108 protein-coding genes, 4 pseudogenes and 1 riboswitch (1 of these 113 running past the window's edge) are annotated in these 114320 nt (G+C 61.0%); of the genes and pseudogenes, 45 read left to right on the forward strand and 67 right to left on the reverse strand.

Annotated elements, in window-relative coordinates:
• Both J5N58_RS21550 and J5N58_RS21555 read right to left on the reverse strand, forming a co-directional pair.
• Positions 1-707: flagellin N-terminal helical domain-containing protein (locus tag J5N58_RS21550; RefSeq protein ID WP_244712997.1), on the reverse strand; the 707-nt coding region annotated here is incomplete at its 3' end.
• A 519-nt stretch (positions 708-1226) separates the two neighbouring features.
• Entirely contained in the window at positions 1227-2105 is an 879-nt protein-coding gene (locus tag J5N58_RS21555) for a flagellin N-terminal helical domain-containing protein (RefSeq protein ID WP_244712999.1), read from the reverse strand.
• Between the two features lie 389 nt (positions 2106-2494).
• On the opposite strand from J5N58_RS21555, the gene J5N58_RS21560 reads away from it, so the two are divergent.
• Positions 2495-4414, forward strand: a complete 1920-nt coding sequence (locus J5N58_RS21560) for an O-linked N-acetylglucosamine transferase, SPINDLY family protein (protein ID WP_113425362.1) — start codon at positions 2495-2497, stop codon at positions 4412-4414.
• Positions 4415-4953: 539 nt separating this feature from the next.
• Positions 4954-5397 (forward strand): hypothetical protein, encoded by a 444-nt coding sequence (locus tag J5N58_RS21565; protein WP_112831190.1) that lies wholly within the window; start codon positions 4954-4956, stop codon positions 5395-5397.
• 427 nt (positions 5398-5824) lie between these two features.
• Here the strand turns inward: J5N58_RS21565 and fliP are convergent, their stop codons facing one another.
• From fliP to flgB, 10 genes are read right to left on the reverse strand one after another with little or no spacing between them, the layout of a single operon-like run.
• A complete protein-coding gene (gene fliP / locus J5N58_RS21570; protein WP_112831191.1) occupies positions 5825-6571 on the reverse strand; it encodes a flagellar type III secretion system pore protein FliP in 747 nt (248 codons plus the stop codon).
• The gene (locus J5N58_RS21575; protein ID WP_244713001.1) at positions 6568-7101 is read right to left on the reverse strand and encodes a flagellar basal body-associated FliL family protein; all 534 of its coding nucleotides are present in this window, start codon (positions 7099-7101) and stop codon (positions 6568-6570) included. The genes fliP and J5N58_RS21575 overlap by 4 nt, the downstream gene beginning before the upstream one ends.
• Before the next feature lie 35 nt (positions 7102-7136).
• The gene (gene flgH / locus J5N58_RS21580; protein ID WP_112831193.1) at positions 7137-7862 is read right to left on the reverse strand and encodes a flagellar basal body L-ring protein FlgH; all 726 of its coding nucleotides are present in this window, start codon (positions 7860-7862) and stop codon (positions 7137-7139) included.
• Positions 7859-8407, reverse strand: a complete 549-nt coding sequence (locus tag J5N58_RS21585) for a MotE family protein (RefSeq protein ID WP_113340486.1) — start codon at positions 8405-8407, stop codon at positions 7859-7861. The genes flgH and J5N58_RS21585 overlap by 4 nt, the downstream gene beginning before the upstream one ends.
• On the reverse strand, positions 8404-9498 hold the full coding sequence (locus J5N58_RS21590; RefSeq protein WP_244713102.1) for a flagellar basal body P-ring protein FlgI: 1095 nt from the start codon (positions 9496-9498) through the stop codon (positions 8404-8406). Before J5N58_RS21590 ends, J5N58_RS21585 begins: the two co-directional genes overlap by 4 nt.
• A 23-nt stretch (positions 9499-9521) precedes the next feature.
• Positions 9522-10007: a flagellar basal body P-ring formation chaperone FlgA gene (gene flgA / locus J5N58_RS21595; protein WP_112831196.1), complete on the reverse strand. Its 486-nt coding sequence runs from the start codon at positions 10005-10007 to the stop codon at positions 9522-9524.
• 21 nt (positions 10008-10028) lie between these two features.
• On the reverse strand, positions 10029-10817 hold the full coding sequence (flgG, locus tag J5N58_RS21600; protein WP_112831197.1) for a flagellar basal-body rod protein FlgG: 789 nt from the start codon (positions 10815-10817) through the stop codon (positions 10029-10031).
• A gap of 20 nt (positions 10818-10837) precedes the next feature.
• Entirely contained in the window at positions 10838-11185 is a 348-nt protein-coding gene (fliE, locus tag J5N58_RS21605; protein ID WP_112831290.1) for a flagellar hook-basal body complex protein FliE, read from the reverse strand.
• A 2-nt stretch (positions 11186-11187) separates the two neighbouring features.
• Positions 11188-11601: a flagellar basal body rod protein FlgC gene (flgC, locus tag J5N58_RS21610; RefSeq protein ID WP_112831198.1), complete on the reverse strand. Its 414-nt coding sequence runs from the start codon at positions 11599-11601 to the stop codon at positions 11188-11190.
• 1 nt (position 11602) lies between these two features.
• The gene (gene flgB, locus J5N58_RS21615; RefSeq protein WP_112831199.1) at positions 11603-11998 is read right to left on the reverse strand and encodes a flagellar basal body rod protein FlgB; all 396 of its coding nucleotides are present in this window, start codon (positions 11996-11998) and stop codon (positions 11603-11605) included.
• 462 nt (positions 11999-12460) lie between these two features.
• On the opposite strand from flgB, the gene flgF reads away from it, so the two are divergent.
• The 8 genes from flgF to flhB all read left to right on the forward strand — a co-directional run bounded on the left by flgF (position 12461) and on the right by flhB (position 20152).
• Complete coding sequence (gene flgF / locus J5N58_RS21620; RefSeq protein WP_113425360.1) at positions 12461-13195, forward strand: flagellar basal-body rod protein FlgF; 735 nt, start codon at positions 12461-12463, stop codon at positions 13193-13195.
• Between the two features lie 18 nt (positions 13196-13213).
• Positions 13214-14614, forward strand: coding sequence for a flagellar protein export ATPase FliI (gene fliI, locus J5N58_RS21625; RefSeq protein ID WP_112831291.1), 1401 nt, complete (start codon positions 13214-13216; stop codon positions 14612-14614).
• Positions 14614-15180, forward strand: coding sequence for a flagellar protein (locus tag J5N58_RS21630; protein WP_112831201.1), 567 nt, complete (start codon positions 14614-14616; stop codon positions 15178-15180). The genes fliI and J5N58_RS21630 overlap by 1 nt, the downstream gene beginning before the upstream one ends.
• Before the next feature lie 211 nt (positions 15181-15391).
• Positions 15392-16264, forward strand: a complete 873-nt coding sequence (motA, locus tag J5N58_RS21635) for a flagellar motor stator protein MotA (protein ID WP_112831202.1) — start codon at positions 15392-15394, stop codon at positions 16262-16264.
• Positions 16261-17214: a FliM/FliN family flagellar motor switch protein gene (locus J5N58_RS21640; protein ID WP_244713015.1), complete on the forward strand. Its 954-nt coding sequence runs from the start codon at positions 16261-16263 to the stop codon at positions 17212-17214. The genes motA and J5N58_RS21640 overlap by 4 nt, the downstream gene beginning before the upstream one ends.
• A gap of 65 nt (positions 17215-17279) precedes the next feature.
• Positions 17280-17864 (forward strand): flagellar motor switch protein FliN, encoded by a 585-nt coding sequence (gene fliN / locus J5N58_RS21645; protein ID WP_112831203.1) that lies wholly within the window; start codon positions 17280-17282, stop codon positions 17862-17864.
• Between the two features lie 29 nt (positions 17865-17893).
• Entirely contained in the window at positions 17894-18931 is a 1038-nt protein-coding gene (gene fliG / locus J5N58_RS21650; protein ID WP_112831204.1) for a flagellar motor switch protein FliG, read from the forward strand.
• Between the two features lie 141 nt (positions 18932-19072).
• A complete protein-coding gene (flhB, locus tag J5N58_RS21655) occupies positions 19073-20152 on the forward strand; it encodes a flagellar biosynthesis protein FlhB (protein WP_112831293.1) in 1080 nt (359 codons plus the stop codon).
• A gap of 50 nt (positions 20153-20202) precedes the next feature.
• On the opposite strand, the gene visR is transcribed toward flhB, so the two are convergent.
• From visR to J5N58_RS21735, 16 genes are all read right to left on the reverse strand, one after another.
• Positions 20203-20952 carry a transcriptional regulator VisR gene (gene visR, locus J5N58_RS21660; RefSeq protein WP_113340481.1) on the reverse strand — a complete coding sequence of 250 codons (750 nt, stop codon included), beginning with the start codon at positions 20950-20952 and terminating at the stop codon, positions 20203-20205.
• 14 nt (positions 20953-20966) lie between these two features.
• A complete protein-coding gene (gene visN, locus J5N58_RS21665; protein WP_113340480.1) occupies positions 20967-21713 on the reverse strand; it encodes a transcriptional regulator VisN in 747 nt (248 codons plus the stop codon).
• A gap of 306 nt (positions 21714-22019) precedes the next feature.
• Positions 22020-23705, reverse strand: a complete 1686-nt coding sequence (fliF, locus tag J5N58_RS21670) for a flagellar basal-body MS-ring/collar protein FliF (protein WP_162708365.1) — start codon at positions 23703-23705, stop codon at positions 22020-22022.
• Between the two features lie 154 nt (positions 23706-23859).
• A complete protein-coding gene (gene cheT / locus J5N58_RS21675; protein WP_112831208.1) occupies positions 23860-24246 on the reverse strand; it encodes a chemotaxis protein CheT in 387 nt (128 codons plus the stop codon).
• A gap of 14 nt (positions 24247-24260) precedes the next feature.
• A complete protein-coding gene (gene cheD, locus J5N58_RS21680) occupies positions 24261-24815 on the reverse strand; it encodes a chemoreceptor glutamine deamidase CheD (RefSeq protein ID WP_112831209.1) in 555 nt (184 codons plus the stop codon).
• Positions 24812-25201 (reverse strand): response regulator, encoded by a 390-nt coding sequence (locus tag J5N58_RS21685; RefSeq protein ID WP_099056621.1) that lies wholly within the window; start codon positions 25199-25201, stop codon positions 24812-24814. The genes cheD and J5N58_RS21685 overlap by 4 nt, the downstream gene beginning before the upstream one ends.
• Positions 25201-26250 carry a protein-glutamate O-methylesterase CheB gene (gene cheB / locus J5N58_RS21690; RefSeq protein WP_244713017.1) on the reverse strand — a complete coding sequence of 350 codons (1050 nt, stop codon included), beginning with the start codon at positions 26248-26250 and terminating at the stop codon, positions 25201-25203. The genes J5N58_RS21685 and cheB overlap by 1 nt, the downstream gene beginning before the upstream one ends.
• On the reverse strand, positions 26250-27155 hold the full coding sequence (gene cheR, locus J5N58_RS21695) for a protein-glutamate O-methyltransferase CheR (protein ID WP_112831211.1): 906 nt from the start codon (positions 27153-27155) through the stop codon (positions 26250-26252). Before cheR ends, cheB begins: the two co-directional genes overlap by 1 nt.
• Entirely contained in the window at positions 27152-27619 is a 468-nt protein-coding gene (locus tag J5N58_RS21700) for a chemotaxis protein CheW (protein WP_112831212.1), read from the reverse strand. The genes cheR and J5N58_RS21700 overlap by 4 nt, the downstream gene beginning before the upstream one ends.
• Positions 27620-27650: 31 nt before the next feature.
• Positions 27651-29954 (reverse strand): chemotaxis protein CheA, encoded by a 2304-nt coding sequence (locus J5N58_RS21705; RefSeq protein ID WP_244713020.1) that lies wholly within the window; start codon positions 29952-29954, stop codon positions 27651-27653.
• A gap of 16 nt (positions 29955-29970) precedes the next feature.
• Positions 29971-30336, reverse strand: coding sequence for a chemotaxis response regulator CheY1 (cheY1, locus tag J5N58_RS21710; RefSeq protein WP_099056616.1), 366 nt, complete (start codon positions 30334-30336; stop codon positions 29971-29973).
• Positions 30336-30632, reverse strand: coding sequence for an STAS domain-containing protein (locus tag J5N58_RS21715; protein WP_112831214.1), 297 nt, complete (start codon positions 30630-30632; stop codon positions 30336-30338). Before J5N58_RS21715 ends, cheY1 begins: the two co-directional genes overlap by 1 nt.
• 136 nt (positions 30633-30768) lie before the next feature.
• Complete coding sequence (locus J5N58_RS21720) at positions 30769-32424, reverse strand: globin-coupled sensor protein (protein ID WP_425314482.1); 1656 nt, start codon at positions 32422-32424, stop codon at positions 30769-30771.
• Positions 32425-32776: 352 nt separating this feature from the next.
• Positions 32777-33586, reverse strand: coding sequence for an inositol monophosphatase family protein (locus J5N58_RS21725; protein ID WP_113340476.1), 810 nt, complete (start codon positions 33584-33586; stop codon positions 32777-32779).
• Between the two features lie 137 nt (positions 33587-33723).
• A complete protein-coding gene (locus J5N58_RS21730; protein WP_113443846.1) occupies positions 33724-35103 on the reverse strand; it encodes a sensor histidine kinase in 1380 nt (459 codons plus the stop codon).
• A complete protein-coding gene (locus J5N58_RS21735; RefSeq protein ID WP_112831217.1) occupies positions 35103-35807 on the reverse strand; it encodes a response regulator in 705 nt (234 codons plus the stop codon). Before J5N58_RS21735 ends, J5N58_RS21730 begins: the two co-directional genes overlap by 1 nt.
• Before the next feature lie 213 nt (positions 35808-36020).
• Between J5N58_RS21735 and J5N58_RS21740 the strand changes: the two genes are divergently transcribed.
• The 8 genes from J5N58_RS21740 to J5N58_RS21775 all read left to right on the forward strand — a co-directional run bounded on the left by J5N58_RS21740 (position 36021) and on the right by J5N58_RS21775 (position 41726).
• Positions 36021-36329 (forward strand): hypothetical protein, encoded by a 309-nt coding sequence (locus J5N58_RS21740; RefSeq protein WP_113443847.1) that lies wholly within the window; start codon positions 36021-36023, stop codon positions 36327-36329.
• A 95-nt stretch (positions 36330-36424) separates the two neighbouring features.
• Positions 36425-37321, forward strand: coding sequence for a sterol desaturase family protein (locus tag J5N58_RS21745; RefSeq protein ID WP_244713022.1), 897 nt, complete (start codon positions 36425-36427; stop codon positions 37319-37321).
• 1 nt (position 37322) lies between these two features.
• A complete protein-coding gene (locus J5N58_RS21750; RefSeq protein ID WP_112831220.1) occupies positions 37323-37823 on the forward strand; it encodes an SH3 domain-containing protein in 501 nt (166 codons plus the stop codon).
• Positions 37824-37853: 30 nt separating this feature from the next.
• Positions 37854-38129: a cysteine rich repeat-containing protein gene (locus tag J5N58_RS21755; RefSeq protein ID WP_112831221.1), complete on the forward strand. Its 276-nt coding sequence runs from the start codon at positions 37854-37856 to the stop codon at positions 38127-38129.
• On the forward strand, positions 38129-39424 hold the full coding sequence (locus tag J5N58_RS21760; RefSeq protein WP_244713024.1) for an efflux RND transporter periplasmic adaptor subunit: 1296 nt from the start codon (positions 38129-38131) through the stop codon (positions 39422-39424). Before J5N58_RS21755 ends, J5N58_RS21760 begins: the two co-directional genes overlap by 1 nt.
• Positions 39421-40578 carry an ABC transporter permease gene (locus tag J5N58_RS21765; protein WP_113425351.1) on the forward strand — a complete coding sequence of 386 codons (1158 nt, stop codon included), beginning with the start codon at positions 39421-39423 and terminating at the stop codon, positions 40576-40578. The genes J5N58_RS21760 and J5N58_RS21765 overlap by 4 nt, the downstream gene beginning before the upstream one ends.
• On the forward strand, positions 40575-41279 hold the full coding sequence (locus J5N58_RS21770; RefSeq protein WP_113340471.1) for an ABC transporter ATP-binding protein: 705 nt from the start codon (positions 40575-40577) through the stop codon (positions 41277-41279). The genes J5N58_RS21765 and J5N58_RS21770 overlap by 4 nt, the downstream gene beginning before the upstream one ends.
• A 156-nt stretch (positions 41280-41435) precedes the next feature.
• Positions 41436-41726: a hypothetical protein gene (locus J5N58_RS21775; RefSeq protein WP_112831225.1), complete on the forward strand. Its 291-nt coding sequence runs from the start codon at positions 41436-41438 to the stop codon at positions 41724-41726.
• Here J5N58_RS21775 and J5N58_RS21780 read toward each other — a convergent pair.
• The gene (locus J5N58_RS21780; RefSeq protein ID WP_113425350.1) at positions 41721-43412 is read right to left on the reverse strand and encodes a sensor histidine kinase; all 1692 of its coding nucleotides are present in this window, start codon (positions 43410-43412) and stop codon (positions 41721-41723) included. The genes J5N58_RS21775 and J5N58_RS21780 overlap by 6 nt on opposite strands.
• A 265-nt stretch (positions 43413-43677) precedes the next feature.
• Between J5N58_RS21780 and J5N58_RS21785 the strand changes: the two genes are divergently transcribed.
• On the forward strand, positions 43678-43959 hold the full coding sequence (locus tag J5N58_RS21785) for a BON domain-containing protein (RefSeq protein WP_113425349.1): 282 nt from the start codon (positions 43678-43680) through the stop codon (positions 43957-43959).
• Positions 43960-43969: 10 nt separating this feature from the next.
• Here the strand turns inward: J5N58_RS21785 and J5N58_RS21790 are convergent, their stop codons facing one another.
• Entirely contained in the window at positions 43970-44158 is a 189-nt protein-coding gene (locus J5N58_RS21790; RefSeq protein ID WP_244713026.1) for a hypothetical protein, read from the reverse strand.
• A gap of 160 nt (positions 44159-44318) precedes the next feature.
• Positions 44319-45431 carry a polysaccharide deacetylase family protein gene (locus tag J5N58_RS21795; RefSeq protein ID WP_244713038.1) on the reverse strand — a complete coding sequence of 371 codons (1113 nt, stop codon included), beginning with the start codon at positions 45429-45431 and terminating at the stop codon, positions 44319-44321.
• Between the two features lie 237 nt (positions 45432-45668).
• Between J5N58_RS21795 and J5N58_RS21800 the strand changes: the two genes are divergently transcribed.
• On the forward strand, positions 45669-46622 hold the full coding sequence (locus J5N58_RS21800) for a glycosyltransferase family 2 protein (RefSeq protein WP_244713040.1): 954 nt from the start codon (positions 45669-45671) through the stop codon (positions 46620-46622).
• An 8-nt stretch (positions 46623-46630) separates the two neighbouring features.
• On the opposite strand, the gene J5N58_RS21805 is transcribed toward J5N58_RS21800, so the two are convergent.
• The 11 genes from J5N58_RS21805 to J5N58_RS21855 form a co-directional block, all read right to left on the reverse strand.
• Entirely contained in the window at positions 46631-48232 is a 1602-nt protein-coding gene (locus J5N58_RS21805) for a GumC family protein (RefSeq protein ID WP_162758840.1), read from the reverse strand.
• A 153-nt stretch (positions 48233-48385) separates the two neighbouring features.
• The gene (locus J5N58_RS21810; protein ID WP_244713042.1) at positions 48386-49453 is read right to left on the reverse strand and encodes a glycoside hydrolase family 5 protein; all 1068 of its coding nucleotides are present in this window, start codon (positions 49451-49453) and stop codon (positions 48386-48388) included.
• 22 nt (positions 49454-49475) lie between these two features.
• A complete protein-coding gene (locus J5N58_RS21815) occupies positions 49476-50528 on the reverse strand; it encodes an acyltransferase family protein (protein WP_112831233.1) in 1053 nt (350 codons plus the stop codon).
• 64 nt (positions 50529-50592) lie between these two features.
• Positions 50593-51855: a hypothetical protein gene (locus J5N58_RS21820; RefSeq protein WP_112831234.1), complete on the reverse strand. Its 1263-nt coding sequence runs from the start codon at positions 51853-51855 to the stop codon at positions 50593-50595.
• Positions 51856-51966: 111 nt separating this feature from the next.
• Positions 51967-53463: an amidase gene (locus tag J5N58_RS21825; RefSeq protein WP_244713052.1), complete on the reverse strand. Its 1497-nt coding sequence runs from the start codon at positions 53461-53463 to the stop codon at positions 51967-51969.
• A gap of 12 nt (positions 53464-53475) precedes the next feature.
• A complete protein-coding gene (locus J5N58_RS21830; protein ID WP_113457207.1) occupies positions 53476-54297 on the reverse strand; it encodes a sulfite exporter TauE/SafE family protein in 822 nt (273 codons plus the stop codon).
• A 3-nt stretch (positions 54298-54300) separates the two neighbouring features.
• Complete coding sequence (locus J5N58_RS21835) at positions 54301-55683, reverse strand: M20 family metallopeptidase (RefSeq protein WP_244713054.1); 1383 nt, start codon at positions 55681-55683, stop codon at positions 54301-54303.
• Between the two features lie 7 nt (positions 55684-55690).
• On the reverse strand, positions 55691-57346 hold the full coding sequence (locus tag J5N58_RS21840) for a dipeptide ABC transporter ATP-binding protein (RefSeq protein WP_244713056.1): 1656 nt from the start codon (positions 57344-57346) through the stop codon (positions 55691-55693).
• Positions 57346-58248, reverse strand: a complete 903-nt coding sequence (locus tag J5N58_RS21845; RefSeq protein WP_112831239.1) for an ABC transporter permease — start codon at positions 58246-58248, stop codon at positions 57346-57348. The genes J5N58_RS21840 and J5N58_RS21845 overlap by 1 nt, the downstream gene beginning before the upstream one ends.
• Position 58249: 1 nt before the next feature.
• On the reverse strand, positions 58250-59167 hold the full coding sequence (locus J5N58_RS21850) for an ABC transporter permease (RefSeq protein WP_113438825.1): 918 nt from the start codon (positions 59165-59167) through the stop codon (positions 58250-58252).
• A 118-nt stretch (positions 59168-59285) separates the two neighbouring features.
• Entirely contained in the window at positions 59286-60803 is a 1518-nt protein-coding gene (locus J5N58_RS21855; RefSeq protein ID WP_244713058.1) for an ABC transporter substrate-binding protein, read from the reverse strand.
• Between the two features lie 175 nt (positions 60804-60978).
• Between J5N58_RS21855 and J5N58_RS21860 the strand changes: the two genes are divergently transcribed.
• Positions 60979-61671: a GntR family transcriptional regulator gene (locus J5N58_RS21860; protein ID WP_244713061.1), complete on the forward strand. Its 693-nt coding sequence runs from the start codon at positions 60979-60981 to the stop codon at positions 61669-61671.
• A 38-nt stretch (positions 61672-61709) separates the two neighbouring features.
• Here J5N58_RS21860 and J5N58_RS21865 read toward each other — a convergent pair whose 3' ends face one another.
• Positions 61710-64028, reverse strand: a complete 2319-nt coding sequence (locus J5N58_RS21865; protein ID WP_113443885.1) for a transketolase-like TK C-terminal-containing protein — start codon at positions 64026-64028, stop codon at positions 61710-61712.
• A 200-nt stretch (positions 64029-64228) separates the two neighbouring features.
• Entirely contained in the window at positions 64229-65242 is a 1014-nt protein-coding gene (locus tag J5N58_RS21870; protein WP_112831242.1) for a 1-aminocyclopropane-1-carboxylate deaminase, read from the reverse strand.
• Positions 65243-65401: 159 nt separating this feature from the next.
• Here J5N58_RS21870 and J5N58_RS21875 point away from each other — a divergent pair, with 159 nt between their 5' ends.
• Together J5N58_RS21875 and J5N58_RS21880 are read left to right on the forward strand one after the other, a co-directional pair.
• Positions 65402-65866: an Lrp/AsnC family transcriptional regulator gene (locus J5N58_RS21875; protein ID WP_112831243.1), complete on the forward strand. Its 465-nt coding sequence runs from the start codon at positions 65402-65404 to the stop codon at positions 65864-65866.
• Between the two features lie 288 nt (positions 65867-66154).
• Positions 66155-67266, forward strand: a protein-coding gene (locus J5N58_RS21880; protein WP_244713063.1) for an IS3 family transposase whose coding sequence is annotated in 2 segments (ribosomal slippage) — positions 66155-66410 and positions 66410-67266 — 1113 coding nt in all. Because the reading frame shifts where the segments join, the coding sequence is not laid out codon by codon here.
• Here J5N58_RS21880 and J5N58_RS21885 read toward each other — a convergent pair.
• From J5N58_RS21885 to J5N58_RS21925, 9 genes are all read right to left on the reverse strand, one after another.
• Positions 67261-67587 (reverse strand): PAS domain-containing protein, encoded by a 327-nt coding sequence (locus tag J5N58_RS21885; RefSeq protein WP_244713065.1) that lies wholly within the window; start codon positions 67585-67587, stop codon positions 67261-67263. The genes J5N58_RS21880 and J5N58_RS21885 overlap by 6 nt on opposite strands.
• Before the next feature lie 190 nt (positions 67588-67777).
• Positions 67778-69295 carry a sodium:solute symporter family protein gene (locus J5N58_RS21890; RefSeq protein WP_244713067.1) on the reverse strand — a complete coding sequence of 506 codons (1518 nt, stop codon included), beginning with the start codon at positions 69293-69295 and terminating at the stop codon, positions 67778-67780.
• Positions 69292-69474, reverse strand: coding sequence for a hypothetical protein (locus tag J5N58_RS21895; RefSeq protein WP_112831246.1), 183 nt, complete (start codon positions 69472-69474; stop codon positions 69292-69294). Before J5N58_RS21895 ends, J5N58_RS21890 begins: the two co-directional genes overlap by 4 nt.
• 123 nt (positions 69475-69597) lie before the next feature.
• Positions 69598-70233 (reverse strand): isochorismatase family protein, encoded by a 636-nt coding sequence (locus J5N58_RS21900; protein ID WP_112831247.1) that lies wholly within the window; start codon positions 70231-70233, stop codon positions 69598-69600.
• Between the two features lie 30 nt (positions 70234-70263).
• Positions 70264-71295 (reverse strand): 2,5-dihydroxypyridine 5,6-dioxygenase NicX family protein, encoded by a 1032-nt coding sequence (locus J5N58_RS21905; RefSeq protein ID WP_112831248.1) that lies wholly within the window; start codon positions 71293-71295, stop codon positions 70264-70266.
• 13 nt (positions 71296-71308) lie between these two features.
• Complete coding sequence (locus J5N58_RS21910; protein ID WP_113340430.1) at positions 71309-72106, reverse strand: alpha/beta fold hydrolase; 798 nt, start codon at positions 72104-72106, stop codon at positions 71309-71311.
• Positions 72107-72116: 10 nt separating this feature from the next.
• Positions 72117-72866, reverse strand: a complete 750-nt coding sequence (locus tag J5N58_RS21915; protein ID WP_425314483.1) for a maleate cis-trans isomerase family protein — start codon at positions 72864-72866, stop codon at positions 72117-72119.
• Between the two features lie 92 nt (positions 72867-72958).
• On the reverse strand, positions 72959-73654 hold the full coding sequence (locus tag J5N58_RS21920; RefSeq protein ID WP_244713069.1) for a TetR/AcrR family transcriptional regulator: 696 nt from the start codon (positions 73652-73654) through the stop codon (positions 72959-72961).
• A gap of 70 nt (positions 73655-73724) precedes the next feature.
• The gene (locus J5N58_RS21925) at positions 73725-74153 is read right to left on the reverse strand and encodes a MarR family winged helix-turn-helix transcriptional regulator (protein WP_112831251.1); all 429 of its coding nucleotides are present in this window, start codon (positions 74151-74153) and stop codon (positions 73725-73727) included.
• A gap of 250 nt (positions 74154-74403) precedes the next feature.
• Between J5N58_RS21925 and J5N58_RS21930 the strand changes: the two genes are divergently transcribed.
• The 3 genes from J5N58_RS21930 (at position 74404) to J5N58_RS21940 (ending at position 79532) form a co-directional block, all read left to right on the forward strand.
• Positions 74404-74892, forward strand: coding sequence for a (2Fe-2S)-binding protein (locus J5N58_RS21930; RefSeq protein WP_244713071.1), 489 nt, complete (start codon positions 74404-74406; stop codon positions 74890-74892).
• Positions 74885-78301, forward strand: a complete 3417-nt coding sequence (locus tag J5N58_RS21935; protein ID WP_244713073.1) for a molybdopterin cofactor-binding domain-containing protein — start codon at positions 74885-74887, stop codon at positions 78299-78301. Before J5N58_RS21930 ends, J5N58_RS21935 begins: the two co-directional genes overlap by 8 nt.
• 85 nt (positions 78302-78386) lie before the next feature.
• The gene (locus J5N58_RS21940; RefSeq protein ID WP_112831254.1) at positions 78387-79532 is read left to right on the forward strand and encodes an FAD-dependent monooxygenase; all 1146 of its coding nucleotides are present in this window, start codon (positions 78387-78389) and stop codon (positions 79530-79532) included.
• A gap of 68 nt (positions 79533-79600) precedes the next feature.
• Here J5N58_RS21940 and J5N58_RS21945 read toward each other — a convergent pair whose 3' ends face one another.
• On the reverse strand, positions 79601-80620 hold the full coding sequence (locus J5N58_RS21945) for a LacI family DNA-binding transcriptional regulator (RefSeq protein WP_113457212.1): 1020 nt from the start codon (positions 80618-80620) through the stop codon (positions 79601-79603).
• A gap of 197 nt (positions 80621-80817) precedes the next feature.
• Here J5N58_RS21945 and J5N58_RS21950 point away from each other — a divergent pair, with 197 nt between their 5' ends.
• From J5N58_RS21950 to J5N58_RS21970, 5 genes are read left to right on the forward strand one after another with little or no spacing between them, the layout of a single operon-like run.
• Entirely contained in the window at positions 80818-81861 is a 1044-nt protein-coding gene (locus tag J5N58_RS21950) for an ABC transporter substrate-binding protein (RefSeq protein ID WP_244713075.1), read from the forward strand.
• Positions 81858-82928 carry an ABC transporter ATP-binding protein gene (locus J5N58_RS21955; protein ID WP_244713077.1) on the forward strand — a complete coding sequence of 357 codons (1071 nt, stop codon included), beginning with the start codon at positions 81858-81860 and terminating at the stop codon, positions 82926-82928. The genes J5N58_RS21950 and J5N58_RS21955 overlap by 4 nt, the downstream gene beginning before the upstream one ends.
• Complete coding sequence (locus tag J5N58_RS21960) at positions 82925-83794, forward strand: ABC transporter permease (protein ID WP_113443869.1); 870 nt, start codon at positions 82925-82927, stop codon at positions 83792-83794. Before J5N58_RS21955 ends, J5N58_RS21960 begins: the two co-directional genes overlap by 4 nt.
• Positions 83787-84587, forward strand: coding sequence for an ABC transporter permease (locus tag J5N58_RS21965; RefSeq protein WP_113443870.1), 801 nt, complete (start codon positions 83787-83789; stop codon positions 84585-84587). Before J5N58_RS21960 ends, J5N58_RS21965 begins: the two co-directional genes overlap by 8 nt.
• A 10-nt stretch (positions 84588-84597) precedes the next feature.
• Positions 84598-85494: a phosphorylase family protein gene (locus J5N58_RS21970; RefSeq protein ID WP_113486063.1), complete on the forward strand. Its 897-nt coding sequence runs from the start codon at positions 84598-84600 to the stop codon at positions 85492-85494.
• Between the two features lie 533 nt (positions 85495-86027).
• Here J5N58_RS21970 and atzF read toward each other — a convergent pair.
• The 7 genes and pseudogenes from atzF to J5N58_RS22005 form a co-directional block, all read right to left on the reverse strand.
• Positions 86028-87827, reverse strand: coding sequence for an allophanate hydrolase (gene atzF / locus J5N58_RS21975; RefSeq protein ID WP_244713079.1), 1800 nt, complete (start codon positions 87825-87827; stop codon positions 86028-86030).
• Positions 87827-91363, reverse strand: a complete 3537-nt coding sequence (uca, locus tag J5N58_RS21980) for an urea carboxylase (protein WP_113443873.1) — start codon at positions 91361-91363, stop codon at positions 87827-87829. Before uca ends, atzF begins: the two co-directional genes overlap by 1 nt.
• Entirely contained in the window at positions 91363-92016 is a 654-nt protein-coding gene (locus J5N58_RS21985; protein ID WP_112831261.1) for an urea amidolyase associated protein UAAP2, read from the reverse strand. Before J5N58_RS21985 ends, uca begins: the two co-directional genes overlap by 1 nt.
• Positions 92017-92030: 14 nt before the next feature.
• A complete protein-coding gene (locus J5N58_RS21990; RefSeq protein WP_113443874.1) occupies positions 92031-92858 on the reverse strand; it encodes an urea amidolyase associated protein UAAP1 in 828 nt (275 codons plus the stop codon).
• A 1-nt stretch (position 92859) separates the two neighbouring features.
• Positions 92860-93685, reverse strand: a pseudogene (locus J5N58_RS21995) (ABC transporter ATP-binding protein); the annotation flags it as partial.
• Positions 93682-94500, reverse strand: a complete 819-nt coding sequence (locus J5N58_RS22000; protein WP_112831264.1) for an ABC transporter permease — start codon at positions 94498-94500, stop codon at positions 93682-93684. The gene J5N58_RS22000 and the pseudogene J5N58_RS21995, both read right to left, overlap by 4 nt.
• A 68-nt stretch (positions 94501-94568) precedes the next feature.
• On the reverse strand, positions 94569-95639 hold the full coding sequence (locus J5N58_RS22005; RefSeq protein WP_112831300.1) for a putative urea ABC transporter substrate-binding protein: 1071 nt from the start codon (positions 95637-95639) through the stop codon (positions 94569-94571).
• A gap of 78 nt (positions 95640-95717) precedes the next feature.
• Positions 95718-95825: riboswitch (guanidine-I (ykkC/yxkD leader) on the reverse strand.
• Positions 95826-96042: 217 nt separating this feature from the next.
• On the opposite strand from J5N58_RS22005, the pseudogene J5N58_RS22010 reads away from it, so the two are divergent.
• Positions 96043-96290 (forward strand): annotated as a pseudogene (locus J5N58_RS22010) (hypothetical protein); the annotation flags it as partial.
• Positions 96291-96588: 298 nt separating this feature from the next.
• On the opposite strand, the gene J5N58_RS22015 reads toward J5N58_RS22010, so the two are convergent.
• Genes J5N58_RS22015 through J5N58_RS22025 form a run of 3 tightly spaced genes read right to left on the reverse strand, consistent with a single transcriptional unit; the run spans position 96589 to position 99431 of the window.
• Positions 96589-97317 carry a GntR family transcriptional regulator gene (locus J5N58_RS22015; RefSeq protein ID WP_244713081.1) on the reverse strand — a complete coding sequence of 243 codons (729 nt, stop codon included), beginning with the start codon at positions 97315-97317 and terminating at the stop codon, positions 96589-96591.
• A gap of 37 nt (positions 97318-97354) precedes the next feature.
• On the reverse strand, positions 97355-98830 hold the full coding sequence (locus J5N58_RS22020; RefSeq protein WP_162757462.1) for an MATE family efflux transporter: 1476 nt from the start codon (positions 98828-98830) through the stop codon (positions 97355-97357).
• Positions 98796-99431 (reverse strand): cysteine hydrolase family protein, encoded by a 636-nt coding sequence (locus J5N58_RS22025; RefSeq protein ID WP_244713083.1) that lies wholly within the window; start codon positions 99429-99431, stop codon positions 98796-98798. The genes J5N58_RS22020 and J5N58_RS22025 overlap by 35 nt, the downstream gene beginning before the upstream one ends.
• A 299-nt stretch (positions 99432-99730) precedes the next feature.
• Between J5N58_RS22025 and J5N58_RS22030 the strand changes: the two genes are divergently transcribed.
• Genes J5N58_RS22030 through J5N58_RS22055 form a run of 6 tightly spaced genes read left to right on the forward strand, consistent with a single transcriptional unit; the run spans position 99731 to position 105627 of the window.
• The gene (locus tag J5N58_RS22030; RefSeq protein WP_112831266.1) at positions 99731-100849 is read left to right on the forward strand and encodes an ABC transporter substrate-binding protein; all 1119 of its coding nucleotides are present in this window, start codon (positions 99731-99733) and stop codon (positions 100847-100849) included.
• Positions 100850-100863: 14 nt separating this feature from the next.
• On the forward strand, positions 100864-101916 hold the full coding sequence (locus J5N58_RS22035; RefSeq protein WP_113443877.1) for an ABC transporter ATP-binding protein: 1053 nt from the start codon (positions 100864-100866) through the stop codon (positions 101914-101916).
• A gap of 2 nt (positions 101917-101918) precedes the next feature.
• A complete protein-coding gene (locus J5N58_RS22040; RefSeq protein WP_112831268.1) occupies positions 101919-102791 on the forward strand; it encodes an ABC transporter permease in 873 nt (290 codons plus the stop codon).
• A complete protein-coding gene (locus J5N58_RS22045) occupies positions 102788-103588 on the forward strand; it encodes an ABC transporter permease (protein ID WP_112831269.1) in 801 nt (266 codons plus the stop codon). The genes J5N58_RS22040 and J5N58_RS22045 overlap by 4 nt, the downstream gene beginning before the upstream one ends.
• 16 nt (positions 103589-103604) lie before the next feature.
• On the forward strand, positions 103605-104225 hold the full coding sequence (locus J5N58_RS22050) for a cysteine hydrolase family protein (RefSeq protein ID WP_113443878.1): 621 nt from the start codon (positions 103605-103607) through the stop codon (positions 104223-104225).
• Position 104226: 1 nt separating this feature from the next.
• Complete coding sequence (locus J5N58_RS22055) at positions 104227-105627, forward strand: zinc-binding metallopeptidase family protein (protein ID WP_112831271.1); 1401 nt, start codon at positions 104227-104229, stop codon at positions 105625-105627.
• Positions 105628-105808: 181 nt separating this feature from the next.
• Here J5N58_RS22055 and J5N58_RS22060 read toward each other — a convergent pair.
• The 3 genes and pseudogenes from J5N58_RS22060 to J5N58_RS22070 all read right to left on the reverse strand — a co-directional run bounded on the left by J5N58_RS22060 (position 105809) and on the right by J5N58_RS22070 (position 107955).
• Positions 105809-106511 (reverse strand): annotated as a pseudogene (locus tag J5N58_RS22060) (IS6 family transposase).
• A 525-nt stretch (positions 106512-107036) separates the two neighbouring features.
• Positions 107037-107240: pseudogene (locus J5N58_RS22065) on the reverse strand (ISNCY family transposase); the annotation flags it as partial.
• Between the two features lie 226 nt (positions 107241-107466).
• Positions 107467-107955, reverse strand: coding sequence for a hypothetical protein (locus J5N58_RS22070; protein WP_244713109.1), 489 nt, complete (start codon positions 107953-107955; stop codon positions 107467-107469).
• 176 nt (positions 107956-108131) lie between these two features.
• Here J5N58_RS22070 and J5N58_RS22075 point away from each other — a divergent pair, with 176 nt between their 5' ends.
• From J5N58_RS22075 to J5N58_RS22105, 7 genes are all read left to right on the forward strand, one after another.
• Entirely contained in the window at positions 108132-110078 is a 1947-nt protein-coding gene (locus J5N58_RS22075) for an AfsR/SARP family transcriptional regulator (RefSeq protein WP_112831272.1), read from the forward strand.
• Between the two features lie 12 nt (positions 110079-110090).
• Complete coding sequence (locus J5N58_RS22080) at positions 110091-110522, forward strand: hypothetical protein (RefSeq protein WP_112831273.1); 432 nt, start codon at positions 110091-110093, stop codon at positions 110520-110522.
• The gene (locus J5N58_RS22085) at positions 110523-111740 is read left to right on the forward strand and encodes a YcaO-like family protein (protein WP_244713085.1); all 1218 of its coding nucleotides are present in this window, start codon (positions 110523-110525) and stop codon (positions 111738-111740) included. It abuts the gene before it with no gap.
• Positions 111741-111744: 4 nt separating this feature from the next.
• Complete coding sequence (locus tag J5N58_RS22090) at positions 111745-112440, forward strand: TfuA-like protein (RefSeq protein ID WP_112831274.1); 696 nt, start codon at positions 111745-111747, stop codon at positions 112438-112440.
• Between the two features lie 14 nt (positions 112441-112454).
• On the forward strand, positions 112455-113621 hold the full coding sequence (locus tag J5N58_RS22095) for a hypothetical protein (protein ID WP_244713087.1): 1167 nt from the start codon (positions 112455-112457) through the stop codon (positions 113619-113621).
• An 87-nt stretch (positions 113622-113708) separates the two neighbouring features.
• Positions 113709-114155, forward strand: a complete 447-nt coding sequence (locus tag J5N58_RS22100) for a helix-turn-helix domain-containing protein (RefSeq protein WP_112831276.1) — start codon at positions 113709-113711, stop codon at positions 114153-114155.
• Between the two features lie 124 nt (positions 114156-114279).
• A protein-coding gene (locus J5N58_RS22105; protein WP_162708364.1) for a hypothetical protein crosses the window boundary here: on the forward strand, positions 114280-114320 show its start. 184 nt of this gene lie beyond the right edge of the window; only the first 41 of its 225 coding nucleotides appear in the window; it begins with the start codon at positions 114280-114282; the stop codon falls past the right edge of the window.

Genomic DNA, 114320 nt, shown 5'->3' on the forward strand with positions numbered 1-114320 from the left:
AAGTCGTCCTGCAGGTCGATACGGGTCGACAGAGCACCGAGGGCAGCGCCAGCGATCGTCATCGATGCCAGAGCGGTTTCAACCTGGTCGAGGTAGCCGCTGATGTCACCGGCGGTCGAAGCGCTGGTGAGTGCGATGCCCATGACCGAGCCCAGGATACCGCCGGAGCCGACGCCGCTGGAGATCGTCGAGAACAGGGCGTAGGAAGCAACGGTGTATTCGGCGGTCGTGACCTTGACCGTGCCATCGCTGTTGCGGACGAAACCGTCGACAACGGTGGTGTTGGAAGCGGCGGTATCGGCAACCATCCAGTTTTCGCCGGAGAAGGAAGCAGCCTGAGCGATCGAGGAAAGCTGGTCCTGCAGCTTGTCGATTTCGAGCTGGATCTGGTCCTTGTCGGTCGAGGTTTCCGTTGCGGTTACCAGCTTGGCCTTGATTTCGTTGACGACGTCGATGGCGCTTTCCATCGCGGCGTAAGCGGTGTCAACCTTGGCGGCGCCAACACCGAGGGCGTCCGAAGCAGCGTTCAGAGCCTTGTTGTCGGAGTTCATCGTCGTCGAGATCGACCAATAGGCAACGTTGTCGGAAGCTTCGCCAACACGATAACCCGAGGAAACGCGATCCTGCGTCTCAGCAAGGGAGCTGTTGATCGTGCGCAACGTCTGAAGTGCAGACATAGCGGAAGTATTGGTCAGGATACTGGTCATCTAGGATCGCCCCTTTGGCAATAAATATGGAAGGGACATTCGGGTTTTACCCGGAAACAACAGTCAGCCTCATGCTTGCCGAGTGTTTTATAGTTAACGTCGGCCCGCTGTTTCGATGACCTGATTAGACACGATTAAGGTTAACGACTTCCAAATGGCAAAAGAAAAATGCGAGATATTTGCCGGAGGCGTTTACAACTCCCACGAAGAGATCCTCAAAGCCTGAAAAACCGGGATTTCAAGAGCGGCCACAGCCCTGTTCGGGGAAGCCGGAATGCCGCCTTTCGCTGCGACAAAAAAATAAATTATTCCGATCACCCGAACCGGAGCGCCTGCCAGAGCGCATCGCGCTCTTCCAGTTTCGCGCCCTGCGTTTCCGGTCGATGATTTATCGCATGTCGTGATTACAAAACCGGCGCCCCTTTGCGCGACATGCAACCAGCCTCGCCTCCCCGGCACCCAAAAAGAAAACCGCGCCCGAAGGCGCGGTTCCCGAATTCCCTTTCCTGCTATCCAGTCTTACTGGAAGAGGGCCAGAATGTTCTGCGAAGAGGAGTTCGCGATCGAGAGCGACTGGATGGCGAGCTGCTGCTGGGTCTGCAGGGCAGACAGTTTTGCAGATTCTTCTTCCATGTCGGCGTCGACGAGGCGGGAAACACCCGCGTCGATGGCGTCAGAGAGCTTCGAAGCGAAGTCGTCCTGCAGGTCGATACGGGTCGACAGAGCACCGAGAGCAGCAGCGCCCTTGGTCATTTCGGCCAGAGCCGATTCGACCTGATCGAGGTAGGCGTTGACGTCACCGGTGGTCGAAGCGCTGGAGAGCGAGATGGCCATGACCGAGCCCAGCAGACCGCCGGAGCCGACGCCGCTCGCGATCGTCGAGAAGATCGCGTAGGAAGCAACGGTGTATTCAGCCGTCGTGATCTTGACCGTGCCGTCGCTGTTGCGGACGAAACCGTCGACAACGGTGGTGTTGGAAGCGGCGCTGTCGGCAACAACCCAGTTTTCGCCGTTGAAGGAAGCGGCCTGACCGATAGCGGAGAGCTGTTCCTGCAGCTTGCCGATTTCGAGCTGGATCTGGTCCTTGTCGGCCGAGCTTTCGCTTGCGGTTACGAGCTTGGCCTTGATTTCGTTGACGACGTCGATGGCGCTGTCCATGGCAGCGTAAGCGGTGTCGACCTTGGCGGCGCCAACACCCAGGGCGTCCGAAGCAGCGTTCAGAGCCTTGTTGTCGGAACGCATGGTGGTCGCGATCGACCAGTAAGCAGCGCCGTCAGAAGCGGAACCAACCTTATAACCGGTCGAGACGCGGTCCTGCGTCTTGGACAGGCTGTTGTTGATGTCACGCAGCGTGGAGAGAGCGGCGGTAGCGTTCTTGTTAAAGTTGATGCTAGACATGAAGTGTCCCCTTAAGACTCAAAACAAACAACGAGGACATGCCGGGTTGAGAAATTTCCGGCCGTGACGGACCGACATCATGCCACTCGGTTCCATTTTTCTCTCAAGGACACCAAACCCGTCACACGAGCGAAATTCGCAGCCAACCCTTGCCAACTTCTTAATTTCAGCGATTCGCCGGGGCCGAGAGTTTCCCGTTGGTTAACAGACCGCAAAAGCAGGTTCAGGGCGGGTTAATAACCTGCATCGCCGGGCGAAATCGCAGCGCATCGACACCGGTTTCAAGCAAGCTTCGGCAAATAGGTTGCCTCGAAAGGCGTCCCGTAGCGGCCAGGCGTTCATCGCCAGCGCAAGCGGAACCGGCGACGGACATTACGACGGAGCGAACGTTGAACGAAATAACCTATGCGGCAGCGTCCAAGCAGTATCGGACCGGGCACTACACGGCATCCCTGTCAACGCTCAATCGCCTCCTCGACGTTCAGAGAGACGCAAGAACTTATACGCTGCTTGCCAAGACACTGCTGCAGCTCGGCCTCAAGCAGGAAGCCGCGAACTCGTACAAGCTTGCCGCGGAACAGGGTGGCCAGCACGCCGAGGAGAACATCAGCGAAGCGATCAAGCTGTATTTCGCCTGCGGCGAAAAGGACCGCGCGCTTGCGCTTGCCAACAGCATCCTGAGCCGGGTGCGACGCCAGCCAGACCTCGCTTATATCGTCAGCTCCCTTCTCCTTGAGCGGCAACAGGCCAGGCTGGCGCGTGTCTTCAAGGACCTGCTAATCAAAAGCGACGTTCTGGAGCACATGCAGCTCGGCGCGCGCATTTCCCTCAATACCTGGGATGTGTTCGATCCGTCCGATATCGAGACGGCCCGCGTCCTGCTCAGCCGGCTGCCGCGCAACCAGTCGATCCGCCTGATGTATCTCACCTTCTGCCGCGAACACAGCAAGTTCGATTCGGTGGAACGGCACCAGCCGCTGATCGACGCGGCGATTGCCGAAGGCGACACCTCCTTCATCCAGAACGACGGTACGTTCTTCAACCTGCACTGGACCGGCGACGAGCACCTGAACCAGCTGGCGCGAAGCAACACGCCCTTCTTCAGCCCGGAAATCACCAAGTTGCGCCGGCAGGTGCCGCATAGCTGGTCAAGCAAGATCCGCATCGGCTACGTTTCGTCCGACCTTTTCGACAAGCACGCCACAATGAAGCTCATCCGGCGCGTGCTGGAACTGCATGATCGCGACCGGTTCGAGGTCACGCTGTTCTGCCATACCGACCCCGAGATGCTGAAGCTGAACGAGGCCGACCGCAGCCTCTGGGGCGATGTCGTCACGATCCGCGACATGGACGATGCGGAAGCGATTGCGGAAATCCGCAAACGCGGCATAGATATTCTTGTCGATCTCAAGGGGCATACGGTCGGCAACCGCACCGCTCTCTTCAACAGGGCGGCGGCGCCCATCCAGGTCGCCTGGCTCGGCTTTCCCGGATCGACGGTCAATGTCGACCTGGATTACGCCATCGGCGACAAGTTCGTCCTACCCGACAGTTCCAAACCGCACTACTACGAAAAGTTCTGCCGACTGCCGGAAACCTACCAGCCCAACGACCCGGTCAATCGTCCGCTTGCCAAGCAGACGAGCAAGAAGGACGTCGGCTTGCCGGAAGATGCCTTCGTCTTCGCGTCGTTCAACGCGAACCGCAAGATCACGCCGCCGATGATCGAAATGTGGGCAACGATCCTGAAGAAGGTTCCGAACAGCGTCATCTGGATACTCAGGAACAACAAGGAAAGCCAGACGAACATCACCAGCAAGCTGCTCTCCTGCGGGATCGCCGCAAAGCGCATTTTCTTTATGCAGAAGCTGGATTTCGAGCTGCACCTTAACCGTATCACTGCCGCGGATGTCGGCCTCGACACCTTCCCCGTCAACGGCCACACGACGACTTCCGAACAGCTGTGGGCAGGTTTGCCGGTGCTCACCATCAAGGGCACCAACTTCGCCTCGCGGGTGAGCGAAAGCCTTCTGCATGCGATCGGCCTGCCAGAGCTCATCGCGGAAGACAACGACGATTACATGCGCAAGGCCATCGAACTCGCCGAGCAGCCGGAACGGCTCAAGGCGTATCGTCAACGGCTCGAAGACAACCGGCTGAGCAGCCCGCTTTTCGATGCCGAACGTTTCTGCCGGCACCTGGAGACGGCCTATCAGATGATGGTCGACAGGGCGAAGCAGGGCCTGGAACCGGATCATCTGGACGTGCCGTGCCTGCCTCCCCGCGACGGTGCCTTCATGGTCAAGTAAGACCGAGATATTCAAGAATAGCGTCCGTGGCATGAAGCCACATCCGTTGTGCTGACAAGGCATGCCGAACCGCGCCTTCATTCAGGCCCGGGCATCACCCTGGAATGACAACGGAGCCGACTTGTCGATTTGCAACGACAATTCGATGATGCGCGCCGCATGGAGGCCCGCATCCAAAGCCGGCACGCTAAATGGGAGCAGCTTGTCGAGAAACGAGAGCAGCCCGGTGTCCGCTCAGGACACTCCGCCCGCCAATCGTTCCTGACATCTGACGTACCTGCGTCGACCTACTGACCCAACCAGCATCTGCTGGGTATACATCCGAGCGTCCAAGGCATGGCAAAACAAAGCGATCGATCTTCCTCATCCGTCCCGGCCGAATACGGCAGCCGCACAGCTTGGGCGGCGTTGCCGATCGTCTCAGCCCTGCACAAGCCTCGAAAGACAACCTGATTTTTCAATAACCTATAAGGCCGCGGTGGAATTCCTTATCCAGATTTCGCCGCCAGTCGAACCACAAGACGGGTAAATTAGATAAAATGAAGATATGCCCTTTCTCGATCGAGCGCGAAGAAATCCTCGCCCGTGCGATTGGCCCGCTGGCAGCCGAGTTGAGACTCATCGACGCGGCGGACTTCATCTCCATGCTGCGTTTTGAACATCATGGCAGCATCGCCGATCTCGTTGAGTCGGCGGCCGAGCTCTATTTCCATCCCGGCACGATCCGCTTTGGCGCCGGCGGCGACTATGCGCTCGACTGGGACAGCCTGCCCTCCGTCACCCTCGATCTGGAAATCATGCCCCGCGGCGTGACGATCTATGCCCGGCTCATGCTGGGAAGGGACAAGGCCGCGATCTCCATCGACTACATCAACTTCCAGAGCGCCTCCAGCGATCCCGATGTCAACACGGCATTCCTGGCAAGCAGCCTGGGCGAAGCCCGGTTGATGGCGGCACGTTCAGCCGGCGCCGGAGCCGCCTGAAAAGCCTTCCCGAGACCCGAACACGATGGCCCTGCCGGCACACCCGGCAGGGCCATATTTTCATGAAGGCAGAGCGGGAGAGCAAAGCCGATGGGCAAGCGCCACCACGCTGCTTCGGAAAACGCCATGGGCCCACTGCTTCATCGCCCTCCGGCATATCCCAAGAGGGATAAAACCGGCAGGACGGAGCATAGCGAACCACGCGGTTGCCGCGACGTACTGCAAGGTCGAGTGGACGATCTAACCGTCACGCACACGCTGGAGCCTGCCGCGTGAAAAGCATGCAGCGGTTTGCGACGACGACATGCGACGGCACAAGGGCATAAGGCGTTCGGAGCGAACCCAAAAGATCGCGACAGTCCTTAGTACCCGAGCGCGGCGACCGATGGGTCGAGCGCGGGGACCTGCAGAAGCGTCCCTTGCGTTTTCAGGAGAACGATCGGACGAGAGAACCGACCAGCAGGTTCCAGCCGTCGATCAGTACGAAGAACAGGATCTTGAACGGCAAGGAGATGGACGTCGGAGGCAGCATCATCATGCCCATGGCCATGGTGATGGTGGCGACCACCATATCGATGACGAGAAAGGGCAGGACGATCAGAAAGCCGATCTCGAAGCCGCGCCGGATCTCTGACAGCATGAAGGCCGGAATCAGCACGCGATAATCGGCCCTGCCGTCGGTGACGGTCTGCTGTCCCCGTTCGTTTGCGATGTCCACGAAGAGGGCGAGATCCTTCGGACGCGTGTTCGTCATCATGAAGGAGCGGAACGGTTCGGCGATCCTCTGTACGGCGTCCGCTTCCGTGATCTGGTTCTGCAGCATGGGCTGGATGCCGTCCTGCCAGGACCGCTCGAACGTCGGCGCCATGACATAAAATGTCATGAACAGCGCCATACTCGTCAGGATCATGTTGGAGGGCGTCGTCGCAAGGCCCATGCCCGACCGCAGGATCGAGAAGGCGATGATGAAGCGCGGAAAGCTCGTCACCATGATGAGGATGCCGGGCGCGATCGAGAGGACCGTGAGCAGCCCGAAGGTCCGGATGATCCAGGCCGCAGCCGACCCATCCACCGGAACGTTGAGAAGATCCGGAAGCTGCTGCGGCAACTGCTGGGCGTTCGCCAGTTCCGGGAACAGGCCTGCCGCAGCGAGAAGGATTAATAGACGTATCATTCGATCACGAACGTTCTGAACAGAACCTTTGATATCCGGCCCTGGGAACGCTGGTCAACGATTTCCGATACGTCATCCCGAAGATATTGAAAGCCGCGCGGCCCCTGTACCTGCTGAAGAGATACGGTTCGCAGATAGGCCAGGACGTCCTGATGGATTTCCTCCGCCAGGGCAGCGTCCGGAGCTCCGTTGAACAGAAGCGCAAGCTCGATCCTGATCCAGTTTTCCGAGGGATAAGCGAGATTGGTAACGATCGGGTCAAGCCGTACGAGTTGCGGCTGGCTGTCGGCGATATTGGGGATCTCCCCCTTCTCCCCGCCGGCCTCGTGGCCGCCTGCCGCCTCCTGCCCTCCGCCGACATTGGCTTCAGCCTGCCCCGCCGAGGGCGCCTGTTCAGGGATAAGCGTCGTGCCGACGAGCCATCCGCCGCCGAGGCCGACCACGGACAGGGCGGCGACACCGGCAATAGTCACGATCAGGGTGGATTTCTTCTTGCCGGCTGGTTCCGCATCGGTGGTCAAGAGAACCATGTCACCATATGTCCTTCAGGAGAGGTTGGTTACTGTCAGATCGGGGCGAAAAGGTCTACGACCTGCTGGCCGACCGGCGGCTGCTGCACCTCGGTTATGCGGCCACGGCCGCCATAGGAGATACGGGCCTCGGCGATCTTGTCATAGGAAATCGTGTTGTCGGAATCGACATCCTGCGGCCTGACGATACCGGCGACATTGAGAATGCGGATTTCGTGGTTGACGCGAACTTCCTGGGAACCGCTGATAATCAGGTTGCCGTTTTCGAGGACGCCGGTCACGACGGCCGCAACGAGAAGCGTGAGCTTTTCGGACCGGCTGATCGAACCCTTGCCGTCCGATTTGCTGGTCGTGTCGAAGCCCATGGTCGAATCCGTCTCCGGCTTCCAGCCGAAGATCGTGGCGCTCGCCTGCCAGTTCGTCGTCCGTTCGTTGGTGCGCTCCCGGTCGGTTTCGTTGTCGAAGCTCGCCTTGTCGTTGATCTGGATGTTCACGGTCATGATGTCGCCGACGTTCAGCGCGCGCGCATCCTTGAACAGCGCGGCCTGGCTGTCGCTCCACAGCGAATAGCCGCTCGCATTCTTGTGCGGCTGCTTCGGATACATCGCCATCTGCGGCGTCTGGCCATAACGCAAGCCGCTGCCGATCGGGCTCATGGAAGGTGCGTTGCCGATTTCCTTGAGCGTCTGGTTCTCGGTCAGGCTCTTGCAGCCGGACAGAAGCGCGACGGTCAACATGAGGGCGGGAAACGCTTTATTCATGACGGATCTTTCGAGGTGTTTGGATCCGCGGCACTGGACATGATGGAAGCCACGATGGCGGCCTTCGTCGATTCCATTTCGCTGAGGATCTGACCCGACTGGCGGGCGGGGAGTTTCATGATGATCGCGGCGGCCAGCACGGCATCCATTTCCTGAAGCTGCGGGGCCGCAGCATCCGGCTTCATAGTCTTGTAGATGTCCACGAGACCTGCCTCGGCCTGCTTCAGGAAGTCGTTACGGCGTTTCAGCCAGTCCTCATACTCAGCCTTGCGCGCTTCCATGACGGAAATGCGCTGGTCGATATCGGCCTGCAATTTTTCGAGTTCCTCCTTCTGCAGGAGGTAGCGACGGTCGCGCGCGGGATCTGCAATATTGGTGCAGTATTGCCGGATCTCGTCTTCCGTGGTCGGTGGGGCATCCGTGCGGACCGCCTCCTGGGCGCTTGCGGCCGGCAGCATGCCGATCAGGCAGAGGGCGGCGAAAACCGAACGGGACAGACCCGCACCCCGACCAGTCCTGAGAGAGGAAACGCGCGTTTTCGTCATTGCAGCACGAGCTCCGCTTGCAGGGCGCCACTCGACTTGATGCCCTGAAGAATGGCGATGACGCCGTCGGGCTTCACGCCGATATTGTTCAGCCCGGCGACCAGGGTGCGAAGATCCGGTCCGTCGAGAATGGCAACCGGTCCACCGGTCTTTTCCGCAGTAATGTCGGTCTGGTCCTGAATAGCGGTCTGCCCGCGCGAGAAGGGCTCGGGCTGGATCACCTGCGGCGTCTCCGTAACCTGCACCGTCAGGGTTCCATAGCTGACCGCAACCTTGGAGATGCGCACATCGGCGCCGATGACGATGGTGCCCGTCCGCTCGTTGATGACGACCTTCGCCGGCGTGTCCGTCTCGACGACCAGATTTTCAATATCCGCCATCAGGCGCGTCAGATCCGCGGCCGGCGGCTTCTGGACGACGACGGCCTGCGCATCGCGCGCTTCGGCTATCCGCCGGCCATGGCTGCGGGAGGCGTAATTATTGATGACGTCGGCGATGCGGATGGCCGTCGAGAAGTCCGGATTGCGCAGTTGCAGCACCAGATTGATCGAATCCTTGAACTGCGACGGCAGTTCCCGCTCGATGATGGCACCGCCCGGCACACGGCCGGCTGTGGTGACGCCTTCGGTGATCTGGGCCGCCTGGCCCTGGGCGGTAAAGCCCGAGACGACGACCGACCCTTGCGCCACGGCATAGATCTGGCCATCGGCGCCGGTGAGCGAAGTCATGACCAGTGTGCCGCCCCGAAGGGAGGTGGCGTCGCCAAGCGAGCTTACGGTGACATCCATCCGGCTGCCCGGGCTTGCGAAGGGAGGCAGGTTTGCGGTCACCATGACGGCAGCGGTGTTCTTGGCACTTGACTGGCCGCCCTGCGTGGAAATCCCGAGGTTCTGCAGCATCGCGCGCATGGACTGCTCGGTAAACGGCGACGAACGCAGGCTATCGCCGGTGCCTTGCAGACCGACCACGAGACCGTAGCCGATCAACTGGTTGTCCCGACCGGCCTGGAGCGACGCTATATCCTTGACGCGGGCATTCGGCGCCGCTGCGGCGCCAAAAGCGCTCGCAACCACCAAAACCAATGCTGCCATCGCCACGGAAAGGGAGTGAATGGTCATTTCTGCATAACCTCGACTGTTCCATCGGCGAGCACCGTGCCGCTCACGATCACCCCGGTGTCGAGGTTCCTCATGCGAACGACGTCGCCGACCATGCCGTCCTGCAGGGGCGTGCCGGCGGCGGAGATCACCATGCCGCCGATCTTGACCGTCATGCGCAGGGTCGAGCCACGCTGCACGGCATAGGGATCGCGGAGGCTGCTCACGGGAATGGTGCGGCCCGGAACGAGAGTGCGCTTGCTGACCTTGCCGATGACCTCCGAAACGTCGGTGGCGTAGCCGCCGGCAATGTTCGGATTGGTCACTTCGACTTCGGAAAGCTGCCCGCCGCTGATAATCTCTCCGGGAAAGATCGTCGCGGTGGGAACAACAGCATATCGGGGCTGGGCAAGCGCCGCTTGCGGCACCATGCCGGCGAGCAGCAGGGCGGAGACCGCTCCACCGCGCACCAAGTTCACTGCATAGTTCCGGGAAAACTTCATGCTTGCCCTGCCTCGTTAAGACTACTTCAGATTCTGGCTGACGATGGTCGCCATTTCGTCCGCAGTGGTGATGACCTTGGAGTTCATTTCGTAAGCGCGCTGCGCCGAAATCAGATCGGTGATTTCCTTGACGGCGTCGACGTTCGAGCTTTCGAGGTAACCCTGCTTGACGTAACCGAAGCCGACGTCCTGCGCGACGCCGACGACCGCATCGCCGGATGCCTCGGTCTGCTGGAACAGGTTGTCGCCAAGCGGCTTCAGACCGGCTTCGTTGACGAAATTGGAAAGCTGGAGCTGACCGAGTTCCGTCATGTTTTCTTCCGAGCCGACCCGAACCGAAACGATGCCGTCTTCACTGATGGTGATTTCGGTCGCATCTTCGGGGATCGTGATGTTTGGCATGACGCCGTAACCGTCAATGGTTACAAGACGGCCGTTCGCATCCTTGTTGAAGGCGCCGGCGCGGGTGTAAAGCGTCGAACCGTCGCCACCTTCCACCATGAAGAAACCCTTGCCTACGATGGCGACATCGAGATCGTTGCCCGTCGAGGAGATTTCACCCTGGGTATGGAGCTTGCGGACAGCAGACGTCTGAACGCCGAGACCGATATTGGCGCCTTCCGGAACCACGGACTGGTTGGCCCGGTTGGCGACACCCTGGGCGCGCTCCGTCTGATAAAGCAGGTCGGTAAACTCCGCACGACCGCGCTTGAAGCTGGTGGTGTTGATGTTTGCGATGTTGTTGGCGATGACTTCGAGATTGGTCTGCTGGGCATCCATACCCGTGGCAGCGATGGCAAGTGCTCTCATGGTCGCGATCCCTCAGTCCGTTAAATCTGCATCTTGGTGATTTCGAGATAGGCAGAGACCACCTTGTCGCGCAGGGCAACCGCGGTCTTGAGCGTGCGGTCGGCTTCCATGACGGCGTCGACGACTTCGCGCGTGCTTGCCGTACCCTTGATGCCTGCGAAAGACGCGGCTTCGCCGCCCTTCACCGCGTCGATCGCATCGGTGACAGCACCACCGAGCACGCTTGCGAAGGTCGGACCGAGAGCCGCACTCGCAGCGGCGGAGACGACGGTTCCCGCCTGGGAGAGAATGCTGTTCTCGGTCGTCTGCACGCCGAGCGCGCCAGCACTCTTTGTCAGCGAATTGATGCTGGAAACGGAATCAATCATCATTAGCCTTTCAATAGGTCGATCGTTGCCGAGATGAGATCTCGCGTCTGACGAATGGTCTGCAGATTAGCCTCGTAGCTGCGGTTCGCTTCGCGCAGGTCGGCCATCTCAATCAGCATGTTGACGTTCGGAAGCTTCACCATGCCGCGTTCGTCGGCGGCAGGATGATCCGGATCGTATTCCTCGACGAAATCGGAATGATCGACGCCGAGCTTCTTCACGTGCACGAGCGTGGTTCCGCTCGCACGGTCCAGCTCCGAATCAAAAGTGATGATCTTGCGCCGGTAAGCATCCGCTCCCGGCGTATCTCCCGTGGTGCGGGAGTTGGCGATATTTTCCGATACGATGCGCAGACGGGTGGACTGGGCCTCAAGGCCGCTGCCTGCGATCTTCAAAGAGGCTGACAAGGGATCCATTTTACTTACCTACCGCAGTCAACATCATGTTGTTCATGGCACGCACGAGCTGGGTGTTGAGCTCGAACTGACGCCTGACCTCGCCCATCTTGGCGACTTCTCCCGACAGGGCGACGGTGTTGCCGGACTCCTGCGTTCCGATCTCGTTGTTCACTTCCGGTTCGTCGACCTCGACCCTGCCGCCGCCGATGATGCTCGCCTCCATGTGGCCCGGCTGAGTGCGGGCCATCGGCATGGCGCCGCCTGCCGACTTCAACTCGGCATCGAACGGCGTGACATCCTTCGCGCGGAACTTCGGCGTGTTGGCGTTGGCGATGTTCGTGGCGACCACTTCCTGTCTGACAGACAGCCATTCGGCCTGCCGGGACGCCAAGTCGAACAACTGAATCGGCTCCATGGCTATTCTCCGTATTTCTCTCATGCCATGAGTAGAGCGACAATCTTGCGCGGGACTTACGGAAAAACCCGGTTGGGGATCATTCGCGGCACATGCCGCCGAAAGCGTCCGAAAAGATCTCCGCGCTCGGCGAAACGAGAAATCAATCAGAAAAAATACTTTATTTTCAAATATTTAATTGATTTTCAGCCCGATTTCGGTTTTGTGGCGCCGACCTTTCGCGCACGCCTTCGTCGGATGGCCGGCGGGTTTCTCCGGCAACCGAGGAATGCCGACAATAGAATATAAAGAGCGTTCGCATTCTTCTCGACGTTACGCCGAAATGAAACCGCCGCAACCGCCGTCGATCGCTCGGCAACATACAGGTTCGCACAAGCAACGGCTTCTAGTTTCCGGCAATACATTACGGAGACTATCCCCCAAACGGGCGGACGCAGGATACAAGGTCATCAGGAGAGAAATATGCAGTCGGGCATCTACGTTGGCATTTCCTCACAGATCGCTCTCGAACGCCGACTGACAACGATCGCAGACAACATCGCGAACATGAACACGGCCGGCTTCCGCGCCACCGAGGTAAAGTTCGACGAGGTATTGTCCAAAACCGGCAACGATATCAATGCCAAGATCGCCTTCGTTTCGCAGGGCAACGACTACCTGTCGACACGCGCCGGCGAGGTGCAGCAATCCGGCAATCCTCTGGATTTCGCGGTGAAGGGCGACGCCTGGTTCGCAATCGACACGCCTGCCGGGCAGGTGCTGACGCGCGACGGGCGGTTTTCCATGACCGAGACCGGCGACCTGGTTTCGACCCAGGGCTATCCGGTTCTCGACGCCGGCGGCGCACCGATCCAGCTCAATGCCAATGGCAGCCCGCCGACGGTCGGCCTTGACGGCCGCATCACCCAGGACGGCAGGATCGTCGGTTCCATCGGCGTCTTCAGCGCCGATCTCACCAAGGGTTTCCTGCGCTTCGAGAACAGCGGCGTGATCGCGACCGACACGCCCCAGCCCGTGACCGATTCGAGCGAGGTCGGCGTCATGCAGGGCTTCGTGGAAAGCTCAAACGTCAACGCGCTTTCGGAAATGACCCAGCTCATCCAGGTCAATCGCGCATTCGAGGGCATCTCGTCGCTTCTTTCGAGCAGCGAAAACACCTTCACCTCCGCCATCAAGACCCTCGGCGGCAGCCAGTAACCGCCAAGGGTCATGATAATGGAACAGCCCGGCGCAAAGACCGTGAGCATGCCCCGGCTGGATGGCCTGGCGGACATCGCGAGGCACTACAGCCGGCCCGAGAACAGCATCTTCCGGGGAGGCCGTGTCCGCACGATCGCGGCCGGCCACTATACCGTCAGCGGTCTTTCGCAACATGTCCGGCTCGGGGAGTTCGTGGCGCATCAGAGCGCGACGGGCGTCCATATGGGCGAGGTCGTGCGCGTCGAGCCCGACCTGATCTATGTCTGCCCCATCGAGCCGGGCGAACCGATCGGTGTCGGCGACATGGTGCTGCGCCAGGGCGAATTCCGCCTGGCTCCGGATGCAAGCTGGTGCGGCAGGACCATCAGTTCGCTCTGCCGACCGATCGACGGCAAAGGCCCGCTTGCGCAGGGTTCGGTCGAACGGTCCATTACCAGCCTTCCTCCGCCGTCGATGACGCGCAGCCGCGTCGACAAACCCTTCCGCACCGGGGTCAAGGCAATCGACATCTTCACGCCGCTGTGCTTCGGGCAGCGTCTCGGCATCTTTGCGGGCTCGGGCGTCGGCAAATCGACGCTCCTGTCGATGCTCGCCAAGGCGGACGCCTTCGACAAGGTGGTGATTACGCTCGTCGGCGAACGCGGGCGCGAGGTGCGGGAATTCATCGAGGATACGCTCGGCGACAACATGGCCAAATCGGTCGTGGTCGTGACAACCAGCGACGAAAGCCCGATGCTGCGCAAGATGGCTCCGCTGGTCGGCATGACGATTGCTGAGCATTTCCGCGACCAGGGCGATAACGTGCTCTTCATCGCCGACAGCGTCACCCGATTCGCCCACGCGATCCGCGAGGTGGCGATCGCGGCCGGCGAGCCGCCGGTGGCCCGCGGTTATCCCGCTTCGGTCTTCACCGAAATGCCGCGGCTGCTCGAGCGCGCGGGACCCGGTCTCGAAGGTTCCGGCACGATCACAGCGATCATTTCAATCCTCGTCGACGGCGACAATCACAACGATCCGATCGCCGATTCGACACGCGGCATTCTCGACGGTCACATCGTGCTCGATCGCGCACTCGCGGACGAAGGGCGATATCCGCCGATCAATCCGCTGTCGTCGATCTCCCGTCTTTCGCGCAAGGCCTGGACATCCGACCAGGAAAAGCTGGTGTCCCGACTGAAGTCGCTGATCCATTCCTACGAGGAAACAAAGGATCTGCGATTGATCGGCGGCTACAGGCCCGGCACCGATCCTGACCTGGACATGGCGGTCAAACAGGTTCCGGTCGTCTACGAGGTCATCAAGCAATCGCCCGGCGACCGCGCGGTGATCGATGCCTATACCGAACTGGCCAACGCATTGAGGGCATCGCTCTCCGGCGGCAATCCGGCCGTCGCCAACGCGAAGCGAGGCGCCTGATGAAGAAAATCGGCAAGAACAAACACCCGGTGTCCCATGAACCCGGGGCCGAGGAGAACCGAACCACGGCATTCGACCGCTGGCTTACCGGCGGCATCATGGCGATTGCGGCCGCGGCAGCCGCCTTTCCCTGGTATGTTTTCTTCAATCAGGACAAGTTCGGGGTCAGCGTTGCCGGCTGGGAATCCCTTCGTGACCTGCCGCAAGGGCGAGGACGGGGTGGCGTCGCAATCGGCGATCCGAGCGAAGAACGCCTGAACGCGGAAAACAGATCCGACCTGCCGGCCGGCGTGAATGTCGATCCCCTGACCACGGCGACCGTATCGAGGCTCGGCCCCGAAGGTGCCGGAGACGGGGACAGCCGCGAAACACAGCCCTTTCCCGGCGGCAGCGATCTCCGGCTCCTGCACGTGGCCAATGGCCGCGCTCTCATCGAAGACAAGACAGGCATATTCATCGTGCAGATCGGCTCGATCCTACCGGACAATTCCCGGCTTGCGGCCTTTCGCCAACGTGAGGGGAAATGGGAGATCGTCACCTCCACCGGCGCGGTCTACAGCGAATGACGAACCGACGGGTCTTCGGCGGCAATCAAGGGCAGGCGGGTCCCATCCCGCCTGCCTTCTTCGTTTCAACGGGTCAAAATCGATCCGCCCTTCAAGGCATGATCGACGGAACCTTCCGAAGCTGCCCTTGGAAACGAACGAGGTTCAGCCTCACGCAAGGCAAGCCGCTTATCGGTTCTACTGAAAAGCAACGTTCAGATGCGGGCACGAAATGAATATTATCATAGGACTTGTGATTACCTTCGGCTGCGTCCTCGGCGGATTCATGGCCATGGGCGGGCATGTCGATGTTCTCGTGCAGCCTTTCGAACTCATGATTATCGGCGGCGCCGGTCTTGGTGGTTTCATCATGGCCAACCCGATGAAGGTCGTCAAAGACTCGGGCAAGGCGATCGGCGAGGCATTCAAATACGCCGTTCCGAAGGAACGCGACTATCTCGACGTTCTCGGCGTTCTCTATTCGCTCATGCGTGACCTTCGAACGAAGTCCCGCAACGAAATCGAAGCCCATATCGACAACCCCGATGAATCGACGATCTTCCAGGCCGCGCCGTCGGTGCTGAAGAACAAGGAACTGACGGCCTTCATCTGCGACTACGTCCGTCTCATTATCATCGGCAATGCCCGGTCTCACGAGATCGAGGCGCTGATGGACGAAGAAATCGACACCGTTCTGCACGACAAGATGAAGCCCTACCATTCGATCGTCGCCATGGGCGACAGCTTCCCGGCGATCGGTATCGTCGCGGCGGTTCTCGGCGTCATCAAGGCCATGGGCAAGATCAACGAATCGCCGGAAGTGCTGGGCGGCCTGATCGGCGCCGCACTGGTCGGCACCATGCTCGGCATCATCCTCTCCTACTCGATCTGCAACCCGATCTCGGCCCAGATCAAGATCGTGCGGACCAAGCAGCACCGCCTCTACATCATCGTCAAGCAGACGCTGCTTGCCTACATGAACGGCTCCGTTCCGCAGGTGGCCCTCGAATACGGCCGCAAGACGATTTCCTCCTACGAACGGCCGTCCATCGACGCGGTCGAGCAGGAAATGATGAACCCCGGCGGTGAGAACAAGGCGGCATGACGATGGCTGAGGCAAAGACCAGGACCGTTCCGGCAATGGACCATGCGCTGCTCTCGAGGCTCACCGGTGCGCTGGGGGACAAGAAGACGGTGGAGAAGCTCTGCACCGATTTCGGACATCTCTACACCGAATTCCTGCCGGACATCTTTCACAGCGAAACGGGCCTTGAGATCGAAGTCTATTTCAAGGGCCACGAATCGGGGCTGATGAACGACCTCATCGCCGATCTCGGCGATAATGTTGTGCTGGCCGACGCCTCGCTGCGCAACTGGTGCCCCGGTTTCGTCCTGGGCTGCGGCAATTCCTTCATCATCACGTTGATGGAAAACCTCCTCGGGGCGCTCCCCGAAACCATCGAAGAGCCGATTCACCGGCCTTTGTCGCGCATCGAACTCGACCTTTCCTCGATGGTCTTCGATAAGTTCGCCAACGTGCTGCGCTCCGGCGTCAACGCACCCGGAGGTTTCGAGCCGCTCATCGAAAAGCCGCACAATGCCGAAGACCGCACCAAGCCCGAGGACGATCTCGTCGACCAATTCGCGGTGACTATCAAAATGGGCATCGATCTCGGTCCGGTCTCTTCCGAGTTCTACCTTGTCGTTCCGCAGAAGGCCCTGCTGAAAACCGTGGTGACGGTGCCGAAGTCCAAGGGGCAGCTCGCTCGCAACCGCAAGGAATGGGCCGATCAGCTCGCCGAACAGGTCCGTCGCTCACAGGTGACGCTGGAGGCGCGTATCCGCCTCCAGACACTTACGCTCGGCACCATTTCCAAGCTCGCCGTCGGCGACGTCATCGCCTTCCAGGACAAGGGCGATGTCATGGTCGAGGTCAATGCCAACGGCAAGGAAATGTATCGCTGCGAATTCGGTCGCGCCGGTGAAAAATACACGGTCCGGGTCAAGGACAACATCAGCAGCGAAGACGAAATTCTCAGGCATTTGATGGGTTAAGACATTTAGAACTGACCTTTTTCAAAAGGCAGGTTGAGGCAAGTTTCAACGGGAATAATGAATCCATGGCTACCAAGAAGACACCTTTGACCGAAGACGACGCGCTCGCGATGCCGACGCCGGACGCCGATTTCGACCAGGCGGTCGACGATCTGCGCGGTGTGCTGAAGAGCGATGCGGAAGGCACCCTGCCTGATATCGGCAGCGATTTCGGGTCGGATCTCGGTTCAGACTTTTCCATGGGCGAGACGAAGTCCGATCCGCTTTCCGGCTTCGACGCCGATTTCGGCGGCGGAGTTTCCGATTTCGGTGGTTCGAGCTTCGGCGGCAGCGATCTCGGCAGCCCGTCCTTCGAGTCCTCCTCCCCCGCCATGCAGGAGCCCGGCAGCGCACTGACGGCTAATCTCGATCTCATCATGGACATTCCGATCGATGTCCAGATCGTGCTCGGCTCGAGCCGCATGCAGGTTTCCGGCTTGATGAACCTTGAGGAAGGCGCCATCATCGCGCTGGACAAGAAGATCGGGGAACCGGTCGAGATCATGGTCAACGGCCGCCGTATCGCCCGCGGCGAGATCACCGTCCTTGAAAACGACGATACGCGTTTCGGCGTCAAACTGATCGAAGTGATGAGCACCAAGATGTCCTGACCCGCTCCCGGGGCCAGAGAGGAAAGACCATGATGGACTTTGACGATTTCGGCGGCCCTTTGGCGGGTAAGCCGCTCTCCCAGGCGGATAAGGCCGCCGCGGTGCTGCTCGCCATGGGAAAGGGCGTCGCTGGAAAGCTGCTGAAGTATTTCACCCAGGCCGAGTTGCAGACGATCATCGCCTCGGCCCAGACGCTTCGCACCATCCCACCGGATGAGCTGACCGAACTCGTCAACGAATTTGAGGACCTGTTCACCGAAGGCGCGGGCCTCATGGACAACGCCAAGGCCATCGAGAGCATTCTCGAGGAAGGCCTGACGCCGGAGGAAGTCGACGGGCTGCTTGGCCGCCGCACCGCTTTCCAGGCCTACGAGGCCTCGATCTGGGACCGGCTGCAGGACGCCGATCCGGACTTCATCGCCAAGTTCCTGATGCGCGAACATCCGCAGACGGTCGCCTATATCCTTTCCATGCTGCCGTCGTCCTTCGGCGCCAAGGTTCTCCTGAAGCTGCCGGAAAGCCGGCGGGCCGATATCATGAACCGCACGGTGAACCTCAAGAACGTCAGCCCGAAGGCAGCCCAGATCATCGAGAACCGGGTTCACGACCTGATCTCCGAAATCGATGCGGAGCGCAATTCGGCGGGTTCGGCGAAGGTTGCCGAACTGATGAACGAACTGGAGAAGCCGGAAGTCGATACCCTGCTCAATTCGCTGGAATCGATCAGCAAGGAAGCAGTCAACAAGGTCCGGCCGAAGATCTTCCTGTTCGAAGACCTGCTGGCGATGCCGCAGCGCAGCCGCGTCATGCTGCTCAACGATATCTCCGGCGACATTCTCACGATGGCGCTTCGCGGCGCCTCCGCCGAGATCCGCGAATGCGTGCTCTCCTCGATCAGCCCGCGTTCTCGTCGCATGATCGAATCGGACCTGCAGTCGGGCACCGTCGGCATCAATCCGCGCGAGGTTGCGATCGCACGCCGCGCGGTCGCGCAGGAAGCGATCCGTCTCGCCAATTCGGGCCAGATCCAGCTCAAGGAAGAAGGCGACCAGACTCAGGCCGCCTGATGCCCGCAGGGCTGTTGAAAACACCGGACCGGTCGCGCCCGCCGATTGAATGTCAATCGGCGGGCGTCTACTTTTCAGCCGGTCCTGCCACGCCTCGTGGTTCGGCCGACGCAACACAGCCTGGCGAACAAGGAACCGGACGTGGCCGACGACCAGGACAAAGACAGTAAAACAGAAGACCCGACAGAGAAAAAACTCAGGGATGCGATCGAGAAGGGCAACACGCCCTCGTCACGCGAGGTTCCGATCTTCGCCTCTTCTCTCGCCTTCTATATCTATCTGGTGTTCTTCGTTCCGTCTGGCGTCGCGCGGCTCGGCGAAAGCCTGCGCGATCTCTTCGAGCAGCCTGACCAGTGGAAGATCACCACCGCCACCGACGTCGTATCGCTTTTCACCCATCTGGGCTGGGAGACGAGCGCCCTTCTTCTGCCTGCCACCGTCCTGTTCATCCTGCTTGGCATAGGTTCGAACGTGGCCCAGCACATGCCGCAACTGGTCCTGGAGCGCATCAGGCCTCAGGCGAGCCGGATCTCCATCACCAAGGGCTGGGAGAGGATGTTCAGCGTCACCGGGCTCATCGAATTCGGCAAGTCGCTGTTCAAGATCATCATCGTATCCGTCGTGATGGTTTTCGTGCTGCGGTCCGATTATTTCGGTGCGCTCGATGCGATGTTCTCCGATCCGCAGGTCATCTTCGTGAAGATCATGACCATCCTGAAGCGGATCATGCTGGTCATCCTCTTTGCCACCGCCGTCCTCGCGGTCGTGGACTTCTTCTGGACCCGCCACCACTGGTACACCCAGCTGCGCATGAGCAAGCAGGATATCAAAGACGAGCACAAGCAATCCCAGGGCGACCCGATCGTCAAGGCGCGCCAGCGCTCGATCGCACGCGATCGCGCACGCCGCCGCATGATAAACAACGTGCCGCGTGCCACCCTCGTGATTACCAACCCGACGCACTATGCGGTCGCGCTGCGCTACGTGCGCGAAGAGAGCGACGCCCCCGTGGTCGTGGCCAAGGGGCAGGACCTGGTGGCGCTGAAGATCCGCGAGATCGCCCAGCAGAACAACATTCCGATCTTCGAGGACCCGCCGCTTGCCCGCGCGATGTTCGCCCAGGTTTCGGTGGACAACGTCATTCCGCCGGCCTTCTACAAGGCAGTGGCAGAACTCGTTCACCGGGTCTATGCCGCGCGGGCAAGACGACGCGCGCGCTGACACCCGCCCGGCCAGCGGGCCGGCCAGACCCGACCGTCTTCTTTCAAGCGTCAGGTGATGTATCCCAGCCGGATCGCCTTCGCTATCGCCTGGATGCGATTGACCGAGTCGAGCTTGATCGTCGCCGAGCCGAGATAGGCGTTCACCGTATGAACCGACAGGCCAAGCCTTTCCGCAATCTCTTCGCTGATACGCCCATCGCCGGCGAGCTGCAGGCAGGCGATCTCCCTGTCGCTCAAGGCTTCTGCCGGCATGGCGCGGCGTTCCTCGATCGATAGGATGTCCATCATGATCCGGCAGCACCGGCCATGGGCCTCGATGATGAGCTCTCCCGGGATATCGATACCGCCCGTCGTGGCGAAGACCACGAAACCGTTGCCGACGGCGCCCAGCCTGACGGGAAAAGCGAGCCCCGAATAAGGCAGCGTGCGGGGTTTCAACTGACGGACGAAAGCGGTGAAATCCGAGGCTTCCGCAAAGCTTCCCGGATCTTCCGCGCTCCAAGTCAGCGGCAGCAGCGAGGTTTCAAGATGCGCCAGCATGGCCTCGCCATAAGCCGCCACCAGCCTGTCGCTACCGGCCGGCAGGGCTGCTCCCCAGTTTTCATATTCCGGTTCCAGCCTGCGCTTCGACGGAATACTGCCGCCGGCGAGCTTCAGGACGGTAAAACCCTTGGCATGCAGGGAGCGTTGAAGGGAAACGAGCTTCGGAAATATATCGGAGCGGGATATCGCATGACGGGAACCGGTGGGGAGCGGATCGCCCCGCACACCTTCGATTGTTCCAGGCGGATAGCCCATTCCCTCTTTTCCCTTCATACGAGATTGTTTCTCACCGCGTAGGCGATGGCCTCCGAACGTGTCTTGGTGGCGGTCTTACGCATGACACTTGTGATGTAGTTGTTGATCGTGTTGCGCGAGATACCGAGAATAGTGGCGATCTCGTCTGATGTCTTGCCTTCTGCAATCCAGAAAAGACATTCGATTTCGCGTTCCGTCAAATCGAACTCGCGGTCCACTTTCTGGCTGGCACCATTGGTGAGACTGACGCAATAGCCGGCCAGAAGCCCGACCTCGCGCAGCCGTTCGGGCGACAACACGATGTCCTCGTCGAAGAGCAGCATAAGGGAAAAGCGTGTCCGGCCGACACTGAAGGTCAGGGAACAGTACTGCCGGCTGGTGCCGTCGGGCACGTCCGCATCATCCGGAAGAAGGCCGAATTTCGGCTGGAGGACGGAGAGACATTTTTCAAGCTCCGTGGTTCTGGAATAGGTCGCGGCAATTTCGCTTTCCAGCCTGCGCACCAGATCGAAAGGCCAGTTCGAGGAAACCACGAAATCCAGTCCATGCTCCTGGACCAGGTCGTAACGGGCGAGAAGAAAATGGCTGGCGCCGACATAGCGGGTCAGGAGGTGAAGACCCGCACTCATGTGCCCCGTCTGGGAAACCGTGGCCAGATCGCGCAGCAAGGCCTCCCGCGAAACGGATACCCGCGGAGCCGCGGTTGCGGGGGACGTGCGCCCCTTGCCTCCGCCATCCTCTTTGGATTGCTCCAAGTTCATTTTCCTGGCCCCTTGCAAGGACGATTCGATGATGTGGATTGGGAACGCCTGACGGGTTGTCAGGCTCCAGCCTCGACAGCGGTGTCTTCCGCCCCTCTCCTGCTAACGAATCACAGGCATTTTAAAAGATAAAGAGCCAAAGATCACATCCTGGCAAGGAGACGTCCCCAACTTACGGCATCGTTGCCGGAGAACGTCACGGGCTTGTGAAGGAAGCCGTGGAAGCCGCGACTCCATGGGGGACAAACGAATGAAAAAACGCGCCGGCGAAAACCGGCGCGTCCTGCATGCGATTTCTGTTTTCGATCAGGCAGCCTCGCCGACAGCCCATTTGCGGAGGATCTTTGCGGCGCGTTCCTCGCTGATCTCCACCATGCGGGACAGACGCCGTTCCGGGCCTTCCTTGACACGCCGGTTGAAGCCGCCGTTCGGATCTTCCTCCATCGTGAGGAGATCGTCTGTCGAATCGAAGCCGAAGTCGGCACCGAAGCCATCCATGAGCGCGCCGGCCCCTGCCCCGCCGATTGCGGGCGAGAAGTCCGGCAGCTCCAGTCCGGCGGCCTGTTCCGCGCCGCCGGCAACACCGGCTGCACCACCGTTTGCCGTGCGGACCATCGGACGGATGCCCATCCAGACGATGAGGAAGGCGACCGCGACGAAGGCGAGCGAGTTGATGATGCCACCGAGATTGCGGCTCAGCATCTCCATGACGCCGGGACCGGAGGCCGACTCTTCGAGCAGCTGGTTCTCGAGGAAATCCATGGCCGTCAGCGTCACGACGTCACCCCGGTCGGCATTGAGGCCGGCTGCGGACGACACGATCTTCTGCATCTCGGCGAGATAGGCGTCGATCTTCGCCTGATCGACCGGCTCGCCGACCATCTTGGCGATACGACCCTTGTTGACCACCACGGCAACAGAGAGCTTCTCGACCGTGTAGCTGTTCTTGACGGTCGCGATGGTCTTGCTGTTGATCTCGTAGTTGGTCTGCTCTTCCTTTTTGTTCGCCTCGTCAGACGATTCGGGACCGCCGGCGCCGCCCTCGGGAGCGCTCTGCGGCACGTTCTGCTCGACTGTCGCTGCGCTATCCTGCTGGCGCGACTGCGACTTCTGCGCTTCCTTGGTGATGCGGACCGAACGCTCGACGCGCGATTCGGGATCGTAGACGGTTTCCTGGATCTGCTGGGTATCGGTGTTGAGCTGGGCAGTCACGCTGGAGCGGAAGTTGTCCATTCCAAGGAAAGGCGCGAGTGCCTTGTCGATGTTGGATTCGATTTCCTGCTGAACGGACTGCACCACTCCAAGCGAGCGGTTCGCCGCACCGCCGGTATCGTCGCCGGAGGCGAGAAGCTGTCCGGTGGAATCCAGAATCGTGACGTCCTCGACATCGAGGCCGGGGACAGCGGAGGCAACCATATGCCGGATCGAGGAGGCCGCCTTGCGCCCGGTTTCGTTGCTCGCTCGAATCATGACGGAGGCGGTCGGCTTCTGCTCTCCACGGCGGAAATTGCCGACATCCGGAAGGACGATATGGACCCGGGCGGCGGCGATGCCGGTGATCTGCTGGATGGTCCGGCCAATTTCACCTTCGAGCGCGCGCACGCGGGTCACTTCCTGCATGAAGGAGGTGAGACCCAGCGAACCGACATTGTCGAACAGTTCGTAGCCGGCATTGGCGCTGTTGGGAAGGCCGCGCTCGGCAAGCAAAAGGCGAGCCTTGCCGGTCATTCCGGCGGGCACCTTGACGCTCTTGCCGTCGGTGCCAGTCTCGAAATCGATGCCTGATTCGGCAAGCGCTATGCTGATCTGGTTGAGATCGGTGGGTTCGAGCCCGACATACAGGGTCTCATATGCCGGCTTGTTGACGAAAATTGCGGCTGAAATGATGAGTGCGAAAGATATGATGGCGACGCCGGCCATGGCCAGAAGCTTGGTCTGTCCAAGCGACGCCAGATTCTTGAACGTCTGAAGTAATTGATTTAACAGATTCATTCTGTCTCGCACCATCAACAAGAAGGGTTTGCGGGCTTTTGCCTTGGTGCGACAATAAAAACCGAAACTTGTGCGAACGTTTCGTGTTTCGGGAAAATACCGGCCGATTTTCAGCGATGCTGCCGGAGCAAAGACGGTTCAGGACGAACCGCCCTCAGAAGAAATCGAAATCGCCTGCAGCCTTGCTGAGCGGCTGGGAGTGGCCATGGCGCAGACCTGCGCCGAGCGCCTTCTGCATATCGGCAAGCTTAACGAGGCTGAGCGCGGTGCTCATGTCCACCATCCATGAGGTCGGGATCGTCCCGGTGATGGTGTCGATGAATTCAGCGAGGCCGCGGGTCTTCTGTACCGCCAGGTCGATACCCTGCAGCACCTTCAGGCTATCGGGCGATTCGAGAACCTTCACACCGCCCAGTTCCAGCAGTTGCGGCTCGATACGTTCGATCAGATAGGCGACGTCGTGAAGCTCCGAGACCACCCGCATGAGGATCTCGGGCAAAGCTTCTTCCGTTGCAGCATCCGTCTTGTTTTCGTGTAGCATCCGGTTTCCAGTACTTAAAAGAATTCGATTGAGCTTTCCACCGGCTTCGAAACAGGAACAGGGCGCTGCTCGAGGGCCACCGTCTTCTGCGTTTCTGCGCCCGTGAGCGGATACTGTCTTGCCCGGCCGCTGACCGGCCAGTATTCCAGTTTGCGGCCGTGCTCTCCGCCCGTCGACGAGCCGACCACCTTGATGCCTTCGTCCCTCAGGAACTGCATTGCGAATGCAGCATTCTGCTCGCCCACGTTCGAAAACGTGGCTATGGTCTTGGCGCCGCCGAAGATCTTGGCTTCGAGACGATCGCGCCTCGCGCCCTGCTTCAGCAAACCGTTGATCAGGAGCTCCATGAGATGAACGCCATAACGCGTCGCATCCCCGCCCCCGGCACCAGGAGTGGCAGAACCCGGCAGCAGGAAATGATTCATTCCTCCCACGCCGGCCACGGGATCACGCATGCAGGCAGCAACGCACGACCCGAGAATGGTCGACAGGACGACATTCGGGTCGTTGATGACCTTGAACTCACCCTGGATAATGTGCACGCGCTTGCCTGCATTCTCCTCGATCATTTCAATGCTCCGAATACCGCTTCGATGGCGGCCTTCATCTTCTCGATGGTGAAGGGCTTCGCGAGCACGTTGTTGGCGCCGAGCTGGGCGGCCTTCTGCACGAGTGCACGGTCGCCCTGGGCGGTCAGGATGATGAACGCCGCCTTCTTGGTCGTCGGGTTGGTGCGTACGGCCTGGAGGAAGTTGAGGCCGTCCATCTTCGGCATGTTGAAGTCGGAGATGACAAGATGATGGGGCTGCTGCTCCATGATCTTCATGCCCTGCTCGCCATCACCGGCTGCGGTGATCTGCTTGAAACCAAGCTGGGTCAGGGCATCGCTGAGCAACAGGCGACTGGTCACCTGGTCGTCGACGATCAGTACTTTTATCTTTTCGGCTAGAGACATTATTCGATACCTTCTTTTCGGGCGGCAGTGAGTTTGAGGATTTCCTCCCCAATGGAACCAAGGGGCAATTGCTGTTCGACGGCGCCCAGTTCATGGGCGACGCGGGGCATCCCGTAGACCACGCAGGTCTTCTCGTTCTGACCGATCGTGCGCGCACCGGCGTGGCGCATTTTCAGCAGACCGGAAGCGCCGTCGCGCCCCATCCCGGTCAGGATAACCCCAACCGCATTTCGGCCCGCCAGCTCGGCAACCGAATCAAACAGCACGTCTACCGACGGGCGATGACCATTGACCGGCGGGCGCTCGAGCAGCCGGCAGCAAGGGGCCGAAGCGTTGACCACCTGAAGATGGCGGTCGCCCCCCGGCGCCAGATAGATCTTTCCGATTTCGAGCCTTGCCCCATCCGTCGCCTCCTCCACGACAGGCGCGCAGAGACGATTCAGTCGCTCGGCGAAACTTTTCGTAAACGTCGGCGGCATGTGCTGGGTGATGACCGTCGGCGGGCAATTGCGCGGGAATTTCTGCAATACCGTAATCAGCGCCTCAACCCCGCCGGTCGACGAACCGATCGCAACGATCTTGCGGCCGACGCGGAAATCCGTGGCGGGGGCTGCAGCGGTCGACGCCGGCGCCGTCGTTGCCCGGGCATAGCGCAGTCCGGAACGGGCGGCTGCCTTCACCTTGTCGGCCAGATCGCCGAAGGGACGGGTCTCTCCCGGTCCGGGCTTTCCGACGCAATCGAAGGCACCGATCTCAAGCGCGGCCAGGGTCGCCTCCGCGCCGCGATGCGTCATCGTCGAGACCATGATGACCGGCATGGGTCGCAGCTTCATGATCTTGTCGAGGAATTCGAGGCCGTTCATGTTCGGCATCTCGATGTCGAGAGTAACGACATCGGGATTGAGCTGCTTGATGGCGGCGCGCGCCTCCAGGGCATCGCCAGCCTGACCGACGACGCTCACTTCCGGATCGGAATTCAGCACGGCGGTAATCAGACCACGCATGGTCGGGCTGTCATCGACGACGAGGACTCTTGCCGGATTGCCCATTATTTGCGCCCTCCTGCCTTGCCCGTGTAGCGATAGGTGGTGATACCGATGTTGTCGAAGCTGTTCTTCGCCTCGCCCGACACGCGCTCGGAATGACCGATATAGAGATGGCCGCCTTCCGGCAGCAGACCGGCGAAGCGCGACCAGATGCGCATCTGGGTCGGCTCGTCGAAATAGATCACCACGTTGCGGCAGAAGATGACGTCGAACTGGCCCTTGAACGGCCACTGCGACATGAGATTCAGCTCGTTGAAGGTAATCAGGCGCTTGACCCGGTCATCGATCTGGAACTTGCGACGACCGTTGATGTCGACCTCGCGGAACCACTGCTTGCGCATGGCCGGGCTGACCGTTTCCAATGCGGTTTCGTCGTAACAGCCGGCCTTGGCGAGCGCCAGGATCTTGGGGTCGATGTCGGTCGCCAGGATCTTGAAATCGTAATCCGCCGCATTGGGCAGCAGCGACAGCACGGTCAGCGCGATCGAATAAGGCTCCTGCCCGTCCGAACAGGCCGCCGACCAGATACGAACCCGGCCACCAGCTCTGGCGCGGTTGACAAGATCCGGCAGCACATCGGTGCGCAGATGGTCGAAGTGGTGGTTCTCGCGGAAGAACCGGGTGAAGTTCGTCGTCAGATGCGACAGCATCTCGCGGCGCTCGGCGGCGCCTTCCGGCGATGCCACGAGATTGCAGTAGGCTCGGAAGCCGGAAAGGCCGAGATTGCGGATATGCTTCGACAGCCGCGAATAGACGAGCGACGCCTTGGAATCGTTGAGCGAAATCCCCGCATCCGAATAGATCATAGCGGCAATCTCGTTCAGATCACGCCGGGTCAGCGGATACTCGCCGCTTGCGAGTACCTCGTCATCCGAGAGACGGGCGGAAGAACCGACGGCAACCGTCATGCGGCCTCACTTTCAGTGTCAACGATGAGGGCACCGAGTTCGACCAGACAGATCATGCGCCTGTCGATCGCCAGGATGCCACGGGCATACTGCTTTTCGAGGTCGGAAGAGACTTCCGGCGTCGGCTGGATCTGCTCGTCGGTGACGGTCAGAATGTCGGAAACGGCATCGACCAGCAGGCCGACGATCTTCGAGTGCACCTGGGCAACGATGATGACATGGCGAGCCGTCGGCTCGGCCGGCTTCATGCCAAGCCTGCTGGACAGATCCATGATGGGCAAGACCGCGCCACGCAGGTTAATCACGCCCATAATATAGGACGGGGTATGGGGTAGCGGCGTCGCGGGCGTCCAGCCGCGAATCTCACGCACCGACATGATGTTCACGCAGAATTCCTGATCGCCGATGCGGAAGGCGATGAGCTCCCGGCTTCCCTGGATCAAGTTCTTTGCCGCATACGACATGACGCTACCCCGATACTCCCTTCAACCGTCCTTAGACCGCCAACGACATTTCCTGCTTCAGCGACTGGCCGCGCGAGGCCGCCACCACCGCATCGACGTCGAGAATGAGCGCGACACGGCCGTCACCGAGGATGGTCGCCGCCGCGATGCCCGGCACGTGGGTGTAGTTTGCCTCGAGGCTCTTGATAACCACCTGGCGCTGCCCCTGGATCGCATCGACCATGAGGGCCCGCTGGCCGCCGCCTTCGGATTCGACCAGCAGAGCCACGCCATCGATCGGATTGGCCTGGATTGCGCGGAAATTCAGGATGCGGCCGACATCGACGAGCGGGCAGAACGAATTGCGGATCGAAATGAGCCGCTGATTGGCGCCGAAGGAATGGATGTTTTGAGCTTCCGGCTGCAACGTCTCGACGATTGCGGTGAGAGGCACCACCAACGTCTGGCCGGCGACGGTCACCACCATGCCGTCGAGGACGGCGAGAGTGAGCGGCAGGCTCATCGTGAAGGTCGAACCGTGGCCGGGCTTCGAGCTGATCGAGATGCGGCCACCGAGCGCCTGGATCGAACGCTTGACCACGTCCATGCCCACGCCGCGGCCGGAGATGTCGGAGATCTTGTCCGCCGTGGAGAAGCCCGGCATGAAGATCAGGTTGTCGATTTCCTCGTCGGTCAGGTTCGCATCGGCGGCGATCAGGTCGTTGTCGATGGCCTTTTGGCGAACGCGTTCGCGGTTGATGCCTGCACCGTCGTCAACCAGCTCGATGACGATGCGGCCCGAACGATGCTTGGCCGTCAGCTTGACCGTACCTTCGGGGTTCTTGCCGGCGGCGACACGCTTTTCGGGCGTTTCGATACCATGGTCGACGGCGTTGCGGATCATGTGGGTCAGCGGCTCGGCGAGCTTGTCGATGACCGTCTTGTCCACTTCGGTGTTTTCACCCTCGGTAACGAGGCGGATCGACTTGCCGACCATGTCGGCGACTTCGCGAACGATACGCGACATGCGCTGGAAGACGGGCTTCACCGGCTGCGCGCGGATCGCCATGACCGAGTCCTGGATCTCGCGGGTGAGCTGCTGCAGCTCTTCGAGGCCCATGTTGATCGAGGAGGCGCCGTTGTTGTCGTTCTCAATAACGCTCTGAGACAGCATCGCCTGGTTGATGACGAGCTCGCCGACGAGGTTGATAAGGCGATCGACGCGGTCGAGGTCGACGCGGATCGTCTGTCCTGCGGCATTGTTCTGGGCGTTCTGTGCGGCGGCTGCGGCTGCGGCCGCAGCGGCGGCAGGCGTTTCCTTCTTTTCGGCCTTGGCCCCGCCGGCGGCAAGCTTCATCACGTTGCTTGCCGTTTCGGCCGCCTCGACGGCAGCCGAGACCACGGCACCGGCGTCGGCCTGTTGTTCTTCCGCGCTCTCGCGCGCCTCGGCGGCATCGTCGAGGATGGAGAGATCGAACGGGACCGGAACCATCGGCGGTTCTTCTCCGGTGGCAGCGCCCGTGTCGGCCTCATGCAGCTTGACCTCGAGATCGCAATCCCATTCGGCGAATTCGAAGACCTGCCGGATGCCCTCCTCGCCCTTGTCCGTCTTGATCTGGATTTTCCAGGAAAAGTACGCGGCTTCCGGATCCATATCGTCGAGGGACGGCAAGTCGTCCATCGCGCAATGGATGCTCATCTCCCCGATGCGGGAGAGATCGCGCAGCAGCAGTGCAGCTTCGTTGCCCTTGGAATAGAGTTCGCGACGCGGCTTGAAGGTGACATCGAAGGTGGAAGCCACGATCGCGGGCTCTTCCTCTTCGCCGAAGCCGTCGAAGGTAAAGGGGATCGGCTGGAAGCCGCTGTCGTCCGTGGGAGCGGCAGCGGGGGCGGCCGGCGCAGCAGCAGCCTTGGGGGCGGCTTTCGCCGCGGGCTTGGGGGCTGCAGCCGCCGGAGCGGAGGCGACCGGTACTTCGCCGTTCGCCAGGGCTTCCAGTTCCTTGACGAGGCCGCTCGAACGGGCGGCATCGACGCTGCCGCCGTCGCGGGAGGCGCTGACCAGGTCGGCCAGGACGTCGGCCGACTTGAGCATGACCTTCATGACTTCCGGGCCGGGCTCCAGCTTGTTGGAACGAACGCAATCAAGAGTCGTTTCAAAGACGTGCGCGAAGGACACGAGGTCGTCCAGACCGAATGCGCCCGCACCGCCCTTGATCGAGTGAACGGCACGGAACACGGCGTTTACCGTCTCCGGGTCGCGATCCCCGTCATTCATTTTCAGAAGACCGGATTCCAGTTCCGCGAGTTGCTCCTCGCATTCCTGGAAAAAGATCTCTTTGATTTCGTTCATATCCATAGGAGAAAATCCCGGCTTAGGCGGTTACACGCTCGATGGCATCGATCAGTTTGGTCGGATCGAAAGGCTTGACGATCCAGCCGGTCGCGCCCGCCTGACGAGCGCGGTTCTTCTTTTCCGCGTCGCTTTCCGTGGTGAGAACCAGAATCGGAACGGCACGGTATTTCTCGTTGCGGCGAACGCCTTCGATAAAGCCGAAGCCATCGAGACGCGGCATGTTGATATCGGTGACGATCACGTCGGGATTGGCTTCCTCGAGAACCTCGAGGCCTTCCACGCCGTCTTCGGCCTGGATGGTTTCAAAGCCTGCATTGTTGAGGGTCACCAGCAGCATGTTTCGGATGGTTCTGGAGTCATCCACGGTGAGTACTTTTTTCTTCATTACCGGCTCTCCTTAGCGAGCAGATGATCAATGTTCACGCCAATCAGTTGAAGTGTCTTGGTGAAGGCGTCGGAGACCTTCACGAACGAGAAGGGCTGCTTGTCGGCCTCCCATGCCTTTGCACCGGCCATGAGGATCTGCACGCACTGCGCACCGACACGCTCGACGCCCGAAGCATCGATCGCCAGCGCACCGCCACGCAGGGACATCAGGTTATCCCGAAGGCCGGAGGCTTCGTTCAGATCCAGCACCGCGGACAGTTTCAGACTCTTCTGTTCGCCTTTCTTGCTTGCCATCAGTTCTTTCCTTGTCTTACGAGCCGCCGGACATCATGGGATTGCCTGCCGCGCGACGATGCGTTCTTCCGTCGCTCCGCAGGTCGCATAGCCCGCCCGATATTTCCTGTGTACCCGAAGGTGGTAAACAATCCCCTCAACCTCCGAGCCCTGCGATCCCGATCGGGAAATCAAAACCGTCGTCGAACGTCAGTTCCTCCGGAACGGCGGCAAGCGGCCGCTGCGTTTCCGCAGTACTGGCGGATGTCGCCGACCCGGCGATCTGGATCTCGGGGCGAGCGGCCTTCGGCGCCCTGCCCTTTCGCTCGATATGGAATTCGCGGATCGTGCGGCCGAGTTCGAGGATGACGGTGTGCAGCCGATCCGTGCCCTCACAGGAGCGGCGCGCGCGCTCGGCATTTTCAGCAGCTTCCGTGCCAAGGGCGGAAACCGCGCCGGCGACTGTCTCCAGACCCGTCGCCTGGCTCGCGGTTTCGCGGGCGATATCCGATACGACGCCGCTGATGCCGCCAACCTGGCTGACGATGGCGCCGATCGCCTCCTGGGTACGCGCAACCATGTCGACACCCGCTTCGACCTGGGCCTTGGTGGTGGCGACAAGGGTCTTGATCTCGCGCGCGGCATCCGCCGAGCGTTGGGCGAGAGCACGAACTTCCTGTGCGACGACGGCAAAGCCACGTCCGCTGTCACCGGCGCGCGCAGCCTCGATCCCTGCATTGAGCGCGAGAAGATTGGTCTGGAATGCGATGTCGTCGATGGCACCGATGATATGGCCGATCTGTTCCGCCGAAGCCTCGATGTCGGACATGGCCGAAATCGCCTGACCGGCAACATTGCCGCTCGCCTCAACCGAGTTGCGGGTAAGCGCGACGCTCTCTTCCGCGGCCTTCGTCTTATCGGCATTTTCGCGAACACCAGCCGTCAGCGCATCCAGAACACGGGCGGTATCCGCCAGTCTTTCCGACTGATTGCCGGCCCGGCCGGAAAAATCCCCGGCTGACGAGGCGAATTCGGACGCCGACATCTCGGCCAGACGCGCCTTTTCCTCGGAGACCAGAAAGGCCTGTTGCAACTGGTCGAGCGCGGCGTTCATCCGGCCGGCGAGGCCCGCCTGGACTTCCGGAACACCCTCGGGAATACGAACGGTCAGGTCCCGCTCGGCAAGGGCGTCGATGACGGGTGCAAAGACTTCCTCGAAGGCTGCACGATCCTTCTCGCGCTGGGCGGCAAGTTCCCGATGATGCCTGATGCGCAGTTCGTTGAAGCGCAGCGAAACGGCAATCTCGACATCGACCATCACCAGCCGGACGATGGCGCCGACCAGATCTGCAATGTCACGGGCCTTCTTGCGGCCGGCGGGTAAAAGGCTGCGTCCGGCGAGATCCTGCATAACCGCGCCGAGCAGATGCTCCAGCACGACGCCGTGGCCGGCGACATGCCAGCGCGGATCAAGACCCATGCGGCTTTCGGTATCGGAGAGCACCTTGACCCGTTCGGCATAAAGGGCATCGAAGCGGGCGTCGGTGAGTACCTCCCAGTGGGAGGCAAGCAGGTCGTGCAGCCGCTCGAACTGCCGCTCGCTGGCGAAGTTGCGAGCCGCATCAGGAAAGGTCTGAAGACGCTGGAAAAGATCGCGAAGCCCCATCTTGAGGCTGGGTTCGAGCACATGGCGGTGCTGGCGGAGAAGATCGCAGAGACTGTCGTCGAGGCCGGCAAAACGCAGCCGGTCGCGCAGGCTGCCTGCCTGTGTACCTGCCGGCCGATCTGACGGCGAAACCTGCCCCACTGCCATCCCCGTTGCGGGCCGCCCGCAAGGGCCGGCCAGTTCATTTCCGGGTCTGTCATCGAATGTGCTGATACGCGTTTCAGCGGCATCGGAAGATGCGGCAGACGGTATCGCTTTCAGCGAAGGCTTACCCCGGACGTGTCTCAATGCTTTTCATACCGGACCGAAACCGGTACGACGGGATGGCGTCATGCCCGACGGAAACGCCCCTGGTGGGAGTCCCTCTCCGACGTGTCCTTCAATCTTTATGGTTAATTCCTTGCCCGAAGGTTAATAAATCCCTTAACGCAGCGTCATTTCTAATCTTTTTTGCACTGCAAAAGACGTTGGAAGCGCCCGGCACGTGCCGCACGTCATTTCAGAGGGATGCGCGACTGGCGGCAAGCTCGATCAGCGCCTCCAACTCACCCCGCATCTGCGGAGCGGAAGCGACCACCTTCGCACCTGCCATCAGACCGTTCGATCCGGGGAAATCCGCCGTCCAGCCGCCTGCCTCGCGGATCAGACAAAGCGCGGCAAGGCAGTCCCATGCATTGATATGCGGTTCGTAGTAACCGGCAAGGCGACCGCAGGCGACATGAGTCAACATCAATGCGCCCGATCCGCTGCGGATAAACATGCCACCGGCCTCCAGCAACACTTCGACAAAACAGCTGACGGAGCGGGCGGGGATGCGGACATTCGCGCCAAGACCAAGCAATGCGTTGGCGATCGTCGCCCTCGCATCGACCTTGATCGGCTTGCCGTTGAGGAAGGCGCCCGCTCCCTTTCGGGCGGTAAAGAACTCATCGACCGTCGGCTGGCAGACGAAACCGGCAACGGTCTCGTCACCTTTCATCAGCGCCACGGAAACGCACCACTCCCGGTAACCATGCAGGAAACAACTCGTACCGTCTATGGGGTCGACCACCCAGCGGTAGCCGCTCCTGCCGTCGGTCAGGCCGGTTTCCTCGCCGAGAAATCCGTCATCGGGAAAAGCGGCGGCTATACGACTGCGGATCAGGTCCTCGACCTCGCGGTCGGCAATGCTGACGACGTCCTGGCCGCTCTTCTTCTCCTCGACCTGCAGCGCTTCCAGATTGCGGAAATGGGCGAGCGCCAGTTCTCCCGCCTCCAACGTCAAGGCATGGGCAAAGTCGTAGCGTGCATCGTCTTCGGTCGTGTGCATCGGGATCAGCCTTCTCGTTGCGGCTTCATGGCGTAACGCCTGGAACCATCTTTCCTTCCCGGGCTGAATAGGACGCCTTCTTGACGACTGGATGATAACCAACGGGGAAAACGACAGCCCGCCGGGTCAAGCCGCGCCTAACTGCGGAAAGACGAACGCGAATGTCCCGCAGTGAAGAGCGGCAGGCGAACCGTGAAGCGCGCCCCTCCGCCTTCGGCTTCGCCGACGCCGATCTGCCCGCCCTGGGCTTCCACAAGCGTACGCACGACGGCAAGGCCAAGTCCTGCTCCGCCCGTCTTGCGGGCTCGCGATGGTTCCAGCCGGACGAAAGGTTCAAACAAAACTTCCCGTTCGGCAGCGGGAATGCCCGGACCGTTATCGTCCACGATCAGAGAAACGAAGGCGCCATCGACATCGAGGGAGACACGGGCGAGGCCTCCATATTTCACGGCATTGTCGACGAGATTGGACACGATGCGGCGCAGGGCGAGCCTGTCTCCGAGGACGAGTGCATCACGAGCTGCAGGGGAAATTCGCAAGCTGCCGCGGGGCGCGGTTCCGGCGCCATCCTGCACTTCCGCCTCGATGATCGGCGCGATTTCCAGCAGTTCTTCATCGAGACCGCCGGCTCCGGCGCGGCCGGCCAGAAGCGCATTGTCGAGCAGCGCGATCATGTCGGCGATATCGGCTATGGCCCGTTCGCGCTCGGCATCGTCGGGTATCTGCTCCGCCCTCAGCCGCAGGCGGGTAGCGAAACTGCGCACGTCGTGCTGCACACCGCCGATCAGCGCGAAGCGTGCCCGGATCATCGCATGCAGGCGCGTCTGCAACCGCTCGAAGGCGTGAATGAGCGAACGGGTCTCGGGTGCAACAAAGCGGACATCCGGAATCGGCACCGGTTCGGATGCCGGATCGATGCGATCCACGGCAGCAGCCAGTCGACGCAGGGGACGCAGTTCGTGATTGAGCAGGACGAAGGCTCCCAACGCAACGAGGGTCCCGACTAGACCGGCTCCCAGGCCTGCCGGCAGGCCGAAGACAGCAACAAGGAAAGGCGTCCGCGTCTGGATGACAAGGACTTCCGACCCCTTCAGGGCGATGGCAAACTCCACCGGATTGCCCGGCCCGCCGAAAAACCGCGGTAAAGGCGAGCGTTCGCCGCTTCGAGACAGGCGCGTTATGGCTAGAAGATCCTCGCCGAGTGCCTGCCTGTAGGGCGCAAACCGAGGTTCGGACAAAACGTCGTCTTCAAGCCCCGCCTGCGAACCCGCGAGATCCGGCTCGACATGAACGGTCAGTATGGCGGAATTCAATGCCTGCAGAACGAGAGGCAACTCTTCGGGTCCGGCCCCCCGAACCATGCGGGCAATGGCGGAGATCTGGCCGGCAGAAGGAAGACTTGCTGCCGATTTCAAGCCATTGGACAGGTAGAAGGACGACAGAAGCGCCAGCCACATCAGCAGCAGGGCTATTCCGGCAATCGCGACGAGGCGGACGGAAAGACCGATGCGCAACATCACGGCACCTGCCGGACCTGCGCCGTCAGCAGGTAGCCGTTGTTGCGAACGGTGGTGATGAGGCCCGATGCCGGGCTTACGGCCTCCAGCTTCTTGCGCAGGCGCGATACAAGTATGTCCACCGTCCTGTCGAAGGGATCGGCAGTGCGGCCATGGGTCCAGTCTAGGATCTGGTCACGCGACAGCACGCGGCGCGGTCGCGACACGAAACATGCGAGCAAATCGAACTCGCTGCTGGTAAGCGCCACCACTTCCCCGTCGTCGTTTGCAAGAATGCGGGCATCGAGGTCGACGAGAAAGCGGTCGAAGGCGAAGCGGCGGGATGGCGCGACACGCGGCTGCTGGCTTGCGCGGCGCAGAAGGGCACGCACCCGGGCCACCAATTCACGCGGGCCGAAGGGCTTGGCGAGATAGTCGTCAGCACCGATCTCGAGCCCCACCACCCGGTCGGTCTCGTCACCCTTGGCGGTCAGCATCAGGATCGGCGTGTTTTCCTGCGCCCGGATGCGACGGCAGATGCTGAGCCCGTCCTCCCCCGGAAGCATCAGATCGAGCACGATGAGATCGACCGGCGTCCGGCGCATCACGAGATCGAGTTCCTTCGCATCTTCCGCCTGCTCGGTCTCATAGCCTTCGCGGCGCAGAATGTCTCCCACCAGGCGGCGGATGTCGGTGTCGTCGTCGACGATAAGGATGGTCTGCATGTCGTCATGTCCCTGGAAAACGCTCCAAACATGAGGCGAAGACCGTTTGCAATCAAGCGCTTCGAGGCGGCCGATACAAATTGCAACAAAGCGGCGACAAAGCGAAACAACTCGCAACACGCAGACAATACAGCGGATACACGACGGCTTCAGGATCGGCATCGTCATCACAGAATGATGAAAGTAAACCACATCTCGACACGAGGACAGCCCATGATGAAGCAAGTCACGACCGCCCTGTTGGCAGCAATAGTGACGATCGCTGCGGTTTCGGAGGCCAACGCCTGGACCCGCAATCGCACGACCACGACCTGGCGCGGAACCTCCTCGCTCAGCGCCAGCGGCAGTTGCGCCAACAATTCCTGCTCTCGTTCCGTGACGCGCACCGGCCCCTACGGCAATACGGCCACGCGCAGCGGCTCTGTTGCCTGTGACCCGGCCAGCCATTCCTGCACCGGTTCACGCACCACGACAGGCCCGTATGGCGGCACCATCAATCGCAGCGGCCAGGTGACGTGGTGACTCCTCACTGACGCCCGCGATGCCCGGCGGCGGGTCTATTCTCCAGCCCCCTGCGCCTGCCGCCGGGTTCCATTTCACCGACCGAGGTCGTTTAGATGATTTCCGCCCTGACCGACATGGCCCCGCGCGGCATGATCGCCGTGCTCGCCTGCAGCTTCATGCTCATGGAATACCTGCTCGGCCGTCTGTCGCATCATGACAGCCACGATGCCGCCGACACCGCCGCTTCGTTCGGCGTGGCGATCGGCCATGGGCTAATCCGCGGGATGGAAGCGGGTTTCGTCGCCGTTCCCTTTGCGCTGCTATACCAGTACCGTCTCTTCGACATCGACGCCCGCAAGCCGCTTGGCTTTGCCGCGCTCTTCATCGGAACCGAGTTTCTCTACTACTGGCAGCATCGCGCCGCGCATCATATCCGCTGGCTCTGGGCGACCCATGCCGTCCACCATTCCGCACGGCGCATGAACCTCACCTCCTCCATTCGCATCGGCTGGACGGGATCGATCTCGGGCAATTTCCTGTTCTTCCTGCCGCTCGCGCTCGTCGGCTTTCATCCGTTGGCGATCGCCGGCATGCTGGCTGCCAACCTGTTCTACCAGTTCTTCATTCATACCGAACTGGTACCGACACTTGGACCGCTGGAATGGATGCTGAACACGCCCGCCCATCATCGTGTGCATCACGCCTCGAACGAATCCTGCCTCGACAAAAATTTCGGCGGAATGCTCATCGTCTTCGATCGGCTGTTCGGAACCTTCGCCGCCGCACGGCCGGATGAAATCCTGCGCTACGGGCTGCGCGGTCGCGAGACCTCCCACAATCCGCTGGTCATCGCCTTCACAGAATGGCTTTCGCTGATCGAGGACGCGCTGGCAGCCCCGACCATCGCCGGCAAGCTGAAGGTCCTGTTCGGCCCAGTGCGCGCCGCGCCTCCGTCGCCGGTCCCACCGAAATCGTCCGCTTCCGTTCCTACGCAGTCACCAGGAGAATGACATGAAACTCAAGGCTTTTTTCTTATCCCTTGCCTTCATCCCGCTGGCGGCCGCGGCCCATGCGGCAACGGCGTCGGTTGCCACCGCCAACGTCAACCTGCGCGCAGGTCCCGGCACGGCCTATCCGGTCGTTCGCGTTGTACCCGCAGGCAGCCCCGTCGCGACATTCGGCTGCCTTGCCGGTTACACATGGTGTGACATTGGCTATGCCGGCGCACGCGGCTGGGTCTCGGCCAGCTACATCACCGTGACCTATGGCGGAACCAAAGTGGTCGTGACGCCGGTCATAGCGCCTCGCGTCGCCATCCCCGTCATCACCTATTCGGAGGTCTACTGGCACACGCATTATCACGCCTATCCCTGGTATCGCCGCGGACCCGCCTACTATCGCCCTCCCGTCGTGCGGCCACGCGGCCCATGCTGGGACGGCTGCTCGGTAAACCGATCCGTCACCGGACCGCGCGGCAACACCCGCTCCGGCAGCATCATCTTCAATCCATAACCACCATTTGCAGCAACGAAAGGAAAAGACATGACCCTTCCCTTCCACCGCATTCTGCAAGTCGCCTCCGCGGGCGCTTTTCTCAGCGGCGTCCTCCTGGCTTTCGGAGCGTCGGCCCAGACACAGGTGACGCCTGAAATGCGCGCCAAGGCGTACAAGGTCGCCCGCGTCTGCAAGCCGGACATCCAGCAATACTGCAAGGGTATCGAATATGGCGGCGGCAGGATCGCCATGTGCCTGAAGGAGCATGAAACCTCTCTCAGCGACTCATGCCGAACGGCCCTCACCGAAGTCAGCATGCAGTAATGGCCAGCATTCCCGACATAAAGCTGCGGCGAAGCGAGGTTGAGCCCGTGCCCGGAAAGCCCGAGCACGCGACAAGGGGAGAGGCGCCGCCGGCCGGCTCCCCGGCACCGACCTCGCTCACCCCACGCCGCCCTCCGTCCCGGCCCTCCCGGCCGGGGCGGAGGCTGCTGCTCGCCGGACTGGCGATGATACTGCTTGGCGGTGTCTTTCTCTCCTATCGCTATGGCGTGACACATTCCACGGAGATCGTGACAGCGGCATCCGGACCGCTCGAACTGACGCTGAAAGGTCCCGGCACGTTTTCCGCCCTCGACAGCGTCAATGTGAGCAGCCGCATCCAGGGTCTGCTGGTCGCCGTCCATGTCGAACGCAACGACATGGTGCACAAAGGCGAGTTGATCGCCGAGATCGCGTCCGATGATCTGGAAAGCCAGCTTGCCTCGGCGGAGGCCTCGGTCGATGCCGCGCGCCGCGCAATCGAAGTTTCCCGGTCGCAACTCAGCCAGTCGGAAACAGCACTGCAGAATGCCCGCAAATCGTTCGACCGCCAGGAAGCGCTGATCCGGGCGGGGACAACGACGCAGGCGAGCTATGACGGCGCCCTTGCCACCTTCCGGCAGGCGCAGGCCGATGTCACACGCGCCAATGCCGTGATCGCCCAAGCGGAAGCGGACCTGCGGGCAGCCGAGGCCAATGTCCGCCTGAACCAGGCCAAGCTTGCGGAAACGCGGATCATCGCCCCGTTCGACGGCATCGTCACCGTTCGCCAGCAGAATGCCGGCGACATGACTACGCCGGGGGCGCCGATCGTCACACTCGTCGATCCCGGGACTATCGTGGTCACCGCTCGTTTCGACGAGAATGCCATCCAGTTGGTGAAGCCGGGCCAGAAGGCACGGATCGGCTTTTCCACCGGAACGGAACCGGCGCTGCCGGCGACGGTCTATCGCCTGTCTCGCGAAGTCGACGAGGAAACGCGTGAATTCACCGTGGACATCAAGCCGGAGAGCCTGCCGGATGCCTGGGCGATCGGTCGGCGGGGGACGGCGGTGGTGACAACCGGCGTGCTTTCCGACGTCATCTCGCTGCCCCCCTCCACCATTGTCTGGGACGCGGGCTTTCCCGGCGTCTGGCGTATCGAGAGCGGCAGGGCGAAATTCGCCCGCGTGACGCTCGGCGGCGCCTCGGAAGACCGCATCGAAATTCTCTCCGGGCTCACGGCCGGAGACGAGGTCGTAAGCAGCCCGCACGCGGTCTATCGCGGCATGCGCATCAGTCCGAAGGGTCATTCATGAACCTCGCCCTCAAAGATATCCGTTTCAACCTGCTGCGCTTCCTGATGACAATCTTCGGCGTCGGCTTCCTGGTCACCGCCTCGATCGGCATGATCGGCCTTTACCGGGGCATCGTTGCCGACGCCCTGCTGGTGATCGACGGGATCGGCGCAGACCTCTGGATCGTACAGGGCGGGCGGGACGGCCCGTTCGCAGAAGCGTCGAGCGTCTCATCGACCATGGACCGCCGCGTGGCCGGCGTCGCGGGCATTGGTTCCGTCCGCCGCTTTGTCCAATACAGCCAGCAATTCTCCGCAAACGGCAAAGCCCTTCGGGCAGCCATCACCGGCCTGGACTTCCCCGATGACAAGGGCGACTGGCTGCGTTACTCGGCGGGACGGCCATTGTCGTCGGCTCACTATGAAATCGTGGCGGACGAAAGTACCGGGCTCTTGCTGGGCCAGACGGTCCGGCTTGGCAGGGACGATTACCACGTCGTCGGCTTGACCCACGGCATGGTGGATGCGAGCGGCGACGGCCTGCTTTTCGTCACCGTCGCCGACGCCATGGATATCGCGGCGGAAAGAACAAGCGAGGAAATCCTGCTTTCCCGTGCAGCGAATGCCGGAGCAGTCACAACGGCCGACGACCCGTTGCGCAAGGACGGCAAGATCGCAGCCGTGATGGCGAGCTTGCAGCCGAACGCCGACATCGAGGCCGTGCGCAAGGCCATCCTCGGCTGGGGCGACGTCAATGTGCTGAGCCGGGCGGAGCAGCGGGACCTGCTGCTCAACCAGCGGCTCTGGCGGCTTCGGGTGCAGATCCTCGCCTTCACCGCGGTCCTGCTGGTCGTCATGGCGCTGGTGATCTCGATGATTATCTACACGCTGACGATCGAGAAACTGCATCAGATCGCCATGCTGAAGCTGATCGGCGCCCGCAACCGGGTAATCGTATCGATGATCGCCGACCAGGCCTTCGCCATCGGTATCGGCGGCTTCGCCTTCGGACTTGGCATGGCGCATGTGATCTTTCCCGCCTTTCCCCGGACCGTGGTCATGGCCCCGGCCGATCTGGCGCTGCTCTTTGCGGCCGTGGCGGTGATCTGCGGTTCGGCGGGCCTTTTCGGCATTTCCCGGGCTATGAAAGTCCGTGCGCAGGAGGTGCTCTCGTGACACCGCCGGTCCTGAGCGTCAGGAATGCGACCCGCATCTACCAGAGCGGCGACACGGAGGTTAGGGCACTGGACGGCGTGTCACTCGATATCGCGCCAGGCGAGGTGGTCGGCATTCTCGGCCCGAGCGGCTCCGGCAAGAGCACCCTGCTGCTCATTGCCGGCCTTCTGGAGCCGCCGAGCCAGGGCGAGGTTCGGATCAATGGCGCACTCGTTTCGCATCCGGATGCACAACTCGACCAGTTGCGCAATTTTCGCCGCGGCAACATCGGCTTTGTCTTCCAGAAAGCCAATCTCATTCCCTTTCTGTCGGCTGTGGAGAACGTTGCGCTGGCGCTCGAAATAGACGACGTTCCGGCACGGGCAGCCCATCTTCATTCGACCCGACTGCTTGCCGCGCTCGATCTCGGTCACCGCGTCGATAACCTCCCGTCCCGGCTTTCGGGCGGCGAGCAACAGCGTGTGGCGATTGCCCGGGCAATCGCCAACGAACCGGCACTGCTTCTCGCCGACGAACCGACCGCTGCCCTCGACAGCGTACGCGGGCGACAGGTGATCTCGCTTTTCCGCCGCATCGCAGACGAACGGGGCGCCGGCGTGGCGGTCGTGACCCATGATCCCCGTTCGCTCGACCTGTTCGACCGGACAGTGGAACTTGCCGACGGCCGGATCGTCGGCGAGGAGTGCCGACCGGCGCGATAGAACTTCCGACCCGATCTCCCTTTCCGACGGACTGGAGTCCTGCTCCGGAAAGGAGCACTCTTGTCACCGGCCCGATTCCGACTTGAAACTTTTGGCGCCTCCGCCCGTTGCCCTTCGGCCTTCATTGCGGGCGGCAACGGGAATGGAGATGGAACGATGGCAGAACTGGTACATCAGGCGATCGAAGGCAGATTGAACGCCCACCGGGAAATTCTGGTGTCGCTATTGGCGGCGGCGATGATGGCGCCCGAGGCGCTGACGGAAATGGTCCGCTCACTGGAGCAGGAGGTGCTGACGCGCGATGGCGCCGAGGACCCCGGCCTCACGCCATCGGCCGGCTATGCGTCAGGCGCGGAAAAGAGCGAGGAAATACGCGAGATCCTTATCACAGCCCGGGAACGGGCCGCAGCGCTGGCGCGGATGAGGGCCCAGAGCGGCCCGTCATGATCCCGAATGGTCGGACAGGCCGCGCTTGCTTTGAAAGGCAGCAAACGGCGCCGTCAGCGTCCACCGCAATCCCTTCTCATCGAAATCAATCGTCACCTTGCCGCCGAAGGCCGATGCCGCATGACGCTCGATGACCGTCGTGCCGAAACCGCGACGCGATGGGCGGACGACTGGCGGACCGCCGCTTTCACTCCATCGGAACCGCAAGCCGACCTCTTCGTTTTCATCCGCAAATCGTTCCCATTGAACGACGATATGTCCTTCGGGGACGGAGAGTGCACCATATTTCACCGAGTTGGTGGCAAGCTCGTGAAAGACCAGACCGAGATTCTGGACCGCGTTGGCGTTGGCCAGGAAGTCCTCGCCGCGCAATTCTATCCGTGCGCTGTCGCCCGTTACCGTGGCCAGTTGCAGCTTGATGACCGTTGCGATGGGGATACCGCCCCATTCCTGCTTCGCCAACGCCTCGATCGACTGGGCGAGGCCGGCCAGCCGGCTGCTTACCGCCTTCTGGAATTCCTCGACGTTATCGGTGTTGCGGGCGAGTTGGCGCATCATCGCCTGAACAAGCGAGAGGATGTTCTTCGTCCGGTGAACCAGTTCCTGCAGGATGAAGTGAACACGCTCCTCGGCCTGCGCCCGATCGAAAGAAGCATTGGAGAGGGCGATCGAAACCTGGTTCGCCTCCTTCACCTTGGTGATCTCCGGCGAGACGATCTCGCCATGACCGATGCGTTCCGCCATGCGGGCGATCTGGCGGATGGAGCGGCGAAGCTGCTGGCCGGCAATCAGCACGATGCCGAGACTGATCCCCAGGAGTACGACGCTGCCCATGATGAGCTGGCGCCATGTACTGACGATGGAAGTCTGCGCCGCCGAAACCGGGCCCCAGACGGCCACCCGCCACGACCATTCACCGACACGCGCATAGCCCAGCATCGTCCTTGCTTCGCCTTCCCTGAGGACGGCGCTCGAATTGCTCCCGGTCATCAGCCTCAACATCGGTTCCGGGAACGGCTGTGCCGAAGGAATGTTGTCCGGCCCGCTGGAGACGATCACCTTGCCGTCCGCATCCAGCAAGGCGGCGGACCAGCCGTTCGGCAGGCCGTCCGTCGCTGTCATGCTGGCGAGATCGCCGGCATTCTGCGTCAGAACGATCACATCGGCGATTGCCGAGAGCTCGGCCGGCAGCGGCATGGTGACGTTGAAGACCCACTGTTTGGCCGTGGCGCCAAAGAAAATGCCGGAAACCAGCGGATGACCGGCTGCGATAGCCGAGCGGACCGCCTCGACATTCGAAGTCTTGGCCAGCGGAGTACCGTAGGGCACCCGGGTATTGAGCTTTTGAGCACCATCGGCATTGACGAGCAAGACGTAGAGCGATCCCACGCCCAGGCTGTCGGAAGTGCGGGCATGAAATGCGGCCAGGTCTCCCGCCCTCAGTTCAGACGCTCTTGAGAGCAGCCGAAGGGTGGTCGCCATGTCCTCGAGCTTGCGCTCGAAATTGCCGGCGATGGTCTGCGCATCGAGGGCGACTTCGCGCTTCAGCGCGTTGTATTCGTTGCGCTCCAGTTCGGTCAGCAGGAAAACCACAAATGCCAGCAGCGGCACCGTGGACAACACGGCCATGGCAACCAGATAAACACTCAGCGAAGCTGTGGGAAAAAGCCTGGAAAGCCTGTTCATCGTTTCGGCAAAGCCATGCTGAAACCGCGGAACAGACCACGCCGCTTAACGCATATCATAACGCCTCCCGCCACTGACGCCAACCATGCAGTGATAACGCACGTTCCCCGTGCTGCCAACCGCCACAAATATGGGGCAGGAACAAAGCCTCCATCTCGGGCGTTGGACCTTTGGAAAAATACAAAAGCCCTGACCAAACATCGGAAAAGACCGCGAAATTCATCTGGAGACTTGCCGGAAGCGACAGGGCGAAAGGGAGGCAGACATGGTATTCAAACCCCCGAAATTCCACGAGCAAGAGCCGGAAATCGAAAGCGAGAACCCGAATCACGAGCGATTGGAAAGCGCTGTCGCGAATGCGCTCGCCACGGCCTACGGCATTGACGCAAGCGATGTCAGCGTTACCGCAAAGGGCGGCCAGGTCTCCCTCAGCGGCAACGTTCTCTGGCCGGCCGAAGTGGACCGCGCGGTCGAAATAGCAATGGCTGTCCCAGGCGTAGAAAAGGTTCACGTCGATTTGAATGTTGCAGAGAGCATCACGCGATGAGACTCGGGCTTCAATGGGCAATACCGACTTCTTCCAGCCTCGGATCGGCCTCGTTTTCATCGGCGACCCGGTGCATCCGCCCCTTTAGATCCTGTCGGCGCAGGACGAAATCGCGGCTTGCCGAAGCCGCATCGGCCGCCTGTTGAAGCGCTGCCTCGACGGCCATGTGATAGCAGGGATAAGCGGGGGGATTGCACACCTTTGCTCACGAAGACCCATCCCGCCTGATGGGGAACGATATCGCAGAATATTTCGGACATTTGGTTTCCTCCCGGTCGCCCAAACGCGGGAGAGAGCCAAAGGTTCCCCTTTTGATGGTTTTTTCGATCGCCGGGGCCATCCCAAAGGAGATTGCGCGCCTAGCGCAAACCCGCCACCGGATCGGCAAAATGCGTGACCAGCGCCCGGCGCATGCCGTTCAATCGGCTCCCCATCTGGGCCGGCGTCATGTAGGCGAACCCCGCGTCCTCGCGCGGCAGCAGAGAAGGTGTGGCAAGATGAGCGGGAAAAAGCTGGCCGGAACGCGTGGTAAATCCGGTCGCGAACCCCGCAGCCAGGACATAGGCGGCTTCCCGTTCGCCACAGGCGCCTTCCGTTCCGTAAGGATAGGCGAAATGGCGGACCTCCCCCCCCAGAAGACTTTCCAGATAGACCTTGTTGTCGGCTATGTCCTTATAGGCCGCAGCATCGTCCAGGCCGGCAAGAAATGTGTGTGAGGTGGTATGCCCGCCGATAGTGACGAGCGGATGGGTGGCGAAGTCCTTCAACTCGCGTTCATCCATGGCAACTTCGGCGACCAGTTCGGGAAGCGACAGCCCGTGACGATCGAAGGTCGGCTTTAGTGCCTCCGCCCGGACGCGATCGGTGCCGATCCACAGCGTGATCTGGCGCAGAGCCGCATTCCTGGACGGGGCATCGGCGAGGCGAAAGCGGCGCGCCATCGGCTCTATCTCCACCTCGTCATGGCGCCGCAAAAGCGCGCGCAGCCCGAGCCACCAGGCATAGACCTCGCGCGTCACCATGCCGGTGGGCACGAACATGGTCATCGGCGCGCCGAATTCTTCCAGGATGGGCAGCGCCCTGATGCGATTGTCGCGATAACCATCGTCAAAGGTCAGGACAGCGAATTCCTTTGCCTGCGGATCGGCAAGGCGCGCCAAAGCTTCGTCCGGTGTGACGATATCCCGGCCTTCCGATTTCAACGCCGCAAGAACTCTCCGGAGTTGTTCCGGGCTGCACCCCATGCGCAAATTGCCTTCGACATCGTCGTGGATTTCATGAAACATCAGCACGAGGCCGCGCCCGCGGTAACGCGCGGCCAGGCGGTCTCCGACTGCCGAGGCGCCGAGCGCTTCCTCGAGGCCGGACTTCAACTTCACCTTCAAAGCCGTGGAAACCTTGGCCGGAACACGAGCGGGGTCTTCCAGAAGCTCGCCGGCGAAGCGGCGCAGGTTTCGGACAAAATAGGACATTCGCTCGGCCTTCGAACAGAGCTGCAAGAATTCGACAGGTCGGGACACTAGCCGAAGCAATGTTGAAATTTCGTGAGGAAAGCCTGAACTTTTCCTTTGCTGCACTGCGAGCGGCGGCATTCGTGGAGAAGCTTTGTTGCGACCTTGCAAGAAGTCGAACATATCATTCATAAAATCGAAATATACACGGCTGCATTAGTGGGACAGAGCAGAAAGGAATCAGGCGGAACGCTCTCCATGACCGACCATCCGACGGTTTCCGTCGTCATTCCCACCTACAATACGCGGGATTGCGTCCGCACGGCGATCGATAGCGCGCTCCGGCAACAGGGCGTGCCGGTGGAGGTCGTAGTGGTCGACGACGCTTCATCCGACGGTACGGCCGACTTCGTGTGCGAAGCCTACGGTCAGGATGAGCGCGTGCGGGTGATCCGTTGCGAGAAGAACGGCGGCCCATCAGCAGCGCGTAATATCGGGTTCAAGGCGGCGCGCGGCGCATGGATCGGATTGCTCGATTCCGACGACTGGTGGAAACCCAACCGTCTGGAACGTCTGCTTGCCCATGCGGGCGAGGCCGATTTCATTGCCGACAACATCATGGGCTACGACGTCGCCGCCGGCATCGAGACCGGTCCGATCTATGAAAAGATCGAGGATCGCCGTCTGCAGCTCATCGACTTCGTTCTGCCGAGCGCACCCGACACCCATGATTTCGGATATCTGCAACCGCTGATCCGCAGGCAGTTCCTCGTCGACCACGGCCTATGCTACCGCGAAAACGTTCGCGTCGGCGAGGACCTGATCCTCAACCTGGAATTCATGGCCCATGGCGGCCGGGCGATGTTCATCGACGAAGCGCTCTATGTCTATGCCACACCCGTCGGCCTCGTCAGCCGAGCGGCCTCCCCCTATTCGCGCAGCACCGCCGATACCGAACCCCTGATCCACGCGCTTGCGGAACTCTGGCAACGGATCAGGAAAGAGCTTTCGCCGGAAGAAAACAGCGGCTTTGCCAAACGCATCGCCGTGCTGCAACGCGAGGCGGCCATCGCTGCTTTTCACAGGGCCAGGGTCAAGCGGGAATTTGCCAAGATGGCCAAGCTCTTCGCCAACGAGCCGCTCGTCCGCAAGCGGATCTTCGAGCGGATCGGCCAGAACCTGCTGCCGCAGGCCCTGCGCTCGAAAGGCTGACGCGACGATCAGACCGAACGGCGCCTGATCCGGACATAGAGGGCGTATGCCACCGCCGCCATGACACCCAGCCCGAAGCCGAGAACACCGCCGCCGAACACGCCGGCGATGAGCAGTGCCTTGCGGCTCGGGCCATCCGGCGCCTGCGGCGGGACGGCCTGGGCGACGATGCGCACATTGCTTTCGTAAAGGCTCTTTTGGGCGGAAGTCTCCTCGCTGCGCTTCAGCACCGCCTCGTAGATGTCACGCGCCGCCTTCGCCTTTCGTTCCAGTTCGCTGAGTTCGATGAGGGCACTCGAATTGGTGGCCTGGGAAGCTTTCTGGACGTTCATCTCCTTGACGAGGTCCGCCTCCTCCTTCTGGGCGGATTGATAGGCGTTGCGCGCTGCGACGACCATGCGTTCGAGTTCGGAACGGATCTGCCGCTTGACATCTTCGAGCGATGCCTTGGCCGCCTGCAATTGCGGATGCCGCGGCCCCAGTCGTTCCGTCAGGCTGCTGACATTGGCGGAGAGGCTCGCATACTGGTTCCTGAGGTCTGCGAGCGTCCTCGAACTGCCGGTTTCGCTTCCGGTATCGCCGATCAGGACGTTGTTGATATCGAGCTTCGATACCGTATCGAGCTGGGCCTTCGCGGTGATGCTCTTGTGCTGCGCCGAAACCAGCAGATCGTCGAGAGACTGGAGACGCTTGTCCGCAATCAGATCGCCACCGACAGCATAGAGATCGTTCTTCGATGTATAGTCGCGAACCTCGGCCTCCGCAGCTATGACGGCTTGCCGGAGATCCGTCAGACGGCTGACAAGCCCGGCATTGACGCTGCCATAGCTGTTTTCGGCGTTCAGCCGGGTGTCGTTGAGATAGGCTGCGACCAGGGCATTGGCGATTTCCGCTGATTTGCCGGGCGCATTGGTCTTCACCTTGATCTGGAAGATGTAGGTGCCTTCCTGACGGGAGACCTCAACATGCTTCTGCAGGTTGGCGACGACCGTATTCATGTCTGCCGCCGCATCTCCGGAGGGCCTGCCCACGAATTCCGGATCCGTCGCAAGTTTCAGATTTTTCGCGACATTTTCCAGCACGGTTGAGGAGGTGATGATGCGCGTCTGGCTGTCGATGGTGGCATTCAGCACCTCCGGCGACGTCGACTTCTCGCCGTCCACGAGTTCGATGGCCAGTTTCTGCGGATCGAAATAAAGGGTGACCGCAGCACTGTAGTTCTTCGAAACCAGGGTTGTCATGGCGGCGCCGACAAGGCCGCAGACCACCGCACCGGCGAGAATGGCATTGCGCCGCTTCCAGGCTGCGGCAAGGACAAATTGGAGGTCGACGACGAGCGGACCGGTTTCGGCTGCGGTCTCAGGCTCCACGAACCCGGCGGCCATTCGCGGTCCATGTGCATTTGCAAGCGCCTTCGGCGCTTTGCGCGCAGCGGCGTCATCCTGCGCCTGGAAACCGGCGCGCTCCTTCGCAATCCGACCGCTGCCTTCCGCGCTCCGGCGCGTATCGGGCCTGGTTTCAGCGGACTGCGCCTTTTCTCCGGGCGTAGCCAGATAACGGCGCAGGCTGACATTCACCCCGCCATCCGAATGCGCGGAACGATCGATCATGTGCCGATATTCGGTTCTGGGGCCGGCCATACTCTCAGGTCACACTCTTCATCGAACTGGTTGCGTTCAGTCGCGCGGGAACACGTCCTGCAGGCTGCCCCCACGAGACGTCCGTTTCTCGATAAATCATGAAACTTTATGGTTAATTTAATCTTATCCCGAGGGCTGAATGATCGCACACCAGCCGGGTTTCGAAGCTACCGGCGAAAGGGCGGGAACAAGCGCGGAAAGCTGTTTGCGATCACCCTTTGCAGTCGGCTTGATATTGTTGCCTTCCTCCTCCGGCCACCAATCGCCGCCCGCCCAATAGGTCCAACCGAGCCAGACATCGGAATCATCCGCCATCTCGGCGGTCATCCGCTTCAAGCCGGCAAGGCAGGCCGGTTCCTGCGACCCGCCGAACTCTCCGAGGAATGCGCGCTTTCCGTTTGCGCGCAACCAATCGGAAAGTCTTGCAATGGCATTGACGGCGATGTCGGCGTTCACGCAGGCCTCATGGGTGCCCGAAAGATCCTCGTCCATGTACTGGTGAACTTCAAAACCGTAATTGTCGATCGGATCTCGAACGCCGCGCATGACGGTTCCGTTCGCGCCCTTGCCAAAATCGGTTTCCCAGCTGCTGACGCCGCTCCAATATGTGCCCGGCACGAGAATGAGATTGCGGGCCTTGACCGCCCTGATGCCGGCAATCGCCTGATTGGCGGCTTCCAGCCAGTCCTTCGGATCGATGTCGTAAGGTTCGTTCATCAGACCGAAGACAATGCCGTCCTTGTTGGCGAACTCGGCAGCGAGCCGTATCCACAATTGCGCGAACTGCCGCGCCGGCACCTCTGCCGAGCCGATCTTGCCGCCGGAATAATAGCCGAAATTATGCGGGTCCAGGATGACGGTGAACCCGTTCGCCCGAAGGCCGGCGACACTTTCTTTCAACCGCTCGAGCTCGACCGGATCGAGAGGTGCACCGAGAGAGCGCTGCAGACGCTCCCACTTGAATGGCAGGCGCACGGCGTCAAAGCCCTTGTCGGCGAAATAGTTCACCGTCGTCTGAGAGGGATAGGTGAAGTTGATGCCTTCCTTGCCGTCCGCTTCGCCATATTCCGCGCCCGAGAGGTTCACGCCGCGAAAGCACAGATCGGCATTGCCGGCCTCGGCGGCCCCACCTGTAATCGCCAGCAGCAGACCGGCAACGACGAAACGCCGGCCTGCTCCGCGCTTCATCATCGGCTTCATCCCGGCCTCGACCTCACGCATTCTGGGCAGGCACGGCCCGGCTATCCCGGGGCAGGTTTACCGAAGACAGCATCTTGCCGACGGGAACCTCGAAGACGTAGTAGCTCGCAAGGCCGGCAAGGGTCGAAATCGCCATCATCAGCACCACAAAGAGCGTGTCGCTATGGAGAACGGCGATTGCGTGCGGATAAATCATGCGCGCGCCGGCCAGCGTGAAGATGTGTGTCAGGTAGATCGAATAGGAGGCGTCGCCCAGGATCCGCAGCCATCGCCAGGCCCTCATGTCCGGGATACGGATCGCCGTCGCGAAGAAGATAATGACGACCGCCGGAATGCCGATGGTGAACACGCGCGGGACATCGAGTTCGAGATAATCGTTGAACATTAGCGCCGCAAAGCCGACCGCAACCATGGCCGCGACGACCGGCGCCTGGATGGAGACGCCTCTCCGGTATATCTGCCCCAAGAAGACGCCGGCGACGAATTCGAAGATGACCGAATCCCCGTAGAACCGGGTGGCGGTGTTTACCGGAGCAAGATTGCAGAGCAGGAAGATGCTGCCGATCAGCGCCACGAGGACGGCGATCCGGTGGCGCACCGGCACCATGAGGCAGAGGCCGAACAGCAGGTAGAAATACATCTCGTAGTTCAAAGTCCAGCCGGGAACGATCAGCGGCGCGATCATGTAATGATCCGGATCGGACGGATTGATCCAGGGCAGGAAGGCCAGCGACGCCAGGATATGCGGCAGGTCGAACTGGGTGGATTTCAGCATCTGCGGGATGATGAGGGAGACCGCGGCGGCGAGGATGGTGACCGCCCAATAGAGCGGCACGATGCGGCGGATGCGCTTCCACCAGAAGTCGGCAACGGTGAGCGGCTTGTCGCAGGTGGTGATCCACATGACGAAACCGCTGAGGACAAAGAACAGGTCAACCCCGCTCTTGCCGAACAGATAAGGGCTCAGCCAGGCATCCGGGTTGAGTTTCTGCAGCTGCAGGATTGCGTGAAAGTAAACGACAAGAAGAGCCGCAATCGCTCTTATATATTGCAGTTGTACACACATGGGAGCTGTCTGTTCGTTGCCTGGAAACGCAATACGCCAGGGGAGCTATAGCCCAATGCTACAGCTATTGTCCTTGATGATCCGGCAACGAAGTTAATTTCCCATCACCCTCCCAGAATTTCATATGGCCGACGAGAAGCCATATGAGGGCACCGACCTTGATCGAGAAGATCGCGGTGCCGCCGATCATCATGTTGAGGAAGATGAAGATTCCGAGCGCGAAGGCGCAGCGTTTCTGGTCGGCTGTCTGTCCGCCGGGATAGAAGGCAACGAAGAGCCAGAAGGCGAGAAGGCCGAAGACCGTTCCGGCATTGATGACATAGATGTAGCCGCTGTCCGCGAAATTGCCGATCTCGCGGACGTTCAGCGCCAGCAGTTCGACGAAATCGAGATTGAAGAAGCCTTTCATCGTAAGAACGATGCGGCCGTCAAGGGTGTCGCCGCTGGCATCCGGCCGCATCAGGAAAACCAGCGCGCCCGCGCAGATGACGATCGGCATGATGAGCGGGCGAACCATATTGCCGACCCTGGGGAAGACGAAATAGCCGCCCAGGCAGATGAAGGAAAAGGCCAACATGCTACGGGAATCGTTGGTCAGCAGGATGAGGATGACGGTCGACAGCATGAGGTAACGGTCGAACCTCTTGATCCGGCTGAAACGGCTGACCAGATAGACATCCAGCACACCGGAGAAATTGGCCAGCGACACCTGTTCGAGAAAGAGCGAGGCCGTGCGGTGGTCGCTGAGGCCGAAGGAAAAACGCCCCGGAATGTTGATGGCGTTCTGGAAGATCTTCGAGCCGCCGAAGGAAATCTGCTCGAGACCGCGGGTGTTGGTGAAATAGAGCGCCGGATAGAGAAGATCCTCGTAGACCCTGGTGAAGAAGATCTCCACCAGCAGCACAGAAAGCACGCAGATACAGCAGATCCGGAAGACGAATTCGATGGTTCGGCCATCCGTCATCGCGCCGAGCTGGCAGAAGACTGCAATAATCAGCACATTGCGGAAGAAATCGACGAACAGCATACCGTTCGCCGCCGAGGTATAGGCCATCACGATCGCAAAGAAGCCGACCAGCACGACGATGGGCAGGGATTCCTGCGAAAGCCCGCGATAGAGCAGATACATCAGCGAGACGAACAGAAGCCCGATCTCGACCAGCGCCACATGGGCAAAGCCAAGCGGCATGACATGCGCGTTGATAAGGGCAAGAAGGCCATTATACATGACCGCAAGCGGCACCACGACACGCACCAGCCGCCCGTCTGCCCGGGCAATACCGGCCGGGAGCGATGCCTGCGAATTATGAAGCGCGCCGAGATCCATGCACGAGAATTAGCCGACTCGCGCGGAATTAGGAAGGAAGGGCTGGGTTGGTGGCCGTCGCGGAATAATCTCAGATGGCGGCGCCACCCGTCGGAGCTCAAGGGATGTGTTTTAGAATCCCATGAAGCCCTCGCAGCCTGCAAGTTTTGGCGCCGTCTTCAGTCTCTCCACATCGACAACGGGAACCCCGTAAACTGCGTCGCCCGCAAAGATTTCCTCGACCACAGCGGCCACCTGCAAGACGCCGGCGTCATCATGCCGACGACCGACGATTTGCAGGCCGAAGGGCATGCCGAGCGCATCCCGGCCGACGGGTATGGTGATCGAGGGATGGCCGGCCAGTGTCGAGGCATAGGCCATGGCAAGCCAGTGATAGTAGTTTTTCGTCGGTTGGCCATCGATCTCGGTCGGATAAAGCTCGTGCCAGTCGCGCGGGCTGATGGTCACGGCCGGGCAAAGCACATAGTCATGGTCTTCGAAAAACCGCTGCCAGTCGCGATAGAACCGGCCCTGTTTCACCAGCGCATCGGCGATATCGAGCGGCCCATAACTCAGCCCCTCCTCGACATTGGCGCGGACATTCGGGCCGATCTTTTCCGGGCGTGTCTGCAGCAGCGTGTGGTGCAGGCCGAGAAACATGACGCCGCGAAGAACGGAAAATATGCGATCAGCGTCGGTGCAATCGGGATGGGCCTCCTCGACCCTGCCGAGATGGTCGGAAAGCCGCGCCATCAGCCGGCCAAAAGCCTCGCGGATCACCCTGGATGTCGGCGCGAAACCGAAATCCTCGGTCACGGCGATCCGCAGTGCCGCCAGATCCGGGCGTCGACCTTGGCCAAAGCGATCGGCCTGCCACGGCGTCTGCCCGTCGATGACCACCGTATAGGGGTCGAGCCGATCGGGTCGAGCCATGACCGACAGCATCAGCGCCACATCGGCAACGCTGCGCCCCATCGGCCCGCTGGTCGACAGATGCATCAGCGCCATGGCGCGGGTATCGCCGGGAACGACACCTGGCGACGGGCGGAAACCGACGACACCGCAGAAGGCTGCCGGGTTGCGCAGGCTGCCGCCCGTATCCGAACCCGTGGCCAAAGGTGCCATGCGCGCCGCCAGAAGGGCTGCCGAACCACCCGACGAGCCGGCCGCACTTTTTGTCGTGTCGTGAGGATTGGCCGTGACGCCATAGACGGCATTGCGGGTATTGCCGCCGGCGCTCCAGTCCGGATTGTTGGTCTTGCCGAGGGGAATGCCGCCGGCCCGGCGCATGGCGGCAACGATGGCGTCGTCCTTCACGGCAATATTGTCGCGAAAGATTTCCGAGCCGAACGTGGTCGGCAGTCCCTGGACATCGATCATGTCCTTGACCCCGAACGGCAGGCCATGCAGCGGACCGAGCGTCGCATGGCCCATCACGCGTTGCTCGGCGTGACGTGCCTCGGCAAAGACGCGGTCGAAGTCCTGTGCCACCACGGCATTGATCGCAGGATTGAGCTGTGTGACGCGCTCGATACAGGCCTCGGCCAGTTCGACCGGCGACAGGCGGCGCTGCCCGATCAGCCGGCGTGCGTCCATCGCATCGAGATCGGCGGGATGGGTCTTGCTCATGACGATACCTTTTTACATCGAGAGAGCGCCGAGGCCCTTGATGAGCATGTTGAGGGCCATCAGCGAGATGAACACGGCAAAAATCCGCTTGAGTACGGCGGCCGGCAGGTAGTGCGCCAGCCGGACCCCAAGCGAAACCGTCGTCATCGAGATGGCGACGATAACGACCAGGGCCGGCAGGTTGACGAAGCCGATGGTGTAGGGCGGGAGACCGGGAAGACCCCAGCCGGCGATCAGAAATCCGACAAAGGACGGCACGGAGATCAGCAGCCCGAAACCCGACGACGTAGCAACCGCCTTCTGCACCGGCATGCCATAGAGCGTCATGGCCGGAACGCCGAAGGAGCCGCCGCCGATGCCCATCATCGCCGAGAAGAAGCCGATAACCAGACCGTAAACGCTGGCCAGAGCCCGACCCGGTAAAGTGTCCGACAGTTTCCAGTGCGGCCGGCTAATCAGCATGTAGAACCCGAGCCCCATGCCGATCACCCCGAAGATGACCGAGAGACTGGCCGAGCGCAGTGAAGCGGCACCGACCACACCGGCCAGCGCGCCCAGAGAAATGGCTGGTCCCCAGTGCTTCAGAACGGACCAGTCGACCGCGCCGCGTCGATGATGCATCAGAACCGAACGTGCCGAATTGAAGATAATGGTGCCGCCGGAGGTGGCGACGCAGACCTGCATCAGGCGGTCGCTCTCATAGCCGAGGAACTCGAAGACGTAGTAAAGCGCCGGCACCAGCACGACACCACCGCCGATCCCGAGCAGGCCGGCGATCAGACCGGACACGGCGCCCGTTGCGGCCAGGAACACAAAAAGCAGGACGAAATCCATCGATCAGGCAATCTGCTTCAAGCTTTTGGCATTCTCGGCGATATCGAGGAACAGCGCCGTCATGATCTGCATGCCTTCACGGGCAATCGGCACCAGCGCATGCTCGTTGGGGCCGTGCTGGCCGCATTCGGCGTGGGAGTGCGGAATCCAGATCGTCGGCAGCCCGAGAATGTCGGTAAAGGCATCGTTGGGGAGAGAACCGGCCAGATTGGGCAATACATGCGGCCGCTTTCCCGCCGTCCGCGTCAGCGAGTTTTCGACAAAACGCACCCACGGATGATCCGGCGAAAAGCGGGTGGCCCGGAAGGCTTCGCCGCGAGCGGGGCTTATCTCGACCATGGGAAAACCATGGGAATCGAGATGACGACGCAGGGCGGGGATGATGTCGTTGATGTCGGTGCCGACGACGAAGCGCAACTGGCAGGTAGCCCGCGCCGAACCTGCGATTGCGTTCTGCGGCGCATCGATATTGCCGGACGACATGGCGAGAACAGCAAAGGAATTCCAGCCGAAGACGCGCTCGCTCGGCGTCAGATCGCTCTCGCCCCATTCGGCGTCGTGACGGCGCGGCGGCAGATCGCGGAGCGTGGCGCGGATATCGGGCGTCAGGCTGGTCGGACGCCATTCAGGGATAAGGATCTGGCCACGCGCATCGGTGATCGTCGAGATTGCCTGGGCCAGGATGATGGCGGGATCGGCCAGCAATCCGCCGAAATTGCCGGAATGGTGATCGCCGTCCCGCAGATTGACCATCAGGTCGATCGACATGCCGCCACGCGACCCCATGAACATGGTCGGCGTGTCGATCGCCAGACGGGGACCGTCCGAGGCGATCAGCACATCGGCCGCCAGGCGCGTCCGGTTGGCGATAAAGAACTCGCGCAACCCGAAGGAGCCGGTCTCCTCGGCCATCTCGAGAATGATCCTGGCATTGAAACCGAGCCTACCCTTTTCACGGATCAGCAGTTCCAGAGCCTTGATATTGATCAGATGCTGGATCTTGTTGTCGGCGGTGCCACGGCCATAGAGCTTGTCGCCTTCCCTTACCAAGGTGAAGGGCTCAAGACCCTCCCGCCAGCGATGGGCTTCTCCATTGCAGACATCGCCATGACCGTAGACCAGAACCGTCGGCAGGCTTTCGTCCTCGATACGGCTGGCGATCAGCAGGGGCGCGCCGCCCTCGCGCGGATTGTCGAAAATCTCGACGGCAAAGCCCATCGCCGACAGCAGTGGCTGCATGTCCTCCTGCAGATAGGCGTAGAGATCCTCCCGCCGCCCTTCCGACTGACTGACGGAGCGGCGCGCCACGAGGGTAGCCAGATCCCCGACCAACCCTCCGCCGTCGACATAGTGGGTGGCGGCTTCGATCAGCTGTGCTCTGTCCATGGAATAATTACCTCGCTGCGTCGGCAGGCCCAAGCGCTGCCATATCTGGCGCTTCCCAGCCGCGGCCTGGCATGGCGGCGAGCAGTTGGCGCGTATAGGAATGTTGCGGATTGCCGAAAACGTCATCGACCGTGCCGTACTCCACAACCTCGCCCTTCGACATGACGAGGATATGGTCGGAAATCTCGGCCGCCACCCGCAGATCGTGGGTGATGAAAATCACCGTCAGGCCAACGGCCTTGCGGATGTCGTCGAGCAGCTTCAGCACGTCCTTCTGCACAGACACGTCGAGCGCCGACACGGCTTCATCGGCGATCAGGATTTTCGGCTCGACCATCAGGGCGCGGGCAATCGAGATGCGCTGGCGCTGACCGCCGGAAAACTGCGCGGGATATCGATCGAGCGCATCCTCCTCCAGTCGGACGATCTTCAGAAGCGCCCTCGCCTTTTCCATGGCTTGGCTGCGCGGCACGCCGAAATTGACCGGCCCTTCGACCAGCAGGTCGCCAATCCTACGGCGCGGATTGAGCGATCCATAAGGATCCTGAAAGACGATCTGAATATGTTTCCGGAAGTCGCGGCGTCCGGTGGCCGTGGTCGTTTCCAGCCGCGAATTGCCGATCCAGACGGACCCTTCGTCAGGCTCCACCAGTCCCATCAGACACCGCACCAGCGTCGTCTTGCCGGAGCCGGATTCCCCGACGATGCCCAGCGTCTGGCCTTCCAGCACGGTAAAATCCGTCGGCTTGACCGCATGCACCTTGCGAGCGGGCTTGAATATCGTCCGGGCGGATGAATAGGTCTTTTCAATACCGGCGACCCTAAGTGCGATCGGCCGGGACATATCGGGATTGCCCTTGACACCATGGCGCTTCGGCACCGCATCGATCAGCATGCGCGTATAAGGATGGCTTGGACTGTTGAGCACCTGCTCGGCGGTGCCCTGCTCGACGACCACGCCCTTCTGCATGACCAGGACGCGATCGGCGAGTTCCGCCACCACGTCGAAATCATGGGTGACGAACAGGATGCCGGCCTTGCGGCTTTCCCTCAACTCCTTGAACATGTCGAGAATCTGCGCCTGCGTCGTCACATCGAGCGCTGTCGTGGGTTCGTCCGCAATCAGCAGCCGCGGCCCCATGGCGAGCGCGATGGCGATGACGATGCGCTGGCGCTGGCCACCCGACAATTGATGGGGATAGGCATGATATAGACGTTCGGGGTCGGGAAGACGCACCTCCTTAAGAAGTGACAATGTCCGGGCCCGGTGCTCGGCTTTGGACATTTGCGCATGCGCCTCGAAGACTTCCTCGATCTGGTTGCCGACAGTGTAGCACGGGTTGAGCGCGCTCATCGGCTCCTGGAAGATCATGCCCATACGGCTACCGCGCAGCGCGGCATGCTCGGCCTCGGAGAGCTTCAGCACATCGCGGCCTTCAAAGAGGATTTCGCCCGCCGACGGCTTCAGAACTTTCGGCAGGAGCCCCATGGCAGCGAAGGATGTGATCGACTTTCCGGAACCGGATTCCCCGACGATGCAGAGGATTTCCTTCTCGTGGATGTCGAGAGACAGATTGCTGACCGCATGTTGGCGATCTCCGCCCTTCGGCAGGTCTATGGTCAGATTGCGGATCGACAGAACGGGGTTGGCGGCGTGTGTCATCAGTTTCTGCCCTCCGGCGCGGTCACGTCGCGAATGCCATCGCCGAGCATGTTGATGGAAAAGACCAGGATGAACAGCGCGATGCCCGGAATGGTGATCAGCCAGCTTTCAAACAACAGCATTTCCTTGCCTTCGGAGATCATCAGCCCCCAGGACGGTGTTGGCGGCTGCACGCCGAGCCCGAGAAAGGACAGTGCCGCCTCCAGGATGATGGCATGAGCCATTTCGAGCGTGACGATGACGATCAGGTGGTTCATCACATTCGGCAGAACATCCTTGAAGAGGATACGCGGCAGGCTGGCGCCCAGGACTTCGGCGGCGGCGATATAGTCCATCTGCCGCACCTGCATGGTGGCGCTGCGCAGCACCACCGCGAAACGGTCCCAGAGCAGCAGTCCGAGCACGGACACGACAACGGTCAACGATCCTCCGAACAGCGCCACCACGGCCAGCGCCACCAGCGTCGCTGGCAAGGCTAGCCGTACCGAAACGATGAACATCACCACCGCGTCGACCTTTCCGCCGAAATAGCCGCCGAGAACACCGAGCACCGTGCCGATCACGGCAGAGATGAGGGCCGCGGTAAAGCCGATCAGCAGAGAGACGCGAGCCCCATAGATCAGCCGCGACAGGTAGTCCCGGCCCAGCGCATCGGTGCCGAGCAGATGTTTCCAATCGCCGCCCATAAAGACCGGCGGGGCAAGCCGCGACAGCAGGTCCTGCTTGTTCGGATCGTAGGGGGCAATCAGCGGCGCGAACAACGCGACAACGCCAACAAACAGCAGGAGCAGGAAGCCAACCATGAACCCGCGATGTTTCAGGGCCTTGCGAACCAGCAGACGGGATGGCGGTTGCGACACCGCGGGAAGCCCGGGGCTGACGGTTAGGGACGTGTTGCTCATGTCAGGCAGTCCTCAAGCGGGGATCGAGCCATGCGTTCAAGACATCGGCCAGGAAAGTGAAGGCGATGTAGAACATCGCGAAGATCAGGATGAGCGCCTGCATTGTCGGCAGATCGTTGCGGGAGATCGATTCCCATGCAAGGTAACCGGCACCATGCAGCGCGAAGATGGTTTCCACCACGACCGAACCGCCGAACATGAAGCCGAGCTGCACCGCCGCTAGGCTGACGACCGGAATGATGGCATTGCGCAGGGCATGCTTGAAAAGAACCCGCCGCGGCTTGATACCCTTGGCTCTCGCCGTGCGGATGTAATCGGCGGAGAGTACTTCCAGCATGCCCGCCCGCGTCAGCCGCATGATTGCTGGCGTCGCATAGTAGCCCAGCACGATCATCGGCAGGATATAGCCGGTCCATTGCCGCGTTCCCGAGGCAGGGACCCATCCGAGATTGACCGAGAACACAACGATCAGGATAAGGCCGAACCAGAAGCTCGGGATCGCCTGCCCGACGACGGCGATGGCAAGCGCCAGCCGGTCGATCATCGTGTTGGGAAAGGCGGCGGCCAGAACACCCATGGGAACAGCGAGCAGCAGTGCGAAACTCATGCCGAGAAACCCGATGGTCATGGTGACCGGCAGCCGTTCGGCGATCATGCCCGAGACCGGGGTCCTGAAATAGTAACTCATGCCGAAATCGCCGGAGAGCGCGCGCATCAGCCAGTCGGCATACTGTACAAGCAACGGTCGGTCGAAACCGTATTGGCTCCGGATTGCCGCGATGACCTCTCCCGAAGCCCCCTCGCCGGCAATGGCGATCGCCGGATCGCCAGCCATGAACAATAGAATGAAACTGATGAAGGACACCGTCAGCGCAACCAGCGCCGCCATGCCGATCTTGGTCAGGACAAATTTCAACATCTGAAACCCTCAAGCAGGCGATCTCGCGGCGTTGCGATCTCGGCATGCCTCTAGAACAAGCAGCTCAAATCCAGGCCGGGCCGCGGGCAAGCGGCGTCCCGGCCCAAGGATGCAGATGTCACTTCCAGCCGATTTCGTAGAACCGAACCAGTTCGTCCAGGGTTGGCGTGAAGGAAATGTCGCTGCTCATGACGTAATTGGTGGAATAGTTCCACAGCGGCACCCAATAGGCCTTGTCGGCGATGACCGAGAGAGCTTGGGTATAGAACGTCTTTCGCTCGGCTGGGTCGATGGAGGAATCCGCTTTTTCCAGCAGATCGGACAGGCTCTTGTCGCGAGCGTCATCCTCACCGCCCATGGTGAAGAATTCGCTGGTGATGGCAGAGACGTCGGCAATCGAGTTGGATCCCCAGGTCAAGAAGGAGATCGGCACACCTTCCTTGATGCGCTTTTCCCGCAGTGCCGCGTATTGCATGTAGTTGAGGTTCGCCTTGACGCCGATTTCGGCCAACATGCCGATCATCGCCTCGGCCAGGGGCCGGTCGCGATAGGCATAGAATTCTATATCGAAACCGTCGGGATAGCCGGCTTCGGCCAACAGCGCCTTGGCCTTTGCCGGATCGTAGGCATAGGTCGCAACGCCCTTGTCGCAGCCGAACTGACTGGGCGAGCAGGCGCTGTTTATCACTTCCGTCGTGCCCTTCATCAGCGCCTCGACGATACCGTCGCGGTTGATCGCATGATAGATCGCCTGCCGAACCTTGACGTTCGTCATCGGGTTCTTGTCGCCCGAGCGACCGGCCGCATCGAGCGACAGATAGCCGACGCGCATGGTCGGGGCATTGATCACCTGGAAGCCATCCCGGCCGGCCATCTTGTCGGCCTGGTCGGAGGGCACCTGCCAGACCAGATCGATCGTGCCGTTAAAAAGCTCGGCCATCTGCGTGTTGATGTCCGGGATGGTGCGGATGTCGATGGTGCCGACCTTGGCTTTCGGCTTGGCAGCGGCGAAATACTCCTCGTTGCGCTTCAGCACGAAATGCTTTCCGGGTTCGACGGTCTCGAATTTGTAGGGACCCGTGCCGATCGGCTTGGTGGCAACGCCAGCCGGGCCGACGGCCTTGTAATATTCATCGGGATGAATGATGACCGGACCGGCCAGATATTCTAGCGCGGCCGGGAATGGCCCATCGGTGATAATGCGTACCTTGAACCGGTCGATTTTTTCAGCCTTCTTGATCCATCCCGTGGCCACCTTGTTCTTTGCGCCGTTCTTGGGATCGATGGCAAAATTCAGCGTATAGACGACGTCGTCGGCATCAAAGGCTTCACCGTTGTGGAATTTGACCCCTTCGCGCAGCGTGAACTCAAGCGTGGTGGAATCCACCCAGGTCCAACTGGTCGCCAGGTTGCCAACATACTCCCCGGTCGCCGGGTCGCGATAGAGAAGGCCATCCCAGGCGGCGTTTCCAAGCAGGATGCCCTCGCGCGCCGTGTTGAAATAGGGATCGACATGCTCGAGTTCCTTCGCAAAGGCGATGGAAACCGTGTCGTCCGCCTTTCCGGCCCAGGCAGCACTCGCAAACAGGAATGCGGGCAGAAGAACGGCGGCAGCCGTGGTCTTTGTCAGTTTCATTCTCGTTCCCTTTATTTTTTGCCCATTTTATAGGCTTTTGCATTTACTGTCTTTATCGTACTCGAATTTTATGTTTTGTATACAATATTTTCTTATTGCGTTCATTTTTGGATAATTGCATACGCCAACTTGCCAAATTCCCCAGATCGCACGACAATGCTCGTGGAGGACCGCCATGAACCTGCCCGCATCAAAAACACCGACCGCCGACGTGCTCTATGAACGTATCGAGACGATGATTGCCGAAGGAAAGTTCAAGGATGGCGAGCGCCTCGACGAGATGCGCCTTGCGCGGGATTTCGGCGTATCGCGCACACCTTTGCGCGAGGCGTTGCGTCTTCTGTCGGCGACGGGACTGGTCGAGCTTATTCCCAATCGCGGCGCCTTTGTGCGCCAACCCGACTTCACCCGTCTTGTGGAGATGTTCGAAGTGATGGCTGAGGTCGAAGCCTGGTGCGCGCGGCTGGCAGCCGGTCGCATCACCAAGGCACAACTGCTGCTTCTGCGCAAAGCCGCGTCTGCCTGCGAAGCCGCTCTTCAAGCGCAGGACTACAAGCGCTACTACGTTGAAAACGCTACCTTTCACACCATGATCTACGAAGCGTCCGGCAACGGGTTCCTGGCCGAAGAAGCCAGCAACCTGCACAGGCGCCTCAAGCCCTTCCGGCAGGCGCAGCTTTCCTTCGGCGACCGCCTGTCCCAATCGATGATGGAACATCGCGAAATCCTGTTGGCCCTTGAAGCGGGCGATGCGGCTCGCGCCGATGCCGTTATGCGCGATCATATCCGCGTGCAGGGCAGCATCTACGAAGAATACCGCCAATCGATAAGCGGAGAGCGCGAGGCCGCCGGCCGGCAAGCCTCGTGAGACCTGCCGCCGACTGCGGGCAGCCCCGTCGCCGAACCTCATGGGAATAGCAGAAGCTCGGAAACCGCAGCCCCTCGCGTCAACCCGGACACGGTCCTGACGATACCCGCTTTGTCGATGCCATAGTGCCGATAGAGATCCTGCACCGTGCCGGTCTGGCCGAAATGCTCGACCCCGAGCGGGATCGTCCGGTGACCGTGAACGGCACCAAGCCAGGCAAGTCCCGCGGGATGTCCGTCGGTGACGGTGACAAGGGTGCAATGGGGCGGAAGGCCGGCAAGCAAGGTCTCGACATGCCCGGATGCCTGGCTGACGCCGCGGCGCCGCGCCCGCTGGGCTGCTGTCCAGCCGGCATTCAGGCGATCTGCGGAGGTCACCGCCAGCACGCCGATATCCCGTCGACTCTCGCCGAGCAGGCCCGCCGCCGCAATCACTTCCGGCGCAATGCAGCCTTGGTAGACCAATACGACATCGGCATTCGGACCGGGCGGCTTCAGCCAGTAGCCACCATCAATCACCCCTTGGCGGAATCGCGGATCGCTGCGCGGCGCGGGCTGCTCGAGCGGGCGCGTTGTAAGCCGCAGATAAACGGAACCACCGGTCTCGTCGCGCAACCAGGTACGCTCGTCCGGCTGACCATCGCCATCGCGCTGCATATAGTCGAATGACCAGTCCATGATGATGGCGAGTTCATCAAGGAATGCCGGCTCGAAGCTCGCCAGCCCATCCTGGCTGATGCCGATCAACGGTGTGGCGATGGACTGGTGCGCGCCGCCCTCCGGCGCCAGCGTGATGCCTGACGGCGTCCCGACGATCATGAAACGGGCATCCTGGTAACAGGCATAATTCAGTGCATCGAGACCGCGGCTGATGAAGGGATCATAAACCGTGCCGATCGGCAGCAGTCGCTCGCCGTACAACGAATGGGAGAGACCGGCAGCGGCCAGCAGCAGGAAAAGGTTCATTTCGGCAATACCGAGCTCGACATGCTGGCCTTCCGGCGAAAAATGCCATTTCTGCGCGGACGGCACCCTTTCGTCGCGAAACGTATCGGCCCGCGCATCGCGCGCGAACAGGCCTCGCCGGTTGACCCAGGGGCCGAGATTGGTCGAAACCGTGACATCGGGGGCGATGGTCACGATGCGGTCGGCAAGCGCCGTGTCGGTCTTGGCCAATGCATCGAGGATCTTGCCGAAACCGGCCTGCGTCGACAGAACGCGGTCCTCCAGCAAGACTGGCCCCTCTGTGGCAATGCGTTCCGCCTTGAAGCGTCGCGGCCCTGGCTCGAAGAACGGCACGCGAGCAAGGAACGCCCTTGCATCTCGGCTGTCGGCCATGGTCGAGAACGGGTCCCATTCCGTTCCGGGCGCGACCTGCATTGCCGCCTGGAACTCGGCCATTTGGCTTGCGGTCATCAGACCGGCATGGTTGTCCTTGTGGCCGGCAAGCGGCGTGCCCCAACCCTTGATCGTGTAGGCGAGGAAAACCGTCGGCCGATCATGATCGATGCTGTCGAACACGTCGGTCAGCGCCTCCAGGCAATGGCCGCCGAGATTGCTCATGAGTTCAGCCAATTCGGCATCGGATCGACGCTCGATCAGCGCCGCCACATCGCCCTGGTCGCCGATCTCGTCCAGCAGCCGACGCCGCCAGGCGGCTCCGCCCTGGAAGGTCAATGCTGCATAGAGCTGGTTGGGGCAGGCGTCGATCCAGTCCTTCAGACGCGTTCCACCCGGTTCCGCGAATGCAGCCTTTTGCAGCGCACCGTATTTGACGATGACCACGTCCCAGCCAAAGGCCTTGAAAATGGCCTCGATACGCTGCCACAAACCTTCGCGGACCACGCCGTCAAGGCTCTGACGATTGTAGTCGATGACCCACCAGGTATTGCGTAAGTCATGTTTCCAGCCTTCCTGCAAGCACTCGTAGACATTGCCTTCATCCAGTTCCGCATCGCCGACCAGAGCAATCATCCGCCCGAGCGGCCGCTTCTGTGCCCAGGGTCTGGCTGCAATGTAGTCCTGCACCAGCGAGGCAAAGGCAGTGACGGCGACGCCCAAGCCGACTGAACCGGTGGAGAAGTCGACATCGTCGATATCCTTGGTGCGACTCGGATAGGACTGCGCACCGCCAAAGCCACGGAAATTCTCGAGCTTCTCACGCGTCTGGTTGCCCATCAGATATTGGATGGCATGAAACACCGGCGAGGCATGCGGCTTGACCGCAACGCGATCTTCCGGGCGTAACACATGGCAATAGAGCGCCGTCAGGATCGAGACCATCGAGGCCGAAGACGCCTGATGCCCGCCGACCTTGACCTCGCCCTTATCGCGCAGGTGATTGACATTGTGGATCATCCAGCAGGCAAGCCACAGCAACTGCTTCTCGATGGATTTCAGAATTTCGATATCGGTGCTTGTCACGACCGTCTCCCAGTCACGCGTTCACGCCTGATGAGTATCCTCCGGCGGCTTTTCGCCCCGCTCTTCTCGGATCTCGTTCCCATCTCTAAGACATCCGGCGGGACGACCGTCCCGCCGGATGGTTCGGCAAGGCGTCAGCCGTTGCGGAAGGTGTAGGCATAGCCATTGATCGCCGGGGCACCGCCGAGATGGGCATAAAGCACCTTGGAACCTTCCGGGAAGTAACCCTTCTTGACCAGGTCGATCATGCCCTGCATCGACTTACCCTCATAGACTGGGTCGGTGATCATGCCTTCGAGACGGGCGCAGAGCCGAATGGCTTCCTTGGTCTCGTCGGACGGCACGCCGTAGACCGGATAGGCGTAATCCTCGATCAGGATGATGTCGTCCGACGTCAGCTCCCGGCCAAGCTCGACCAGTTCGGCGGTGCGCCGGGCGATCTCCAATACCTGAGCCTTGGTCTGGGCCGGCGTGAAGGAAGCATCAATCCCAATGACATTGCGCTCGCGGCCATCCTTGGCAAAGCCGACCGTCATGCCGGCATGGGTGGAGCCCGTCACGGTGCAGACGACAATATAGTCGAACTTGAAGCCGAGTTCGGCCTCCTGAGCACGCACTTCCTCGGCGAAGCCGACATAGCCGAGACCGCCGTATTTGTGCACCGAAGCCCCGGCCGGGATAGCGTAGGGCTTGCCGCCCTTGGCCTTGACGTCCTCGATGGCCTCCTCCCAGCTCTGGCGGATACCGATATCGAAGCCCTCGTCGACCATCTGCACATCCGCACCCATGATCCGGCTCAGCAGAATATTACCGACCCGGTCGTAAACGGCATCTTCGTGCGGCACCCAGCTTTCCTGGACCAGCCGGCACTTGAAGCCAATCTTAGCAGCGACTGCAGCGATCATGCGGGTATGGTTGGACTGCACGCCGCCGATCGACACCAGTGTGTCGGCATTGGAGGCGATCGCATCCGGAATAATGTATTCGAGCTTGCGAAGCTTGTTGCCCCCGAAGGCCAGACCCGAATTGCAGTCCTCGCGCTTGGCATAAAGCTCGACCTTGCCGCCCAGATGCTCCGAGAGCCTTTCCAATTTCTCGATGTGGGTTTGTCCGAATGTGAGCGGATAACGCTCGAATTTCTCCAGCATGGGGTTCCCTTTTGCTTGTTACGACACAGAGGAAACGCTACCATCGCTCGAATGAAAGGTGCTCTCTAAGTTGAGCGCAATATTTCATGATAGCCATTCAAAAATCCAATCAAGGTGGTAAATCTTTCATACTGGTCATATTTTTCGGAAGATTCATTCATGACATCGGAACTGGACCGCATCGACCTGAAAATGCTCCGGCTGTTGCAGAACAACGGCCGGCTCAGCAACGCCGAATTGGCCCAGTTGGTTGATGTCAGCGCCGCGACATGCCATCGCCGCACCCAGCGGCTTTTCGAAGAGGGTTACATCAAGTCGGTCAGGGCCATGGTCGAGCCACAGAAGGTCGACCGCGGTGCGTTGGTGATGGTCGGCGTGGTACTGGATCGTTCGACACCGGAAAGCTTCGGCACCTTTGAAAAGGCGGTCGCCAAGCTGAATTTCGTGCTAGACTGCAATCTGGTCGCCGGCGATTTCGATTACTTCCTGAAGATCCGCGTCCGCGACATGGCCGACTTCAACCGCATCCATGGCACACAGCTGATCGCCCTGCCAGGCGTCCGCCAGACCCGTACCTTCTTCGTGATGAAGGAAGTGGTCGACAATGCCCCCCTGAACTTTTGACAGGTACGTCCAGCATCGCGGTTTTCGCTCACCAACCGAACCGATCGTCACATAGCGGCGTCCGCAATAGAGCAAGGTTGCCTGCTATCGCGCCCCCTGACCAGCCGCCCTGGAACTTCCGTGGTTTGAGGTTAGTTCGTTCTCCGGAGAAGGAGACAGAGAATGAAGCGCCGAAAATTCTTCCGCGATATCGTCACCGGAACGCCGCCTTTGCCATAACGCGTGACCTGCTCCCCTGGAATGTCCTCGGTTTGAGGTTAGTCTGTTCTCCGGAGAAGGAGACAGAGAATGAAGCGTTCCCGTTTCAGCGACGAGCAGATCATCGGTATTCAGAAGGAGCATCAGGCCGGGCTTTCGGCTGTTGAGCTGTGCCGCAAATACGGTGTCAGCGACGCGACCTTCTACAAGTGGCGTTCGAAGTATGGCGGCATGGAAGTGGCCGAGGCCAAACGGCTGAAGGCTCTTGAAGAAGAGAACGGCAAGCTGAAGCGCCTCCTGGCCGACGCGATGCTCGATGTATCGACGTTGAAGGAGATGCTCGGAAAAAACTTCTGAAGCCCGGCTCAAGGAGGGCCGCCGTGACCTGGGCAATGAAGGAAAAGGGCTACTCGCAGCGCCGGGCTTGCGGCCTGGTCGATATCGATCCGCGCGTGTTCCGCTATCGGTCGACGCGGGGAGATGATGTCGCGATCCGCACAAGGCTCAAGGAACTGGCCAGCCAGAGACGTCGCTTCGGATATCGTCGCTTGCATATCCTGTTGAAGCGGGAGGGCGTCGAGATCAACTGGAAGAAGCTCTATCGGCTCTACAGGGAGGAGCGGCTGACCGTGCGCAAGCGCGGTGGCCGCAAACGCGCCTTGGGAACCCGAGCACCGATGCCGATCCCACAAGGGCCGAACCAGCGATGGAGCCTGGACTTCGTCTCTGATGCCCTGGTCGACGGCAGGCGGTTCCGCATCCTGTGTGTTCTCGATGACTTCAGCCGGGAGTGCCTTGCCACGGTGGTCGACAACTCGCTGTCTGGTGAGCGCGTCGGCCGTGAGTTGGACAGGATCGCGCTCAGCATCGGGTATCCCTGCATGGTCGTCTCGGACAATGGCACCGAGCTGACATCGAACGCCATCCTCAAATGGCAGCAGGACCACGTCATCGAGTGGCACTACATCGCGCCGGGCAAGCCGATGCAGAACGGCTTCGTGGAAAGCTTCAATGGACGTCTGCGTGATGAATGCCTTAACGAGCACCTCTTCACCAGCTACCGCCATGCGAGGGAGATTATCGAAGACTGGAGAAACGACTATAACCTGAACCGCCCGCACACGAGCCTCAACGGCGTGACCCCTTATGAATTTGCAACCCGGTCCAGACAGGACCAGAACATGAACAGAGCTAACTTATAAACGCGGACAATCAGGGGAGCAGGTCACGCGCGATACATCGGACTGTTCCGGTTCTTTATCGACGAGTACCCGGTGATGCTTGCCGTTTATCTCGTCGAGGCGATATCCCAGCAATGAGAGGAGGTTTTCATTTGCGTCGATGATCTCACCGGTCGACTTAAATTCGATAGCGCCGTGCACCCGGGACACCGCTGCCAGCTTTGCTTCAAATGCTGCATTTCCGCGATGAGCTTCGGTGGTATCGGTTTCGAACTGGCCTGCGGTCGATGACCGCGCTGATAGGCGGGACCTATGACTGCGCCGTCCGATAGAAAGTTGCACCAAAAATCCTTGCCAACCGGGGTGTTCCAAATATGCGTCGGAGCCAATTCCGCACGCCGGAACATACATTTAGACACAAACTGCGAGCCAAACCTGACTTTGCGACAGGCGCCGGGAGAGCGCTATGCCCGCTTCTGAAACCACGAATGGCGGCCCCGGACCCCGGAGCCGCCTTATCTTCGCAGGCACGCTACGTGTTCACTCTGACCGGTTCCTCGGCCAGAGCAGGCATTGCATTGGGCAGCTTGCCCTTTTTGTAGGAGACAGACACCTCTACGAACTCGTCGGCAGCCTTCATGTTCGACTTGGTGACGAGACTGACGGCGATGAACAAGAACGCCGAGACCGGCAGCGCCAGCACGCCAGCGTTGAGGCCGAACAGCTTGTTGCCGGTCAGGTACATCCACACCACGAAGGCAACGCCGCCGAGGATAGAGACCAGCGCACCGGCTGCCGTACCACGGCGCCAGAAGAAAGCACCGATGATGGCCGGAACCGTGACCAGCAGACCAACGGAGGCTGCCACCGACAGGATGGCGATCATCGAGAATTCCATCGCGGCAAAGACCAGCGAGACGATGGAGATGACTGGGATGATAAGCTTGCCGATGAAGAGTTGGCGCTCGTCACTCGCCCCACCCGTCACGTTACTCCACACATCGCGGGCAAAGACCGACGACAGGGTAAGGAGGATCGAGTCGATGGTGGAAACGGCAGCAGCCAGAATGCCAACCATGACCATCACGCCCAGAACAGGCGGCACGAAGTTCGAGGCCAGCAGGGTGGAGGTGGCAAGGTCACCCTTTTCGAGCTGCGGGAAGGCGACGAAGGCGGAGAAGCCCCAGAGCACCGACACGACCGTGTAGACGAAGCCGAAGCACAGGAAGATCACCAGCATGCGGCGCAGCGCCTTCAGCGAGGCCGGCATGTAGAGGCGCTGGCTCACCTGCGGGTTGGAGATGGCGAAGAAGAACCACGGAATTGTCAGCCCGAGGAAGGTGGTGAAGCTGAAGATGCCAGGTCCGGGCACCTGCAGTAGCTCCGGCTTGGTCGCCTTGATCGCACTGAAGAGGCCGGAGAAGCCGCCCAACTCTATCAGCACCAGACCGCAGACCAGCACCGAGGCAATGATCATCATCAGCGCCTGCAGGCTGTCCGTCCACACCACCGAGCGTATACCGGCCACATAGGAGAAGATGATGGCCAGCACGGTGGAAATGACCACACCCCACAGGAAGGGAATGCCGCCGCCGGTCATGCCCGACAACAGGTATCCCACACCCGAAAGCTGAACGGCCGAATAGGGGATGAGGAAGACGAGGCTGACGAGACCGGCAGCAACGGCCACCCACCGGCTGCCATAGCGCGTGCCCAGCATTTCATACGGCGTCACGAAGCCATATTTCTTGCCCACGGCCCAGAAGCGCGGGCCGAAGATGGCGACCAGCGACACCCCGGCGAAATAGACGATCTCGAAGCCGAGCGCGCCGACGCCGCCCTTGAAGGTGAGACCGGCGAGGCCGATCATCATGAAGGCCGAATAGGTCGTGGCCGAATAGCTCAGGGCCGACAGCACCCCGCCCATGGAGCGCCCGCCGATGAAATACTCGGACATGCTGGCCGACTCGCCCGAGCGCGAGATATAGGCCACGGCGAAGGAGGCGAGGACGTAGATCACCAGTCCACAGACGACAAGGGAAACACTCATGCCTCGTCCTCCTCGAAGCTGGCGGTCGCCAGAATGTTGAGGACGATAACGGCCACACCTGCCGCACACCAGAAGAGGAAGGAGCCATACCATTCCGCCACGTTGGTGAGCAGCGTATAGGGTATGGCGTAGCAGGCGAGGACGACCACGCCTATCAGATATAGAGCAGCTTTCGACATGTTGTGACTTCCCTCTAGAGATTGATCGGTTGTTTCTGTCCGCCTTTTATCCAGCGGTTTGAACGGGAGTTGCGCGGAGCCCAGAGTTCTCCGGCCGTCCGCCGGAGAGCATCAGTGACAGGCTCAGCGCCCGGAAGGTTGAAGACCGGTGAGCCAGCGCTCGATATCTGCCGCATCCGTCACATCGGCATATTTTTGGTCCATGTCATAGAGATTGGCATCATGCGGGGCGCGAGCACGGTCAGCGCAGCAATCCGCCGGAACCAGCACGTTGAAACCGCTCTGCACCGCATCCACCACGGAGGCGCGCACGCAGCCCGATGTAGTGGCGCCGGTGACGACTAGCGTATCCACACCCGCCCCAGTCAACAGGCCGGCAAGTCCCGTACCATGGAAGGCGGAGGCGCCCTTCTTGGTGATCACCGGGTCCTGCGGCTGAATGCCTGTTGCCGCATCAATCTCCACCAGCCGGCTGCCTTCCAGAAGCGCAGCCATGCCCGTTGCCTTGCGCAACCATGGCAGCAGGGCAATCTCGCCAGGATGATAGGCAATCGTGGTGTAGATCACCGGATAGCCCTTTGCGCGGGCCAGATCCGTCAGCCGACGGGTCGCGGCAATGGCCGTCGTCATGTCGGCCGCCGTCGGATAGATCGTGTCGGTGAAGCCATAGGAGAAGTCGACCACGACAATGGCCGGTCGTTGACCGCGGGGGACGGGCTGGCCGAAGCCTGCGGCCTGGTAGGTTTCTTGCTGCGACATGGTTTTCTCCCGCGTTTAAGGCTCTGCCGGTCAGGCCCTTGCCATCTGGATGTCCTTCACGACGATGTCGCCATCGATCACCACCGCCTCGTCGTCAAGGAAGAGCGAGCAGCCACGCATGGGGATGTCGAGATGGCAGGCGGTGTCGTTTGGCCCACCGAGTTCGTTGTTCGGGCCGGTGGAGAACATGACATTGCCGTAGAAGCTGCGCGGTTCCATGCCCATGCCGCCGGGGAAGGCACCGGGTACCAGATTGTGCCACTTCGCGTTCGGATTCATGCCCCAGCCGACATGGCTCATGCCCATGCCGCGCGGATCGTTGAAGGCCGCCATGTAGGACTTCACCAGCTCCGCATCGAGGCCGCCGCGGATGTCGGTCACCCAGCCCTTCTCGATAGTGTAGATGATCGGTTCGCGGACATAGATGTTCTGCGGCAGGAGGATGTCACCGGTCGCGACGACGATCTGGCCGTCAACGCCGTCGTCATCACCGCCGGTGAAGACGAAGCCGGAGGGCCAATGGTCCCATCGGCCCGGCTCGTCCGTGCAGGCATATTCGGTCACGGTCGGATAGGTGTTGAGCTTGTAGGTGACATCGGTGCCATGCGGCGAAGTGATGCGCATGACCTTGGCCTTGGCGAGCATCTCGCCGGCAATCTCGACCTTCTCCCGGATCTCCTTCGTCGGCAACATGCGCGCGAGCAGTTCCGGCGGCTCGACGGCGGTCAGGATGCGGGTTCCGGCCGCCTGGATCGCCATCTGCTCCGGCGAGAAGAGAAGGAAGATGCAGTCGATCAGCATGTCGCAGGCCTTCAGGGCCTCGACCGCGTCCGGCATGGCAGCGAGACCGGTAACGCCGACGTTCCAGCCGCCGACCGGAAGCGGCGCAGGCAGACGCATGTGATACATGCTGGCGCCGAGACGCTGGCCCGCCGCCATGAAGGCGTCGGCATAGTCTAGGCGATCATTGCCCTGGGTGAGTACAATCAGTTTCTCGCCTTCGCGAACACCAGACATCTTCAACTGGTGCAGGCAGATTTCGGTAAAGCTCGCGTGGTCCATGGCTCGGTGCCTTTCAGTTCGTCGGGCGGATGGGATGGAAATCGAGGGTAGCGGAGAGGAACCCCTCAAGGTCGTCCCAGGGGATCATGTGGCCAGCTTTTTCGACAATCCGCACCTCGATGTCTGGCATCAGTCGGCGGATTTCATCGATGTCGGATGCGCCAATCACCGTCGCGCCACCCGCAACGACGAGGCGCGCCGGCGTCGTAACCTGGGCGATATCGGCATGGATGTCGTCGACGTGGAAACCGTCAAAGGCGGTGCGGATCGCATCCAGCTGGCAGGTATGCAACCACTCTGCGCGCAAGTCGTTCTGCTCATCGGTCCAGGTCGGACAGAAGCGGCGCATGTCTGCACCTGAACAGCCTTTCTGTGCCATCAGGATGGAATCTTCGTACCAGGCCCACGCGGCGGGATAAGGCCGCCGCCCGGGTCCCGACACCGGAGGATCGACGAGTATCAGCCCGGAGAAGCTTTCGGGCGCCATGCGTGCGGCACGGATAGCGGTGCGTGCACCCATGGAGTGGCCGAGGACGACCGGTGTTCCAAGACCCGCAGCCGTGACCAAAGCGACGACATCCGCCGCCATGGCGTCAAGCGAGTAATCGAGGTCGCCGGCCTGGCTCAGGCCACGGCCACGTACATCCAGCACATGCACGTCATAGGACCGCGCCAGCCGTTCGGCGACGAAACCCCAGGTGATTGCCGGCGACGTGATGCCCGGCACCAGCAGCATGGCCGGACCATCGCCGGCAAAATGCAACAGGTGATGGCGGATGCCGTTAGCTTGGATATTGTATCCGCGGACCATGGGGGTCTCCTCAATAGGCGCCAGAGAGCAGCGTGCCGCCGCCAGGAACGCGGGTGTCGAGCTTCAGCGCCTTCAGCATCTGCCAGGTGGTTGCGATCGCTGCGGTCACGACGGGCTTTCCTGTGACCGCTTCGGCCATCGGCACGGCCGGCAGCGAAGGCATTTGAACGCAGGCCGAGAGCACGACCGCATCAACGTCATCGGTCTTCATACCGCGAACGATATCCGGCAGCTTCATCGGGTCATGAGCAGCCACGGCAAGATTGTCGGGGATTTCCAGTGCGCGCCAGTCCGCAACCTCGATTCCTTCGTTGCGGATATAGGCGACGACCAGTTCGGTCAGCGGCTTCATGTAAGGGGCAACCAGTGCTACGCGCCTGGCGCCGATCGCCTTCAGTCCCTCGACGAGTGCGCCGGCAGAGGTGACGACAGGCGCCGGATTGCCATTGGTGACGGTCACGCCCTGCAGGCGCGACTGGCTCTGACAATGGTAGCCGAGGCCCATCGCCATGATCGCGACCAGACAGGCATATCCCATGACGTCGACACGAGCATCGGAAAGCTCCAGCGCGCAGCGGTCGCTGTCGGCGTCCATGGCGGCCAGTTCCTCTTTGGTGACATGCTTCATGCGCATGCGGGCCGAGTGGAAGGTAAAGCGCTCGGGCGAGACTTGCTCGCGAAACCGGAGCAGCGCGGGGATCTCGGTTTCCATCGTGATGTTCGAACTGGGCACGATGAGACCAATGCGGTGGCTTCCCATGGGGGCTCCTTCAATCTGATCTGGAGACATTAATTATTCAAATGAATAATTTCAAGCACAATTTTTCCGCAGAGCTAAATTCTGTGCAAACACTAGAGGGGAGCGCGCAGGCCGGCGGCCAGGAAGCGAACGAGCTGGTCCAGCATTTCATCCTTGCCTAATGAGGTGAGATGCCCTTCAGTCAGGTCGCCAATGCGTCCAAGATCGTTCAACATGAAGAGATATGCGCCGACCAGAAAGGCCATGCGCACACTGATGATGTCCTTCGGCAGGTGGGGCAGCACTTCTGAAAGCGCGGCAATGTAGCGCTTGACGGAAGCGTCGTAGACTTCGCGGCGTAAACGCAGGGCGTGCTCCTCCGGCTCAGCATGCAGTCGCGCCTGCATGGCGACAAAGGCCGCTCCGTTGGCACTTGAGTATTTCATGTCCCACTGCGGCTTGAGATAGGCGTAGACAATCTCTTCCACGCTCGGATTCTTGTTTCTCTCCAGCAGTCGGTCGAGATTGACATGTCGGTGACCGGCCAGAACGCCGCCGCGCCGTCGGAAGCACTCATCGAAGAGTTCAGCCTTCGAGCCGAAATAATAACGGATGAGCCCCTGGTTGACGCCGGCGCGGGCGGCGATGTCCCGCAAATTGGCACCCTCGAACCCGGCCTCGGCAAATGAAAGTTCCGCATGGTCGAGGATTCGGTCGCGCAGATCTGCCGCATCGCTGGAACCATCTGCTTTCGATGGCCTTCCGACACCTCGCGTTCCTGCTCTGCTCTTTGTTTCCTTTTCGACCACGCTCTACCTCAACATCAACCGGTGGCGGATCGGGGTAATCCGTCACTTTTTTACTCAGATGGATAATAATCTATGTCAGTCGCTTGAGGAGTTTCAGGAACTGTTCCTGCTCGCCCGGCGTCAAAGGAGCAAGTGTCGTCTGGCTGATTTTGTGCATTTCCGGCAGCACCGAATCGAGCAGCCTGCGACCGGCATCCGTAATGAACAGGGTGTAGCGCCTCCGATCTTCTCTATCCTTCTCGACATGGATTAGTTCCCGCAACAGGAGACGTTCAACGACGCCCTTTGTGGTTGCCGCATCCATGCCCACCAGGCGCCCGAGCGCATTTTGCGAAATGGGCTCGGATGCTTCGCGAAGCCTATAGAGCGTGGAAAATTGCGGCGGGGTCAGCCCGCCTGTCATCTTCTCGGTGAATAGAGCCATGTGTCGCTGGTACGCAAGTCGCAGCAGGAAGCCAACCTGGTCATCGAGAATGTAGTGGTCGGTCCGCTCGGTCATAGCTCATTCCTGGCATGTTCTCAGGACTGAACTGCAACACGCATTCGGCATGCGTCAAGAAAAGAATGGTTCGCCCGAGCCAATTGATCCCCCATCTGTAGGGAAAGATGCGCGCTTAAAAATCCCGCAGAATCAAAACCTGCCTCGCTTTCGCGCAAAAAAATCAAACTCCAGGCTCAAATTCATTTGCCTACAAACAAATTTTCTGCTGAATTCCTGACAAGGGTCAAGAAAAAACCCAGAGGGAATCATGACGAACACGCTTGAGCTGACCGTGAATGGGTCAGTATGCCTTGTGTCCGATCCAGGTGAGCGGACTTTGCTCGACGTCATGCGCGACGTGCTCGGCCTTAAGGGCGCCAAATACGGATGCGGCATGGCGCAATGCGGCGCCTGCACCGTGCTCGTCGACGGCAATCCCGCCAGGGCTTGCGTCCTCCGGGCAAAACGGGTGACCGGGCGAGCGATCACGACGATCGAGGGTCTCGCCGATCCGGACACGGGCCGCCTGTCCCCGGTGCAACAAGCCTTCCTCGAGTGCGAGGGTGCGCAATGCGGCTATTGCCTGAACGGCATGGTGATGAGCGCGACGGCTCTCCTTGACCGCAATCCCACGCCATCGCGCGAGGAAATCCGCATCGCACTCAGCCACAACCTCTGTCGCTGCGGAACGCATCTGGAAATCATAGCTTCGGTCGAGCGGGCCGTCGAACTCTTGCGGGAGGGGCGGCATGACTGACATGCAGCAACCCGGAAGCCTGATCGTCGAGGAGACGCGCCCTGCGGGGCCTGCGATCTTCCTCAGGCTCGACCAGGAGGGCATCGCAACCGGCTACAACGGTCACGTCGATCTCGGCACGGGAATCGAGACCGCACTCGCCCAGATCGTTGCGGAAGAGCTCGACCTGCCTCTCTCGGCCGTGTGCATGGTACTCGGCGACACCGCGCTTACGCCGGACCAGGGGCCGACCATCGCCTCGGAGACGATCCAGGTCGCGGCGGTTCCTCTGCGACTGGCTGCGGCCCAGGCGCGTCGGTTTCTCGTCTCGGAGGCCGCGCGGCGCTTCAATGGGCCGATGACCGAGATGGTGACGGTCGAGGGTGTCGTTCGCTGGGCCGAGAGGGCCTGCACCTATGCGGAACTGATCGCCGGCGAGACCATCAGGCTCGAACTCGATCCCGCGACCCCGGTCAAGGAGCCTGCGGAGTACCGGGTGGTCGGCCAGAGGACCGGCCGCCGAGACCTCACCGACAAGCTCCGAGGTACGCATACCTACATACAGGACGTCGATGTCGCCGGCATGCTGCATGGCCATGTGGTACGCCCACCCTATTCGGGGCGAGACAGCGGCGCCTTCATCGGTCACAGCCTTCTTGGCTACGACGAAACCGCCGTGCAGAACATGCCGGGTTTCGTCCAGATCGTTCGTGAGGGCGACTTCCTTGGTGTCGTCGCCATGCGGGCCGATCAGGCCAGGGCGATCGCCGAGGCCCTGCCGACACAATGGCAGATGCCACCCGAGATCCCGGACCTCTCCGATCTGCGCCGAAGCCTGAAGGATCACCCCTCGACCCCGCGCAGCCTCGACCGGTCGGGCGACTTTGCCCGGGCGATCGACGACTGCGACGTCGCCCGGCAGCGCACTTATGTCTGGCCCTATCACGAGCACGGCTCGATCGGCCCATCCTGCGCCGTCGCCGACTGGAACGGTGGCGCACCGATCGTCTGGTCGGGCACGCAGAACCCGCACATGCTGCGCGGCGATCTCGCCGTGCTCACGGGGCTGCTGGCCGAGGCGATCGAGATCCGCCGCTACCAGGCGGCCGGCTGCTACGGACGCAACTGCGCCGACGACGTGTGCGGCGATGCGCTGATCCTTTCCCGGGCGGTCGGCCAACCGGTCCGGGTTCAGTTGACCCGTGCCCAGGAACACCTGTGGGAACCCAAGGGTGCCGCCCAACTTATGGAAGTGCAGGGAGGCATCAAGGACGGCGACCTGCATGCCTATGCGATCGACACCTGGTATCCCTCGAACCGGGGGCCGAACCTCGCGCTTCTGCTGACCGGCCGGGTCAGCCCGGAACCCCGAGCCTCCGATATGGGCGACCGGACGATCATTCCTCCCTATCGGGTGCCGCACAAACGGATCACGGTGCACGACATGGCGCCGATTGTCCGGGCCGCCTGGATGCGCGGCGTTTCGGCGCTTCCCAATACCTTCGCACACGAAAGCTTCATCGACGAGATGGCATATGAGGCAGGCGAGGACCCGGTCGCCTTTCGTCTGCGCCATCTCGACAATCCGCGTGAGGCGGACCTCGTCCGCCGCACGGCGGCGCATGCCGGCTGGGAGGAGCGAAACGGCCCGAGGCTTCGACGCGAGGGGCGTATGGCCTTCGGCCAGGGTTTCGCCTTCGCTACCTATGTGCACGGCACTTTTCCGGGAACGGCAGCGGCATCGGCGGCCTGGGTGGTGGACGTCGCCGTCGATACCGAGACCGGCGAGGTGACCCTGTCGCGGGTGGTGATCGGCCAAGACCAGGGTCTGGTGATCAATCCCGACGGCGTGCGCCAGCAGATCCACGGCAACGCGATCCAGACGGCGAGCCGCGTGCTCACCGAAGAGGTTACCTTCAGCGAGATCGCGCCCCTCCCGCAGAGCTGGGCGACCTATCCAATCCAGTCTTTCCCGGCCGTGCCCGAGATCGAAACCATGCTCATCGAACGCCCGGGCGATCCACCGCTCGGGGTAGGAGAGAGCGCCGCCGTGCCGAGTGCCGCGGCGATCGCCAACGCCATCTTTGACGCGACAGGTGTGCGGATGCGCGAGGTTCCCTTCACGCCGGAACGGGTTCGGGCCGGCCTGATCGCGAGCGGCGCCCGGATGCTGGTCGCCGGACCCGACGCGCGCGATCGCAAGCCGAAGGCGACTGCGTTCAAGCGGCTCCTTGGCTATGGCAGCCTGCTCGGAGGCCTGCTGACGCTCGGAGCCGTATCCCTTCCGCTGCATCGCGCGATCGCGCCGGCGGCGGCGCCCTCGGCCGACACCTTCTCGCAGGTCACGCTCGACAGGGGGCGACAGGTGTTCGCACTCGGCAACTGCGCGACCTGCCATACGGCGGTGGGTGGCATGGCGAATGCAGGCGGACGGGCGATCGAGACCCCCTTCGGCACGATCTGGAGCACCAATCTCACGCCGGATCCGGAGACAGGGCTCGGTCGATGGAGTTTTGAGGCCTTCGAGCGGGCCATGCGGCAGGGCATCAGCCGTGACGGGCACAATCTCTATCCGGCATTCCCTTATACCTCGTTCGCGAAGATCAGCGGCGAGGACATGCTGGCGCTCTATGCCTATCTTCAGACGCTGACGCCCGTGCGACAGGAGGCACCGAAGGCGCAGATGATCGCGCCCACGAATCTTAGACCGGCGCTGGCCGCCTGGAACCTCCTCTACCACGATGCCCGGCCCTTTGAAGCAAATCCGGTGCAAGACGATGTCTGGAACCGGGGCAAGTATCTCGTCGAAGCCGCCGGGCATTGCTCGGCCTGCCACGCGCCGCGCAATGCCGCCGGGGCGGAGATGAAACAGCTGACCGGCGCCATGATCAAGGGCTGGTATGCGCCGGCACTCGAGGGTGCCGAGGCCGGCGGGCGCGGATGGACGGAGGCCTCGCTCTTCGCCTATCTGCGGCACGGCCATTCGGACACCGCGACGGCCTCGGGTCCTATGGCGGAAATCGCCGCCGGTCTCACGGCGCTGCCAGACGACGACATCCGCGCCATGGCTCGCTATCTCGCGTCCGGCATCGATAGCCCTACAACGGCACGAAGTGTGGCGGCCACGGTACGCCCCGTGCCTCAATCCGACAGAGCGAGCCGGATCTACGAGGCGGCCTGCGGCGTCTGCCACGAGCCTGCGATCGACGGTACGGTGACGGCGGCGCGGACATCGCTTTCGCAATCGGCGGTGCTGCGCGCGCCGGTTCCTGATGCACTCTACACGGTGCTTGACGAGGGGCTGACGGCGCCGGACGGGCTCGATCTCAGGGACATGCCGTCGTTCAAGACAGAATTCAGCGCCGGCGACCGGCAAGCGCTGGCTCGCTATCTGCGCCAACGCTTCGCCCCCGACCTTCCGCCCTGGTGACAGCGACCGCATCTGGCGCGCGCCCGGTAGGCGCAGCCATGTCCATAATTATTTGTAGACAAACAGTTCTCAGAAAGGAGACAGGATGAGTACTTCCATCGAGACAGTCGAAATCGCGGTGATCGGTGCCGGCCTTGGCGGAGCTGCGGCGGCGGCATTGCTGTCGCAGGCCGGGTTCGACGTGCATTCCTTCGAGCAAGCCCCGGCCTTCTCCCGTATCGGTGCTGGCATCCATCTCGGCCCTAACGTTATGAAGATCTTCCGGAAGATCGGGCTGGAAAAGCGACTGGAGGAAATCGGTGCGCATCCCGACTTCTGGTTCTCGCGCGATGGCAACACCGGCGAATACTTCTCGCGCATCCAGCTCGGCGATTATGCCCGCCGGGAATACGGGGCATCCTATGTCACCATCCATCGGGGTGACATGCACGCCGAACAGATTGCTGCTCTTGACAAGGACCGCGTTCACTTCGCGCACCGCCTGGTTGGCATTGAGGAGCGCGACCGGGATGTTCTGCTAACCTTCGACAACGGACGCCGAATTGCGGCAACCTTGGTTGTCGGAGCCGATGGCATCAACTCGATGATCCGCGAAATGCTGCTGGGACCTGAAAAACCACGCTTCTCAGGTTGGGTCGGGCACCGCGCTATCCTCAACATGGACAAGTTGCGCGCGTCGGGTCTGGAATTCGAAACCTGTGTCAAATGGTGGTGGGAAGCCTCTCGGCACATCATGGCCTATGCCACGAAAGGCAACGGTCAGGAATACTATTATGTGACCGGAGTACCGGTGGATGGTTGGGAGCACGATGCGAGCTTCGTCGACAGCTCCCGCGAGGAGATGGAAGCCATTTTCGGAGGATCGCATCCCGTAGTCCAGGCGCTGATCGACGCCACGGAAACGGTGACGAAGTGGCCATTCTGGAACCGGGATCCGCTGAACCTGTGGAGCCGAGGCAGGCTGGTCATGCTCGGCGATGCCTGCCACCCGATGCGCCCGCACATGGCACAGGGCGCCTGCATGGCGATCGAGGATGCTGCGATCCTTACACGCTGCCTGGAAGAGAGCGGTGTTGCCGGCTATACCGACGCGTTCTCGGTCTACGAAGCGACCCGGCGCGAACGCGCGACCAAGGTGCAGACGATCTCGAACGCCAATACCTGGCTGAAGCAGCCGGAGGACCCGGCCTGGGTCTATGCTTACGACGCTTTGACGGCACCGCTAGGCTGACCGGCAAGCTTGCCAGCGCGCAGGCCCGCTCGGCACCAGCTGACCGGCGCTCGGGCCTCGGCCCGGCGTCAGACCCCAGCCATGTGCTCGACCTTGCCTTCGACGACCTGCTGTATGCGTGGTGCGTCCGGTGCCTCGATCTGGCGGATCAGGCCCTCGACAAGGCTGCGCCCGATCGCGACCATGTCGACGACATGGGCGATCAGGGGAACGGAGAGATAGCGGCACATATGGGTGCTATCGCGCACCACGATGTGGAAGTCGCGGCCGACGACCAGCCCCTTGCGGCGGGTCGCCCCAAGGGCGCCAAGCAGTCCCAGCTCGTTGGCGCAGACGAGGCCGGTCGGCGGATCGGGCATGTCCAGCAACCGGGAAATCCAGCCTTCGCTGGCTTCCATGGTGAAATCCTCTTGGCCGATCATCTGCGGATCGATCGCCTTGCCCGCCGCATCCATTGCCTTCGTGTAGCCCGCGAGACGGGCCGCACTGTATTGGTCATCGCGGGTGAGCAGCTGCAGCGCAATGCGGCGGCATCCCTTGTCGAGCAGCATGCGTGTCGCATCGAAGGCTATTCCCTCATTGTCGACGTCGACGAAGGCATAGTCGAGCGCGCTGCCGGTGCGACCGAAGGCGATAAAGGGGATGCCGCGCTCGAGAAGGTAGGGGATGCGCGGATCGTTGGAAACCATACGCGTGATGACGATCCCGTCCGCCCCGCCTAGCTGGATCAGGCGGGCAAGGTTTTCCTGCGGATCCTCTTCCGGCGTAGTCGAATAGACCGACAGGCTGTAACCGCTTTCCCGCGCGGCGAGCGTCATGCCCTCGATCAGGGGCAGCTTGGCAATGTCAGAGAGGTAGTCGCGGGTTTCCATCGGCAGGATGGCGGTCAGCGTTCGCGTGAGACCCGTGCGCAAGGCCCGACCATGCAGGTTTGGCACGTAACCGGCGGCATTCGCAGCCGCCTTCACTCGCTCGATGGTGTCCGGATGGACCTCGGGACCATCTTTGAGCGCTCTCGAAACCGTGGTCACTGACAGGCCCAGTTCAGTCGCGATCTGCCTCAAATTGGGTCTGGAATTCAATGCCATGCTCGCGGTTTGCCCTGTTTGTTTCGACAATGGGACACAGTGCCCTTTCCTCCAGCGGATTGGAAGTGGGCAGTTTCGCTCTGCAAGATTCTGCTTGACGAAATGCAAATATCTCGCAATCGTAACGTTACGATTTAGAAAAATAGGGCGTTAAGGCCAAAAATCGTCATTCGAGGGTGAACAAAGGAGACTGACCCATGATTCGTATTCTAGGCCTTTCCGTGGCCGCAATCGCGATCGCTGCCGCCAGCCCGCTGGCCGCACAGACACTGACCATCACGACGGCCGGCGGCGACTACGGCGCTGCCATGAAAGAGGCCATGTGGGGACCCGCTGCGACCGAACTCGGCATCGAGGTGCGCGAGGAAACCCAGAGCGACGGCTTCGCCGCCCTCAAGATGCAAGTGACCTCCGGTGCGGTGACTACCGATGTCATCCATCTGGGATCGCCCGAAGGTGCTCAGGCTGCCGCCCAGGGCCTGCTTGAGCCGCTCGACTATTCGATTATCGATCCGAAGTCGCTGCCGGCCGGCGCGGAATCGGCCTACTGCTACCCCTTCAGTTCCTATGGCACCGTCATGGCTTGGAACACCAAGACGATCGGTGACAACCCCCCGGCAAACTGGGCCGAGTTCTGGGACGTGAAGGCCTTCCCTGGCACACGTGCGCTACGCGCCAATGCCCAGGATCTGATCGAAATCGCGCTGCTGTCGGAAGGTGTCGCCCCGAGCGAGGTCTATACCGTACTCGACAGCCCCGAGGGCCTGAAGCGCGCCATCGACCGGTTGGCAGTCCTCAAGCCGAATGTCTCGGTCTGGTGGACCTCGGGTGCGCAGTCGGCGCAGATCCTGAAGGACGGCGAAGCGGACCTCGTCGTTACCTGGAACGGCCGGGCGGAAAGCGTCAAGGCAGATGGCGGCGCCGCAAACTACAGCTTCAAGGGCTCGGTGATCGGCACGGACTGCCTTGCAGTGCCGAAGGGCTCCGCGAACAAGGACGCCGCGATGAAGCTTATCGCTGCCATGACCAAGCCGGAGCGTGGTGCCAAGCTCACCGACTACATTGCCTATGGCCCGGTGAACCCCAAAGCATATGAAGGCGGCTTGATCCCGGCAGAACGGTTGCAGCTCTTGGCGACTGCGCCCGGGAATGTCGAAACCTCGGTCTTTTCCAAAGCCGACTGGTGGGTGAAGAACGGCGATGCGGCCCAGGCCGCCTTCGACGAGATGATGAACCGATGACGCATCCGGGAGCCGCTTTCACCATGGCCATCACCTCGCTTCCCATCACCACCGATCGCGTCCGGAAATCCTTCGGCACCTATGTGGCGCTGAATGACGTCTCCCTGGAGATCGCGGCGGGCGAATTCCTGACTCTGCTCGGGCCCTCGGGCTCCGGCAAGACGACGCTATTGATGGCGCTTGCGGGTTTTGTCCGTCCCGATAGCGGCTCCCTCGTCATCGGCGGCCGGGATGTCACCCGGCTGTCGCCCGACAAGCGGGACATCGGCATCGTGTTCCAGAACTACGCACTGTTTCCGCATATGAGTGTGATCGCAAACGTCGAGTACCCGCTGATCCTGCGCAAGGTAGCGAAGGCGGAGGCCCGTACGCGGGCGCTCGCCGCCCTGGCACGGGTGAAGCTCGAGGGTTACGGCGACCGAAACATTGCCGCCCTCTCCGGCGGGCAGCGGCAGCGCGTGGCACTCGCCCGCGCGATCGTCTTTGAGCCGCGTGTCATGCTGATGGACGAGCCGCTTTCGGCGCTCGACAAGAACCTGCGCGAACACATGCAGTTCGAGATCCGGCGTCTGCATGACGATCTCGGCATCACCACCATTTACGTCACCCACGACCAGCGCGAGGCGCTGACCATGTCGGACAGGATCGCCGTCATGGATGCCGGCGAGATCCAGCAGATCGCCACCCCCTCGGAGATCTACCATCGTCCGAATACGCGCTTCGTTGCGGAGTTCATGGGCGAGGCGAACATCCTGCCGGCCGATCTGCTGAGACGTGACGGCGGCGAGACGATCCTGGGGATGGCGATGATCCGCGCCGAGAGCTTTCACCTCGACCCCGCCGAAATCGCCGGGAGCAAGGTAGCCGTGACCGGCACCCTCGCTGGCAAGGCTTTCCGCGGCGAGAACTGGCTCCTCAACCTGAAGACGGCGAGCGGCGGCGACGTAATGCTGAGCGTGCCAGCGACCCGCTCGGCCGGTTGCGCCGAGTTCCAGCCCGGCCAGGAACTCACCGCATTTGCTGCGATGGCGCATGTGCACAGCCTGCCGGAAGGCACCGCCCCATGAGTGCCGAGGCCTATCTAAAGGATGCCCGGCGTGAACGGCGCTTCTACCTGTCGCTGGCGCTGCCGGCACTCGTTCTGGTGGGGCTAGCAGCCCTACTTCCGGTCGCCTGGATCCTACGGCAGTCCTTCCTCGACCTCGGTGGAAACTTCACCACGGCCAATTACGGAAAGATCCTGTCCAGCGGGCTCACCTGGTCGGCACTCGGCACGACGCTCGCGCTGTCGGGGACGACGCTTGTTCTGTGCATGATCCTCGGCATACCGCTGGCGCTCACGCTCGCAAGCACCAGCACCCGGATCGCCAATCGGGTGCTGATCCTGATTATGCTGCCGCTCTGGACCTCGATACTGGTTCGGACCTATGGTTGGCTGGTCCTCTTGCGCAAGGACGGTCTGGTGAATTCGGCGCTGCAGAGCCTTGGCCTCACTGAGGCCCCGCTGCCCCTCGTCTACAATTTCAACGGCACCCTGATCGGCATGGTACACTACATGCTGCCGCTCTTCGTGCTGCCGGTCTATGCTGCCATGCGCGACATCGACTGCAATATCATCCGGGCTGCGGCCAGCATGGGTGCAAGCCTCTGGCACTGCGTACGCACGGTCATCCTGCCGCTCTCGGCCGGTGGCATCCTGTCGGGCTCGACGATCGTCTTCATTTACACGCTCGGCTTTTTCATCACGCCGGCGGTGCTGGGCGGCGGCAAGGTCAATCCGATCTCGATCCGCATCGACCGCACGCTTTCGACCTTCCAGGACTGGGGTTCGGCGAGCGCGCTCGGCGTGCTGCTCCTCGTCCTGGTGCTCCTGACCGGCGCCATGCTGTTTGCCGTGCGCTGGTTCCTCAACCGGGGGACGCGCCATGCTTGATGCCTATCAGGACAATCGGCTCAGCAAGATTTTGCTCTGGGGCTTCTCCGCCCTGGTCCTGCTCTTCCTGATGCTGCCCACGCTCATTGTGGTGCCTCTGTCGTTCTCCGCATCGGATCTGCTTGAATTTCCGCCCCGGGAATGGTCGCTGCGCTGGTACGAAACCTTCTTCACCTCTACCGGCTGGATGGCGGCACTGCGTACCAGCCTGATCCTCGGCGTGCTGACGGCGGCAATCGCCGTACCGGTGAGCTTTCTCGCCTGCTTCGCGCTCAATCGGCTCGGCGGGCGGACAGCCGCCGGCGTCTATGCACTGCTGCTCTCGCCATCTGTGACACCCGGCATTCTGCTCGCAATTGGGCTGTTCTTCGTGCTAGCGAAGCTGGGTCTCGTCGGCACGCTGACCGGGGTGCTGGCCGGGCATGTGGTCCTCGCCATTCCGGTCGCGGTCATCGTGCTCTATCCCGCGCTCAACCGTTTCGACTGGGCCCAGGCGCAGGCCGCGCGCAGTCTCGGCGCGAGCTGGTTCCGGACCATGGGCGGCATCATCCTGCCGCAACTCGGACTGAGCCTCACGACCGCCGCGCTCATGGCCTTCCTCACCTCGCTCGACGAGGCGGTCATCTCGATTTTCGTCGCTAACGGCCCGAGCAGCACGCTGCCGAAGCTGATGTTCATTTCGCTGCGCGACCAGATCGACCCGACGATTGCCGCCATTTCCACCCTTTGGACCGTGTTGATTTCCGGTGTGGTCCTTTTCTTCAATTTGCGCGACCGCGGCCAGACCGCGTGAAAGACATGACATGACGCAGGATGTTTCTCTCTCCCCCATTCCGAAGACCGGACTGGCGATCATCACCGGCTCGGCCAATTGGGGCCTGGCCTTTCCCGAGGATGTCGGCATGCCCGGCGTCAGGGTGCTCGCCCGCGACCTCGCCTTCGAAACGCCTTATGGAGTCTCGGAGAACTGGAAGCTTCTGGAATTCGACGCCAGCATCACCGCCGAAGGCAGGACCCGCCAGGCCCTGTGCATGTATTCGCACGGCAATCCACGCGACCACATCGACCATTCCTGCCACCGCCGGTCCTTCTGGGTTCTGATGGAATCGGGCGTCACCCACGTCGTCGCCTGCTCGACCGTCGGGGCGGTCAACAAGGCGATCCAGCCAGGCGACATGGTGGTCAATGCCGACATCATCGAACTCACCCAGACCCCCTATTCCCTGCTGCCGGGCCGCCAGCGCTTCGATTGCTCCGGCAAGCAGATTGTCTGCCCGCATTGTGCCGACATCCTGGCGGAGACGGCGCGTGCGATCTGGCCGCCCGCCTGCCGCGTGCACGGGATCGAACAGGGGCTCGTCGCCGCCCATGCCTACGGGCCGCGACTGACGAGCCCAGCCGAAGCATTGGCCTTCCGCTCGATGGGGGCCGACATCATCAACCATTCGATCGCGCCGGAAGCGACGCTGTCGCGCGAAATCGGCGCCTGCTTCGTGCCCTGCGCCTTCGTGACCGCAGGCTTCAACGACTACATGGACCGCAGCCGGGGAAGCCTGCTGCAGGAGGATGTCCTGCCGAACCTGTCGATGCTGGCCTCCAGGGTTGCGCTAGAGACAGCTGCGCGAATTCCGAGCGACAGCGCATGTAGCTGCTCAAGCCTGAAGTCACCTCAGCCTGCTGAACGCTATGAACGATACTGACCGCGGGCCGATTGTCATCGTCCCTGAAAGACCGCTATGCTCATTTTGAACGCGGACATGAACGACGATCCGGCTCTTTAAGGGCTTCGAACCCGCGGCACGTCCTTTCTTTCCGGATTTTCTGGAGCATTTCCGGCGATAACGGAATCGCCTCAAATGCTCTATCTCTTTGGTTTCGCGCAATTCCGGAGCGCCTTCTGGAACCTGCTGCTCGGTTGACTGAGTCCCGTTCGCATCCGACACCTCCAGTTTGCACCAGAGATTCAGATTCATCGCGCTTTGGTAAGCGCCAAAGAGTCGGCATCAGAAAGACGCCGTATTATCTATTCGCAAAATAATACGGCGTTCGGCCAAACTCAATTGCACAAAGAGCGGGCCTCTACATCCTCCTGAAACCGTGGTCGCTATTGTCTTCGTTGCATCCTATGGCGGAACCATCTCATGCTGACGTTATGCAGCAGCGATCTTAACCGGAGGTGTCTTTCGAGCATTCGGGGGCAGAGAAAGAATATATCCGGTATTGTTTTCTGGGATTAGGCACGCGACTGGCGATAGGCTCTCCAGCCCCCGAAATGCGTGATGTCCTCAGCGCGTTGGAGCGCGTAAGGCTCGCAGAGGAAGCCGGATACCTGGCTGCCATCGTCGAGTGTCACTTTGCCGATGCCGAGTGGCGCCGGGATATTTTGAACGAAGCGCCCAAAAGTTGCGGGCGTGACCTTCCAGACTTCGACCTCCAGGCCGGGACCTGCGAAACCGGGTTCGCGGATCAGGCCCGGTTTCGGCGGCGTGGTGTTGGGCAGCACGAAAAGGCGGTAATCACCGGCCGTGCGGCAGACCTTCAGGAGTTTTCCACCCGAACTAGCCAGTTCGTGGTTGAGCGGCATGCCCGTCAGATGCGCGCCGACGACCATGATGGTGACGAGGCCGTCATCGGGTTCGGCAACCTTCGAGGCTTCCGGCAAGCTCACGGTCTTGTCCTTGCCCATGCCGGAGGCGCAAGCGCGGTGCATGGCGTCGGCAAAGGGTGCCAGCGCATCGTCCGAGAAGGACGGGCCGAAGAAGGTCACTCCACCAGGCAGGCCGTCCGAACCGAAACCGCCGGGCACGGCGATTGCCGCGTAGCCGAAGAGATTGGCGAAGTTGGTGTAGCGACCGAAATGGCTGTTCTTGACGATCGGGTCTGCGAGCATCGCCTCGACCGTATAGGTGGTCGGCGAGGTCGGCAGCATCAGCACATCGAGCTTTTCCCATTCGACAAGCGCCTTCTGGCGCAGATGCCCGAGCTTGTACTGGCCCTCGAAAGCCGCAACCGCATCGTAAGCCTTGGCGCCTTCGATGATGGTGCGCACCGTCGGATCGAAATCACCGGCATTGGTGCCGATGAAATCCTTCACCGCCGCCAGACGTTCGGCCACCCAGGGGCCGTTGTAGAGCAGTTCGGCGGCCTGGCGGAACGGCGCATAGTCGAAGGGAACGATCGTTGCGCCGAGGGATTTCGCCCGCTCGACCGCCTGATCGTAGAGGGCTTCCACCGCCTTGTTGCCGAAGAATTCGCGCTCGGCCCCTTCGAGGACACCGATGCGAAGACCAGTGCCCGGCAGGGCGGCCGGGACGGCCTTGCGGGAATAGGGATCGCCCGCGTCATAGCCGTCCATGACCTTGCGAATCGCGACACCATCGCCGACGGTCGCGGCAAAGACCGTGACGACATCGACGCTGCGGCAGGCCGGCACGACACCAACATTCGGTACGAGGCCGGGTGTCGGCTTGATGCCGACGAGGTTGTTGAAGGCGGCGGGCACGCGGCCCGAACCGGCGGTATCCGTGCCCAGCGCAAAGCTTGCGAGACCCGCCGCAACTGTAACCGCCGAGCCGGACGAGGAGCCACCGGAGACATAGGCCTTGTCGAAGACAGAGCGCGGGGCTCCATAGGGGGAGCGCGTACCGTTGAGGCCCGTGGCGAACTGGTCGAGATTGGTCTTGCCGATGACGAGGGCGCCAGCGGCCTTCAGTCTTGCAACGACCGTGGCGTCCTTCTCCGGCTGGTAGGCGAAGGCCGGGCAGGCTGCGGTGGTCGGCAGGCCGGCGACGTCGATATTGTCTTTCACCGCGAAGGGCACGCCCCAGAGCGGCAGACTGTTCGGCTCCGGCGCGCGCTCCATCAGGGCCTTTGCGGCTGCCCTCAAGTCATCGTCTGGCGTCTCTGTGATGAAGACCGCCGGATCGTCGGAGGCCTTGCGACGGGCGATCACCTCCTCGACGAGATCGAGCGGGGTGAGCCCACTGACATAGGCGGCCTTGAGCGAAGCGAGATCGAGAATAATCGGCAGCATTACAGATCCTCCAATACGACCAGGACATCGCCGGCCTTGACGTTGCGACCCGGCCCGGCACGCAGATCCCGGACTTTGCCGGCGGCATGGGCGGTGACGGTGATTTCCATTTTCATTGACTCTATGATGGCGAGCGTGTCGCCAGCCTGCACGGACTGACCTTCCTCGACCAGCAGTTTCCAGACATTACCGGGCACGGCACTTTCCACTCCGAAGCAGCCTTCGGGGATATCGCCGCCGAGGCTTGCCCCTGCGCCGTCATCGACCTGGAAGCTGTCGAGCCCCTCGTCCTTCCAGCGCTGTCGCTCTGCCTCGAAGGCCGCCTGCTGTCCCTGCTTGAAGGCGCCAATGCTTTCCACATTGCGGGCCATCTCCGCCTCGTAATCGGCGTAGGAGAAGGTGCCCTCCTCGATACGGATCGGGTAGCCGCCATGCGGGAAGGCGCCGCGCGCTTCCGTCAGTTCCTGATGGCTCACGGGGAAGAAGCGGATCCGGTCGAAGAAGTCGAGCAGCCAGGGCTTGTCCTTGGCAAACACATCCGTTTGCCGCCAGGTGTTCCACACCTGGATCGTACGGCCGAACAACTGGTAACCGCCCGGCCCTTCCATGCCGTAGACGCACATATAGGCGCCGCCAATGCCGACCGCATTCTCCGGCGTCCAGGTACGGGCGGGATTGTATTTCGTCGTCACCAGCCGGTGGCGCGGATCGATGGGGGTTGCCACCGGCGCGCCGAGATAGACGTCGCCGAGGCCCATCACGAGATAGGAGGCGTTGAAGATCGTGTCCTTCACCGCCTGCTCGTCGGGGAGCCCGTTGATGCGACGGATGAACTCGATGTTCGACGGGCACCAGGGCGCGTTGGGGCGCACGAGTTCCTGATACTTGCGCATGGCGAGTTCCGCATCCGGATCGTTCCAGGACAGGGGCAGCCAGACGGTCCGGCTCGGCACCTTGACGGCGGAGACCGGAGGCAGGCTTTTCTCGATCTCGGTAAGGGCAGCGAGGAGTTTCGAGCGCGACAGCGCGGTGCTGTCATAATGGATCTGCAGCGAGCGGATGCCGGGTGTCAGATCGATGAGGCCCTGAAGTCGTGCCTCCTTCACGGCCTGCATCAGCAGATGGATGCGCATGCGGATGCCGATGTCGAGCTGCATCGGACCGTATTCGACCAGCAGATTGTCATCCCCCTGGCGGCGGTAGACAACGGGGAGGCTGCCTGCCTCTGTCGCTCCGATCACCGCCGACCCGGCTGCTTCGGATACGCGCTTCACCGTCGGCCCCGCCAGCGGATCGCTTGCTCGGGCCACGGCATAAAACCGGATCTTATCCCCCGGCTTGAACTGACCCATCTTCCACTGCTCGTCGCGGGCGATGACCGCCGGGCAGACGAAGCCGCCGAGGCTTGGGCCGTCGGGGCCGAGGATGATCGGCATGTCGCCGGTAAAATCGATTGCACCGACAGCGTAGGCATTGTCATGCAGGTTGGAGGGGTGAAGCCCTGCCTCGCCTCCATCGGCGCGCGCCCATTTCGGCGCAGGCCCGATCAGCCGCACGCCGGTACGGGCCGAGTTGAAATGCACCTCATATTCTGTCGAGAAAAGTGTCTCGATATCCTCCTCAAGGAAGAAGTCGGGCGCGCCATGCGGACCGTAAAGCACGCCGACAGACCATTCGCGGGTCAGTTCCGCCGGCTGCGTTGCCGGCAGCACATCGGCCTGGCTCCGGCGCGCCAGCCGCAGCACATGGCCAGCACGCAAGGTGCCGGTGGCATTGCCGCCGAACTGGCCGAGGCCGAAGGTGGCGCGGGAACCCATGACCAAGGGCGCGTCAAAACCGCCTGATACCGCCAGATAGGCGCGCTGGCCGGCACCGCTGATGCTACCGATGGCCAGGGTCTGGCCGGCCTTGACCTGGACCGCCTGATTATGGGGCAGTTCGACACCGTCGAGCTTCATCGGCATCACCGCTCCGGCGAGCGCGATCACGGTATCGGAGAAGAATTTCAGTATCGGCCCCGAGGCGGTTAGCTCCAGGGCCGCCGTATAATCATGATTGCCGACGAGACGGTTGGCATGGCGGAAGGAACGTTCGTCCATCGGGCCCGACGGCGGTACGCCGACATGCCAGAGACCCAGACGGCCCGGCAGTTCCTGCAGGCTCGATTGTGCGCCGGGGGCGATCACCTCGACGACATCCGGCACGAATTCGAAATCCTTCAAGGCCGTGGTCGCAACATCGCCGCTGCGGAACAGGCCCGAGGCGGCGATGGTCTTCAGGTATTCGAGATTGGTCTCGATGCCCGCAAGCGCGGTTTTTTCCAGCGCGGACGATAACGCCGCAATGGCTGCGGTACGATCCGCGCCCGAAACGATGACCTTGGCGAGCATGGGATCGTAAAAGGGCGTAACTTCGGTTCCGGTCTCCACCCAGCCGTCAACGCGGACGCCATCGGGAAAGACCACTTCCGTCAGCAGACCGGCACTCGGGCGGAAACCGGCATGGGGCATTTCGGCATAGACACGCGCCTCGATCGCAGTCCCCCTCGGTACGAGGTTTTCCTTGCCGGTCAGCACATCTTCGCCAGCCGCCTGACGGATCATCCATTCGACCAGATCTACACTGAAGACAGCTTCCGTCACCGGATGCTCGACCTGCAGACGCGTGTTCACCTCGAGGAAATAGAATTCTTCGCGGGCGGGATCATAGATGAATTCGACGGTGCCGGCGGAGGCGTAAGCCACCTGCCGCCCGAGCGACACGGCGGCCGCATGCAGGCGCTGGCGCACCGCATCGGACAGCCCTGGGGCCGGCGTTTCTTCGATGACTTTCTGGTTCCGGCGCTGCAGGGAGCAGTCGCGTTCGCCGAGCGCGATCACCCTGCCCTTGCCGTCGCCGAAGATCTGCACCTCGACATGACGGGCCTGGGAAACGAAGCGTTCGAGATAGACGCGGGCGTCGCCAAAACTGGATTTTGCCGTGCGTTGAACGGTGTCGAAGGCTGCGGCAAGAGCCTCCACACTGTCGCAGAGTTGCATGCCGATACCGCCGCCGCCCGCCGTCGATTTCAGCATCACGGGATAGCCGATCTCTGCGGCCGCAGAGAGCGCCTCTTCCCGGTTGGCAAGCAGGCCGGAGCCCGGCAGCAGCGGCACGCCGCTCGCTTTCGCCAGCTCACGCGCGGTGTGCTTCAGGCCGAAGGCGGAGATATTCGCGGGCGTCGGGCCGATGAAGGTGATGCCTTCCTCCTTCAGCCGTTCGGCAAAGCCGATGTTCTCCGAAAGAAAACCATAGCCGGGATGCACGGCTTCGGCACCGGTCTGCCGGCAGGCGGCGATCACGGCATCGATGTTCAGGTAGCTTTCGCTGGCAGGCGCCGGTCCGAGGCGCACCGCCTCGTCCGCCATGAGCACGGCTTTCGAAAAGCGGTCGGCATCGGAGTAGACCGCAACGCTCGCGATCCCCATCTTGCGCAGCGTCTTGATGACGCGCACGGCGATCTCGCCGCGATTGGCAATCAGAACCTTTTTGAACATCAGGCCGCCTCGTCGTCCCAGACGAGCACCCGGATCGGGGTGGGATCAAAGCCGTTGCAAGGGTTGTTGATCTGCGGGCAATTGGAGATGACGAGCAGCACGTCCATCTCCGCTTTCAGCTCGACATAGTCCCCGGGAGCGGAAATGCCGTCGACGATGGTCATTTCGCCGGAGGGTTCGATCGGCACGTTCATAAAGAAGTTGATGTTCGGCACGACGTCGCGCTTGCTCATGCCATGTTTGGAAACCTCGATGACAAAGTTATCGCGGCAGGCATGCAGGTATTTCGTGTAGTGGCCGAAGCGCACGGTATTGCTCTCGCAGGAGCAGGCGCCTGCGGAGGTGTCGTGCCGGCCACAGCTGTCGGCGGTCACCGTCAGCATCACCCGGCCTTCGTTGGAGATCACCTTTGTGCCGGTGGAGATATAGGCCGCGCCCTGCTCGCGCATGGTGTCCTGGCTGGAATAGCGCTCGGAGAAATCATGGGCATTGTAGAACAGCGTATCGACGGCCTGCTGGCCGTAGGTGTCCTCGATACGCACCACCTGGCCTTGTCTGATGAAGGTCGAGAAAGGCGCTTCGGCGGCGATGTAGTGGTCCTGCGCGGTATTGGAGAGGGTACGGGCGGGAGATGTCTGCTTAAAATTGGTCATGGTCGCCTCTCCTCTCACAGGGCCGCGGAGGTGTTGTTTTCAAAGCCACGGATGGCTTCGGCAGTCGCGGTTCGGCACAGGTCGTCGGCAGCCGGCTCGATGGCGGCGATCCGCGTAATACTGACTGGACTGGGCGCATAGACCGGGTTTGGGTCGAGTGGGTGCGGGCAATTGGAGAAGCCGACGATCATGTCCATCTCGGCACGCAGATCGACATAGTCGCCATTGGAAACGAGATTGGGTTTCCACTCGAATTTTCCATCGGCATCGACACGGACGGGTGCGAACAGGGCCAGCGCTGCCGGAACGTCGCGCTTGTCTAAGCCCGCCTTGGTGGCGATCAGCACGAAGTTGTCGCGGGTGTTGCGCAAAGCCGGACCATTCTGCCCGGCATATTTCTTCGCGTTGGAAGAGGCGGTCGATCCGCCCATCAGCACGTCATGCGCGCCGCAACTGTCTTCCACGATGGAAAACATCACCTTGCCCATGTCGGAGAAGATCACCCGGCCTTTCCCGAGACCTGTCGTCCACTGCACCTTCACCGTATCGGGCAGGTTCATGCGCTCGCTGGGGTCAGCGGCATTCCAAGCAACGACGGAAACGGTCGAGAAGCCTTCGTCGAGCGCCACGCGCAACACCTCGTTAGCCTTCACGCGCGTCCACCAATACCAGCCGCCGGGCAGCTTTTCCTGATGAACGATCTGGCCGGCTTCAATGGACGGCGCAGGTTTCCCGCTCTTGCCCGGCAGTGTCTTGGGCGCAAATTCCAGCCCCTTTTTCTGATGTTCCTCGTAGCGCGCGCGGTTTGCGGCAATCTCTTCTGGTGAACGTCTGATATGCATGTTGATCTCCAGTGGTTCCGTTGGTCGGGTCGTCCCGGCTATTGACCCTTTGAGGAGACCGGGCCGTCCCGGTCGGGGCGAAAGATGGAAGGCACGCCCGCCCGTCTCGGCGGCCAGATGGCAATATCTTTGGTGATAGTCGCGCCATAACGCAGCTTCTCTTCCGGGCGGTCGCGTGACCGCTCGAAGGCAACGACACGGGTGGCAAGCGTGAAGGCTTCACGCATGTCATGCGTCACCATCACCACGGTCATCGGCGCTTCGTGCCAGAGTTTTTTCATCAGCGTATGGATCTCGGCGCGGATGCCGGGGTCGAGCGCGCCGAATGGCTCGTCCAGCAGTAGCACCTTGGGCCGCACGATCAGCGCCTGTGCCAGAGCCAAACGCTGCTGCATGCCGCCCGAAAGCTGGGCAGGATATTTGTTCTCGGCCCCCATCAGGCCAACTGCCGCGATCATCGCGCGGGCCTCTTCCTCTACCGCGCGACGTGCCGAACCGAACAGGCGACCAGCCACGCGCGAGGCTTTCAACTCCCTGCCAAACATGACATTGCCGAGCACGGTCAGATGCGGAAACACCGAGTAGCGCTGAAAGACGACGCCGCGATCCGGCCCCGGCTCCTTCGGCAGAGGCTCGCCATCCAGCAGTATCTTGCCCTTGGTCTGGGTTTCCTGCCCCAGCAGCATGCGCAGGAAGGTGGATTTGCCGCAGCCGGACGGACCGACGAGCGCGACGAAGGCGCGAGAGGCAATCTCGATGGAGACGTTCTCCAGCACGATCTGGTCGCCATACTCCTTCCAAACATTCTGGATCGAAAGGGCGCTCATTTGCCCTTCTCCAGTTCCGACCAGGGGAAGACGGCGATGCGCAGGCGATCGAGCAGGATGTCGGTCACGACGGCGAGCAGCGTGATCCAGATTACGTAAGGGAAGATCACGTCCATCGAGAGGTATCGCCGCACCAGAAAGATGCGGTAGCCGAGGCCGCTATCCGAGGAGATGGCTTCCGCCGCGATCAGGAACAGCCAGGCAGGGCCGAGTTGCAGGCGAAGCGTTGTGATCAGCCGCGGCAGGATCTGCGGCAGCACCACCCTCAAAGCAATCTGCCAGGAGGAGGCTGACAACGTTTCAGCCTTCACGATTATTTCGCGCGGCAGCGATATCGCTGTCAGTGCCAGATCACGGATCATGATCGGCGTCACGCCGATGGCAATCAGCGCAATCTTGGAGGTCTCGCCCAGCCCCATCACGATGAAGAGAATGGGGAGCAGCGCCAACGGAGGAACCATGGAAATGGCACCAACGAAGGGGGACAGGGCTGCCCGGGCGTAGGGGAGGATGCCGATCACGAGCCCCAGCAGGAGTGCGATCACGGTGGCGATGCCAAGCCCGGCAAAGAGTCGCCCGAGACTGGCCCAGGTATCCGACCAGAGCAGATAGTCGCCGGTTCTGACATCGCGGGTGAAAGCCATGCGGTCAATCGCTTCCCCGAGGGCAGCGAAGCCGGGCAGCAGCTTGTCGTTCGGGTTTTCGGCAAGTCGTTCCGCCGAGCCGATCATGTAGGCTGCAAGCACCAGCACGAAGGGCAAGAGCACGAGCGTCAGGCGCGCGCCATTTCCGGGATGAGCATTGATCCAGCGCATCGACCACTCCAGGATTTCAGGAAGGCGGGCGTCGTCCGGAAGACACCGTCAACCGGACGGCAGTGGCCTCAAAGCGCACCCTTGGCGGCGGCATCCATGTAGGTGGTGGTGAAACGGAACTTCACGTTTTCCTTGTCGCCGAGTACCGAGCCATCCGCCAGTTCGATGCCGATGACATCGGCAGACGGCGCACCGCTTCCGAGCAGGCCCTTTTCAAAGAGGAAGTTGCGGACGAGATCCATGGTCTTCGACAGGTCCGGAGAGGCTGTGAAGGTGACCGCATCGGCCGGCTTGTCGAAGAGCTTGGTTGCTGCCATCTGCGCCTCGAAGCCGGCGAGATCCGTTCCGGAGGCCGTGCCCATCGCTGTCCGCGCGGCCTTGCCCTCGTCCGTCTGCGCCGTCATGACGGCCATGGTCTCATACCAGATGCCGGCCAGCGCCTTGCCGAAGTCGGGATTGTCCTTCAGCACATCGGTGTTGGCAACCATCAGGTCGATGATTTCGCCCGGGATCTGCGAGCTGTCGAAGACCTTCTTGGCGGAGGCGTCTTCGAGGATGGAGGAGACCAGCGGGTTCCAGGTGACGACGGCGGTCACGTCAGGGGTCTGATAGGCGGCAACCATGTCGGCATCCGACGTGTTGACCACCTTCACGTCACGCTCGGAGGAGCCGATGCTCTCGAGCGCGCGGGCGAGCAGATAATGCGAGACCGAGAACTCGACAAGATTGACGTTCTGGCCCTTCACATCCTCGAGCTTATCCTTGCCCTTGAGGATCAGAGCGTCGTTGCCGTTCGAGAAGTCGCCAACGATGACGGCTGTCGTGTCGACGCCGCCGGCGGCCGGGATCGAAAGCCCGTCCATATTGGTGAGCGTCACCGCGTCGAAGGCACCGGCGGTATACTGGTTCATCGATTCCACATAGTCGTTAAACTGGGTGACCTCGATATTGATGCCATATTTGTCGGCCCACTTCTTCACGATGCCATGGTCGGCGGCGTAGCCCCAGGGCATCCAGCCCACATAGATGGACCACGCCACTTTGAATTCCTTCTTGGGCGCGGCATAGGCGCCAAGCGGCGCAGCGAGAGCAAGGGCTGCCACCGAAAGCGTGGCGAGAAATTTCGAAATGGTCCGCATTGGATATTCCCCTTCTTGAGCGATCTTCAGAAAGGGATCGGCATGAACCATCGCGCCGCCAATCCCTTGGCTTACGAGGTCTCCCGGGCTTTTGTCCCGCCGTGCACCCGGCGGGATGTCTCCCCGCCGGTCGCCGCTCTCGGACCAGTCGCACGTGATCGTGCCGGAACCCTAGCCGCTAACTCTGGAATATAGAAAGCAAACCTCATGCCAATCTTCAAATCGCCTCTTTTCCATCACCGTCAGCACGTTCAACAAAGAAGTGGGGGAGAGTTGCACACAATCGAGACATTATTGCCTATTTTTCATTCTGCTGTGCGCGCAAGCAAACTCCTCTTCGACCGTATTACCTAGTCGAACACCCGCTCTTCGCGATAGTTCAACGGCGGCGTCAACACGCCCAGCTTGGCGTACTGTGATCCAACGCTACGGCATCTATAATCCCTATACCGGCCGAGGTGCCATCAAGGGCCTGCTGCCGCAGGGGCTGCATAATCTTCGGGATATTCTGGCAACGCATATCCTCAAGCGGACCGGCTCGTATGAGCAGCCAGCTATGCCATTCCGTACACACCGGACGTGATTCAGCAGCACTACGGCCGGTTCCTGCCGCAGGACAAGGCGGCACTTGCGGCGAAAATCCTCAACTAAGTTTGGGAAGCCCATAGCCACCCGGATAATAGCTGATCCGCATCGCCCCATCAGATGCAAATCGGGCGTATAGGTTTAGGTGCTACGAAGGCTGTAACTGTGGCTCGGTTCTACCTCTTGGGAAACCCGTGCCAAGGCTGCAAATGATCGCACCGCGGCGCTCGCTGCAAAGCGACGCGTCCATGAGCACGCCTAGAGCAACGGCGTTGCCTTCCAACCGGGGCTCTCTCGCACAATGATCTATGAGCCTATCCCGATAACTTACATCGCAAAGTCTTTAGTACGTGAGGTCAAGCCGTTAGATTTCAACAGAATTGCCGCCGGCGTCTTTAAGGCCCGCATATTCCTCATAGGAATCCTCGACAGTCAGGATGTGCCGGCGCATTGATTCCGCTGCAAGCTCGCGATTGCCCTGCAGGATGGCGACGAGGATTGCGTCGTGTTCCTTGTAGGATTTCGCCAGACGCCCTGCAGTCAGGAACTGCGCACGACGGAAAGGCGAGAGCCGTCGACGCGTCGCAAGCGTGATTTCGACCAGATAGGCATTGTGGCTGCCAGCATAGATCGCCGCATGGAACTTCTCGTTGAGCACATGATAATGGCTCGGGTCGTTCTCCTTTAGGATCTGTGCCAAACCTTCATGGATGGTTTCCAGCGTGCGGCGTTCAGAAAGACTCATATGCGCAGCCGCTAGGCTTGCGCAAAGGGCTTCCAGCTCAGCCATCACCTGGAACATCTGCCGCAGATGCTCGGGAGAAGGCCTCGTGACGATGGCGCTGCGATGCGGCCGCGTTTCAACCAGTCCCATTGCGGCGAGATCCCGTATCGCCTCACGCAAGGGTGTCCGCGACACGCCATAACTTGCGGCGATCTCGGTCTCATCCAGCGCCATTCCGGGCGACAGCTTGCCGTCAACAATGTCGTCGGCAAGCCGCGCGCGAACTTCCTCGGCGCGTGTCAGCTTACGCCGCGATCCGGTTTCCTTGGCCGGGGAAATGTCCCCGCCCACCTTCAGGCTTTTCTTCATTATTGCATCCAAAGGAGCTATCTTCCTGCAAGTATCCTTACGTCGGACTTATCATCTTGCGCAACACGTCTCGACTTTCGCGTGTAACAACCGAACCATCGGCGGAGGCAACTGCGCGGCCCGTCATATATGTCCAGCGCAGGAGCAGGCAACACGCGACGCTGGTAATGCTGGCCAATATGCCAAACCAGACACCGATAACGCCGAAATCCAGCCAAAGGGACAGAAGAAAGGCCGTCGGCAAGCCGATCAGCCAGTAGCCGCAAAGGCCCACGATCATCGGCACTCGCGTATCCTTCAGGCCACGGAGCGCACCATTTGCTGCCGATTGAATTCCATCGAATACGAGGAAACCGGCCAGGATCAGGATCAGCTGCTGCGCCAAGGGCTCTATGGCTGCGGAATCTACTGTATCGGCACCGAGAAGCAGATCGATGATCTGCCGGGAGGCCAGGAAGAAAAGAGCGCCGAAAAACGCCATCACACCGGCCGCCGTCATCAGGGAGATATTTCCGGCCAATCGCGCAGCAGCCGGCCTGCCGGCACCGAGATGATAGGCGACCCGCACGGTCGTTGCCTGACCGATGGCGATGATCGGGTTAAAGGCGATGTTGTTCAGCGTGTAGACGATCTGATTAGCGATGATCGCAACAGTCCCGAACCCACTGGTAATCAGCGTCAGCACCAGAGTCATGCCGAGCTCTGCGGCGTAAATGAGCGCGATCGGCCAGCCGATCTTCCAGACGTCTCGCAGCGCTTGCGTGGCCTTTCTCGAGGCATTGCAGATGGTCGAAGCAGGCAGATGTCCGGTGAGAAGGGAATAGGCGGTCAATCCGGCGGCGATCAGCCACCAAGCAATGGTGTAGGTGATGCCGGCCCCCGTCAATCCGTATCCGGCGAAACCGAAGCCGCCGAATGTCAGTGTGGAGAGCGCCGGCACATAGAACACCGCACCGATCGCAACCGATGCCATCGTCAGCCAGGATTTCCCCGAAACTGAGAAATAGAGACGGATCGGCACGATCCAGAGTATAGCCGGCACGGCCCAGGCCGCCATGGTGACGAACTGGTCGACATCGTGCAGGATATCCGCCTCGACGCCGAACGGCTGAAGAATGGCCGGTAGATTGAGAAGAATGGCAACCGACAGAAGCGACAGGATAAGGCTCGCCAGAATGGCCCCGCCGAAAGCATAGGCCGCATCGTCGCCGCCCTGCCCTTCCGTCTCGCTTTTTCCCCTGGCGGCGGCCATCAGCGGATGCGCGCCCGCAATCACGCCCTGTGACACGACGACAAGCACCTGAATGAAGACGGCGCAAAGGCCACTCGCCGCAAGCGCGGAGCCGCTAAGGCGCCCAAGCATGACGCTCGCCGCAAGGCTCATCACAAGCTGGCTGGCCTGAGCAACCGCAAGCGGAGCTGCGATACCCACGAGGGACCGCAGCTCGTTTCGTGCTTCGTGGGTCATGCCTTGGTGATCAGGCAGCAGCAGCGGCCTGCGCGGCGAAGGCATCGATGACCTCCTGCGCATTGCGGCGGGCTCCGGCCTGCAGATATTCCATCGCCACCAGTGCCGCGTCATGTGCAGCCTGACTGGAGCCCGAAACGCAATCCTCGATGACGCGGCAGTAGTAATCCCCCTGATGTGCATCGACGAAGCTGTAATGGATGCAGACATCGGTGAAACCGCCGACGAAGAACAGCGTCTCGGCCTTCACGGCCTTGAGCAGGATTTCCATCTCGGTGCCATAGAAGACCGAATAGCGACGCTTGGTGATACGCAGGTCATCCGGCGTCATTTCCATCTCCTCGACCGGGAAAGGCGTACCCGGCGAGCTTTCGAGGCAATGGATGCTTTCCGAGCCATCCAGCTCACGGCCGAAATCGATCAGGCTGTCGCGATGCGCTTCCTGCACGAAGATGATCGGGATACCGGCCTTGCGGGCAGCATCAACAACCGATTTCGCACGCCAGTTGCGCTCGATGTGATCGCCCATAAATTCAAGACGGGATGCGGTCGGCCGCGGCATGAAGCCCGACTTTTGAATATCAACGACGATCAGGGCAGCGCGCCCGACGATCATGGGCTTCGGGACGATCGGATTTCCAGACATCAGCTTCACTCGCTTGCTTATAACAGAGACCGGCACCCCTTTTTTGACCTGAAAATTCGAGCAGCAGGGGCGCTTACCGTCGCGATTATACACGCCGGATTTAAGTATGCAATATTGCATACAATAAGCCTATTATTTATGCATATGCCCATTTTCCCTCAAAATTCAGGAGAATTTAAGCACCTTCAGAAACCGGCATAATCAAATTAAATATATGATTATATTGTATTTTTATTACTGGCACGCCCATTGCATAGTCCTTGAACATCCATCCAAGGGGAAAGTTAGGAGAACACAGTATGGCATCCAGAAAGCCCGCATCGCCTTCCGGCCAGAATATGAACTCAGCGGTTTCGCGCCGAACGGTCCTGAAGGCGGCCGGCGGCCTTGCCGCGGCAGCGACATTCGTCTCCGCGCCTTTCGTGCGCCCCTCCTATGCCGCAACCACGCTCCGCGTTTCAAACTTCGGCGGCTTCTTCGAGCAGGCCTTTGCAAAGGACGTCTACCCGGCTTTCACCAAGCAGACCGGCATTGCCGTCCAGTCGATCCCGCAGTCGGGCAGCGCCCAATTTCTCGTCCAGCTCGGCCAGGCCATCCAGGCGGGCTCCGCTCCGATGGATGTCTGCTGCGCCGGTCAGGCAGACGTCATCCGCGGCCGCCAGCGTGGCCTCTGGGCAACGGTCGACAAGTCCAAGTTGAAGAATGTCGGCAATCTCATCGACGGCTTCCTCTATGAAGACGGCGGCAAGGTCGATGGCGTCGGCGCCATGGCCTGGTACATCACCCTGATCGCCAACCCGTCCGAATTCGAAAAGCTGCCGGATAGCTGGACCGAGCTCTGGAAGCCACGCGCTTCGGCTTGGGGCCTGCAGGGTGGCGGCACCAGCGTGCTGCTCGACATCGTAGCTTCCGTCTATTTCGGCGGCCCGTCCGTGCTCGACACCGAAGCCGGCATCGACAAGGTCATCGCCAAGATCGGCGAGCTGAAGCCGAACACGAAGCTGTGGTGGACCGACGAAGGTTCGATGCAGAGCGCCTATCAGAACGACGAGGTCGTCGGCGGCATGTATTTCCACGACGTCTCCATGATAATGAAGAAGGAAGGCACCGACGTCGCCTCGATCTTCCCGAAGGAAGGTGCAGTCCTCGGTTACAACGCCTGGTGCGTGCCGAAGGTCGGCGAAGTCAGCGATGCCGCCATCGCCTTCCTTGACTGGAGCGCCACGCCGGAGTGCCACGAGCTTATCGCCCGCAATGTCGGCGCCGCTCCGCTGATCGATAAATCGAAGCTCAACCTGACCGAAGACGAGTTCAACGCCGTCTCTGGCACCGGCAAGCCGATCGTTGTCGCTTCCGCCGCCAAGGTGAAACACGCCGACTACATCTCCGCGCAGATGCTCAAGATGCTCGGTCAGTAAGTCTGGACGGAACGATGCAAGGCCTGGAAATTTCAAACCTTACGAAGTCCTTCGGCACGAACACGGTCGTCTCAGACGTCTCGCTTGCGATCGAACAGGGCAAATTCGTCTGCTTCCTTGGTCCGTCAGGCTGTGGCAAGACGACCCTGATGCGCATCATTGCCGGTCTGGAGCAACCGACTAGCGGCACAGTGCGCCTCGACGGTCGCGACATAACCGGCGTCCCGACCAATGAGCGTAACTTCGGAATGGTGTTCCAGGCCCTTGCCTTGTTCCCGCATCTCGATGTAGCCGGCAATATCGGCTACAGCCTTCGCTATCGCACGATGGCAAAGCATCACAAGCAGGAACGGATCGGCGAGTTGTTGAAGCTCGTCGATCTGCCCGGCATGCAGTCGCGCCGGGTCGACCAGCTTTCCGGCGGCCAGAGGCAGCGTGTCGCGATCGCCCGCGCATTGGCGCAGGAGCCGCTTCTCTTCCTGATGGACGAACCGCTTTCGGCGCTCGACGCCAAACTGCGCGACCACATGCAGGTCGAACTTCGGCAGCTACAGCAGAAGCTGAAGATCACCACCATCTTTGTCACCCACGACCAGCGTGAGGCGATGACCATTGCCGACCAGATCGTCATCATGGCGCATGGCAAGGTGCAACAGGTCGGCAGCCCGGTCGAGATCTACCGCAGGCCGATGAACCGCTTCGTCGCCGATTTCATCGGTCAGAGCAATCTTGCCGAAGGCACTTTGGTCGATCGCGAGCATGTACGGATCGGGGAAACCATCGTCAACACCAGCCCCGCTCCTTCCCGCTTCAATCCCGGCGACAAGGTCACGATCTGCGCTCGCCCGGAAAGCACGCTTCTGTCGCGCCCTGAAGCCGGCAGCATTGTCCCGATCGCAACCGTGACCTTCGTGCGCGACCTCGGCTCCAGCGTCGAGGTGTTTCTCGACAGGAACGGTAGGCAGGTCGTCGCCTCGCTTGCCCCTTCCGTCTGGGCCGAGCTCGAAGGCTCAGAGAAATTTGCCATCTCCTTCGCACCGGGTTCGGTGACTGTTCTGGAGGACTGATCATGTCACTCGTCTCCGGGCAGGGAAGCTTGGACCGTCAGCGCCTCTCGGTCATGACCGGCCTCGCTTGGCCCTTCTTCATCATCGTCGCCTTTTTCGGCGTGCCTTTCCTGCTTCTCCTGCGCGTCAGCGTTGCCCGCCTCGATCCGGCCTATTATCAAGGCAGCGGCTGGTCGCTGGACGCGATGGCAAGCCTGTTTCAGCCGATGGTGCTTAACGGGCTGACCTTTTCACTCTGGCTGGCGCTGACAGTCGCGACGCTCAGCATGATCATTGCCTTTCCGGCCACCTGGTTCATCACCCGCATGAGCCGCAAGGCGCAGATCGTCTGGCTGATCGGCCTGCTGACGACGCTAGCGCTTTCCGAAGTCCTGATCACCTTCTCCTGGCAGATTATCCTGTCGAAACGGGTCGGCATCTCCAACGTCGCCGTTTTCCTCGGCCTGCTCGACCGGCCCGTTTCACTGACCCCGAGTTTCTTCGGCGTCGTCAGTTGCCTGATCTATGTCGTCATCCCCTTCAACGTGATGACGCTTTATCCCGGCCTGTCCCGTATGGATTCCTCTTACATGGAAGCTGCGTCCACCATGGGTGCCACCCCCATGCGGGCCTTCTTCAACGTGCTCCTGCCACTGATGCGCAAACCGATCGCCACCGCCTATCTGACAACAATGGTGATGTCGATTGGCGCCTATGTCGCGCCGCTCGTGCTCGGCGGGCCGGCTAACTGGACAATCGGCGTCATCATCAGTGAAGTCGCCAACTCCGCCCAGAACCTGCCTCAGGCTTCGGCCATCGCCGTCCTTCTCATGCTGGTCACAGGGGTGATGATCCTCATCATCAACAAGGTCGGTGGAAAGGGGTATACGTCATGAGCAGCTTCATCCAGATAACGCTGCGCCAGATCTTTCTGGTCTGCCTTGCTTTTTTCCTAGCGGCACCGCTGATCATCGTCGCCAGCGTCAGCTTCAACAGCACGGCGCAGATGACGTTTCCGCCGCAGAATATCAGCCTGCGCTGGTATTACACCTTCATGCAGGACCCCGCCTGGACGTCCGCCTTCACGCGCTCGGTCGGCATTGCGATTGCCTCCTCGCTACTGACGATCAGCGTCGCCTTCCCGATCGCCTATATCCAATGGAAGACCAATTCGCGTTACTCAAAGATCCTGGCGGGCATGGCCAGCGTTCCCTTCATCCTGCCGCCCGTCGTCATCGCAGTCCTGTTCCTTTTGTTCTGGGGCACGATCAAGCATGTCGGCCAGATCGAGAACATTGTCATCAGCCATGCCGTGACCTTCATCGCCGTGCCGCTGGTGATGATCTCGCTCGGGTTTTCCGGCATCGATAAATCATTGGTCGAGGCGGCTCGCACAATGGGTGCCCGCGACAACGACATCCTGCGTACGGTCGCCGTACCCATGGTCCTCCCCTTCGTCGTTTCGAGCTTCATCTTCGTCGCGATCTTCAGCCTCAACGAATATGTCATCGCCTTCATGGTCGCCGGCTTCACCGCCGAAACCATGCCGGTGAAAATCTTCTCCAGCATGCGAACCGGCTTCTCGCCCACCATGTGCGTCGGCGCCGTGTTCTTCATGCTGATCGGCCTTTTCGGCTTCATCACCGTTGCCCGACTGGGCAATCTTCCGAAACTTCTCGGTGCACGTTTTTAAGTTCAAGGAGCAAACTATGCCAAAGAAGCAGAACCCCATGATCGTTGGCCAGCCAGTCCTGATCGTCGTCGATATACAGAAGGTCGCTTTCGAGGATGACGGAACGATCCCGCTGATGCCGGGCATAGTCGAACGCATGCGCAAGGCCCGCGCTGTCATAGACGCGGCGCGAGAGGGCGGAGTGCCGATCATTTTCCTGCAGGAGAGCCACCGCAAGACCGGCGTCGATTATGGCAGGGAAATGGATGGCGACGAAGACATGCACCTGCGCGAAGACTGGCCGGGCACGGCGATCGCCGCCGAAGAAGTCGGCCTGCGCGAGGACGACTACACGATCGTCAAGCGCCGTTATTCCGGCTTCATCGGCACCGACCTCTCCATTCTTCTGCGCGGCCTGAAGGCCGAGACGCTGATCCTTGTAGGCGGCCTTACCAATATCTGCGTGCACTATACCTTCGCGGATGGCCATCAGTCGGATTACCATTGCCGGGTCGTCGAGGACTGCGTGGCCGGCTCCTCCATCGAGGCGCATGAGGCAGCACTGAACAACATGGAATATCTTCAGCACGGCGCCCGCCGGACGGCCGCCGAAATCTGCGAAGCGTTTCTTGCCTTCAAAAAGGATAAGGCCGCCTGATATGCCGGACTATGAGACCCAGGATCGCCTGATTGCGGAAACACGCCGCATCTGGTCCGGCCTTGCCGCAGAGATCGAAGGCCTTTTTGCCGAAATGTGGAAAGTGCCGGAACTGCCGGCACTGGAATACAAGTCGCAGGCGATCCTTTGCGACTTCATCGAGCGGCATGGCTTTGCGATCGAGCGCGGTGTCGGCGGTGTGCCGACTGCCTTTCTCGCCCGCATCACCAATGGAGACGGACCAAAGGTCGGCATCCTGGTCGAATATGACGCCCTGCCAAGCCTATACAATGACGCGGTTCCCTATCGCAACGGCAATCGCCGCAAACCGGGTCACGGTTGCGGCCACAATCACATCGGCCCGGCTAATACCGGCGCCGGCATAGCGGCCGCAAAGGCGATGATCGAGCTTGGCCTTGCCGGCGAGATCGTCATCGTCGGCTGTCCGGCTGAGGAGATCGGATGGGGCAAGCTGGCCCTGCAGGCAGCCGGCGTCTTCTACGGTATCGACCTCGTGCTGACCTCGCATGGCGATTACCAGAACGGCTCCCTCGCGCGGCCCTGCCATGCCATGGCAAGCGGTGAATTCAAGTTCATCGGCGAAAGCGCCCACGGCGGCAAAGTTGCCAATCGCAATGCGCTTCTCGCCGCCGAAGCGGCTTATGCGGAATTTGATCGACTGCGCCAGGACGTGCCCGGCCTACAGTTGAAACATGTCTATCGTTCGGCCGGCATTACCCCCGGCGTGACGCCTGAGGAAGTTCGCCTCTGGTCTTCCGTCCGCCACCACGACTTCGACATGGTTCAAGCGGGCTACAGTTTGATGCATGACACCTATAGCCGCATCGCCGCCGAACAGGGCGTCGAACTGGTTGCCGAGCAGATCGCCAATTGCCGCGGCTATCTCGGGAATGACACCGTCGGCCGCGTTCTCGACAAGTGTCTCCGGGAACTTGGCCCGCCGCGCTGGACGAAAGCCGATATCGCCTGGATGGAAGAACTATCCGCCGCATGCGACCCTGGAAAACCGTTCAAGCTGCATCGTGAGCTCGACTACTTCGACACCGGCATCGATTATTACGGCCAGGACGATGGCGATATCAGCTGGCAGATTCCGCTTGGCCGGGTCAATTGGGCCTATCCGGACAACGTGCCGATCCACCACTGGGCATGGACGGCGCTTTCAGGCCACCCGTCCAGCAGCCCCGGCCCGCTGATGGCATCCGAGGCGCTTGCCATGGGGACGATCGCCCTTTTGGCTTCGCCGGAAACGGTTTCCGCCGCCAAGGCGGAACTCAGCCAACGCACCGGCGGCAAGCCTATTCCAGCACCGGCACCCACCATCTCCGACGTGCTGGCAAACGACCCGCAATCCTTCTGGGACGCGACCTGGGCGCGCTGAGCACAGAGTGCCGCTCGGAATGACTTACTATTTGCCAGAAGGTCTGGCTCGCTCGGCACCCGCTGCGCAATCTGGAAACGCAGAAGTTGAAAGTCGACTGGGACGCATACGTCAAAATGATAAATGCAGGAGTTGTCACGTTATCGAGCTGTGATCAAACCATGCCCGCGGCTCTCTGGGATCACGCAGCCGCGCCGGTCACGGCTTCCAATGCGCTATTTCGCGGATGCGGTGAACGTGAGTGGCAAGGGCGGATCGTTTTTGGTGTGGGGCGACGAAGAGATTTCGGAGCATCGAAAAGATCGAGATGAACCGCTGCAAGCTGGCGGCTGATCGGAAACCCTCATCGTCCGTTCCCGCTTTCGCAGCGGCAAGATGAGAATTTTCCGCTCGATTGTTGAGACCCTGGGGGACCCGTGTTCGACAGCCGGCATAACGTCACACTTGGCCGCGCCGTACGAACGGAGCTTGTCGTTGATGATCCGTTTGGGCGGCATGCCTGCTTTCTTCAGTAGCCTGATCCGCAATCGCTTCGCGGCTTTCGTATCGCGCCGGCTTTGAACGATCTCGTCGAGAACATAGCCGTCCTGGTCAACGGCACGCCAAAGCCTGTGTTTGCGGCCAGCGACGGAAACCACCACCTCGTCCAGATGCCAGACGTCCCGGAGCGACGGTCGTCGGCGACGGATTTGTTTCGCGTAGGCCGGTCCGAATTTCCGACCCCATCGGTGGATCGTTTCATACGAGACAATGATGCCGCGCTCCAGCAGCAACTCCTCCACCAAGCGCAGGCTCAGCGGGAACCGAAAGTACAACCAGACCGCATGGGCAATGATCTTTCGCGGGAAACGGTGACGCTTGTCGCTGATGGCGGAATTCTTCATCCCACCATCTCTACGCCCCGCAAACTGACAGCAGGTTTATGTGAAAACACCGCCGCACCACAATATCTTGATCTTGCTGAATAAAAATGGTGCTGCTTGCAGACAGGAGCGAACGGTTCTCAAGGCCAATACCCTGTTCTCCGAACGAATGCAGCGAAAAATCGATATAGCCGAGAAAGCTCGGCTTCTGCAGATCCGAATTCCGCTACCTATTCAGCAAATTAGCAGTTCTTTCCCTTAACAAGAGAACAGGGAAAACGCGTTGGTAACAGGGAAACAGATAGACAACCGACATTTTCATGGGCGAGCAAAAGTGAGCTGTATTGGCTGATCCTTTGTTGCAGAGACCGCTACGCCACTTGTCAAAGCTGGATAGGGCTGCGACGGTGGTGGCCAGTTAGAGATGTGCCACTGGCTGTGATGGTTAGCCCCCGATCCGACCGGGTGGGCCGGATTGAAAGGGAGGAGCGAGGGCGGGTGGGACGCACCCCTCGGCTTTAGCTTTGAGACTATGTCCACCGCCATTCATTCGGCCGCTTCCATCCGGGCCAGGGCCCGCTGCCGTTTCGCAATCACCTGCGGATCGTTCATGAAGTCTGTCCGCCGGCCAGGCTTACGGCCACGCTTCTGATAACCATTGCTCTTGCTGCCATCCGGTATCCCAAACATATGATCCGTCTGGCCGGTTCGGCGAGGGCCGCTCTTGCTGCGCTGCTGCTCGCGCCCGGCGTCAGCCAGGCCACGCATAAGCGCAAACCCGATCCCCTGGGACTAGCCTGCCACAAGGCGCACTTGCCGGTCAGATTGAAGAGTTGGCCACGCATGACTGGTCTCTCGTTTATCCGTTTCTGCCATCGCAACAGATCTCACGCGCCGCCAACGACAACAGGCACATCCCGTAAAGTCCATAATACCCAGTGGCAACGGGCGAGCAGATAAAGACGCTGGAGCCAAATCAAACTGATCTGACTTCTGCTTCTATGAGCCCCGTATCAGTTAATGGAGATACCGCAAACGTCGAGTTGCTCTTGCTGAGTGCACCGGGCGCAACGCATCGGTAGCGGCTCTTGTTGCAGCAGAACTCGAAGCGCCGCCTGCAGATCCCGGAGCTTGCGACCAGCACGCGATAACCGTTTACGAACTCATCGAGAACCTCGAGTTCCCTTCCCCATGCCCAGCCGCCATAACGGGTACCGCGATCCGAACGCAGCACGATTTCGAAGTAGTGCCCTCCACCGGCCTCTCTCATCCTGAACACGAGATCGAGATTGTCTTCATCGCCTGCATCAAATTTTCCCGCAGACAACCTGAGATGGGCGATTTTCGCCTCGGCCAGTGCTCCGATTGGATAAAATGGCTGGCCCCTGAACCACATGAATTCGCTGATCGCATAACCTACGTCATCGGCACGCTGGTAAGGTTCTGCCTGAAATGAAAACGTCAAATATGAATTATGAAACGGCAAATGGTCCATTCTTGCTCCTCGGACGAACAGCGGCTGACCGATCCCGCTTTCCGTGTTTCTCCCCCCCTGCGTACACAACCTATACGATGCAATCATCAAAGCAACGCAAAATCGTATTACGATGCCACTTTCAATTTTTCATATGCCGTTGTTAGATGTCGACTCAAAGGGGTGATGACGTGGTTGAAGACGCGGAACCTTTAGTGATCCGGCTCTTTGGCATGCCGCGCTGCGAAGCGGGGCATCAGGCGTTTTTTCCCGTTAAAGGCCTGGTCCTTATTGCCGCGCTCCTCCTGTCTCCCTCCCGCTTCCTGACACGCCAGGCGGCAGCATTCCTTTTGTGGGAAGATGCCGAGGAAAAGCGCGCGGCCGCAAATCTTCGTCAGCTTCTGCTCAGGCTGCAACAGCATGCCATTGACGGCGAACCATTCGTCGTTTCGACGATGGCAGGGCTGACCGTTGGTCCAGCGACACGGCGCTCCGATCTCGAGGCGTTCCTGTCGTCGCTTACAGCTGAGGATATCGACAGCAGGCTGAAGGGCATTCTCTCGGTGACCGGTGAGCTCCTGCAAGGGGTCGAGGCCGAAACCGAACAGTTCGATTTCTGGCTGCTATCCCAACGGAACCGTTTGAAGAACCAGTTCTTCGACGCTGTAAGCCGGCTGCTGGATGATATCACCCGCTTCGGCGGTGGAAAAACCGCGGACATCGCGACGATCGCCAATCATGCCTTGCAGCTCGAGCCGGACAGGGAGGAGACCTACCGGCTATTCATGCACGCTTATGCGCGGGCGGGAGACCCGGCTGCCGGCGACCGGATTTTCGACAGACTGACCCGGCACACGCAACTGGACGGACGGTCACCGGAGGCCGAAACGCTTGCGCTTCATCGCCGACTGAAGGGACGCGTGGAAGCGATTGCAGTGTCTCCGTCAGCATCCTCGGCGGGTGCAACTTGCCGGCGTCCCCGGGTCGCATTCCTGCGCCCGACGAGAATTGATGGAAGTAGCTTCCCGTCCTTCGTCCAGGCTTTCGTCGAGGATATCGCTAACAGCCTGGTTCGCTACCGGACATTTGCCGTCATCTCTCCCCATAGCAGTTTCATGACGAGCGACGACGCATCGAACGGGCTATACCGAACGCTACGGGCAGACTATTGCGTCAAGGCGACCGTGTTCGACAACATGCGCGTGTCATTTGCCATGATAGAGGAGGCGACAGGCGAGATCGTCTGGTCGCTCGAGGTCGTCCTGGCGGAGCGCCAGCTCCACTCCGCCTTCAGGATGCTGTCGAAACAGATAGCCGCCGCATTGGCCGAACAGATCGAGCGGCTCCAGCTTGCGCCGGCCCGGCAACATGATGGCGGCGCCTATCAACACCTCCTGTCCGGCCAGCAGCTGCTACGGGGAAAATGCGATCTGCCGCTCCTGCGCAGGGCGCGTTCGGAGTTCCGCAAGGCAATCGAGATAGATCCTCAGATGTCGGTTGCGCGGGCGCGTACGGCGCAATCCCTTCAACTTGAATGGCTCATGCTCGGCGGTGACGACCCACATCTCCTGCACCGGGCGAAGGCCGAAGCGGAAGCCGCGATCGAGATCGATCCGGCACTCGGCATCGGCCACTGGATGCGCGCAGTCGTCGCGCTTTACCAGCGGGATTTCGAGACATCGGCGCAAGGTTTCTTCGAGGCGGAAGCACTGGCGCCCAACTCGGCCGATCTCCTGATCCAGCATGCGGATGCGCTTGCGCATTTCGGGGAAAAGGACCTCGCATGGCAACGCTTCCAGCAGGCGATCGATCTCAACCCGCTGGCTCCGGATATTTACTGGTGGGCGGGCGCCAGCATCGCACTGAAGCGGGATGACTATGGGACGGCGGTGGAACTCTGCACGAAGATGGAGAACGACGAACCAGCTTTGAGGGTGCTGACTGCAAGTCATGCTCTCAATGGAAATCTGGAGGCGGCGCGAGGATATGCACGCCGCCTGCAGGAGATCTATCCTGGTCTGTCGGCCAAGGAGATCAGTGGCGTATCGCCGGACAAGGATCCGGCGGCTAACGAGAAACTTTATACCGCATTTCGATTAGCAGGTATCAAATAGGGGGTTTTTACCATGACGAATTCGCAGTTCTACGTCATCGGCAAGAAGGGCTTTGGTGTGCTCGTTTTGAGGACATCGCCGCTTCGCGCCGCAACGGTGTCTCACGAGGTGATTACCGCCTATGAGGCCAGTCATCCAGGCGTCGACGGTTACGCCCGGATTGCCGCGAAGGCCAAGGCCATGATGGCAAGCCAGGACGGCAAGCCCGACACAGCGCTCGATGAAGTCCAGATCCAGGGCATCGAGGCGCTGATTTCCGGCGGGGCCACGGTTTCGGAAGCGGATTTCGCACTCGTCGGCGAAGTGGTCGATGCGGGATGGGATTTCAACCGCGTCATCCAGCTTCCGATCGAGTCTGCACTTCGCGCTGTCGGCCCGAGCGGAACGGCGGCCGGCGACCTGTTTGAGGCAATTCTCTCAGACACGCCCAACACAACTCCGTAAGTGACGATCGAAGCGAGCGGCGCGGGCGTGGAGATCGGTGGCCCCGACTGCGCAGAGGCGCTCGAGCCAGCGGAACCGGCTCCCGAGACGCTCAGGCGCTTCGGGATCACGCGTGTCGGCGACATAACCGGACTGGACACGATCGGTATTCCGGTCTGGTTTGCCACTCGCCCCAATTCTCGAGGCCTTTCCGTTTCCCAGGGCAAAGGCATCACCATCAGGCAGGCACGCCTGTCGGCCATCATGGAAGCGATCGAGGGCGCCGTCGCCGAAGATACGCAACGTCATGTCTGCGAATATGGCTCTGTCAGAACCATGTCGGCGCGGCACACGTCCACAGTTCCGCTGGAACGGCTTTCCCGCGTCGATGTCGATTGCCTCGATCAGGACCGGGAACGGGCCTGGGTGCGAGGTTTTTCCGTTCGAACCGGAGAGGACGTGCTTGCACCCTACGAGCTCATAGGCCTCGACTTCCGCGCAGGCTTCCCATGGGACCGGCGGGCGTTTCGCATGAGTTCGCTCGGGCTTGCGGCCGGCTTCGATTGCGATCGCGCCATATTGCATGCGCTTCTCGAACTCATAGAACACGACGCCTGTTTTCTGATCGATGCGATGGACACCCGCTCCGTCAGGACACGCAGAGTAAGCATTCCGCCTGCTATTGACCCGTCCCTGGATGGTTTGATTGATCGCCTCGACAAGGCGGAACTGAGGGCAGAGTTCCATGATCTGACAACCGGAAACGGCGTGCCGGTCATCATGGCCAGCATCGAAAGGCATTTTGTGGCGCAGGATGGTCCGGGAATGCGGACGGCTGCCGGTGTGGCCTGCCGTCTCAACCCCCTCGAGGCAGCAACGGTCGCTCTTCTTGAAGCGGTGCAGTCGCGGCTCACCGATATCAGCGGCGCTCGCGATGACCTTTCGCCCGCCCGTTATTGCGGCAATCTCGCCGCATCCATTCGGGAAGAAGAAAAGACGCTGCCGGCAATGATGCCCGAAGGGGGCGAGCTTATCTCGGCAGGCGCTTCCGCAGCACACTGGCAGCGCCTCGCAGCCCATCTCCTGGCAAGCGGGGTGGAGGACATATACGTATTCCCGCTTGAAAGCGGGGAACCGGGCATCAAGGTCGCGCGCGTTCTCGCAAGCGGCCTCTCGTCCCCAGCTGGATCGATAAGCCGCTTTTCCGTAAGTGCCCTGAACACGTTCATGGAGCCCTAGATCGATGGAAACAATTGTCTTCGCCGGTCCCTCGACCTATGGCCTGGATCTCGCACCCCGCTACAACTTCTCCATCCGGCCGCCGGCCGTCGCCGGCGATATCCTGGCAGCAACGCGTAAGGGTGTGCGACGGATCGGCCTCATCGACGGGCTTTATGGTGATTGCGCTGCAGTCTGGCACAAGGAGATCCTGTACGCTCTCTCCCACGGGGTTGCCGTATTCGGCGCGGCCAGCATGGGAGCGCTACGGGCAGCCGAATGCGAGGCTTTCGGCATGACCGGCATCGGCGAGATTTTCCGATCCTACCGGTCGGGAGACAGGGCGTCGGATGCAGACGTCGCCGTCAGCCACGCCCCTCGGGAGCTGGGATATCAGCCCGTGACGATTGCTCTCGTCGATGCCGAGGCAACGATCCAGGGACTTTCTGCCAGCATGGAGCCCGCCGATACCGCATCCCTGATGGCGGCAGCAAGTGCGTTGCATTTCTCCAAGCGGACCTGGAGGTCGATTGCCGGAAAGGCGGGGTTCGGGATCGAGATGGCGCGAACTCTCGCCGAGAATGCCAGGTCGGTCAAACGTGCGGACGCCCTTGAATTGCTCGATACACTGAGAAATGATCCGCCGCCCGAACTGCAGCCGGTTAGCTGGTCGTTCCAGAATACGATCTTCTTTCAAAACCTCGCCGACCGTCTGAGTTGAGAAAAGAAGGCTCGATGCACTCTCCCTGCCGAAAGCCAGCACTGGTGTCCGACTGCGGCGGTATCATCCAGCAGATCGCCTTCGCCATCCCTGATGTTCTTCTCGAAAGCGTGCACGACCGTAACGACGGTCTCCTGGTGCCGATCGGCAATCTGATCGCCACACTTCCCCAAGAGGTGACGGCATTCGTTGTCGTAAGCTCAAACGTGCTGCCTGCCGCCAAGACATGGCTCGCCCGGTTGAAGCCCGGATGTTCACTGACGCTGATCCCGGTTGGCGGTAACACCGGCGGCGTTCCCAGCCCCTGGATCCAGGATTTCTTCCACGTGCGCACGCACGACACCGGAGCCGTCGAGATATTGTCGAGGCCGGACAATGTGGTCGCCAGTCACCTGGCGCATGCTATCGGCGCCGCCACCGTCCCTGTCGCAATCGATCTTGCCGGCGGCGACCAGCTTGTGGGTCCGGACTTCCGGCTGGTCGGATGGTCGAGCATGAGGACGAACGGCCTTCAAACCGGGGATGCCGCGGGACTTCAAGGGCCGGCCATCCTCACCGAGGTGGATCATCGTCCCATCAGGATCTTCGGCTATCAGGTGGCGGACCTCTCGCCGATGGCATCGACAGACGCCACGGGATCTCTCCCGTTCGCCGGTCGCCTTCATCAGGTGGGCTTTCATGTCGATCAGTTCGTCTCGGTGACCGGCCTGGAACGCGATGGCCGACCGCTGCTGCTGGTCGGCGAACCCGACGCACCGGCAAGCCCGCCGAACGGTATCTTCGAAAACCTGCGGCGGCAGCTGGATGCCTCGGTGACCCATCTGATCCGTCAGGGCTTCGCAGTGCTTCGCAACCCGATCCCTGTCGCCATAGCATTAGATAGCGGAAAACGCCTGCCGCGGCTCTACAACAATGTCCTCGTGGAGAACGGACTGCGCCCGGGGCGCCGGAAGCCGCTGATGTGGCTACCGCAGTTCGGCGATCTGGAACCGCTTGAAGATTATGACCGGGCAAATGCAGGGATATGGGAAGAGCTGGGCTTCGATGTCATTCCCGTTTCCGGATGGAGCCGTCTTGCAAGCCGCAATGGCGCCCTCCGTTGCGCGTCCAAGGTTATCAGCAGGCAACGAAATTCACCGGTTATGGACATGCCCATCGCACGGAAAAGCATAACACTTTAGTGAAGTCTCCTGCATCGATAGATTGTACTTTCATAAAATTCTCAACGAGGATATCGTCGCCAGGCGTTGCCAGAATGAGGAATAGACATGTCGACCAAAAACCCCAATCCCATCGACGTTCACGTCGGCATGCAGATCAAGCTGCGCCGCAAGATTTTAAGCATCAGTCAGTCGGCCCTCGGCGATCAGTTGGGGATCACGTTCCAGCAGGTCCAGAAGTATGAAAAGGGCACCAATCGCGTCGGAGCCTCGCGCCTTCAGGCAATCGCAAAGATCCTCGGTGTCGATGCCGCGTTCTTTTTCCAGAGCGCACCGGGGGCGGCCACTCCACCCCAGACCCAACAGAGAACCGAAGCCAGCGAGTTGCAGACCTTCCTGACATCGCAGGATGGGTTTGCGCTCAACCAGGCGTTTTTCAAGATCAAGGACCAGAATATCCGTCGGCAGGTCGTCGCCCTGGTCAAGGCTTTCGCGGAGGCGGAAGAAGGTTTCGGCAAGGCGGCCGCTACCGCCGGCGACGCAAAGCATCCCTAAACGTTCAGTCCCTTCTGTATCACGTCACACCCGTGTGACGTTCGCGTGACGCCCTGTGTGCTCTAGTTCCGGTACGCGGCATGGTGCTGCGTCCGGGCGCACATTGCGAGAGGCCGATATGCGGGTGTTTGAGGTAACTGAGGCGGGCGACGAGGAAGATCTGCT

Origin of the sequence: Paenirhizobium cremeum, assembly GCF_022884085.1 — a bacterium.
Taxonomy (GTDB): domain Bacteria; phylum Pseudomonadota; class Alphaproteobacteria; order Rhizobiales; family Rhizobiaceae; genus Allorhizobium; species Allorhizobium cremeum.

Bases quoted from the DNA above. Each gene is read 5' to 3' on its own strand.
- J5N58_RS21555 (WP_244712999.1), bottom strand. From the start codon at position 2,105: ATGTCTAGCATCAACTTTAACAAGAACGCTACCGCCGCTCTCTCCACG.
- J5N58_RS21565 (WP_112831190.1), top strand. From the start codon at position 4,954: ATGAAGATATGCCCTTTCTCGATCGAGCGCGAAGAAATCCTCGCCCGT.
- fliP (WP_112831191.1), bottom strand. From the start codon at position 6,571: ATGATACGTCTATTAATCCTTCTCGCTGCGGCAGGCCTGTTCCCGGAA.
- J5N58_RS21575 (WP_244713001.1), bottom strand. From the start codon at position 7,101: ATGGTTCTCTTGACCACCGATGCGGAACCAGCCGGCAAGAAGAAATCC.
- flgH (WP_112831193.1), bottom strand. From the start codon at position 7,862: ATGAATAAAGCGTTTCCCGCCCTCATGTTGACCGTCGCGCTTCTGTCC.
- J5N58_RS21585 (WP_113340486.1), bottom strand. From the start codon at position 8,407: ATGACGAAAACGCGCGTTTCCTCTCTCAGGACTGGTCGGGGTGCGGGT.
- J5N58_RS21590 (WP_244713102.1), bottom strand. From the start codon at position 9,498: ATGGCAGCATTGGTTTTGGTGGTTGCGAGCGCTTTTGGCGCCGCAGCG.
- flgA (WP_112831196.1), bottom strand. From the start codon at position 10,007: ATGAAGTTTTCCCGGAACTATGCAGTGAACTTGGTGCGCGGTGGAGCG.
- flgG (WP_112831197.1), bottom strand. From the start codon at position 10,817: ATGAGAGCACTTGCCATCGCTGCCACGGGTATGGATGCCCAGCAGACC.
- fliE (WP_112831290.1), bottom strand. From the start codon at position 11,185: ATGATTGATTCCGTTTCCAGCATCAATTCGCTGACAAAGAGTGCTGGC.
- flgC (WP_112831198.1), bottom strand. From the start codon at position 11,601: ATGGATCCCTTGTCAGCCTCTTTGAAGATCGCAGGCAGCGGCCTTGAG.
- flgB (WP_112831199.1), bottom strand. From the start codon at position 11,998: ATGGAGCCGATTCAGTTGTTCGACTTGGCGTCCCGGCAGGCCGAATGG.
- flgF (WP_113425360.1), top strand. From the start codon at position 12,461: ATGCAGTCGGGCATCTACGTTGGCATTTCCTCACAGATCGCTCTCGAA.
- fliI (WP_112831291.1), top strand. From the start codon at position 13,214: ATGGAACAGCCCGGCGCAAAGACCGTGAGCATGCCCCGGCTGGATGGC.
- J5N58_RS21630 (WP_112831201.1), top strand. From the start codon at position 14,614: ATGAAGAAAATCGGCAAGAACAAACACCCGGTGTCCCATGAACCCGGG.
- motA (WP_112831202.1), top strand. From the start codon at position 15,392: ATGAATATTATCATAGGACTTGTGATTACCTTCGGCTGCGTCCTCGGC.
- J5N58_RS21640 (WP_244713015.1), top strand. From the start codon at position 16,261: ATGACGATGGCTGAGGCAAAGACCAGGACCGTTCCGGCAATGGACCAT.
- fliN (WP_112831203.1), top strand. From the start codon at position 17,280: ATGGCTACCAAGAAGACACCTTTGACCGAAGACGACGCGCTCGCGATG.
- fliG (WP_112831204.1), top strand. From the start codon at position 17,894: ATGATGGACTTTGACGATTTCGGCGGCCCTTTGGCGGGTAAGCCGCTC.
- visR (WP_113340481.1), bottom strand. From the start codon at position 20,952: ATGGGCTATCCGCCTGGAACAATCGAAGGTGTGCGGGGCGATCCGCTC.
- visN (WP_113340480.1), bottom strand. From the start codon at position 21,713: ATGAACTTGGAGCAATCCAAAGAGGATGGCGGAGGCAAGGGGCGCACG.
- fliF (WP_162708365.1), bottom strand. From the start codon at position 23,705: ATGAATCTGTTAAATCAATTACTTCAGACGTTCAAGAATCTGGCGTCG.
- cheT (WP_112831208.1), bottom strand. From the start codon at position 24,246: ATGCTACACGAAAACAAGACGGATGCTGCAACGGAAGAAGCTTTGCCC.
- cheD (WP_112831209.1), bottom strand. From the start codon at position 24,815: ATGATCGAGGAGAATGCAGGCAAGCGCGTGCACATTATCCAGGGTGAG.
- J5N58_RS21685 (WP_099056621.1), bottom strand. From the start codon at position 25,201: ATGTCTCTAGCCGAAAAGATAAAAGTACTGATCGTCGACGACCAGGTG.
- cheB (WP_244713017.1), bottom strand. From the start codon at position 26,250: ATGGGCAATCCGGCAAGAGTCCTCGTCGTCGATGACAGCCCGACCATG.
- cheR (WP_112831211.1), bottom strand. From the start codon at position 27,155: ATGACGGTTGCCGTCGGTTCTTCCGCCCGTCTCTCGGATGACGAGGTA.
- J5N58_RS21700 (WP_112831212.1), bottom strand. From the start codon at position 27,619: ATGTCGTATGCGGCAAAGAACTTGATCCAGGGAAGCCGGGAGCTCATC.
- J5N58_RS21705 (WP_244713020.1), bottom strand. From the start codon at position 29,954: ATGGATATGAACGAAATCAAAGAGATCTTTTTCCAGGAATGCGAGGAG.
- cheY1 (WP_099056616.1), bottom strand. From the start codon at position 30,336: ATGAAGAAAAAAGTACTCACCGTGGATGACTCCAGAACCATCCGAAAC.
- J5N58_RS21715 (WP_112831214.1), bottom strand. From the start codon at position 30,632: ATGGCAAGCAAGAAAGGCGAACAGAAGAGTCTGAAACTGTCCGCGGTG.
- J5N58_RS21720 (WP_425314482.1), bottom strand. From the start codon at position 32,424: ATGGCAGTGGGGCAGGTTTCGCCGTCAGATCGGCCGGCAGGTACACAG.
- J5N58_RS21725 (WP_113340476.1), bottom strand. From the start codon at position 33,586: ATGCACACGACCGAAGACGATGCACGCTACGACTTTGCCCATGCCTTG.
- J5N58_RS21730 (WP_113443846.1), bottom strand. From the start codon at position 35,103: ATGTTGCGCATCGGTCTTTCCGTCCGCCTCGTCGCGATTGCCGGAATA.
- J5N58_RS21735 (WP_112831217.1), bottom strand. From the start codon at position 35,807: ATGCAGACCATCCTTATCGTCGACGACGACACCGACATCCGCCGCCTG.
- J5N58_RS21740 (WP_113443847.1), top strand. From the start codon at position 36,021: ATGATGAAGCAAGTCACGACCGCCCTGTTGGCAGCAATAGTGACGATC.
- J5N58_RS21745 (WP_244713022.1), top strand. From the start codon at position 36,425: ATGATTTCCGCCCTGACCGACATGGCCCCGCGCGGCATGATCGCCGTG.
- J5N58_RS21750 (WP_112831220.1), top strand. From the start codon at position 37,323: ATGAAACTCAAGGCTTTTTTCTTATCCCTTGCCTTCATCCCGCTGGCG.
- J5N58_RS21755 (WP_112831221.1), top strand. From the start codon at position 37,854: ATGACCCTTCCCTTCCACCGCATTCTGCAAGTCGCCTCCGCGGGCGCT.
- J5N58_RS21760 (WP_244713024.1), top strand. From the start codon at position 38,129: ATGGCCAGCATTCCCGACATAAAGCTGCGGCGAAGCGAGGTTGAGCCC.
- J5N58_RS21765 (WP_113425351.1), top strand. From the start codon at position 39,421: ATGAACCTCGCCCTCAAAGATATCCGTTTCAACCTGCTGCGCTTCCTG.
- J5N58_RS21775 (WP_112831225.1), top strand. From the start codon at position 41,436: ATGGCAGAACTGGTACATCAGGCGATCGAAGGCAGATTGAACGCCCAC.
- J5N58_RS21780 (WP_113425350.1), bottom strand. From the start codon at position 43,412: ATGAACAGGCTTTCCAGGCTTTTTCCCACAGCTTCGCTGAGTGTTTAT.
- J5N58_RS21785 (WP_113425349.1), top strand. From the start codon at position 43,678: ATGGTATTCAAACCCCCGAAATTCCACGAGCAAGAGCCGGAAATCGAA.
- J5N58_RS21795 (WP_244713038.1), bottom strand. From the start codon at position 45,431: ATGTCCTATTTTGTCCGAAACCTGCGCCGCTTCGCCGGCGAGCTTCTG.
- J5N58_RS21800 (WP_244713040.1), top strand. From the start codon at position 45,669: ATGACCGACCATCCGACGGTTTCCGTCGTCATTCCCACCTACAATACG.
- J5N58_RS21805 (WP_162758840.1), bottom strand. From the start codon at position 48,232: ATGATCGATCGTTCCGCGCATTCGGATGGCGGGGTGAATGTCAGCCTG.
- J5N58_RS21810 (WP_244713042.1), bottom strand. From the start codon at position 49,453: ATGATGAAGCGCGGAGCAGGCCGGCGTTTCGTCGTTGCCGGTCTGCTG.
- J5N58_RS21815 (WP_112831233.1), bottom strand. From the start codon at position 50,528: ATGTGTGTACAACTGCAATATATAAGAGCGATTGCGGCTCTTCTTGTC.
- J5N58_RS21820 (WP_112831234.1), bottom strand. From the start codon at position 51,855: ATGGATCTCGGCGCGCTTCATAATTCGCAGGCATCGCTCCCGGCCGGT.
- J5N58_RS21825 (WP_244713052.1), bottom strand. From the start codon at position 53,463: ATGAGCAAGACCCATCCCGCCGATCTCGATGCGATGGACGCACGCCGG.
- J5N58_RS21830 (WP_113457207.1), bottom strand. From the start codon at position 54,297: ATGGATTTCGTCCTGCTTTTTGTGTTCCTGGCCGCAACGGGCGCCGTG.
- J5N58_RS21835 (WP_244713054.1), bottom strand. From the start codon at position 55,683: ATGGACAGAGCACAGCTGATCGAAGCCGCCACCCACTATGTCGACGGC.
- J5N58_RS21840 (WP_244713056.1), bottom strand. From the start codon at position 57,346: ATGACACACGCCGCCAACCCCGTTCTGTCGATCCGCAATCTGACCATA.
- J5N58_RS21845 (WP_112831239.1), bottom strand. From the start codon at position 58,248: ATGAGCAACACGTCCCTAACCGTCAGCCCCGGGCTTCCCGCGGTGTCG.
- J5N58_RS21850 (WP_113438825.1), bottom strand. From the start codon at position 59,167: ATGTTGAAATTTGTCCTGACCAAGATCGGCATGGCGGCGCTGGTTGCG.
- J5N58_RS21855 (WP_244713058.1), bottom strand. From the start codon at position 60,803: ATGAAACTGACAAAGACCACGGCTGCCGCCGTTCTTCTGCCCGCATTC.
- J5N58_RS21860 (WP_244713061.1), top strand. From the start codon at position 60,979: ATGAACCTGCCCGCATCAAAAACACCGACCGCCGACGTGCTCTATGAA.
- J5N58_RS21865 (WP_113443885.1), bottom strand. From the start codon at position 64,028: ATGATCCACAATGTCAATCACCTGCGCGATAAGGGCGAGGTCAAGGTC.
- J5N58_RS21870 (WP_112831242.1), bottom strand. From the start codon at position 65,242: ATGCTGGAGAAATTCGAGCGTTATCCGCTCACATTCGGACAAACCCAC.
- J5N58_RS21875 (WP_112831243.1), top strand. From the start codon at position 65,402: ATGACATCGGAACTGGACCGCATCGACCTGAAAATGCTCCGGCTGTTG.
- J5N58_RS21890 (WP_244713067.1), bottom strand. From the start codon at position 69,295: ATGAGTGTTTCCCTTGTCGTCTGTGGACTGGTGATCTACGTCCTCGCC.
- J5N58_RS21895 (WP_112831246.1), bottom strand. From the start codon at position 69,474: ATGTCGAAAGCTGCTCTATATCTGATAGGCGTGGTCGTCCTCGCCTGC.
- J5N58_RS21900 (WP_112831247.1), bottom strand. From the start codon at position 70,233: ATGTCGCAGCAAGAAACCTACCAGGCCGCAGGCTTCGGCCAGCCCGTC.
- J5N58_RS21905 (WP_112831248.1), bottom strand. From the start codon at position 71,295: ATGGACCACGCGAGCTTTACCGAAATCTGCCTGCACCAGTTGAAGATG.
- J5N58_RS21910 (WP_113340430.1), bottom strand. From the start codon at position 72,106: ATGGTCCGCGGATACAATATCCAAGCTAACGGCATCCGCCATCACCTG.
- J5N58_RS21915 (WP_425314483.1), bottom strand. From the start codon at position 72,866: ATGGGAAGCCACCGCATTGGTCTCATCGTGCCCAGTTCGAACATCACG.
- J5N58_RS21925 (WP_112831251.1), bottom strand. From the start codon at position 74,153: ATGACCGAGCGGACCGACCACTACATTCTCGATGACCAGGTTGGCTTC.
- J5N58_RS21930 (WP_244713071.1), top strand. From the start codon at position 74,404: ATGACGAACACGCTTGAGCTGACCGTGAATGGGTCAGTATGCCTTGTG.
- J5N58_RS21935 (WP_244713073.1), top strand. From the start codon at position 74,885: ATGACTGACATGCAGCAACCCGGAAGCCTGATCGTCGAGGAGACGCGC.
- J5N58_RS21940 (WP_112831254.1), top strand. From the start codon at position 78,387: ATGAGTACTTCCATCGAGACAGTCGAAATCGCGGTGATCGGTGCCGGC.
- J5N58_RS21945 (WP_113457212.1), bottom strand. From the start codon at position 80,620: ATGGCATTGAATTCCAGACCCAATTTGAGGCAGATCGCGACTGAACTG.
- J5N58_RS21950 (WP_244713075.1), top strand. From the start codon at position 80,818: ATGATTCGTATTCTAGGCCTTTCCGTGGCCGCAATCGCGATCGCTGCC.
- J5N58_RS21955 (WP_244713077.1), top strand. From the start codon at position 81,858: ATGACGCATCCGGGAGCCGCTTTCACCATGGCCATCACCTCGCTTCCC.
- J5N58_RS21960 (WP_113443869.1), top strand. From the start codon at position 82,925: ATGAGTGCCGAGGCCTATCTAAAGGATGCCCGGCGTGAACGGCGCTTC.
- J5N58_RS21965 (WP_113443870.1), top strand. From the start codon at position 83,787: ATGCTTGATGCCTATCAGGACAATCGGCTCAGCAAGATTTTGCTCTGG.
- J5N58_RS21970 (WP_113486063.1), top strand. From the start codon at position 84,598: ATGACGCAGGATGTTTCTCTCTCCCCCATTCCGAAGACCGGACTGGCG.
- atzF (WP_244713079.1), bottom strand. From the start codon at position 87,827: ATGCTGCCGATTATTCTCGATCTCGCTTCGCTCAAGGCCGCCTATGTC.
- uca (WP_113443873.1), bottom strand. From the start codon at position 91,363: ATGTTCAAAAAGGTTCTGATTGCCAATCGCGGCGAGATCGCCGTGCGC.
- J5N58_RS21985 (WP_112831261.1), bottom strand. From the start codon at position 92,016: ATGACCAATTTTAAGCAGACATCTCCCGCCCGTACCCTCTCCAATACC.
- J5N58_RS21990 (WP_113443874.1), bottom strand. From the start codon at position 92,858: ATGCATATCAGACGTTCACCAGAAGAGATTGCCGCAAACCGCGCGCGC.
- J5N58_RS22000 (WP_112831264.1), bottom strand. From the start codon at position 94,500: ATGCGCTGGATCAATGCTCATCCCGGAAATGGCGCGCGCCTGACGCTC.
- J5N58_RS22005 (WP_112831300.1), bottom strand. From the start codon at position 95,639: ATGCGGACCATTTCGAAATTTCTCGCCACGCTTTCGGTGGCAGCCCTT.
- J5N58_RS22015 (WP_244713081.1), bottom strand. From the start codon at position 97,317: ATGAAGAAAAGCCTGAAGGTGGGCGGGGACATTTCCCCGGCCAAGGAA.
- J5N58_RS22020 (WP_162757462.1), bottom strand. From the start codon at position 98,830: ATGCCTTCGCCGCGCAGGCCGCTGCTGCTGCCTGATCACCAAGGCATG.
- J5N58_RS22025 (WP_244713083.1), bottom strand. From the start codon at position 99,431: ATGTCTGGAAATCCGATCGTCCCGAAGCCCATGATCGTCGGGCGCGCT.
- J5N58_RS22030 (WP_112831266.1), top strand. From the start codon at position 99,731: ATGGCATCCAGAAAGCCCGCATCGCCTTCCGGCCAGAATATGAACTCA.
- J5N58_RS22035 (WP_113443877.1), top strand. From the start codon at position 100,864: ATGCAAGGCCTGGAAATTTCAAACCTTACGAAGTCCTTCGGCACGAAC.
- J5N58_RS22040 (WP_112831268.1), top strand. From the start codon at position 101,919: ATGTCACTCGTCTCCGGGCAGGGAAGCTTGGACCGTCAGCGCCTCTCG.
- J5N58_RS22045 (WP_112831269.1), top strand. From the start codon at position 102,788: ATGAGCAGCTTCATCCAGATAACGCTGCGCCAGATCTTTCTGGTCTGC.
- J5N58_RS22050 (WP_113443878.1), top strand. From the start codon at position 103,605: ATGCCAAAGAAGCAGAACCCCATGATCGTTGGCCAGCCAGTCCTGATC.
- J5N58_RS22055 (WP_112831271.1), top strand. From the start codon at position 104,227: ATGCCGGACTATGAGACCCAGGATCGCCTGATTGCGGAAACACGCCGC.
- J5N58_RS22075 (WP_112831272.1), top strand. From the start codon at position 108,132: ATGTCGACTCAAAGGGGTGATGACGTGGTTGAAGACGCGGAACCTTTA.
- J5N58_RS22080 (WP_112831273.1), top strand. From the start codon at position 110,091: ATGACGAATTCGCAGTTCTACGTCATCGGCAAGAAGGGCTTTGGTGTG.
- J5N58_RS22090 (WP_112831274.1), top strand. From the start codon at position 111,745: ATGGAAACAATTGTCTTCGCCGGTCCCTCGACCTATGGCCTGGATCTC.
- J5N58_RS22095 (WP_244713087.1), top strand. From the start codon at position 112,455: ATGCACTCTCCCTGCCGAAAGCCAGCACTGGTGTCCGACTGCGGCGGT.
- J5N58_RS22100 (WP_112831276.1), top strand. From the start codon at position 113,709: ATGTCGACCAAAAACCCCAATCCCATCGACGTTCACGTCGGCATGCAG.